Raw genomic sequence first — 115343 nt, 5'->3', positions numbered from 1 at the left:
CGCCGACCAGCCCGTAGTCCGCGAACTCGAAGATCGGCGCCTCGGGGTCCTTGTTGACGGCGACGATCGTCTTGGAGGTCTGCATGCCGGCCCGGTGCTGGATGGCGCCGGAGATGCCGACCGCGATGTAGAGCTGCGGTGACACGGTCTTGCCGGTCTGGCCCACCTGGTTCTGGTGCGGGTACCAGCCGGCGTCGGTGGCGGCACGTGAGGCGCCGACGGCCGCGCCGAGGGTGTCGGCGAGCTTCTCCACCAGCGCGAAGTGCTCGGCGGCACCGAGACCGCGGCCACCGGAGACGACGACCTGGGCCTCGGTGAGGTCCGGGCGGCCCGACTTGGCCTCGACGACCCGGTCGACGACCTTCGCGCCCTTGGCGGCGTCGGAGAGCGCGACCTCGACGGTCTGCTCGGCCGGCGTCGACGGGGCGGCCTCGGGGGCGGTGGAGTTCGGCCGCACGACGACGACCGGCACGCCCTTGGTGACCTTCGAGGTGACGATCGTCGAACCGCCGAAGATGCCCTGGGTGGCGACCAGGTCGGCGGACAGCGCCGTGGCGTCCCAGATGAGACCGGAGTCGGTCCGAGCGGCGACGCGGGCGGCGATTTCGCGGGAGTCCGCGGTGGCGGCGACGAGCACGGCCGCCGGCGAAGCCTCACCGACGAGCTTCGCGAGGATCTCGGCGGCCGGGCCGCCGATGTACCCCGCGATGTCGTCGGACTCCGCCACGTACACCTTGGCGGCGCCGTACTGGGCGAGGTACTCCTTCGCCTTGGCGTAGGTGCCCGGCGCACCGAGGAAGACCGCGGCCGGCTCGCCGAAGGTGCGGGCGAGGGTCAGCAGCTCGGCGGTGACCTTCTTCGGCTCACCGTCGGCGTGCTCGACGAGTACGAGAACTTCAGCCATCGAACAAAACCCCTCAGATGAGCTTCTGCGCGGCGAGGAACTCCGCGACCTTCGTTCCGCCGTCGCCCTCGTCCTTGACGATGGTGCCGCTGGAGCGGGGCGGGGCGGGCTCGGCCGTGACGACCGCCGACGCGGCGCCGGCGAGGCCGACCAAGGCGGCGTCAAGGCCGGCGTCGGCGGCGGTCAGGGTCGTGAGCGGCTTCTTCTTCGCCGCCATGATGCCCTTGAACGAGGGGTACCGCGGCTGGTTGATCTTCTCGACGACGCCGACCACCGCGGGCAGGCTCGCCTCGACGAGCGCGTAGCCGTTGTCGGCGAGGCGCTCGATCGTGACCTTGCCAGCGGCCGGGTCGACCGTGACCTTGCGGGCCTGGGTGAGCTGAGGCAGCGCGAGACGCTCCGCCAGCAGGGCACCGATGACACCGCCTCGGGCGTCGGACGCCTCGGACGAGGTGATGACGATGTCCGGGGACAGCGTCGAGATCACCTTGGCGAGCGCGGCGGAGGTCGCCAGCGCGTCCGACCCGTGCAGCGCGTCATCGCTGAGGTGGACCGCCTTGTCCGCGCCCATCGACAGGGCCTTGCGGATCGTCTCGACCGCCTTGGCGGGACCCATCGTGACGACGGTGACCTCGCCCCCGTGCGCTTCCTTGATCTTCAGGGCCTCTTCGACCCCGTACTCGTCCATCTCGTTCATGACGTTGTCGACGCTCTTGCGGTCGACCGTCCTGTCCGCAGCGTCGAGCTTCTTTTCCGCCCAGGTGTCGGGTACCTGCTTGACGGTAACGACGATGTTCACGCCTAGGGGCCTCCGTAGCCAACATCAGATGTCAGTGCTCTTGACATCGTCGCATCTGGGACGGTCACGCGCTCGATGATCGCCTGCGTGACGCGGACCGCACCGACGCCCTGACCTGGAACGCCTGGCCGAGCACGGGCAGCGGCTACACGCCGTCACCGAGATTAGTCCGTGCACCCCGCCGGAGCCATCCGCAGTGACGGGGCTATCACCACCGACCCGGCGTGCTCGACCTGCCCCGGCCCCCAGCCCCGACCGCCGTGCGGCGCGCGTGCGACCGGCGTGGCACGGCTGCCGCCATGCTCATCCCGCCCGCCTCATATGCACATGCATACGTCGATCGCAGATGCTCGATGGTCAACCATCACCCAGCGGATCGACAAGATCCACGGAACAGACTGCCGGGCGCCAAACGTTGACCAGAGTCCTCGGTCCCGGATCGCTGTGCATTCCGGCCACCTTCTGCACGCCCTCTTCCCCTATTCGTGATCGATCCACTACTTTCTGCCCCAAGCGCGGAGCACGCGCGAGCCGATCATGACTTAGGAATCCCTAACCAGCAAGCCGATCTTCGACGGGGGAAACATGTCGAACAGGATGCCGGGAGAGCCGCCGGAGGAACCGTCGGGCACCACGATGTTCGCGCGCCTACTGCGCGAGGCCGGAGTGTCCGACACGAGGTTCGCCTGCCAGGTCAACACGCGGGCCCGCCAGCAGCGCCAGATCGAGCTGGGCCTGGCCCGCACGACGGTCGGCCACTGGCGGCGCGGCATGCGCCCGCGGGACCCGATGGTCGCCGAGCTCGCGGCGGCCGAGATGTCGGCGGCCCTCGGCTACCCCGTCCTGCCCACCGACCTCGGCTGGCGCGGCGAGTCCTACCGGCATGACGACCTGGGCCTGACCGGGGCCAACGTCCCCGTCGAGACGCTGCGCACGCTGGCCGGCCTGTCCGGGCGCGACCTGCGCCGCCGCGACGTGCTGCAGGAGGGGACGGCGTTCATCGCGACCGCGTTCGCCGACCCGGTGCTGTCCAGCCTGACCGGCGTCATCGACCGGATCACCGGGAGTGAGCAGCCGGCGGCCGGCAGCGGCACACTGGTCCGGGACGTGACGGACACCTTCCGCAAGCTCGACGCCAAGTTCGGCAGCGCCGAGATCCGCCCGCAGGTGGTCACCTTCCTGCACGACCAGACCCGCGCGGCCCGCGAGCACCGGCCCAACCCGGACCTGTTCAGCGCGCTCGCCGAGCTCACCCAGTTCAGCGGGTGGCTCGCGCAGGACAGCCGCCGGCCCGCGCTCGCCCAGCGCTACTACATCCAGGCCCTGAGCCTCGCCGAGCACGCGGACGACGCGATGCTCGCCGGCCGGGTGCTGTCGGGGATGAGCGACCAGGCCGCCCAGCTCGACCATCCGCGCCAGTCCCTCGCGCTCGCCCGGGCCGCGCTCAACCGCTCGCTGAGCCACTCGACGTACACGGTGCGGGCGATGCTGTACGACAAGCACGCGTGGGCACTGGCCCGCAACCGCGACGAGGCCGGCTGCCGGCGGGCCCTGGACCGGATGGACGCGGCGATCTCCCGGGGCGGCGACGGCGACGAGTCCCCGCCGTGGGCCGGCCACTACAACGCCGGCGACGCCGCCGAGTGCCGCGGCCACTGCATGCTGCTGCTCGGCCGGGCCCGGGAGGCCCAGGAGAGGCTGCTCGAGGCGCGCGCCCTGCAGCGCGCCGCCCGCGCCCGCACCCGCAGCTACGCCGAGGCCGACCTGGCCCTGACCTACCTGCGCCGGGCCTCACCGGACCTGGAGGGCGCGCTGGAGGCCGGCTACCGCGCGGTGCGCACCGCCGGGCAGGTCTCGTCCCAGCGCATCGCCCGCAAACTGGCCGAGCTGGACACCGCCCTCGGTGAGCACCCCACCGTCGCTGTGCGGGAGTGGCGGGAGCAGGCCCGGCCGATGCTGGAACCGGCCCGCCGGGCGGCCGGGGGGCAGGGGGCCGCCTGACCCACGCGGCACGCCGGCCGGCGGGTGAGCCACGCGTCACCCGCCGGCCGCGCCGCGGCGCGGACCAGGCACCCTGGAAGGGTGACCTCCGCGAAGGAATCCGGTCGAAGCACGCCGGACGTCCCCTCCCCCGACCCGGCGGGCGACATCCCGGTCGCCGCCGCCGAGCCGCGCACCCCGGCACTCCCGCCGGTCTCCGCGGTGATCACCGTGCTCGCCTGGATCGTCGCGGCGGTCCTCGGGCTCGTCGCCCTCGGCCGGCTGGTCCACCTCGACGACGCGCTCGACTGGCCGTACACGGCGCTCAACGCGCTGACCCCGCTGCTGTACCTGCCGGCGTACGTCACCCTGGCGGTGGCCTTCGCGCTGCGGCGCAACCTCCTGCTGATCCTGTCGGTGCTGCTGGTCGCGATGCACCTGTTCTGGGTCGTGCCGGAGCTGCTGCCCGGCGACGGGCAGGACGCCGCGCCCGGCTCGGCCCGGCTGCGGGTGATGTCGGCGAACCTGCTGTACCGCAACGCGCACGCCGACCGGCTCGGCGCGCAGATCCGCGCGGCCAATCCGGACGTGCTGGTGCTCGTCGAGGTCTCGCCGCTGACGCTCGCCCGGGTCGGCTCCACCGGCGCGCTGGACGCCTTCCGCTACCGCGAGGTCCGCCCCGGCCAGGGGGCCTTCGGCGCCGCCATCTACTCGCGCTTCCCACTGCGCGACGCCGCCGCGCCGACCGTTGGCGGCTCGATGTCGCTGCGGGCGACCGTCGAGGTCGACGAGAACCGGCGCTTCGTCCTCTACGCCGTGCACACCATCTCGCCGACCTCGGGGCCGTACACCACCCGCTGGCGCCAGCAGCTGACGGCGCTGCGCCACGACGCCCGCGGCGCCACTCTGCCGGTGCTGATGGCGGGTGACTTCAACGCCACCCGCGACCACCGCCCGCTGCGCCAGCTCGTCGACGCCGGGATGCGGGACGCGCACGACGTCGTCGGCGGCGGGTGGGATCCGACGTGGAACGCCAGTGGCGTGATCGTGCCGCCGGTGCTGCGCATCGACCACGTGCTCGCCTCGCCGGCGTTCGCGGTCACCGGCTTCGAGGTCGGCCGGGAGTTCGGCAGCGACCACCTTCCGGTGATCGCCGACCTGGCCATGCGCTGAGGTGGGTCAGCGGCCGACGAACTGCGCCTTGCCGGGGCCCTGGCGGACGAAGGAGTCCATCCCGATCCGCTGGTCCTCGGTGCCGAACAGGCCGGTGAACAGCGCCGACTCCAGCCGCAGCGCCTCGGACAGGGCGAGTTCCGCGCCGTCGTCGATCGCCTGCTTGGCCGCCGCCAGCGCCATCGCCGGGCCGCCGGCGTAGCTCTCGGCGATCTGGCGGGCCCGCGCGTACACCTCGCCGGGGGCGACGACGGCGTCGGCGAGGCCGATCCGCTCGGCCTCGTCGGCCCGCACCTGGCGACCGCTGAAGACGAGGTCCTTCGCCCGCGAGAGCCCCACCAGCCGGGGCAGCCGCTGGGTGCCGCCGGCACCGGGGATGACCCCGAGCTGGATCTCGGGCACGCCGATCTTCGCGTTGTCCGCCAGGACCCGCACGTCCGCGCACAGCGCGAGCTCCAGCCCGCCGCCGAGCGCGTACCCGGTGACCGCCGCGACGACCGGCTTGGGCAGCCGCGCGATCGTCTCCAGGGTGGAGCTGAGGTCGCGGACCCAGGAGGAGATCTCGGCGATGCCCATCGGCGCCATCTCCTTGATGTCGGCGCCGGCGGCGAACACCTTCTCCCCGCCGTAGAGCACGACCGCCCGGATCCGCCCGTCGCCGGCGGCCTGCAGGGCGGCGGTCCGCAGCTCGGCGGTGAGCTGCGCGTTCAGCGCGTTCATCGGCGGCCGGTCCAGCCGGATGGTGCCGATGGAACCGTCGACCTCGAGCCGAACGACGCTCATGTGGGGAAGTCCTCTCGCCGATGGGTCCCGCGCCGCGCGCCGGGATTGTCGCTGGTCACGATAGGACGACCGGAGCTGATCTTCATCGCGCCGAGGCCGGCGGCCGGGCGGCCGGGCGGCGGGGACCCGGGCGGGGTGGTCCGAGTCGGTGACCGGACGGTGGAGGCGAGATGTCCGATCGGCCGCCGGTGGGCGCCCGCTCGGTTAGCGTCACCGGGGTGTCCGACGCCGGCGGCAGCATCCGCACCTCCGCAGTGCCCTCCAGCTCCACAGTGCCCTCCAGCTCCACAGTGCCCTCCAGCTCCACAGTGCCCGCCGCGGCGTCCGCCCGCGCCCGCGCCGGGGAGCCGGCCGCGATGGGTGCGGGGGTGTCCGCGCCGCTCGGGGTTCGCTTCGACGGCACCGGGGTGAACGTCGCCGTCGCCGCGCCCGGTGCGGACGCCGTCGAGTTCTGCCTGTTCGACGCCGCCGGGGCGGAGACCCGCCACCGCCTGCCGGAGCGCGACGGCGAGGTGTGGCACGGCCGCCTCGCCGGCGTGCGGCCCGGGCAGCGGTACGGCCTGCGCGCGCACGGACCGTACGATCCCGACCGCGGCCAGCGCTACAACCCGGCGAAGCTGCTGGTGGACCCGTACGCCCGGCTGCTGACCGGGGCGCTGCGGCCCGACCCGGCAATCTACGGGTACGTCGGCGGCGACCCGTACGGACACGAGCCGGACCCGCGTGACTCGGCGCCGTTCGTGCCGCGCTGCGTCGTCACGGCGCCGGACGGCTGGCCCGGCCCGGGGGGGCAGCGGCCGGGGCCGGCCGGCGGCGGGCACGGGCATCCCGCGGCGAACCGGCCCGGCACGCCGTGGTCGCGCACCGTCGTGTACGAGGCGCACGTGCGCGGCCTGACCCGGCTGCATCCGAGGCTGCCGCCGCGGCTGCGCGGCACCTACGCGGGGCTGGGACATCCGGTCGTCGTCGGGCATCTGCGCCGGCTGGGGATCACCGCCGTCGAGCTGCTGCCGGTGCACGCCTTCGTCTCCGAGCCGACGCTGCTGGAGCGCTCGGCGACGAACTACTGGGGATACAACAGCCTGGCCTTTCTCGCCCCGCACGCCGATTACGCGGCGAGCGACGACCCGATCGGCGAGTTCCAGGCGATGGTCGCCGCGCTGCACGCCGGTGGCATCGAGGTGCTGCTCGACGTCGTCTACAACCACAGTGCCGAGGGCAGTGAGCGGGGGCCGACCCTGTCGCTGCGCGGCCTCGACAACCCGGCCTACTACCGGGTGGAACCCACCGACCCACGCCGCTACCGCGACGTCACCGGCTGCGGCAACACCCTGAACATGACCAGTCCGCACGTGGTGAAGCTGATCTGCGACTCGCTGCGTTACTGGGTCACCGAGATGGGCGTCGACGGTTTCCGCTTCGACCTGGCCACCGCCCTCGCCCGCAACCCGGACGCCTTCGACCCGGCGGCCGGGCTGCTCACCGCGATCCACGCCGACCCGCTGCTGTCGTCGGTGAAGCTCATCGCCGAACCGTGGGATGTCGGCTGGGCCGGCTACCAGGTCGGTTCGTTCCCGCCGCCGTGGGCCGAGTGGAACGGCCGGTTCCGCGACACCGTGCGCGACGTCTGGAACGGCCGGACCAGCGGGGTCGCCGACCTTGGCTACCGGCTGACCGGGTCGTCGGACCTGTTCGAGCACTCCGGGCGCCGGCCGTGGGCGTCGGTGAACTTCGTCACCGCGCACGACGGGTTCCCGCTGGCCGACCTCGTCTCCTACGACCACAAGCACAACGAGGCGAACGGCGAGGGCAACCGGGACGGCGAGTCGGACAACCGCTCGGCGAACCACGGCGCCGAGGGGCCGACGGACGACCCGGCGATCCTCGCGACCCGCCGGCGGGTGCGCCGCGGGCTGATCGCCACCCTGCTGCTGTCCGCCGGGGTGCCGATGCTGGTCGCCGGGGACGAGTTCGGCCGCTCCCAGGGCGGCAACAACAACGCCTACTGCCAGGACAACCCGGTGTCCTGGCTCGCCTGGCCGGACGGCGCGACGTGCGGCGGCGCGGCCCGCGGGGCGGGCGATCCCGCGGGACCGGATCCGGCGGCGGGTGGCGCGGCGGGCGATCCGGCGGGACCGGATCCGGCGCTGCCGCGGCTGGTCGCCGGGCTGCTCGCGCTGCGCCGCGAGAACCCGGCGCTGCGCCGGGACCGCTTCTTCCACGGCGGTGACTCGGTGCCCGGCCGGCTCGCGGACATCACCTGGCTGCGCCCCGACGGCGCGGTGATGTCCCAGGCCGACTGGAACGCCCAACGGCTGGTCACCCTCGTCGCCCACGTCGCCGCGCATGACGACGCCCGCGACGGTCCCGCCGACACCGTCCCCGGATCCGGCCGCCGAGGCGGGCGCGAGCGAGGCGGGCGTGGTCGCGGGCGCGGGCGCGGCGGATCCGGGCAGCCGGGGCTGCTGATCGTCATCCATCCGGACGGGGCCGACACGACGGTGGCGCTGCCGGGCGCGCCGTGGGCGGACCGGCTGGAGCTGCTGCTCGACACCGCCGACGACGACCTCGCCGGTTTCCCGGCCACCGCCGCCGCACCCACGCGCGTCCTGCCCGGCGGCGCGCCGCTGGCGGTGGGCGCCCGCAGCGTCGTGCTGCTGCGGGCGCATCCACCGGCCTGAGCGGAACCTACGGGTTGGCGACCAGGCCCAGCTCAGCGACGCTCGCGGTCAGCGGGTGGTGCGGCAGCACCCGCACCGTGTAGCCGAACGGGCCGGTGCGCCCGAGCGGGATCGTGCCCTCATAGCGGTGCGCGCCCTGGGTCTCGCCGTCGCCGGCGGGCCGCAGAGACAGCGTCGCCGAGGCGAGGATCCGGTCGGACTGGTCGACCCGGCCGTAGCTGACGAGGACGTCGACGTCCGACGGGGCGAGCCCGCCGAGGTCGATGGTCGCCCGCACCACCAGCGACTGCCCCACCTGGGGGGTGTCGCCGAGGCCGGCGGAGTCGACGTTGAGCACCCGCACCCCGCCCCAGGCGGCGCGCACCCGTCCCTTCCAGGCCGCGAGGTCGCGGGCGCCGTGCAGGCCGTCGGCGGCCGCGGCCCGGGCGGACACCCCGGCGGGCACGTAGTACCGCTCGACGTACTCCTGCACCATCCGACTGGCGAGCACCTGCGGCCCGAGGGTCGACAGGGTGTGCTTGACCATCGCCGTCCAGCGCCGCGGCGCGCCGGCGGCACCCTCCGCGGCCCCGCCGCGGTCGTAGAACCGCGGCGCCACGGTGTTCTCCAGCAGGTCGTAGAGGGCGGTGGACTCGATGTCGTCGCGCCGGTCGGGGTCCTCGACGCCGTCGGCGGTCGGGATCGCCCAACCGTTCTGGCCGTCGAACATCTCGTCCCACCAGCCGTCCCGGATGGACAGGTTCAGGCAGCCGTTGAGCGCCGCCTTCATCCCGGACGTGCCGCAGGCCTCCAGCGGGCGCAGCGGGTTGTTCAGCCAGACGTCCGACCCCGAGTACAGGAAGCGGGCCATGCCGATGTCGTAGTCGGGCAGGAAGACGATCCGGGACCGCACCGCCGGGTCGTCGGCGAACTGGACGATCTGCTGGACGAGCTGCTTGCCGCCGTCGTCGGCGGGGTGGGCCTTGCCGGCGATGACCATCTGGATCGGGCGCTGCGGGTGCAGCAGCAGGCGGCGCAGTCGTTCGCGGTCCCGCAGCATCAGCGTGAGCCGCTTGTAGGACGGCACCCGGCGGGCGAAGCCGATGGTCAGCACGTCCGGGTCGAACACGGAGTCGATCCAGTCGAGCTCGCCGGGGGCGGCGCCGCGCTCCAGCCAGGAGGCGCGCACCCGGCGGCGGACCTCGGCAACGAGCCGCTCGCGCAGTACCCGCCGGGTGCTCCACACGACGTCGTCGGGCAGCGTGGCGATCTTCCCGAAGCCGGCGGCGTCGTCGGCGAGCAGGGCCGGCCCGGGCTCGCGGTCGGCGAGCTCCAGCACGGCGCGGGAGACCCAGGTCGGCGCGTGCACGCCGTTGGTGACCGAGCCGATCGGCACCTCGGCGGCGTCGAACCCGGGCCACAGGCCGGCGAACATCTCCCGGCTGACGATGCCGTGCAGCTTGCTCACGCCGTTGGAGCGCTGGGCCAGGCGCAGCCCCATATGGGCCATGTTGAACACGTTCGGGTCGGCCTCGACGCCGAGCTCCAGAATCCGCTCGACCGGGACGCCCGGCCACGAGTTGTCCCCGCCGAAGTGGCGGCCGACCAGGTCGCGCGGGAAGCGGTCGATGCCGGCGGGCACCGGGGTGTGCGTGGTGAACAGCGTGCCGGCGCGGGCGGCCTCGAGCGCCTCGTCGAAGCTCAGGCCGGTCTCGACGAGCTCGCGGATGCGCTCCAGGCCGAGGAAGCCCGCGTGGCCCTCGTTGGTGTGGTAGACCTCCGGCGTCGGCGCGCCGGTGACGGCGGAGTAGGCGCGCAGCGCCCGCACCCCGCCGATGCCGAGCAGCATCTCCTGCAGCAGCCGGTGGTCGGTGCCGCCGCCGTAGAGCCGGTCGGTCACGCCGCGCTCGGCCGGCTGGTTGTCCTCGACGTCCGAGTCGAGCAGCAGCAGCGGGACCCGCCCGACCTGCGCCTTCCAGATCTGCGCGTGCAGGGTGCGGCCCTCGGGCAGGCCGACGGCCACCTTCACCGGCCGGCCCTCCGCGTCGGTCAGCTGGGTCAACGGCAGGCCGTGCGGGTCGATGCCCGGGTAGCGCTCCTGCTGCCAGCCGTCCCGCGACAGCGACTGGACGAAGTAGCCCGCCCGGTACAGCAGGCCGACGCCGATGATCGGCACGCCGAGGTCGCTGGCGGTCTTCAGGTGGTCGCCGGCGAGGATGCCCAGGCCGCCCGAGTACTGCGGCAGCACCTCGGTGATGCCGAACTCCGGCGAGAAGTACGCGATCGCCGCGGGCGCGCCCGGGATGTCCTGCCGCTGATACCACAGGTCGGCGGACAGGTAGTCCTGAAGGTCGCCGGCGGCGAGGTTCAGGCGGCGGACGAAGCGGCCGTCGGCGGCGAGGGCGGCCAGCCGGTCATGGTCGACCTCACCGAGGAGGCGGACCGGATCTCCCTTCGTGGCCCGCCAGAGCTCGGGATCGACCGACTCGAACAGGTCGAGGGTCTCGGGATGCCAGGACCAGCGAAGATTCAGAACCAGTTCCCCGAGCGGAGCGAGCTGCTCCGGGAGCTGCGCACGGACGGTGAACCGTCGTAGGGCTCTCACGAAAAGGTGAGCCTAGACAGTGACGGTGACATGGGCGCACTCGGGTTCGACCAGCGGGTTACGTTCTCCGAACAACTCGCCCCGCACTCGGACGCACGGCCACGATCCTCCGCAGATGCCCGCTCCGGCAGGCGGAAAGTGAGCCGGGCGGCCGGCCCGCTCCCCGCGACCGGCCCACCGTCGGGCGTCCGGCGGCTACTCCTCGTCGGGCGTCGCGCGGACCCGCTCGGCGATGACCGCCATCACGGCCGGGTCGCGCAGCGTCGTGACGTCGCCGAGCTCGCGACCGGCCGCGACGTCGCGCAGCAGCCGGCGCATGATCTTGCCCGACCGGGTCTTCGGCAGGTCGTCGGCCCAGACGATCCGCTTCGGGCGGGCCAGCTTGCCGATCCGGTGGGCGACGTGCTCGCGCAGCTGGGCCTCGGTGGCGTCGTCGCCGGCCCGGTGGCCGGTCAGGGTCACGAACGCGACGATCGCCTGCCCGGTCTGCTCGTCGGGCTGGGCGACGACGGCGGCCTCGGCGACCGCCTCGTGGGCGACGATCGCCGACTCGACCTCGGCGGTGGACAGCCGGTGCCCGGAGACGTTGATGACGTCGTCGATCCGGCCGATGATCCAGAAGTAGCCGTCGGCGTCGAGCCGGGCCGCGTCACCGACGACGTAGGTGGACGGGCCGAACCGGGAGAAATACGTCTCGACGAACCGCTCGTCGTCCTTGTAGAGGGTGCGAAGCATCGACGGCCACGGCTTCGTGATCACCAGGATGCCGGTGCCCTCGGTGACCGGCTCGCCGTCCTCGGTGCGCAGTTCGGCGCTGATGGCGGGCAGCGGGCGGGTCGCCGAGCCCGGCTTGGTCGCCGTCGCGCCGGCCAGCGGCGAGATGAGCACCGAACCCGTCTCGGTCTGCCACCAGGTGTCCACGATGGGGCAGCGGCCGCCGCCGATGACCAGGTGGTACCAGAGCCAGGCCTTCGGATTGATGGGCTCGCCGACGGTGCCGAGCACCCGCAGCGACGACAGATCGTGCCGAGCCGGGTACTGAGGCCCCCACTTGATGCAGCTGCGGATCGCCGTGGGCGCCGTGTAGAACACGGTGACCCGGTACTCCTCGACGATCCGCCACCAGATGTCGTGGTCCGGGTAGTCCGGGGCGCCCTCGTACATGACGCTCGTCGCGCCGTTCGACAGCGGGCCGTAGACGATGTAGGAGTGCCCGGTGATCCAGCCGACGTCGGCGGAGCACCAGTACACGTCGGTGTCCGGGTCGAGGTCGAACACGGCGCCGTGGGTGTGGGTCGCGCCCAGCAGGTAGCCGGCGGTGGTGTGCAGGATGCCCTTCGGCTTCGCCGTCGAGCCCGAGCTGTACAGGATGAACAGGGGATGCTCCGCCGGCAGTGGGACCGGCGGGCAGTCCGGGTCCGCCGCGGCGAGCAGCTCGTCGAACCAGACGTCGCGCCCGGGCGTCATCGGCACCTCGGCGGCGTTCTGGCCCGGGCCGCGCACGACGATGATGCGCTCCAGCGCCGGCAGGTCGCCGAGCTCCGCGTCGACGGCGGCCTTGACCTCGGCGCGGCGGCCCTTGCGCCGCGCCCCGTCGACGGTGATGAGGACCCGGGCGTCGGAGACCTCCATCCGCTCCCGCACCGCGGACGGCGCGAACCCGCCGAACACCACGTTGTGCACGGCGCCGATGCGGGCGCAGGCCAGCATCGCCACGACCACCTCGGGGATCATCGGCAGGAAGATCCCGACGACGTCGCCGGCACGCACGCCGAGCGAGGTCAGGCCGTTCGCCAGGCGCTGCGTGTCGGCCAGCAGGTCGGCGTAGGTGACGTCGCGGCGTTCCCCCTCCTCGCCGCGCCAGTGGAACGCGACCCGGGCGCCGCGGCCGGCGGCGACGTGGCGGTCCAGGCAGTTCGCTGACAGGTTCAGCTCGCCGTCGGCGAACCAGGTGTAGAAAGGCGGGTTGCTGTCGTCGAGCACCTGGGTGAACGGCTTGTCCCAGGTCAGCAGCTCACGGGCCCTGTCCGCCCAGAACGCCACCGGATCGGCGTCGGCCGCGGCCCGGTCGGCCTCGACGTCGCGGCGACGGACGAAGCCGGCCGGCGGGTCGAAGCTCTCCACCCCGAGCAGGCCCTCCAGGGTCGCCTCCAGGCTGCCCGCGGCCTCGCCCGCCGCCGGCCCGTTCGGGCCGGGGATGGCTGCCGCTGCAGGGCTGGCGTCCATGTCGGTCACGGTTCCTCCCGCATCACTGCGCTGTCCGCGTCGTCCTTGGCTGTCCGCGTCGTCCTTGGCTGTCCGCGTCGTCCTTGGCTGTCCGCGTCGTCCTTGGCTGTCCGCGTCGTCCTGGCTGGTCCGCGTCCAGTGTCGCGTGCCCGCGTCGTCCGCGCTCGCTGCCGCGAACCCCGCCGGTCGCCTGCCATGGTCCTCGTCGCGGCGAGCGATCACTGGTCTACCACGAACCCGCGCGTGGAGGTAGCGCTCACCCGTCGATGACGCCCGTGGCCCGCGAGGCGTCCGCGCGCACCCGGCCGAGAAGGATCTCGACCAGCTCCTCCCCCGCGAGCCCGCCGATCGCCGTGGTGACGGTGACGTTCGGCGCCGTCCAGCCCAGTTCCTGCAGCTCCCCGTGGGCGGGCCGGACGGCGAGGTCGGCGGCGAGCAGCATCGGGATGTCCAGGACGGAGTCCCCGGCGGCCAGCAGCGTGCCCGCGCCGGCCCGGCGCGCCACCTCCTCGACGGCCCGCCGCTTCGTCAGCACCCACGGCACCAGGTACACCTTGCGGCCCTGCGCCGACACCGACCAGCCGCCCGCCGAGGCGTCCGCGGCGAAGGCGGTCAGGTCGGGGATCGCCGGCCGCTCGTGCGCCACCAGGTAGACGAACAGGTCGTCGGCGGCGCGCACGGTGCGGGCCCAACCGGGCGCGGCGAACCGTTCGGCGAGTGCGAGCATCTCGGCGAGTGGCGCGCAGGCCGCGGCGACCTCGGCCGCGACCGCCGCCGCCCAGCCAGGATCGGGCACGCCGTCGACGAGCAGGTGCCCGCCGTTCGCGGCGATCGCGTACCGGGGCGCGAGCCCCAGGTCGACCCGGCGGTACTGGGCCAGGGTCCGAGTGGTCACGGGGACGACGAGCGCCTCACGGTCCAGCTCGGCGAGCAGCGCGAGCTCGCGCGCGGTGGCGAACGACAGCGGCGCGCCGTCGAGGCGCTCCACCTCGACCAGCTCCGGCGGCTCGACCAGCTCCGGCGGCTCGACCAGCCCAGGCGGCTCGACGCCGGCGGGCAGCAGCAGCGAGTGGCGGGAGAAGATCAGCGTCTTGTCCAGGTCGAGCGCCACCAGGTGCCCGGGCCCGGCCGCGGGCATCGGGTCGGCGGGCATCAGGGGACGTCCGGGCGCCAGCGGGCGTTCGGGGTGTGGAAGGTCGGCGACGCGCCGACGGGACGGACCAGGCCGACGCAGGAGAACGGCAGGTCGCGCATCTGTTCGACCGGGACGTCGCGGTCCGCGGCGAGCGCCAGCACGTGCGCCAGCTCGTCGACGCGGTCCGGGTCGACGAGGATGCGCCACGGCACCCGGCGCAGCAGCACCCGGGTGGTCTCCCCGACCCCCGGCTTCACCATGATCACGTCCGGGATGTCGTAGGCGGCGGCGATGCGCTCCACCGCGGCCCAGCCGTCCCAGGTCGGACGGCGGTCCGACGCCCACAGCGCCGGCCAGGTCGCGTCCGCCTCGTCGGCGACCGCGTCGAACTGCGCCACCACCGCCTCGACGAAGTGGCGGGACAGGTCGTGCGCGGCCAGGTCGCCGTAGAACTTCGCCCCGTGGAAGTCGTCCGGGCCGATGTGCTCGGCGTTGAGGACCGTCCGGCTGACCAGCCCGCTGACGGTCGAGTTCAGGCAGGCGCTCGGGATCAGGAAGTCGTCGCGGGTGCCGTAGAGCGGCACGCACCGCGCGGGGTCCGCGAGCACGGCGAGGGTGTCGTCCAGGCCGAGGCCCGCGACCGCCTCGGCGAGCACCCGGGTCATCACCCCCTTGCCGGTCCAGCCGTCGACGAACTGCAGCGCCGCGGGATCGAAGCGGGCCGTCAGGTGGCGGACCGCGTTCATGTCCACCCCGCGGTCCTTGATCACGGAGATGGCGTGGTGCGGGGTGTCGAGGCCGTGCCGGAAGGCGTACCAGCGGCGCATGAGGATCCCGACCGGCGTGCCGGCCCGGGCGATCGAGACCAGCGAGGGACGCGGCTTGCGGACCCGGACCAGCTCGGCGACAAGTCCCGTGGCCAGAGCGACGCGCCGCGCCGAGCGCTCCAGCGCCTGGTGGTAGAGCCGCAGGTAGGCGGCATCGGGCTGGTACTCGACCGGCAGGTCCTCCGAGTAGTGCCGGCCCGCCTGCATCGCCTCCTCCCGGTCTTCGGTGGGCCGCTCCAGGTCGACCGCGCTCAGGTCGGTCAGCAGGAAGGTCACGTCCGCCGGGTCGTAGGAGCCCGAGCCGATCGTCGGCCGGCGGCCGACGTCCTCGGCGACGGTGCCAGTGGGGGCCGGTGGGGAGGTCTGGTCGCTCATCGGGACGGCTCCGGTCGGGTCGTCGCCGGCCGGGGCGCCGGGCGGTGGGCGGGCAGGGTGAGCACGGTCACCGGGGCGCAGGGGCGCAGCCGGGCGACGAGACCGCTCGGGTCCGCGACGGGCGCCGGCGCAGCGGCGTCCACCCCCTCGTCGACGACCACGACGATGTCGTCATAGGAGTCGGGACGCACGTTGTAGAGGTGACTGTCGCGGCCCGGGTCGTCCGGCGCCGGGAAGGTGAGCGCGGTGCGGATGGCGTAGCCGTCGACGTCGACGGGATGCACCGGCGAGCGGGTCGTCGACTGGTAGCGCACCTCCCCCGGGCCGCGGCGGGCCAGCGCGTCGGCGATCCGCATCGGCGTGTACATGAGCTCCTCGGTGCCCAGCACGAGCGTGCGGCCCCCCGGCACGGTGAGGGCCGCGCGCACCTGGGCGGCGACGGGTGCGACGGCGCTCGCGAGCCGGCGCCGGTGGGCGGGCGTCCAGCCGTGCCGGGCGCCGTCGGGCAGGTCCGCCGGCCAGTCGGCCGTCAGCCACCGCACGCCGTCGCCGTCCCCCGCCGCGGCGGGGGGGGCATCGGCGTCGGGGGCGGCGGGGGCGAGGCGGGCGCGGACGGCGGCGGCGCGCGCGGTGATGTCGGCGGGCACCGCGACGGTGGCCTCGATCAGGGCGACGACGTCGATCCGCACGCCGAGGTCGGCGGCGAGGTCGGCGAACGCGGCTCGGGCCGGCGCCGGTCGGGCGTCGACCAACGACGCGACGACGTAGTGGCCGCGCGGCGCGTGGTCGTGCAGGATCTGGATCGTGCCGAGCGCGGTGCGCCCGGTCGACAGCTCGTCGTCGACGAGCACGATCGGCCGCGGCGCGCGCAGGATCGCCGGGTCGGCCGGGACCAGCCAGTGGTGCGAGGCGTGGGAGTGCGACTCGGTGAACTCCAGCACCGGCGGTACCCCGGGCAGCTCGCGCCGGGTGGTGTGCAGGTAATGGCTGCCCGCCAGGCCGTCGGCGACCGTGTGCCCGAGCGCCGTCGCCGTCTCGCAGTAGCCGATGACCAGCGGGCCGTCCGCGGCCTGGCCGGCGTCCGCGTCGGCGCCCTGGTCGTCGTCGAGGCCCGGCAGCGCGCGGACGAGGCGGGCGAGCGCCGACCCGGCCGCGAGCGCCTCGGCGGGGGCGACCGGCAGGTGCTTGCCGAGCACCCGGCTGACCAGCAGGTGGGCGCGGCGCGGGTTGCGCCGCAGCGCGAGCCCGACCAGGGCGTCCAGGCCGCCGCCGACCGCGTCGGCCGTCACCTCGACGGTGAGCCCGAGCTCCGTCCACAACCAGCCCTGACGCGGCGGGGCCTGGACGCCGGGTGGGCCGTCCGGCCCGGTACGCGGCGTCACCCGGCCACCTGCGTTCCGTCGGCACGGGCGGCCTGGCTCGCGGCGAGCACCTCGACGAACGTGTCGCCCTCGCGCAGCACGCCGAACGCCCGGGCCCGGCGCAGCACCGCCTGCGCCCAGGCCCGGTGCGGGCCCAGCTCGTTCATCTTGTTCGCGTAGCTGCTCGGGCGGACCCCGCCGGCGTCCCCGTCGAGGATCGCCTCGGCGTCGGCGTACTCCTCCTGGCTGACGACGTGCAGGGCGTGCACGGCCGGGATGTGGCTGGGATGGATCACCGTCTTGCCGATCAGGCCGTTGGCCCGGTCCAGGACGACCTCGCGGATCAGCCGGTCGAGGTCGGAGGAGACGAGGGCGCTGCGCATCCGGATCGCCTCCTCCCGGCCGTCGACCCGCTCGGCCTGCGCGAACGGGGTCACCCGCAGCGAGGAGACGAACAGCCGCTCCGGCTGGGCGAAGTACTCCCACACGGGGCCGGTGACGATGTGCTCGCCGCCGCGGGCGCAGATGTTGACGATGTCCGCGATGCAGTCGCGCACCACGGCGATGTCGTAGATCGTCAGGTCCCGGTCGCGGCGAAGGCCGAACAGGCCGCACAGGTCGGTGGCACCCAGCCGGATCGCGAGCACCTGGTCGGCGTGCTTGTCGACCAGGCGGCGCACGGCGCACAGCGCGTCGACCCGGGTCTCCCGGTTGATCACCGGCGGGCTCTCCAGGACCGGCATCGCCCACAGTGGCCGGCCGATCATCTCCGACGCCCGCAGGACGGCCGACAGCCCCGCCTCGCCGCCCTCCTCCTCGAACTTCGGCAGCACGAACCCGGCCAGGCAGCCCGCCCCCGCCGGGCCCAGCCGGGCGACCAGGTCGGGGATCTGGGCGACGGCCCGCACCCGGACGAACAGCTGCGGCACCCCGGCGCCGGAGCGCGGCGGGTCGCCGGCGAGTTCCCGCAGCGCCGCGACGACGTTCGCCTCGGCGGCGGCGACCTCGGTGTCGGCGATCGAGTCCTCGAGGCACAGCACCATCGACGTCACCCCGGCGGCGGTCTGACGATGCACGTCGCGGGCCAGGTGCGGCCGGGTGCCGGGGGCGTAGAGCGTCGCGCCGAGGGCGGTCGCCAACAGCCGTCGGTCACCGTCGCCGGGGATCTCCTCCGGCGGGCGGTGGAACAGGGTGTCGATCGTCTCGGTGTCGAGGAAGGCGAAATGGCGCAAGCGACGGTCCCCTCGTCCAGACGCGGCGGCGCCGTCCGACCAGCGTCCCGGCTGGCCGCACGCCCGGCCTCCCGGTGGCCGGGTGGGTCGGACGAGATCGTGAAGATCGTGAAACGTCGCCTTTCGGGTGACGGTACCTGGCCGGGGGCGCCTGACGACAGACAATGACATGCGTCAGTTCGCCGACACCGAGTAGTCGCCATTCCGTCATCGGCAGTCCGCTCACCTGCGGGTTCGTTGTCGCGCGGCTCGCGACCACGGCACCGGTCCACGGCATGGCGAAGGGCCGGGACGCGCGTCCCGGCCCTTCGGGCATCGGCGGGGCTCAGGCGGCGCCGAACAGCTTCTTGTACTCGGCGGCCGACTTCGGGTTCTGGCCGCCGTTCGTGATCGTGGAGCAGACGTTGCCCGGCGTCGGGTCGGCGAAGTACGCGTCGTAGCCCATCACGTCACTGGCGGCCTTGAACGTCTCGAACATCTTCTGGATGTAGAACGGGTTGTCGCCACCGCCGTTGCCGGAGCAGGACGCCACCCCCCACTCGCCGACGCCGACCTTCTTGCCGTGCTCCCGGGCGAACCGGATCACGTAGCACAGGCCGTTGACGTCCTCGCACTGCTTGTTCCACGTCGCCTCGTCGCTCGACGGGGGGAAGTGGTCGTAGGAGTCGATGCCGACGTAGTCGACGTACTCGTCGCCGGGGTAGGCGCTCCACGGGCTGTTACCCGAGGGCACCGGCGAGTTGTGAGCGTTGAACGTCCAGTCGATCTTGACCTGCGGGTCGGTCGACCTGATCGCGGCCGAGATCTTCTGGAAGCAGGTGCGGAACGTCGTCGCGTCGGCGTCCGTGTGCCAGTACATGAACGTGCCGTTGAACTCCCAGCCGATGCGGACGATGGAGTCGGCCCGGCCGTGCTGCACCAGGAAGCTGCCGAACTTCGCCCACTGGGAGTCGTAGGCGCCCTTCGCGCACTCGCCGTTGCTGCCCTGGCCCTTCGGATAGGTCGGCTGGCTGATCACCAGCTTGCCCGCGAAGCCCTTGAAGACGTCGACCGGCCAGGTCGGCTCGACGAGCCCACCCCAGCCGGACGTGCGGTCCGTGTAGACGTGGACGAGGTCGTTGGCCCGGCCGCGCCAGTTGCCGAAGTCCTGCAGCGGCCCGAGCGTGTGCGCCTGGAAGCCGGACAGCCACGGCAGGCCGGACTGCGGCCCGGCACCGTCGATGTCGGCCGTGCCGCCGGCGGCCGGGCTGGCGCTGGGGGTGGCACCGGTGCCCGGGGTCTGGGTGACCGGCGGCAGCGAGGGCAGGGCGGTGCCCGACGGGGTCGGTGAGGTGACGTTCGGGGTGGCGGTCAGCGGCGTCGCCGTCGCGCGGATCGACGAGGGGCTCGGCGTCACCGACCCGGCGCCGTGGCGCGGCCACGGGGACCGGGCGGCGCTCGGGCTCGGCGAGACCGGGGTCGAGACCGGGGTCGGGGCCGGGGTCACCGCGGGCACGCCGCTGGCCGGCGAGGCGCTGGCCGTGGGACTCGGCGTCGCGCCGGTCGAGGCGGTGGAGCCGCTGCCGGTGCTGCCCACCGGCAGGTTCGGCAGCGGCGGCGACTGGAAGCCCTGCGCCGCGGCCTCCGGGCCGGTCACGTTGAGGGCGTCGGAGGCGCTGAGGCCGCCCTGGGTCGCCTTCACGTCGACCTTGCCGTTGAAGTCGGCGGGCACCCGGAAGCCGAGAATGAACCGACCGTCACCGTCGGCCTTGATCAACGCGCTGCCGCCGAGCTTCTCCGTCTGGGCGGCGACGGTGACATCCGTGGCGGGGGTGAAGTCGCGCCCGCCGACGAGGACGATGTCCTGGTCGAACAGCACGAGCGTCACGCGGCTGCGCGACTGCGGGGTCATCGTCGTCAGCGGGACGCCCGGCTGCGGCTGGGCGGAGGCGCCCGCCGAGCCCGGGCTCGCGCTCGGCGACGGCGTGCCCTGCGGGCTGGGCGACGGGCTCGGCGACTCGGTCGCGGCGTTGGCCAGTGGGGTCACCGCCTGCAGCAGCCCGGCGACGAAGACCGAGACCAGGCCGAGCCGAGCGCAGGTGCGGACCGGTCGGTGCGGGCGCCGGCAGGCGGCGGGTCGTGATCGGGACAGACGTGATCGGTACAGGAGTGTGCCCGGACGGCCGACCGGAGGGGTTGGTCGGCGACGAGTGGTCGAGGCCATGCTCGCGCGCTGCCTTTCGAAGAGGGCGTGACACAACACACCCGCCGCTCGCGCCGCCAGTCGACTACAGAGCCGCGCCGGATCACGACCGCCTGACGAAACGTCCCCTCCGAACAGGCCGCAGGACGCGACCGCTCAGCGCTCCATCAGGTCCGGCGGCACCTCACGGCGCCGCCACCCGGGCTGCCACCGCCGCCCGGACGTGAAGCCGACCGACCCAGGCCACGCGACCGGGACGGACCGACAGGTGCTCCGGCCCGACGTCGAACACCCATCAGGCCGGTACTGGAACTACGCGTGATGGAACCAATCGTAAGGGGAGTACCGCCGACGAGGAACAGCACCAGGATGAATACTTTCCGTGGTAGTGCCATCATTGAGGATCCGGTGCGACATCGCCGCCAATGAGCCACCTAAAGCCAACGGTTAATCAACCGGACACCAAAGTGGCCTTGGTGGAGGCAGCCCGGACGGGTGTCCCCACGGCCACCCGTTGCTGGCCAACGGCCCGCGGCGGCCCGGCCGCGCGCCCCTGCCAGGGCGGCCGGGCGGTCGCGCGGGTTCAGCGGACGACCAGGTCCTCGTCGGCCGGATGGGTGACGGACCAGCCGGTGGGATGCACCAGGGCGGGCAGCAGCCGCACGCCCCACGGCAACTGCGCGCCGTCGAGGGTGACATCGATGGTCCTGGTGACGGCCTGGTTGACGGAGGCGAGCCGAGACAGCTCGTGCGCCTCGGCGGCCGCCCGCGGCGGCGCGGTGCCCGGCCGCGCGAACAGGATCAGCTCACCTACCGGACCAGAGGCGTGCACCTGGACCCGCATGGTGCGCCGCCGCCAGCCGGACCGGCTGACGGTGTAGGTCACCGTGGGCTGGATCAGCGGGACCTCGCCCGCCTCGACGCTCCCACCGCCCAGCGGCAGGCCCGCCGGGACGGCCGGCGCGGCGCCGTTCGACAGGCTGGGGCTCAGCACGGCCGGGTTCCCCAACACGGCCGGATTCCCCTGGACCACGGGGCTCGCCAGGACAGCGGGGCTCCCCAGGACAGCGGGGTTCGGCAGGCCGGGGACGGCGGCCGCCGGCGCGCCGGCCCCGGCCGCGACCGGCCCGGTGGGACCGACCGGCATCCCGGTACCCGCGGGCAGCTGCGTCGCCCCGGTAGCCCCCGGCCCCACCGGCGCCCCCGGGCCTGCCGGCATTCCCGGGACCGCGGGTCCGCCGGGAACGACCAGAGCCCCGGTACTGCCGGGATGTGGGCCCGCGGAAGCGCCGGAGGCGGGACCGCCCGCGTTGAACGACGCCCGGCCGGGCTCGCCGGGCATCCCCACCACCAGCGGGTGGCTCGGAACGCCCGCCGGCCCGGCAGCGGCGGGCACGGTGCCGGCGTACCCGCTCGGACCATGCCCCGGCTGGCCCGCCGGGCCCGCGGGCGCGACCGGCCAGGGCTGGCCCGCGGGTCCGGTCTGGGCCGCCGCGGGCTGGCCGCCCGGCGTGAGCGGCGCGCCCTGCGGGCGGGCCAGCGGGCCGGACGCGGAATGGTCGATCAACGGGCTCGGGGCGGGATGGTCGCCGAGCGGCCGCGGGGTGGGATGGTCGAGGTGGCCCAGGTGCCAGGCCCCGGTGGCGGGCTCGCCCGGGCGGGCGCCGACCGGGACCGGCAGCGGCAGCGCCCCGGTGCGGGGCTGGGCGGGCCCGCCCAGCGGATGGGCGGCGGTGATCGGGTCGAGGCCGGCGGCCGCCGCGGCGCGGGGCGTTCTCGGCCCCATGGCGCCGCCCGCCGCGCCGATGGCGTACGCGCCTGTCCCGGCACCGGGCATCGGGTACGGCCCGGTGCCGTGCGGGCCCGTGCCGTACGAGCCGGCGGCGGGGGGCGGGCCGGCGGGCGCCTGCAAGCCGGCCCCGGGCTGCGCGCCGAAGGGCGCGGGTGGGCTTGGGGCGGTGTGCGGGCCGGGCGCGCCGAAGACGCCGCCGGGCGGGGCGGCGGGCACGACGGCCGGCGGTGGGTCGTCCCTGACGGCCGCGCGAGCGAGCACCGCGGTCCCCAGCGGGGCCACCCGGACGATCCCGCCGGCTCGGTACATCGGGTAGGCGGCCACGTGGTAGGCCCAACCGTCGGCGGGGGCGGCGAGATGCCAGCCGCCCTTGATCTCGAGGCTGGTGTTGGTCACCTTCGCACTGGCGGCGAGCGGGTCGTCGGGGCCGGTGGGGGACCGGTCCCGGCGCCACAGCACCCTGGCCTCGGTCACCCCGGGCGGCAGCTGGAACGACAGCACGATCGACTCGCCGCGGTCGTCGGCGCGCAGGTCCCGAACGGGCTCGATGACCACGTGGCGCACCGCGCGGCCGACGACGGCCGTGTCGCCGTGCACCGTCACCGGCGTGTAGATCACCTCGCCGACCGGGGCGGACTCGATCGCCTGCCCGGTCCGGCTGGTGGCCACCAGCCGGACGGGCCCGGTGATGGCACCGAGCGCCACGTCGTCGCCCTCCACCCCGAGGCCGCCGAGGGGCAGCGGTCCGCTGCCGGGCAGCACGGGTGGCGTGGTGGCGGTGGTACCGGGCAGCGGCAGCGGCCCAGAGGCGGGGCCCGCCACGGCCCCGGCGGGCGGGACGGAGGTGGCGTAGATCCGCACCTCCCAACCGGGTGGCGGCGTCCAGCGCAGGCTGGTGCGGCCACCGGCGGTGACGGCGGCGAGGTCGCGCACCGGGCGGGGGCGGGCGGTCACCTCGATCTCGGCCTCGGCGCCCGGCGTGCGTGCCGGCCGGCCGTCCGCGTCGTGGTACTCGACGAACACGCGGTAGCGATAGGTCTCCCCGACGACGACGTCGGGATCGTGGAAGACACCCCCGCTGACCCGGGCGCGGCGCGGCGCGTGCCGCCCGGGATGCGCCGGCACGGGCGGAGCCGACGGCGTGCCCGCCGGCGGCGAACCCGGCCCGGCCGCGACCGCCGCCGGGACCGCGGGAGCCCCGGACGCGGCGGTCCCGGCGCAGGCCTGCCCGGTGGGAACCGCCCCGGGCGCCGGTACCCCCGGCGAGGCAGGCCCGGGCACGGGCACCCCGGACGGGGAGGCGAGGGCGGGGGAGGCCGCGGACGGGGTGACCATCCCCGGGGTCCCCGCCGCCGGGGTCGAGGGGCCGCCGGCGGGCGAGGGGCCGCCGGCGGGCGAGAGCGAGGGCGGTGGCGGGGCGGCGAGCGACGGCACGATGAGGGTGCGCTCGACCGTCACCACCGACAGCGTGCCGTCGAGGCGCCAGTCCAGCCGCACCCCGGCGGCCGTGCGCTCCGCGCGCAGCTCGGCGAGATCGCGGATGCACACCACCGGCGCGGTCACCACCGGCTCGGAGCGGCGGTCCCCGCAGATGGCGGTGACCTCGTGCCGCACCGGCGTCCAGGCGGGCGCGCCGGCGTCGTACAGCTCGGTGGACCGGGTGGTGCCGAGGCTGCGCCGGCCGAGCGTCCCGCCGCCGTTCTCGACCAGGACGATGCGCTCCACCCGGTAGGACACCGGGCCGCAGACCGACGGCGAGGGCCGCCAGCGCAGCTGCACGGAGCCGTCGCTGCCGGCGGCGGCGGTCAGTTCGCTCGGCGGCGGCAGCGGCAGCGCGGCGAGCGCCGCCAGTGCCTCCCGGTTGTCGGCGGCGCTGGCGAGCACCGCGGCGAGCGCCGCCTCCTGGGCGTCCCCGGGCAGCGCCCGGGCGGCCTCCACCCGGCGGCGGATCAGCGCCTGGGCGGCGATGAGCTCGGCCAGCACCTCGGCGGGGCCGCGGCCGTCCGGACCGGGCACGTCGGCGGCCTGGGCGGCCAGCCAGCGGGCGTCGTCGAGCGCGGCGTCGGCGCGGTTGGCCGCGCGGGCCTCGCCCAGCGCCCGCCAGCCGGCGTCGGCCGCGCCGAGGGCCGCCGACACCCGGGCGCCGAGTTCCTCGGCGGTGCCGGCGACGGGGCCGCCGACCGCGGCCAGCACCGGACCGGCGGCGCCGAGCAGCTCCCCGGCCTGGCGGGGATGCCCGCCCTCCAGCGCGCGGCGCACCGCGATGAGCGCCTCGGCGGCCTCGCGTGCCTGGCGCAGGCTGTGCCCGCAGTGCCGGCAGACGACGGCGGCGGCCTCGGTCATCGAGCCGCAGGACGGGCAGGTGGTGTAGAGGTCGGTGTCGCAGTAGCGGCAGTGCCGGGCGGCGCCGGCGACCTCGGGCCGCCCGCAGCCCGGGCAGACGACGTAGTCGACGACCCCGCCGACGTTCACCGCGGCGCCGAGTTCCCGGGCCACCCCGAGGATCACCGACTTGGCCTGGGCCGCGGTCAGCCCGCGACCGGTGGCCAGCGCCGCGCGCACCAGCCCCTCGAAGGCGACGGCGGTGAGCTCCCCGTCGAGCACGACGTGCTCCTCGACGGCGGGGCGCAGCTCGTCGGCCGCGTCGGCCATCAGGCCGACGGTGTAGGCGGCGGGGTCGCTCTCGATGAGCCGGGCGGAAACCATGGCGAGCAGGTCCGCGGTGACCGTCTTCTCGCGGTCGTGGGGGCGGCGGTTGTTCGCCGCCGCCACGGCCGCGTAGGCGGCATGCAGCCGCTGCGGCGAGGCGTCCGGGGTGAGGCCGAGGAAGGCCCACAGCGAGGCGCAGGCGACGCGGTCCCCGCCGCGCAGCGCGGACAGCTCACCGAGGCGCTCGGCGATCTGGCGGCGGACCTCGGTGGGCAGCGGCTCGACCCCGCCGCCGACGCCGTCGACGATGATCTGCTCGCGGCTGAGCCGGGCGTCGAACTCCTCGACGGTGACGCCGGCGGCGACGGCGAGGCGGCGCAACCCCTCCACCCGGGAGGCGGGGATGCCGCCGAAGCGCTCGCGGACGGTGGCGAGGTAGCCGTCGACCTTGGCGAGGCGCTCGGCGTCCCCGCTGCGGCGGGCGGCGAGCACCTGAGCGCGGACCCGCTCGCGGGAGTCCTCCTCGCGCAGCGGCTCCTCCCACTCGGCGCGCCGGCGCACCAGCTCGGTGGCGAGCGTCGCGTACTTGGCCGAGTTGCGCTCCCGCTGCAGGAAGGCGAGGACCCGGACCAGGTGCGCGCCGACCTCGGAGTCGGTGTGGCCCACCGTCGGATCGAGCCCGGCGATCAGAAAAGGATCGGTGGTGTCCACCGAGGAGCTCGCGCGCAGCGGCGCCAGCACCCGCTGGCGGTACCCGCTGCCATCGAACGCCGCGCTCAACGCTCCACCTTCGTCCCACCTGCTAACCGGACCGGCCGGTCTGCCCGCCCGGTCCTTGGCTGCCGACGCGGGCGGCGGGACGGCAGGTCAACCGCCCCACACCCGCAGGCCCACACCTGAGAGTACGAAGCGACGTCCCGCCACGGGCGCGGACGCCGCGGTCGCCCGGTCCGGCCGTTGCGGGCGGCGGTACCGGCATCGCCGTTCCCGCCGTTCCCGGTCATGACCGAGCATCCGGGCTGAACCTTATCGACTTCGCACCCGGCGCCCGTAAGCGCCCGTGGCGGTGAATAATTGCCGACTGATAACTGTTAATACTGTGCGAATTCCGGAATCCGCAATAAAAGCGCAGGTCCCGGGGACGTCCAGGTCAGTCCCGCTGCTTCAGCAGGCTCACCTTGGCCGATTCGGCGGCCCGCATCTGTTCGGACCCGACCCCCGCATGCACCTGAAGGACCAGCGGAGTGGCGGCACCCTCGTGTGCGGCGGTTACCCGGATGGTCTGGTCCGCGGCCATCGAGAAGGTGACCTCGACGGGCGTGCCGCGCTGGTGGCCCGGCGGAATTCCGGTGATGGCGCCGGCGACGATGACCTTGTTGTCGTCGATGGCGGTGGATTCCGTCGTGGTGCCCTGCTCGAAGAGCCTGATGTCCACCTCGGCCTGGTCGTCGGTGACCGTGTAGAAGGTGCGGGTCACCGAGATCGGCAGGGCGTCGTTCTGGTGCGCGAGAAAGGCCGCGACCGGCACTCCACGGTCCTCGGCGAAGATGCCGAACCCTCGTGATGTGACGTTCGTCACCTTGGTGCGGACGAGATCGACGACGGACGCGGTCGCGAGCCCGGCCTCGCCGGCGCTGGCCGCCGCCGCCTTCTCCACGTCCGCGGCGTCCGCGGCCGCGAGCTCCTGGTCGGGCCGCAGCGCGCCACTGGCCACCAGGTCGGAGTGCACCGCCCGCTCGAGCGCCTTCTTCTGCCCGTAGACGGCCGCGCCCTTGGCCACCGCGAGGTCCGGGTCGACCAGGCGGGAGGTGAGCCCGAACGACTCCTCCAGCCGGCGGGCGACCACCGGCGTCTTGCTCATTCCGCCGACCAGCAGGCACAGGTCGATCTTCTCGACGCCCTTCTCCCGGGCCCGCTCCAGCACCGAGCCGGTGAGTTCCAGCGTGCGCCGCAGCAGCGGCCCGGTGATCTCCTCGAACGTCGCCCGGGTGACCGGCACGCTGACCCGGTGCCCCTTGTGCACGACCAGGACGTCGACGCTGTCGCGCCCCGACAGGGCGAGCTTGGCGTCCTCCGCCGCGGTGAGCAGCTCCTGCTCGTCGTAGACGTCGTCGAGCGGGTCGCCGGCGTCCGGCTCCGCCTCGGTGAACTTCTGCGCCAGGTAGCGGACCAGCTCGTTGTCCCAGTCCGCGCCGCCGAGCTCGTGGTCGCCGTCGGTGGCGACCACGGTGATCGCGCCCTCGCTGAGCTTGATGACCGTCGTGTCGAACGTGCCGCCGCCGAGGTCGTAGACCAGCACGGTCGACTCCTCGGCGCCGTCCTGGCCGAAGCCGTAGGCGAAAGCGGCGGCCGTCGGCTCGTTGATGATGTCGACGACCTCGAGGCCGGCGAGCTCCCCGGCGAGCTTGGTCGCCTTGCGCTCCTCGTCGCCGAAGTACGCCGGGACGGTGATGACCACGTCGGTCACCGGGATCCCGGTCGCCCGCTCCGCGTCGGCGGCCAGCGCCTTGAGCACGAGGCTCGACACCGCCGCGGCGCTGTACTCGACGTCGTGCGCGACGAAGCGCCAGTCGGAGGTGCCCATGTGCCGCTTGACGAGCCGGGCGACGTCGTCGGGGCGGATCCGCGCCTGCCGCTTGGCCTGGGTCCCCACCACGAACGACGTCGTGGCGCCCTCGGCACCCCCGTCGAACAGGACCACCGACGGCGTCGTCGGCTGGGACTCGATGTTGCGGATCACGTCCGGCCGGCCGTACTCGTCGACCTGGGCGATACAGGAGTAGGTCGTGCCCAGGTCTATCCCGAACACCTTGGTACCCGCCACCGTAAGAACTCTCCCCTTCGCAAAGTGTCGTAGCGTTCGCCGCCACCCACCCGCTCAGCGGGCGCGGTAGACCTCGGTCTCCGCGGGCCGCACGACGGTCGTCTCCCCACGGACGAAGCCGGGGCGCACGGTGCGGGCGATCGTCCCGTCGCGGCTCGGATCGTCGGTGGGCACGCGACGCACCCCCAGGTGCCGCGCCGGGTCGAAGGTCCCGCCCGGGACCGCTGTGTACGGCCGGACGTCGACGGCGAAGTCGAGGACCTGCAGCAGCTGTTTGCGCAGGATGCCGGCGACGCTCTGTGGATCGTCAGCCCCCAGGCTACCCATCTGGTCGTGCAGTCTGATCAGCCCCCGTAGCAGCGGGGCCATCGCCTCGGTCAGCTCACCGGCGCGCAATCGGCTGTTCTCGGCGTGCAACCGGTCGACCAGCTCGGCGTCGTGATGGCGCAGCCGGATGAGCTCGTCGAGCCGACCCGCCAGCCGCTCCAGCGCCACCGCCTGGACCGCGCCGAGCGGACCGGCGATCCCGTCCTCGGCCGCGGAGAGCCCGAGCACCTCGTCGCCGTCGCCCTCGGGCCCGGCCGCCTGGCCGGGCTGGGGCGCGGCGTCCGCGGCCGGATCGTCGACGGCCGCCACCGCGGCGGGCGCCGGCTCCTCGCCGGCCAGGTCGTCGGCCGTCACGGGCCCGAGCCCGCCCGGACCGCCGGCACGAGCGGCCGGGAACGCCCGGTCCTGCTCGGTCGCGTCCGCCGTGAGCTCGTCGCCCGCGGCGAATCCGTCCTCCGCCGGCGCATAACCGCTCTCCGGCGCGAACCCACCACCAGCGCCGAAACCACCATCAGCGCCGAAACCACCATCCGGGCCGTAGCCGCCCTCCGGCGCATAACCGCCGTCCGGCGGGTACGCGTCGTCCGGCGGATGCCCGCCGCCCGCGACGAACCGGTCGTCCGGTGCGCCGGGATAGCCGTCGCCGGCACGGGACGGCTCGCCGTAGGACCGGTCCGGCCGCGGCGGGCCTGGGTAGGCCGTGTCGGCGTAGGGCGCATCGGCGTACGGCGTATCGGCGTAGGCCTCCGGCGCGCGCCCGGCGTCCGGTTGCGCGCTCTCGGCATGCCCGGCCTCGGCGGGCTCGGGCTCGGCGTAGCCGGACCCGGCGTATCGGCCCTGGCCGTACTGGGCCTGCGGATAGGCCGGCTCGCCGTACGCCGGCTCCGCGTAACGTGGCTCGGCGTAGCCGGTGCCGTACGTACCGCCGCCATACCCCGCGCTCCCCCGCGCCGGGTCCGCCGCCGGCTGGCGCGTCTGGTCGTCGAGCTCCTCGGGATCGTCCCGCCGCCCGGCGCCCGGCAGTGCGAAGGGCCGCGACGGCCCGCCGCGGGCGAGCGGCCCGCTCTGGTCCGCGTCCGCCCGGTACCGGGGGTCGCCCTCCGCGTTCGCCGTCATGGTGCCGTCCACATCCTCGCGATACCCCGCCGGGACGGATCCATCGTCACGGCCGTAGGCCTCCTCTGTGTACCCGCCGTCCCCGTAGCCCGCGACGGCGGGTACGGCCGGCTGGTCCTGCGCGCCCCAGCCCGGCCGGGCCCCGCCCCCCGTCGAGCCCGCGGGTGTGGACCACGACGTCGCCGTCCAGCCGCCCTGCCCGGCGCCCGGACCGAGCGACGGCAGCCGGCGGGCGTCGACCGCCCGGTCCGCGGCGCGCTCGCGCGGCACCGGATCCTCGCCGTCGCCACGGTCCGCGCCCTCGTGCGGGGCGGCGCGCCGGGCGGGATCGACGTGGACGCCCCCGGACGGCGGGTAGCCGTCCGCGAGCCCGCCGTCCTCGGCCGCGCCGCGACCGTCGCCGACGGCGGGCTGGGCCTGCTCGGCCAGGCCGCCGGGCGGCACGCCGAAGCCGCGCACCCCCACCGGCACCGGGTCGTCCCAGTCCGGGTCGGCCGGCCGGCGCTCACCCGGGCGGCCGGTGGCGCCGGCGTGGCCGGGCGGATACGGATCCGCGGCGCGGGGGCGGGACGCGCCGTCGTATCCGGGCGCGGGGGCGTCATCGCCCGCCCGTGCGGGACCGCGCCAGGCGGGGAAGCCGCCGGTACTCGTGCCGTCGCGGCGGGCGGCGGCGCGCTCGGCGCCGCCGCGGCCCGGCGATGCCCGTTCCAGGGCGGCCCGTTCCAGGGCCGCGCGTTCGAGGGCTCCCCCGGCCCGCGGGTCGGGGTCCACCGGCCCCAGCGGGTCGGCGCCGGCGTCACCCGGCGGCCCCGACCGCGCCGGACCCGCGGGAAACCAGCTGGTCCGCTCGTTGCGAGGCGCGGGGTCGCGGCGTGGCTGGAACATCGGATATCGATCCTCCTCGCCGCCGGGCGGCGGGACCGGGGGGGTCATCGCGAGGTACCGGCGTGTCTCACTTACGGCCGGCGGTCCAGTCCAGCCCCCATCCGTATGCCTTGTCCAGGTCCCGGTGGCCGCCGACGTAGCGCACCTCCCGGCTCACCGTGAAGTCGTTGCCGGTGTTCGTCAGCAGCGCGATCGCGCACATCCGCGCGCCGCCGGCCCGCTCGTCGAGGCGCACCTCGATCGGCGCGCCGGCCGCCGGGGTGAGGGTGACGACCGCGTCGGCCTGGTCGAACGACGCGACGCCCTCGTAGATGAAGGCGAACACGAGCAGCCGGCGGATCTGACCGATCTGGGCGAGGTTGACGTAGAGGTTCTCGCCGCCGGTGCTCGCGCCGGTGCGGTCGTCCGCGTCGAGGACGGCGTAGGGCGGGTTGTCGAACGAGCCGAACGCGTTGCCCAGCGCCTGCACCACCCCGGAGCGCCCGTTGGACAGCTCGAACAGGGCGGCGAGGTCGAGGTCGATGCCGCCGGAGGCCGCTCCGAGCACCCGCTTGAGGAAGCCGCCCTTCTGCTGCTGCCCCCCGCCGCCCGGGTTCTGGTTCCAGTTCAGGTTGACGTGCAGCCGGCCGCCGCCGCCCTGCTTGCTCAGCGACACGCTGGGCGCGGACTTGGTCAGCGTCACCTTGCTCAGGGAAACCGGCCCGCCGGGGCCCGCGGGCGCGGGGCCCTGGCCTGCCGGCGGCGTCGCCGGACGCTTCGTGTAGTCGATGCCCATGGTCCGCTCCCTCGCGGTTGCCGGGCCGCTTCTGCGGTCGCCGGATGTCTGGTCTGCGCTCAAGTGGGTGGATCAGTGATGGATGCGACCGCGCGGCGGCGCACCCGGCCGATCGACGCCCCCGTCGGCTGTGTCCGGATCCTGGCCCCCCGACAATGTCACATCCGTACTGGATCACTCCACCGCGGATGGATCACTCCAGACCAGGGCACTGCGGCCGCCGGTGGGCGGCCGCCGCGTCGTCACAGCGGGGCGCCGACCGCCTCGCGGGGCTGGCCGCGGCCGTCCTCGTCGCCGTCCGCGTCCGGCCCGTCCGGCTCGTCCGCCTGCCGCCGGCGGTGCCGGATGGACGACAGCAGCGACAGCCCGATGAAGGCCACACCGACGAGGCCGGTGACGACCTCCGGTACCTCCGTCTCGATCGAGATGGCCAGGATGATGGCCAGGGCTCCGATCGCGTAGTGGGCGCCGTGCTCCAGGTAGATGTACTCGGACAGGGTGCCCCGCCGGACGAGGTAGACGGTCAGCGACCGGATGTACATCGCGCCGATGCCGAGTCCCGCGGCGATGACGAAGATGTTCTGGGAGATCGCGAACGCCCCGACGACGCCGTCGAACGAGAACGACGCGTCGATGACCTCCAGGTAGAGGAACAGGAACGCCGCCGCCTTCCCGGTGGCGAGCACCAGCTTCGGCGGGCCCGAGCGGCCGGCCGGGGCGGCGGCGGTGCCGGCGCGCTCCACGGCCTCGGAGCTCCCGCCGACCTCGTCCTCGTCGTCGTCCTCGGCGCCGACGCCGCGGGACTCGAAGAACTCCCCGAGGCCGCGCACCGCCAGATAGGTCGCCAGGCCCGCGACGCCAGCGGTGAGCACCTGCTGGGTGTGGTCGCCGGAGAACGCCTCGCCCACGACGAGCAGCGCGATCAGGGCGACCACGATCGGGATGACCTCGAGCTGGCCGGCACGGCGCAGCGGCTCCTCCAGCCTCCGGATCCACTGCACCTCCCGCTCGGTGTCGAACAGGAAGTCCAGGAACAGCATGAACAGGAAGATCCCGCCGAAGGCCGCGATCGCGGGATGCGCGTCGTGCAGCTTCTCCCCGTAGGTGGCGCTGTCGTTGAGCGCCAGGTCGAAGACCTCGATCGGGCCGAGGTGCGCGGTCAGCGCGACGATCACGATCGGGAAGACCAGCCGCATACCGAACACGGCGATGAGCACGCCGAGCGTCAGGAAGAGCTTCTGCCAGAACGCGCTCATCCGGCGCAGGATCGTCGCGTTGATGACCGCGTTGTCGAAGGAGAGGCTGATCTCAAGGACCGCCAGGATGGCCACCAGGGCCGCGTCCCGGGGACCGCCGAGCACTCCCGCCGCGGCCACCCCCAGCGCGGTGATCGCCAGCGACCACCCGAAGATCCGCAACGCGTGCACGCCCATCAACACCTTCCCGGACCGATCACGAGACCCCGACCGTGCCGCGAGGGCGGATCCGCGGTCCGTCGGACCCCGCCTCATCGCCTGTAGCAGCCGGAGACCGCGTCGGTCCCGGAGCCGAGTGGCCCCGGGCGGCGGTCGACGGCATCGTAGCTGCTCATCCGGTATGAGCGACCTGACAATTGGGTTACACCGGATGGGCCCGCGCCTGTCCGCGCACCGCGCCCCACACCCTGCGAACGGGCGCCGGGGGCGCTGGATCGCCGGCGGTCGTCCCTACCGCGGCGCGAGGGCGCACCCGGGATCGCCCTCGCGCTCCCGGGCCCGCCGCGGCGAGCGGCGCGGATCGACCCCGGTCACAGGACCGGGACCGATCCGGGCGGGGCCGGGCGTCCCAGCCCGGCTCTCCCCCATCGTCGCCCGCCCCGGCGTCAGACGTTGACGCCGAAGTCCCGCGCGATCCCGGCGAGGCCGGAGGCGTAGCCCTGGCCGACGGCGCGGAACTTCCAGTCCGCGCCGTGCCGGTACACCTCACCGAAGACCATCGCGGTCTCGGTGGAGGCATCCTCGGTGAGGTCGTAGCGGGCGATCTCGGTGCCGCCGGTGCCGTTGACGACGCGGATGAAGGCGTTGCGGACCTGGCCGAAGTTCTGCTGGCGCGAGTCCGCGTCGTAGATGGAGACCGGGAAGACGATCTTGTCGACGTCCGTCGGCAGCGACGTGAGGTTCACCGTGATGGCCTCGTCGTCGCCCTCGCCCTCACCGGTGAGGTTGTCGCCCTGGTGCTGGATGGCGCCGTCCGGGCTCTTCAGGTTGTTGAAGAAGACGAAGTGCCCGTCCGAGACGACCTTGCCGTCCCCCCGGCACGCGATGGCGCTGGCGTCGAGGTCGAAGTCGGCGCCGGTCGTGCTGCGCACGTCCCAGCCGAGGCCGACCAGGATGCTGGTCAGGCCGGGCGCCTCCTTGGACAGCGACACGTTGCCGCCCTTGCTGAGGCTTACTCCCACGATGTCCTCCTGCTGTGCGTTCCGCTGTGGTTTTGCTGTCCGGCCGGCGCCGGGCGGTGTAGCCCGGCGCAGCGCCCGATGATCGCCGGGCGCCGCCGGACAGTGTCACCGGGCGCTGCGGCCCGAGTGCTGTGCCCCGGGGCCGCGGCCCCGAGCGCTGTGACGCTGTGTGTTGTAGACGCTGTGTAGTAATGGTGGTGTGCGTGGCCGGACCTGCGGCGTGCCGGCGGCGGGACCGCCGTCCGACGCGCGGGGCGGCCACGCTCCGGGCACAGCGCCGGCCTCGGGTGGTCCCCGGCGGCCGGGCGCCGGCAGCCTGCTGCCGGACGCGATCGCCACGGTGAGTGTCCACCCGCGGGCCACGCAGCGGAGTACGTGTGCACTGCGGGACGAACGAGTCGCGCCCGAGGTTCCCGCCGCCTCGCTCTCCGCTCCGCTCGCGCGCGCCCGCCGACGGGACGGGTATACCGGTCCGGGCGGCCACCCCGCCGTCTCCAACCCGACAGATGTCGGCACGAGTCCGCCGAAGCCGCACGGCCCGACGCCGGCCGGCCCGCGCGCCGACCGCGCCGACCGCGCCGAGGCCTGTGTCACATGGCCGAAACGTGCCCGGTACACGCGCTCGGCGGACACAAGTGTGACACCCACCACGAACACAACGGCAGCCGTCCGCCGGATCGGCGGCGAAGCGCGCGATCTGTCACCGGCCTGTCAGCGAACGTGCACGCCGGAGCGCACAACGGACGAGGTTCGGACGTTCGTGGGCTCCGCAACTGGGGAACATCGGCTTCAGCGCGAACCATCCGGGCGGGGCAGACAGACCCACCCCAACACCAACAATCACCCACGTGATGGTCGCGGGCAGTTCACGCAGAGGTGTCGCTATTCGCCACGTGCAGGGCGGACCATTGAGGTGTGGTTCGTCTGGATAAGGTCGCCATGATGATCGGACGTTCAGTAGGCCGGGTTGTCATCTCCGACGTGACCCCGGTCGTGTCGTGTGGCCAGTGGCCCACGCGCGCGGTCGTGGGCGAAAACTTCACCGTGTCCGCGACCGTCTTCCGGGAGGGTCACGATCTCATCGGCGCGAACGCCGTGCTGTCCGGGCCGGACGGCCGGGGCACGCCGTTCGTCCGGATGAGGTCGGCGGGACCGGGCACCGACCGCTACGAGGCGGAGATCACTGCGGGCGACACCGGCCTGTGGGGGTTCCGCGTCGAGGCATGGGCGGATCCGGTCGCCACCTGGCAGCACGGCATCGAGCTGAAGGTCGGCGCGGGCCAGACCGTCGACGAGCTCGCGGTCGACTTCGAGGACGGCGCGCGGCTGCTGCTGCGGGCGCTGCCGGGCGTGCCCGAGGGCCGCCGTGCGGAGATCGCCCGGGCCGTCGCCACGCTGCGCGACGACGGTATCGAGGATCCCGCCGCCCGCATCGTCGCCGCGCTCGACCCGCGCCTGACCAGTCTGCTCGCCGCGTTCCCACTGCGCGACCTGATCACCCGCTCGCCGCTCTACCGGATGTGGGTCGACCGGCCGCGGGCGCTGTTCGGCAGCTGGTACGAGATGTTCCCCCGCTCGGAGGGGGCCACGCTCGACCCACCCCGCTCGGGCACGTTCCTGACCGCGGCCGAGCGACTGCCCGCCATCGCCGACATGGGCTTCGACGTGGTCTACCTGCCGCCGATCCACCCGGTCGGCGAGATCAACCGCAAGGGCCCGAACAACACCCTCACCCCCGGTCCCGACGACCCCGGATCGCCGTGGGCGATCGGCAGCGAGCACGGCGGCCACGACGCGGTGCATCCGGACCTCGGCACGATCGACGACTTCGACCTGTTCGTCGCCCGCGCCCGTTCCCTGGGCATGGAGGTCGCGCTCGACCTCGCCCTGCAGTGCGCGCCGGACCACCCGTGGGCAAAGCGCCACCCGGAGTGGTTCGTCGTGCGCAGCGACGGCTCGATCGCCTACGCCGAGAACCCGCCGAAGAAGTACCAGGACATCTACCCGCTGAACTTCGACGCCGACCCGACCGGGCTCTACCAGGAGATCCTGCGCGTCGTCCGGCACTGGACCGCGCACGGTGTGCGCATCTTCCGCGTCGACAATCCGCACACGAAGCCGGTGGAGTTCTGGGAGTGGCTCATCGGCCAGGTGAAGGCGACCGAGCCGGACGTGCTTTTCCTCGCCGAGGCATTCACCCGGCCGGCGATGATGCACACGCTGGCCAGGGTCGGCTTCACCCAGTCATACACCTACTTCACGTGGCGCAATACGAAGTGGGAACTGGAGGAGTACGCCGGTGAACTGGTGGCCGCCGGCCACTACATGCGGCCCAACTTCTTCGTGAACACCCCGGACATCCTGCCGGGCTACCTGGTGGACGGCGGTGAGCCCGCCTTCCGTATCCGCGCGTTGCTCGCGGCGACGCTCTCGCCGACCTGGGGCGTCTACGCCGGGTACGAGCTGTACGAGCGCACCCCGGTGCGCCCGGGCAGCGAGGAGTACCTCGACTCGGAGAAGTACCAGTACCGGCCGCGGGACTGGGCCGGCGCCGAGCGGGCGGGCCGTTCCCTCGCGCCCTACCTGACCCGGCTCAACCAGATCCGCCGGGCCCACCCGGCGCTGCAGTGGCTGCGCAACCTGCACCTGCACCACGCCGACAGCGATCAGATCATGGTCTACTCCAAGCGGCTGGCGCCGGCGGACGTCGCGGGTGCCGGGAAGGCCCCGGGCGGGGCGGCGACGGCGCCGGTGGCCACCGCCGGTGGCGCGCGGGTCGGCGACGCGGTGCTCGTCATCGTCAACCTCGACCCGCACCAGGCCCACGAGACCACCGTCCGCCTCGACCTGCCCGCGCTCGGCCTGGACTGGTCCGACGCGCTGGAGGTCACCGACGAGATCACCGGCGCCACCTATCGCTGGGGTCAGGACAACTACGTCCGGCTCGACCCGGCAGTGGAGCCCGCACATGTCTTCACCGTGCGGGCGGTCTCGTGATGGAAGAGCCGCAACCACTGAGCGAACCCATCGGCGCCGACACACCCCGCCCGGGCCCCGCGGGCCCGGTCGGCGAGTCGGCGCGAGACCCGCACTGGTACAAGCGGGCCGTCTTCTACGAGGTGCTGATCCGGGGCTTCGCCGACTCCAACGGCGACGGCACCGGCGACATCCGCGGCCTGATCTCCAAGCTCGACTACCTGGAATGGCTCGGTGTCGACTGCCTCTGGCTGCTGCCGATCTACGCCTCCCCGCTGCGTGACGGCGGCTACGACATCAGCGACTACTTCCAGATCCTGCCGGAGTTCGGTGATCTGGGCGATTTCGTCAGCCTGGTCGACGAGGCGCACCGGCGCGGCATCCGGATCATCGCCGACCTGGTGATGAACCACACCTCGGACGAGCATCCCTGGTTCCAGGCGTCCCGCTCGGACCCGGCCGGGCCGTTCGGCGACTTCTACGTCTGGTCGGACACGGACGAGCGCTATCCCGACGCCCGGATCATCTTCGTCGACACGGAGAAGTCGAACTGGTCCTGGGACCCGGTGCGCGGCCAGTACTACTGGCACCGGTTCTTCTCCCACCAGCCCGACCTCAACTATGACAATCCCGACGTCCAGGAGGCGATGCTCGAGGTCCTGCGCTTCTGGCTGGACCTCGGGATCGACGGATTCCGCCTCGACGCGGTGCCCTACCTCTACGTCCGCGACAACACCAACGGCGAGAACCTGCCGGAGACGCACGACTACCTCAGGCGGGTCCGCAAGGAGGTCGACGCCAAGTACGCCGACCGGGTGCTGCTCGCCGAGGCCAACCAGTGGCCGTCCGATGTCGTCGAGTACTTCGGCAACGACGACGAGTGCCACATGGCGTTCCATTTCCCGCTGATGCCGCGCATCTTCATGGCGGTGCGGCGGGAGTCGCGCTACCCCATCTCGGAGATCCTGTCCCAGACCCCGCAGATCCCGCCGAACTGCCAGTGGGGCATCTTCCTGCGCAACCACGACGAGCTCACCCTGGAGATGGTGACCGACGAGGAGCGCGACTACATGTGGGCGGAGTACGCCAAGGACCCCCGCATGAAGGCGAACATCGGCATCCGCCGCCGCCTCGCGCCGCTGCTGGACAACAGCCGCGACCAGATGGAGCTGTTCACCGCGCTGCTGCTGTCGCTGCCGGGCTCGCCGGTGCTGTACTACGGCGACGAGATCGGCATGGGCGACAACATCTACCTCGGCGACCGGGACGGCGTGCGCACGCCGATGCAGTGGTCGCCCGACCGCAACGCGGGTTTCTCCACCGCCGACCCGGCCCGGCTCTACCTGCCACTGATCATGGATCCGGTGTACGGCTACCAGGCACTGAACGTCGAGGCCGGGCAGCGGATGCAGACGTCGTTCCTGGCCTGGACGAAGCGGATGATCGAGGTCCGCAAGCGCCACCCCGTCTTCGGTCTGGGCAGCTATGAGGAGCTCGGCGCCTCCAATCCGTCGGTCTTCGCCTTCGTGCGGGAATTCGGCGACGACCGGGTGCTGTGCGTCGCGAACCTGTCCCGCTTCGCCCAGCCGGTGGAGCTTGATCTGCGGCGTTTCGAGGGAATGGTGCCGGTGGAGCTGCTCGGCCGGGTGCACTTCCCGCCGATCGGCGAGCTGCCCTACCTGCTGACGCTGCCCGGTCACGGACATTACTGGTTCGCGTTGACCAGACCGGGGGAATTCACCCCCTAGCCCCATCCGACAGACGGGGGGAGAGTAGAAGTGGCGCTCATGGGCCGTCCACGGCCGGCTGGCCGGGGCACGGAGCCACCAGGCCGGTGCGTCGCCGCCGGAGCGGGGGTCGCGGCACAGGCCTGCCGGCGGAATCTCCCAGGTCGCCGCGGTGTGTGCATGCAGTACGACCGATGAAAGGTAACTTTCGGGTTATTCGACGTTAGGTAGACCATGATGATCGTCGAGCGCTGGCCTCGGGAGGTCGAGGATGGGTGACCATCACGCCGAACTTGCCGACCTGCTGACCGACTGGCTGCCCCGCCAGCGCTGGTTCGCGGGCAAGGGTCGCAGCGGTGGCCGGGTACGCATCCGCCGCGACGTGAGCCTCGGCGATCCGCTGCGCCTGCTGCTCGTCGACGTCGACTACGACCAGGGCCCGCCGGACCACTACCAGGTCCCCGTGGTCCTTCGCGGCGACGCCCCGCACGGCCATGACGGCTTCCTCATCGGCGAGTGCGCCGGCGGACTGGTCTACGACGGGCTGCACGACCCCGACGGCGCCGCCGCCCTGCTGCGCTTCCTCGTCCGGGCGACGCGCCGCGACGACCTCGTGGCCGAGATCCGCGACACCGGCGGGGCCGGGGCCGACGGGGCACACGGCGCGCCCACCGAGAGCCGTACGCCGCTCACCGACGACCTGCCCGCGCATGCGGTCGGCGCCGAGCAGTCCAACACGTCGATCGTCTACGGCGACGCGTACATCCTCAAGGTCTTCCGCCGACTGTGGCCCGGGACCAACCCCGATCTCGAGGTCACCCGGACGCTCGCCGACGTCGGCAGCGTGCACGTGGCCACCCCGGTGGCCTGGCTGTCGGCGGATGTCGAGGGCCACCGGACCACCCTCGGCTTCCTGCAGGAGTACCTACGCTCCGGCACCGAGGGCTGGCGCCTCGCCCTGGCCAGCGTGCGCGACCTCTACGCCGAGGCCGACCTGCACGCCGACGAGGTCGGCGGGGACTTCTCCGCGGAGTCCGAGCGCCTCGGCGCCGCCACCGCCGAGGTCCACGCGGACCTCGCCCGGGCGCTGCCGACCCGGCCCCCCACCACCGATGACCTGCGCGCCCTGGTGGCCTACCTGCACGGGCGTCTCGACGCCGCCGTCGAGGCCGTCCCGGCGCTGCGCGGGTACGAGGCCGCCGCGCGCAAGACGTACGACGAGCTCACCGGCGCCGCGCCGGCGCTCGTCCACCCCCGCCCCTTCCAGCGGCTGCACGGCGACCTGCATCTCGGCCAGGTCCTGCGGGTCGATTCCGGCTGGGTGCTGTTCGACTTCGAGGGTGAACCGGCGCGGCCGGTCGCCGACCGGGTGGGGCTGGAGTCCCCGCTGCGCGACGTCGCCGGCATGCTGCGCTCGTTCGACTACGCGGCCCGCGCGATGCTGCTCGACCGGGCGGACGAGCCGGCCCTCGTCTACCGGGCGCAGGAGTGGGCGCAGCGCAACCGAGACGCCTTCTGCCGTGGCTACGGCGCCGCCGCCGGCCGGGACCCCTATGCCGACGAGGCGATCCTGCGTGCCTTCGAACTCGACAAGGCGGTCTACGAGGTGCTTTACGAGACGCGGCACCGGCCGGGCTGGACCGTGATCCCCCTCGCCTCGGTGGAACGGCTCACCCAGGGCACGCCCCCCGCCGCGTAGGCGACCACCCGGACCCGGCGGCCGCCCGGCAAGGCCCACGACCACGACCATCCATACGCGCGTGAGCACTCCGGCGCGCACAGCGACCATCCGACGCGCAGCGAGAGGCAGGGGTGTCCCCGTGAACAACGGCGACGTCGACAACGACACGATGCGAACGGGACGCCGCGGCGGGCCCGCCGCGGGCCGGCCGGATCGCGCCCCCGCCGCCGCGGGGCGCGTGAGCGGCGCCGCGGTCCGCGACCGGGAGGGACGGGTCGCCCTGGCCGACCGCACCCCCGGCCATGGCGCGGACCACGCTCCGGACCACACCGCCGCTCACGCCCCCGAACGCACCGGCGGCACCGCGGCCGAGACCACCACCGCCACGCCTGCGGACACCACCGGCACGGCCACCGGCGCCGCGGCCGAGCGGGCCCCCGAGCGCCCGTCCGCCCGCGCCTGCCCACCGCCGGCGACCGATCTGCCCTCCGCCGACCTGGAGCGGCTCGTCGCCGGGACCCACCACGACCCGCACGCGCTGCTCGGCGCGCACCCGAGCGGCGACTGGACGATCGTGCGGGTGCTGCACCCGGACGCACGCGCGGTGACGGTGCTCGTCGGCGACGAGCGTTATCCCGCCGCCCGGCTGCACTCCGGCGGGGTGTTCGCCGCGGCGCTGCCCGGCCACCTGCCCGACTACCGCGTCGAGGTGACCTACCCGCACACCACGGCCGTCGTCGACGACCCGTACCGGCACCTGCCGACCGTCGGCGAGATCGACCGTCATCTGATCAGCGAGGGCCGCCACGAGGACCTGTGGAAGGTGCTCGGCGCGCACGTGCGGGACCTCGCCACGCCCGGCGGCGCCGTCATCACCGGGGTGAGCTTCGCCGTGTGGGCACCGTCCGCGCGGGGGGTGCGCCTGGTCGGCGACTTCGACTTCTGGGACGGCCGGGCGTTCCCGATGCGTTCGCTGGGCGGCTGCGGCGTGTGGGAGCTGTTCGTCCCGGGCGCCGGGGTCGGCCTGCGCTACAAGTACGAGATCCTCGGCTTCGACGGGGTCTGGCGGCAGAAGGCCGACCCGATGGCGTTTCGCACCGAGGTCCCGCCGGCCACCGCGAGCGTCGTGACCCGTTCGGACCACACCTGGGCGGACGGCGACTGGCTGGAGCGGCGCCGGCGGACCGCCTGGCACGCCGAGCCGGTGAGCGTCTACGAGGTCCACCTGGGCTCCTGGCGGCGCGGCCTGTCCTACCTCGAGCTCGCCACCCAGCTGACCGAGTACGTGCTGGACAACGGCTTCACCCACGTGGAGATGCTGCCCGTCGCCGAGCACCCGTTCGGCGGCTCCTGGGGCTACCAGGTGTCGGCCTACTACGCGCCGACTGCCCGCTTCGGCAGCCCGGACGAGTTCCGCCACCTCGTCGACACGCTGCACGGCGCCGGTATCGGCGTGATCGTCGACTGGGTGCCGGCGCACTTCCCCCGGGACTCCTGGGCGCTGGGCCGCTTCGACGGCACGCCGCTCTACGAGCACCCCGACCCGCGCCGCGGCGAGCAGCCCGACTGGGGGACGTACGTCTTCGACGTCGGCCGTCCCGAGGTGCGCAACTTCCTGGTCGCCAACGCGCTGTACTGGTTCGAGGAGTTCCACGTCGACGGGCTGCGGGTCGACGCCGTCGCGTCGATGCTCTACCTGGACTACTCCCGCCCGGACGGCGCCTGGCTGCCGAACGAGCACGGCGGCCGGGAGAACCTGGAGGCGGTGGCGTTCCTGCAGGAGACCAACGCGACCGTCTACCGCCGTTTCCCCGGCGCGATGATGATCGCGGAGGAGTCGACGGCCTGGCCCGGCGTCACCCGCCCGACCCATCTCGGCGGCCTCGGCTTCGGCTTCAAGTGGAACATGGGCTGGATGCACGACACGCTGGACTACACCTCCCACCAGCCGGTGCACCGCAGCTTCCATCACCACCAGATGACGTTCTCGATGGTCTACGCCTACTCGGAGAACTTCGTCCTGCCGTTCAGCCACGACGAGGTCGTCCACGGCAAGGGCTCGATGCTGCGCCGGATGCCCGGCGACCGCTGGGAGCAGCTGGCGGGCCTGCGGGCGCTCTACGCCTACATGTGGTCCCATCCGGGCAAGAAGCTGCTGTTCATGGGTAGCGAGTTCGCCCAGGACAACGAGTGGAACGAGGCCGCGTCGCTGGACTGGCCGCTGCTCGGCGAGCCGGGCCACCACGGGATCGCGCTGCTGGTGCGTGACCTCAACGAGCTGTACCGCTCGTCGCCGGCGCTGTACCGGCGCGACGTCGAACCGACCGGCTTCTCCTGGATCGACGCCAACGACACCGGCAACAACGTCTTCTCGTTCCTGCGCTGGTCCGGGGACGACGCCGCGGCGGACCACGGGGTTCTTGCCTGTGTCACGAACTTCGCCGGCGTCACCCACCACGACTACCGCGTCGGCCTGCCCTTCCCCGGCCGTTGGACCGAGGTGCTCAACACCGACGGCAGCCGGTATGGCGGCGGGAACGTCGGCAACTTCGGCGCGGTGCACGCCACCGACCAGCCACACCACGGGCTGCCCGCATCGGCCAGTGTGACACTGCCCACACTCGGCGCGATCTGGTTCCGCTACGAACCCGAGCCCGAGGCCGGGGCCTCCTGACGGGCCGCGCCGACCCCGGGGCCTGCTCGTCGCGACCGCCCCGCACTCGGGGTGCCGAGGGTCGGTGACGGTCCCGTCACGCGGTACCGTCGCTGGCCCTCGGCACCCCGCGCGGTCGGCCCCCGCGGCCGTCACGGGCGCGGGAACTCGGCGTGGGCGCGCGGCCGGCTCAGAACAGGGCGGCGGCCAGCGAGCGGCGGGCGGGCGGGACGGCCGGATCGGCGTCGCCCAGCGCCTGGAACAGGTCCACCAGGTGGGCGCGGGCCTTCTCCCGCTCCTCGCCGGACGTGCGGCGCACGACCGCGACGAGACCGGCCAGCGCCCCGGCCGTGTCCCCCTGCGCGATGCCGAGGTCGGCCGCGGCGATGGCGGCGTCGACGTCGGCCGGATCGGCCTCGAGCCGAGCCCGGATCTCCGCCGGGTCGTGGTCGCGCACCCGGCGCAGCAGCTCGGCGCGGGCGAGGCCGGTGACGGCCTCCGGATCCCCCGGCGCCTCGGCGAGGAGGACCCGATAGGACTCGATCGCCGTGTCGATGTCACCGCGGGCCAGCGCCGACTCGGCGGTCGCCAGGTGCGGGTCCCGCGCCTCGCCGCCCGCCGCGGCCGCGCCCGGCATCCCGCCGGTGGCCTCGTCGACGAGGGCGAGCAGCTGGTCGAGCCAGGACCGCACCTCCCGCTCGGGCACCGCACCGGTGAACTCGCCGATGATGCGCCCGCCCACGACGGCCTTGACCGCCGGGATGCCCTGCACGCCGGCGGCCTGCGCCAGCCCCGGGTTCGCGTCGACGTCGACCTTGGCGAGGATCCACCGGCCGCCGTCCGCCGCGGCCAGCTTCTCCAGCACCGGGCTGAGCTGCTTGCACGGGCCGCACCAGGACGCCCAGAAGTCGAGCACGACCGGCACCTGCATCGAGCGGCTGACCACGTCGGTCGCGAAGCTCGCCTCGGTGACGTCGATGACCACCGGGCCGCCGGGCGCGGCCCCGCCGGCGGCGGGCGCCTGGCCGGCGGGGGCGCCGGCGGCGGGCGGCGGGGACGGCGGGGCTGCGGGCTTGGGATCCAGCGGGACGGCGCCCGCCAGGCGCAGGCCGCTGAGACTGTCGGGCATGCGCGCGGAACGGCGCGGACCTCCGCCGCCGCGCGGCGGACCGGGTGGGACTGGTGGCCTTCGTTGCATGCCTCCATCGTGACATCCGCGCGCGGCGGCGGACGCCGGGGAGCACGACTTTTCCGGGCCCCGCAGTCGGCTCCGCGCGCCGCGAGCGGTCAGCCGGCGTCGAGCAGGCGGTCGATGCTCGCCACCTTGGCGTGCAGGGCGTCGGTGACGCCCGCGCGCAGATCGGCCTTGAGCACGAGGCTGACCCGGCCGGCGTGGGCGGCCACCGCCTCGGTCGCCCGGCGCACGACGTCCATCACCTCGTCCCACTCGCCCTCGACGGTGGTGAACATCGACGTCGTCTCGTGCGGCAGGCCGCTCGCCCGCACGACGCGGACGGCCTCGGCCACGAGTTCGGCGACACCCTCGCCGGCACCGATGGGCGTAACACTGAAGGCAACCAGCATGCCCTCAGACCTACCACGCCCGACCGCCCGCCACCAGGTGGTCAGACGGTGCGCCACGCGCCCGCTACCGGAACGAATCCGGTGGGTCGGTAAGCTGTCGACATGTCACCAGAAGTCGTGGGGCACACGCCGGCCGGGCGGTTGCGCAAACCCGGGACAACGGGCTCTGACGGCACGCCCTACCATTGCCCGCCGTGGGGTGGAAGAAAACGGATGACGAGGCGTAGGTGGGGCCACGCACGTTGCTGGACACGCTGACGGACCTGGCCGTGGTCGTCGGCGCGGACGGCCATGTCACCGACATGGGGGCTGCCGCGCGGGCGTTCCTGGGCGAGCGTGCCCCCGGCGTCGCGCGCCTGCGCGACCTTCTCGAGGTCGTCGACCCGACGCTGCGCGTCGCGCTCGGCGAGGCGGTCACGGCGGCGCTCGGCCAGGCCGACCAGTGGCGCGGCTCGGTGGGGCTGGTCAACGCCGCCGGGGTCACCGAGCCGCATCACGTCACGATCCGCCAGGACCCGGACGGCGGTCTGGTCGTCCTCGCCCGGGACACCACCGACCAGCGCGCCCGCGAGATCGCCGAGAGCGAATCCCGAGCCAAGGACGAGCTGATCGCCCGCCTCGGCCACGAGCTGCGCACGCCCCTCAACGCGATGCTCGGCTTCGCCCAGCTGCTCGAGCTCGAGCCGCTCACCCCCGACCTGCACGACGACGTCGAACGGATCATCACGGGCGGCCGGCACATGCAGGCGCTCATCGACGACGTGCTCGACCTCGCCCGGCTGCGCGCCGGCCGCGGTGACATCAACAAGGGCCCGGTCAACGTCCTGGACATCGTCAAGGGCGTGGTGGAGCTGGTGGAACCGCTGGCGGCGCAGCGCAGCATCCGCCGGGTGATCCATCCCGCGGAGCCGCTCGTCGCCGACGCCGACCGCCGCCGGCTCTGGCAGGTCCTGCTCAACCTGGTCGGCAACGCGCTGAAGTACGGCCGCGAGGGTGGGTCTGTGCGGGTCGGCATCGTGCCGATCACCGGTTCCCGCATCCGGATCGAGGTCGAGGATGACGGTGTGGGCCTGTCGCCGCGGGCGATCGACCGGCTGTTCCGGCCGTTCGAGCGCCTCGGTGCGGAACGCACCGGCATCGAGGGCAGCGGTCTGGGGCTCGCGCTGTCCCACGCCCTGGTGACCGCGATGGGCGGCGTGCTGACCGTCGCCAGCCGGCACGGCGTCGGCAGCGTGTTCGCGGTCGTGCTCGACGCCGTCGACATGCGCTTCGAGGACCCCGACGACGACGGTTTCGGCGACGACGGTTTCGGCGACAGCGGCTACAACGGCGGCTACGGCGGCGGCGACTACGGCTACAACGGCGGCTACGGGGCCGGCGGCTACGGCGGTCCGTCCTCCGGCTACGGCTCGGCGGCGGGCTACGACCTGGGCGGCATGGGCAGGTCCGCGGCGCCCGGCTCCGGCACGTCGAGCTACGGCGCCGCCCCGGCGCGCCGCGCCGAGGCGGTGGGCCTGCGGGTGGTGCACGTCAGCGGCGATCCCGCCGTGCGCTCGGCGGTGACGGACGCGCTCGCGCGGACCCTCGGCGCCGACACCGTCACCGTGCCGCGGGCCGCCCTCGCGCTGGACGCGGTGCGCCGCGCCCGCCCGACGTTCGTCCTGCTCGACCGGGATCTGCCCGACGCCACCGCCACCGAGCTGCTCGCCCAGCTCGCCGCCGATCCGACCGCCGGCGTCATCCCGGCACTGGTGCTCGCCGAGGATGCCGACCCGGGCGAGCGCGCCCGGCTGCGCCGCGCCGGCGCCGTCGACGTCCTCGACCTCCCGCTCGTCCCGGCGAGCCTGTCCGCCGCCGCGACCGCCCTCACCGCCGCCGTCACCGTTCCCCGCTGACCACCCGGTCCCCGCTGACCACCCGGTCCCTGCCGGCCACCCGGTCCCTGCCGGCCACCCGGCCCCCGCCGACCACCCGGTCAGATCCCGGCCGGCGCCGCGCGGTCAGACCGGGCCGGGCGCCTCGTCCAGCAGCTCGAAGTCGGCGAAGTCGAAGCCCGGCGCGACGACGCAGCCGACGAGGACATGTCGCTCGCCGTGCGGCGCGGCGGTCTGCCACTCGCCCGCCGGCACGACGAGCTGGGGCGTCTCGCCGGCGCCCACGTCCGGGCCGAGCGACCGCCTGGCGCCGGGCGCTGGCCGCTCCCCCCGCCCGCCGAGAGTCAGTTCCAGGGCGCCACCGCCCTGCCAGAGCCAGATCTCGGCCGAGGCCACCCGATGCCACCGGGAGACCTCTCCCGGACGCAGCAGGAAGAGAATGGATGTCGCCACGGGCCGCTGCCCGCCATGCGCCGCGACAAGGTCGGGGCTCGCCCACGTCCGCCGGTACCAGCCGCCCTCGGGATGGGGCTCGAGCCCGAGCCGGGCGATCAGCTCGTCCGGCGCGGCGGTCGGGTCGTCGAGGCGGCTCACGAGTGGTGGCGTGCCCGCATCCATCGGCGACAATCCGACGCACCACCCAACAGGGCCGAATCAGATGCCGACGGCAAACCCGACGGATGACCACGACCGGACCCGGCGAGTATCCGATCACGACGACCCATCCGGTACCCATGATCGCCGTAGCCGCGAAAAACCCCGGTCCCGCGGGACCGGGCTGACCAACCCACGCCGATCCGGCGGGACCGGACCCACTCACCCGCGGACCGCGGCTGCGCGGGTCGACGGGCAGCTCGGGCGGGGCCTACGGCGACACACACGAAGATCGCAACTCCGAGACGCGACCTAGCGCCCCGGAGACGCGGGCAGGATCGCCGCCAGCAGGTCGCGGGCGGCCGTCCAGGGATCGAGGGTGCCGGCCGCGCTGGCGGCGGCGAGAGCGGCCAGCACGGGGCCGTGCTCGGGGGCGTCGAGGCGCTCCCGGACGGACGCCAGGGCCAGGCCGCGGATCTCGTCCGCCGCCCGGGTGAGGCGGCGGCGCTCCAGCTCACCGCTCGCGGCCCGCGCGTCGTGATGCTCGGCGATCCGCTCGACGAGGGTCTCGATCCCCTCGCCGTGGGCGGCGGCGATCCGGACCACCGGGGTCCGGGGGACGCCGTCACGCATCCGCGTCATGGCCGCCAGGCTCGCGACGACGCCCTCGGCGCCCGGCCGGTCGGCCTTGTTGACCACGAACAGGTCGGCGACCTCCAGCAGACCCGCCTTGACGGCCTGCACGTCGTCGCCGGCGCCCGGCGCGAGCAGCACGCACGTGGTGTCGGCGAGGGCCGCGATGTCGACCTCCGCCTGGCCGACACCGACCGTCTCCACGATGATCACCTCGAAGCCGGCGGCGTCGAGGACGCGCAGCGCCTGGGTGGTGGCGGCGGCGAGGCCGCCGAGGGCGCCGCGGCTGGCCAGCGAGCGGACGAACACCCCCGGGTCGCCGGCGTGCTCGACCATCCGCACCCGGTCGCCGAGCAGCGCGCCGCCGGTCAGCGGCGACGACGGGTCGACCGCGAGTACCCCCACCCGCCGCCCGGCCGCCCGGTAGGCGCGCACAAGCGCCGAGGTGGTCGTCGACTTGCCCACGCCTGGCGCGCCGGTCAGCCCGACGATCCGGGCCCGGCCCGGATCGGCGCCGAGCGCCGCGCGGATCGCCGGCCAGCGGTCGGGGGCGTTCTCGACCAGCGACAGCAGCCGGGCGAGCGCCCTGCGTTCCCCTCGCACCGTGCCGTCGGCCAGCCGTTGCACCTCGACGTCCGCCCCGGCGGTGTCCGGCACGTCAGGGCCCACGCCGGCGGTGTCCGGGATCAGGCCGGGACGCGCAGCACCAGGGCGTCGCCCTGGCCGCCGCCGCCACACAGGCCCGCGGCGCCGATCCCGCCGCCGCGGCGGGAGAGCTCCTTGGCCAGGGTGAGCGCGATGCGGGCGCCGGACGCGCCGAGCGGGTGGCCGATGGCGATCGCCCCGCCGTTGACGTTCACGATGTCCTGGCTGATGCCCAGGTCACGCATCGACTGGATCGCCACCGCCGCGAACGCCTCGTTGATCTCGACGAGGTCGAGGTCGGCGGGGGTGAGGCCCTCCTTGGCGAGCGCGGCGAGGATCGCGTTCGACGGCTGGGAGTGCAGGGAGGTGTCGGGGCCCGCGACGAAGCCGTGATGGCCGACCTCGGCGAGGATCGGCAGGCCGAGCTCCTCCGCCTTCGCCCGGCTCGCCACCACGACCGCGGCCGCGCCGTCGGAGATCTGCGACGCGGAGCCTGCGGTGATCGTGCCGTCCGCGCCGAAGGCGGGGCGAAGCCGGGCGAGACCCTCGGCGGTCGTGTCGGCGCGCACGCCCTCGTCCTGGCTCACGACGAGCGGCTCGCCGCGCCGCTGCGGGATCGTCACCGGCACGATCTCGTCGTCGAACAGGCCGTTCTTGGCGGCCGCGGCGGCCCGCTGGTGCGAGCGGGCGGCGACCTCGTCCTGTTCGGCGCGGGTGATGTCCAGCGAGCTGACGTACCGCTCGGTGCTCGCCCCCATGGAGATCTGGTCGAACGCGCAGTGCAGGGCGTCCTGATCGATGGAGTCGACCGCCTCGCTGTTGCCGTACTTGACCCCGGCGCGCATCGCGCGCAGCAGGTGCGGCGCCCCGGTCATCGACTCCATTCCGCCGGCGACCACGAGGTCGAACTCACCGCTGGCGATGTAGGTGTCGGCCAGCGCGATCGCGTCGAGCCCGGACAGGCAGACCTTGTTGACCGTGATGGCGGGGACGTTCATCGGGATGCCCGCGGCGACCGCGGCCTGGCGGGCGGTGATCGGACCGGTCCCGGCCTGGATCACATGCCCCATGATCACATACTGGATCTGGTCACCGGTCAGGCCCGAACGCTCGAGGGCACCCTTGATCGCGATACCACCGAGATCGGTCGCGCTGAAGCTCCGCAGCGCGCCGGACAGCTTCCCGATGGGCGTCCGCGCACCGGCCACGATCACGGAACCCGGCATGACTGCCTCCTCTTTCTGACCCCACGCGCTTCTGACCCACACCCGCGGCCCGCCTGGCGCGGGAACACCACGATAACGTGATCTTGTCGCTGGCGCCTCGGGATGAATCCCGAGGACGACTCCTCAGGACAGGGTGCCGCAGGCGACCGTGAAGGGCGACGAGTCGGAGGGGATCCGCGCCGTGCTGGACGCCGTGCCCTGGGCGGTCAGGCCGTCCGGGGTGAACGCGAGCGTGGTGGTCGCGACGCTGAACTGGCTGCCGTCGGTGGAGGTCCCGACGTTGATCTGCAGGGTGTGGTCGGGCCCGCAGCGGAAGCCGTAGGCCGTGTCGTTGCGCACGCCCGCCGTCAGGGTGAGCCCGGAGGGCAGGGCGGGCGCGGTGAGGGTGTCCAGGCTGGTGTAGCGCAGCAGGGCGTAGCTCTTCAGGCCGTTCGCCACCCCGGTCTGGACCAGCAGCTCACCGAAGCCGTCGGCGTCGATGTCGACGACCGCGCTGTTGAGCGGTGTGGTGAGGCCGCTGAGCGGGACGCGGGCGACCTGGCTGTCCCGGGAGAACTGAACCTGCAGGGTGGTGCCGTCCGCCGCGACGGTGTCGGGGCGCCCGTCACCGTCGATGTCGTTGACGCCCGCGGGCTTCGCCACCGGGGTGGGCAGCTGCGGGCTGCCGACGCCGGTGGACGCCGACGCGGGCGACGACGGGGTCGCCGTGCTCGCCGGTGGCGTGACCGGCGGGGTCGTCGTCCGGGTCCGCGGCGGGGTGGGCGTCGCCGCCGTGCCGCCGCCCTGGCCCGTGCCGTGCCCGCCGCCGGTGCCGGGGCGGCCCGACCCGCCGCTCGACGGGACGGTGCCCGCCTGGGTCGGCGCGGTGTAGTTCGTCGGCATCACCGGCGGCGCGGCGGGCTCGACGGTCTGGTTGTTCGGGCTCGGCCGGATCGCGACCACGGCCAGCGCGATGAGCGCGGCCATCACCATCCCGCCGAGGGTGAACACGGGCAGCCGCAGCCGCCGGCGGCGCTCGATGCCCGCCCGGATCTGCCGGTAGGCGTCCGGGGAGGGCCGGACGGGCTCGACCGCCTCCGTCAGCAGGCGAGTGAGCTCGTCCGGTTCCAGCGCGCTCACCGCAGGCCCTCCAGCTTGCCGCTCAAGGCGGACAGGCCCCGTGAGGTGTAGGCCTTCACCGAGCCGACGCTGCAGCCCATCACCGCCGCCGCGTCCGCCTCGGACATGTCGGCGTAGTAGCGCAGGACGACCGCCTCCCGCTGGCGCCGCGGCAACTCGCGCAGTGCCTGGATGACGGCGGCCCGTTCGACCAGAGAGTAGGCCCCCTCCTCCGCGCTCGCGGCATCGGGCATCGGCTTGGGGGCGTGCTTGAGAGCGACGAGTCGACGACGCAGCGTGGAACGTGCGAGATTGACGACGGTCTGCCGAAGGTAGGCCAGGGCCTTGTCCCGGTCCTGCAGGCGCCCCCAGGCGCCGTGAACCCGGATGTAGGCGTCCTGGACGACCTCCTCACACAGCCCGATGTCATCCAGCAGCAGCGCGGCCAGACGCACCAGTGACCGGTAGTGCTCGGAGTACAACGCGGTCAGGGCGGCGTCCGCGTCCCGCGCGACGTCGCTACGGGCGGCGTCGCTCCGCGCAGGCACGGGCCGCCACCCCTCCACGACTGTCATGGGCGCGGTCACACGACGTTAGACGCGGACCTGCCCCTCGAAGTTGTCCCGAACGTTCTATCGCGTCACGCACGAAACAGACAGCCCCCACATCCCGCGACCCCATTGCCCTACCCATCAGTAACATCCGCCGCCCGCCCACCGTCCTCGACCACCCACCGCCGGAGGCCGATCGTGAAGGACATCCTCACTGCGATCCTCGCCCAGCACCCGCCCTCGGACGCCCGGCGGGCACTGTTCGCCGGGCTGCCGGTCCCGGCCTCCTACCGCGGCGTGGTGGTGCGCCACGACGAGGTCGGGATGTTCGACGGGCTGCCCACACGGGAGAAGGACCCGCGCCGGTCGCTGCACGTCGACGAGGTGCCCACGCCCGAACTCGGCCCCGGGGAGGCCCTCGTGGCGGTCATGGCCTCCTCCGTGAACTACAACACGGTGTGGACGTCGATCTTCGAGCCGGTGCCGACCTTCACGTTCCTGTCCCGCTACGGCCGGACGTCCCCGCTTGCCGCCCGCCATGACCAGCATTACCACGTGGTGGGGTCCGATCTGGCCGGAGTCGTGCTGCGGACAGGGCCGGGCGTGCATGTCTGGTCTCCCGGGGACGAGGTGGTGGCGCACTGCCTGTCGGTCGAGCTCGAGCGCGCCGAAGGTCACAACGACACGATGCTCGATCCGGAGCAACGGATCTGGGGTTTCGAGACGAACTTCGGTGGCCTGGCCGAACTCGCCCTGGTCAAGGCCAACCAGCTCATGCCGAAACCCGCGCACCTGAGCTGGGAGGAGGCCGCCGCCCCGGGCCTGGTCAACTCGACCGCCTACCGCCAGCTGGTGTCCACCAACGGCGCGGCGATGAAGCAGGGCGACGTCGTGCTCGTCTGGGGCGCCTCCGGCGGGCTCGGTTCCTACGCGACCCAGCTCGCGCTGCGCGGCGGGGCGATCCCGGTCTGTGTGGTGTCCTCGGCGCGCAAGGCGGACGTCTGCCGCTCGCTCGGCGCCGAGCTGATCATCGACCGGACGGCCGAGGACTATCGCTTCTGGCAGGACGAGCGCACCCAGGATCCCAAGGAATGGCAGCGATTCGGCCGACGTATCCGCGAACTCACCGGCGGGGACGATCCGGACATCGTCTTCGAGCACCCCGGCCGGGAGACCTTCGGCGCCTCGATCTACGTCGCCCGCCGCGGCGGAACGATCGTCACCTGCGCGTCAACGAGCGGATTCCAGCACGAGTACGACAATCGTTACCTCTGGATGAACCTCAAGCGGATCGTCGGGTCCCACTTCGCGAACTACCGGGAAGCCTGGGAGGCCAATCGGCTCATCGCCCGCGGGATGATCCATCCCACCCTGTCCCGGGTGTACCCCCTCGCCGAGACGGGCCAGGCAGCGTTCGATGTGCACCGCAACACACACCAGGGGAAGGTCGGCGTGCTCTGCCTCGCCCCGACCGAGGGACTGGGTATCCGCGACGAGGAGCTGCGCTCTCGCCACCTGAGGGCAATCAACCGGTTCCGTGGCGTGTAGTCTCGGAAATCGGGACGGGCCCAATCACCGGCTGGCGGCACGTTCCCATTGACGGTCTGAGATGCTCAGGCCCTATGACCGAACACACGGATCTCATCCCGATGGCCGGCGAGTCGGACGGGCCCCCCGCCTTTGATCTGGTGCGCCGTGGCTACGACCCCAATCAGGTCACCCATCATGTGAACTGGCTCGTCGAGCAGCTCCGCGAGGCCGAGGCCCACCGCGCGGCGGCGGAGGCCGCGGCGTCGGAGGCGGCGAGCGAAGCGGCCCGCGTCCGCGACGACCTGGCCGCCAACCGCCCCGCCTGGGAGGAGTTCGGCGGCCGGGTCACCCAGATCCTCCAGCTCGCCGAGGAGGAGGCCGCGACCGTCCGCGCCGAGCGGACCCGCGAGGCCGAGGCGCAGCTCGAGGAGGCCCGTCGGATCGTCACCGAGGCCGAGGCGGCCCGGGAGAAGACCCTGCGGGACGCCGACGAGCAGGCCGCCTCGATCGTCTCCACGGCACGCGGCGAGGCCGAGCGGATCGTCGAGCTCGCCCGCTCCACCGCGCAGACGACCGAGGACGAGTCCAAGCGTCGCCTCGCCGACCTGGAACGCCAGCGCGAGCAGGTCACTACCCAGCTCGCCGCGCTGCGCGACCAGGTGACGACCCAGCTCGGCGCCCTGCGCGACAAGCTCACCGCGGCGAGCGCCTCCATCGCGTCGATCGAGGCGGCGCCGATCGAGGAGCGCAAGGCGATCGGTGGGGAGACGGCCGCGCTGCCGGCGCCCGCCAGCGCCAGCGTACGAGGGGCCTGACGGCGGCCGCGGGCGCGCGCTCGCGGTGCGACCGCCCAGTCCGCGTCAGCCTGCTCAGTCCGCGTCAGCCTGCTCAGTCCGTTCAGACAGCTCAGTCCGCGTACGGAGGGAGACGGGCCGCCCGGCATCGCCGTTCCCAGCACGGCCGGTGCCAGTGCCGGCGGTCCGCGACCTCGTCCGGCGGCCACACGACCAGATGGGGGGTGCCCGGGTTGATCTCGTGGTCACACCCGGGACACCGGTAGACCTTCACCGCCGCCGCCCCGCTGAGCGGGCGGACGGTCCACTCGCCGTCCCGCAGCCGCACCACCGCGTCGGGCAGTAACCAGCCCGCCAGCCCCCCGCCCCGCTCGCCGTCGGGGCCGCGCCCGCCGCCTGCCTGGCGCCCGCGGCCACCCCGCCCGCCTCGCTGGCCATGACCGCCCCGCTGGCCATGACCGCCCTGGTGCCGGTCGGATCGCCGCCGCGCCCGGCGTGTCACCTGCCGCGCGCGGATCTGCCACCGGACTCGCCGGCGCGCCCGCGGCGCCCCGTCCGGCGGCCCTCGTCCTGCCCGCCGGGATCGTCCGGCACGGCCACCCACTCGGCCCGCCCGACCACCTCGCCGTCGACCACCCGACGCGGGTCGCCGGCCGCGGCCGACCCCGCCCGGGGCCCGCGCCGCCCACCGGCGCCGCCCGTGCCCCCCGTGGCGCCGCGCACCCGGTCGATGCCGGCGGCGACCAGCGACCGGGCGAGCTTCGCCCGCCGGACCGCGCCGGCCGGGCTGGCCAGCGCGGACGACGCGCCGATGAGCACCTGGAAACCGCGCTCGCTGCCACGCCAGTGCTCGCGCAGGATCGGCTCGCCGGCGCCGACGACCAGCCGGCGGAAGGCGAACGCGACGATGGCGACGTCGTCGAGCTGGCCGATGACGGGGATCACGTTGGTGATCCGGTTCCTGGGCGACACCAGGTAGGCCAAGGCCGCGGCGGCCTCCATCTTCGCCGACTGCGGCACCCGCGGGTCGGCGATCACCCGGCGCAGCATCAGCACCAGGTCCGGGAGGAACATCGTGACCTCACGACCGAAGGAGCGCAGCGCCTCCCTGTCCAGCGTGACCACCGTCGTCGTACCTCCTCATGCGCGAGTCGCGCGAGCCAGGAGGAAGATCCCCGCGCGGACGCGGACGACCCAGGACTTCCCGCCGATCACCGTCATCCTAGTGCCGCCCGGGACGGACGGCGCCGCGCCACCCCTGGCCGCGGTGCCGCCCGGCGGGGCCCGGATGCTCAGCGCCCGGCGTGCTCGCGGAAGCCGCGGCCGGTCTTGCGGCCGAGGAACCCGGCCCGGACCAGCTGTTCCAGCAGGCCGGCGGGGGCATAGCCGGGCTCGTGGAACTGCCGGTGCAGCGAGCGGGTGATCGCCAGCGTGACGTCGAGGCCGACCACGTCGGCGAGCGCGAACGGGCCCATCGGGTGGCCGCAGCCGACCGTCATCGCGGTGTCGATGTCGTCGATCGTCGCGTAGTTCGACTCGAGCATCCGCACCGCGTCGTTCAGGTAGGGGAACAGCAGCGCGTTGACGATGAACCCGGCCCGGTCGGCGCAGCGCACCGGCTGGCGCCCGGCGGCACGGGCGAGCGCCTCCACCGTCGCCGTCACGTCCTCGCCGGTGAGCACGGTCGGCACCACCTCGACGAGGCGCATCACCGGTGCCGGGTTGAACCAGTGCATGCCGATGACGTCGCTCGGGCGGCTGGTCGCCGTCGCGCACTCGATGACCGGCAGGGACGACGTCGTGGTCGCGAGGACCGCGCCGGGCCGGGCCACCTTGTCGAGGTCGGTGAACAGCTCCCGTTTGACCGCCAGATCCTCGACGACGGCCTCCAGCACGAGGTCGCAGCCACCGAGCTCACCCAGGTCCGTGGTGGCGCGCAGCCGGCCCATCGCGGCCTCACGGTCGGACTGTGACAGCCGCCCCTTGTCCACCGCCGCGGCCAGGGCGGCGTCGACCCGGCCGCGCACGGCGTCGGCGGCCTGCGGGCGGCGGGCCCGCACGATCACCTCCAGGCCGGCGCGAGCCAGCACCTGCGCGATCCCGAGGGCCATCGTCCCACTGCCCACCACCCCCACCGTGCGCACCGGCCGCGCCGTCCGCGAGTCCAGGCCACTGTGAGGGACGTCGCCGGTCGCCGCCTGGGACTGCCCGTCGAGCGGGCGCAGCACCTCGCCGGAGTCGGCGCCCGCGTAGGTGTAGAAGCCGCGGCCGGTCTTGCGGCCCAGCAGGCCCGCGGCGACCAGATGGCCGAGCAGCGGCGCGGGCGCGTGCAGGTGATCGCCGGTCTGCTCGTGCATCGACGCGAGGACGGCGTACGCGGCATCGAGCCCGATGAGGTCGAGCAGGGCGAGCGGCCCCATCGGATGCCCACAGCCCAGCCGCATCGCGGCGTCGACGTCGTCGCGGGTGGCGAAGTGGGACTCGACCATCCGCACCGCGTTGTTGAGGTAGCCGAACAGCAGCGCGTTGACGATGAACCCGGCCCGGTCGGCCGCGATCACCGGAGTCTTGCCCGCCGCGAGCGCCAGCGCCTCGACCGCCGCCACCGCGTCGTCGTCCGACACGACGGTCCGCACGATCTCGACCAGCCGCATCCTCGGCGCCGGGTTGAACCAGTGCATGCCGAGCACCCGCGCCGAGCGGCCGGTGCCCGCGGCGAGCTCGGTGACCGACAGCGAGCTGGTGTTCGTCGCGAACACGGTGCTCGGCGGACAGATGGCGTCAAGTCGCGCCAGCAGCGCGGCCTTGGCCTCCCGGTCCTCGTCGATCGCCTCGATCACCACGCCGCAGCCGGCGACGGCGGCGGGATCGGCGCCGAGCTCCAGGCGCGCCAGCAGGTCCCGCGGGCCGGACGGGTCGAGGTGACCCCGCCGCACCGCCCGCTCCAGCGAGCGCCCGATCCGCGCGCGAGCCCGGCCGACGGCGTCGGCGTCGCGTTCGACACCAGCCACCGCAAGCCCGCTGCGCAGCAGCGCCTCGGCGATGCCGGTGCCCATCGTGCCCAGGCCCACGACGCCGACCGGCCCACCCGCCGAGCCGGACGCCGGCGACGGCGACGTGCTCGCCGACGTGCTCGGGGACCGCCCGTTCGGGGACCGCCCGTTCGGGGCGTGCGCGTTCGGGGGCTGTGGAGTCGGGGACAGCTGTGCCATGCCGGGCTCCTGACATCGATGCCGCCCGCCGCCGGCCCGCCCACGCAATGCCCGGGAATATCAACCCCGGGAATGCGGACCGCCCGCGGGCGAACCGCGGTCCGCCGATTCTCCCAGCCTTTCCGCAGGTCGGCCCAACATCACCCCGGCGGGTGCGAGGGCCCATCGCGCGGTTCCGGCCGCGCCGCCAGTTCGCCAAAGAGTCACACCGGCTATCCGGAAAAACGGGCCGCATACAGAGGGAAACGCCCGCCGAACAGCGGCGTGCGGCACTCGGCGGCGTGCGGCGCTCGGAGAAGGGGCCTCAGAAGAGGGTCGGGATGGACGGCTCCAGCCCACGCAGCTCGTCGTAGTCGACGACGGCGCAGCCCAGCCCGCGGTCGGCGGCCAGCAGCCGCGCCTGCGGGGTGATGGACTGCGCGGCGAGGATCCCCCGCACCGGGTGGGGCAGCGCCGGGTCCGCGTCGAGCCGGACGAGGTAGCGGGTGAGCTGCTCGACGCCGTCGATCTCGCCCTTACGCTTGATCTCGACGGCGACCGTCGAGCCGTCGCTGTCCCGGCAGAGCAGGTCGACGGGGCCGATCCCGGTCTCGTACTCGCGGCGGACGAGGGTGAGCCCCGGCGCGATCGCGTCCGGCCGGTCGGCGAGCAGGACCTGCAGGTGCGCCTCGACGCCGTCCTTGCGCAGCCCCGGGTCGACGCCCAGCTCGTGCGTCGAGTCGTGCAGCACCTCTTCGAGGGTGATGACGAGCTGCTCGGCGGCCTTGTTGGTGACCCGCCAGACGCCCGGCTCCTCGGCGATGGCGCACGGCGGGCTCATCCAGTTCAGCGGCTTGTACGCCCGGCCATCGGCGTGGATCGACACCGATCCGTCTGCCTTGACGAGCACCAGCCGGACCGCGCTCGGCAGATGGGCGGTCAGCCGCCCGACATAGTCGACGCTGCACCGAGCGATCACGAGCCGCATGCGGTCACGGTATCGCGGCCGACTCGCCCCGTTCCGCGCGGGCATCGCCCCCCTGGACGCGACACACCGCCCGGTGGATCGTCATCGGCCCGCGGTGCTGTCCCGGTCCGCGGGGTGGCCGCCCTCGCGCGGCCCCGAGCGGCGCAGGGCCAGACCGGGCAGCACCCCCCAGACGACGACGAACGTCGCCGCCGTCCCACTCGCGATCAGGACGGTCGTCAGCACCCCCGTCAGCACGCTGACCACGAGCAGGACGACACCGATGATCGCGAGCCCGAGCACCGCGAGGCCGCCCAGGGCCAGCGCGTTCGCCGTGCGCACCAGTTCCGCCCGGGCGTGATGGCGAAAGACGATCCGGTGGAAGGCCACCGGGCCGATCAGCAGCGCCGACGCGAGCGCCGTCAGCAGCAGCACACCGATGAAGATCGCCCGCTGGTACGGCTCCACCACCCCGAACCGCGCCGAGAACGGCAGCGTCAGCAGGAAACCGAACAGGATCTGCACACCGGTCTGCGCGACCCGGATCTCCTGGAGCAGCTCCGCCCAGTTGCGGGTCAGCCGCTGGTAGGGCGTCTCCGCCTCCCGACCGTCAGGACCGTCGGCATCGTCGGTATCGTCGCGCGTCAACCCTGGGCCCCGCCCCGCAACGGCCCGCGCGTGGACAGGACGAGGTCGTCGAGCAGCGCGCGTCGCCCCGCGTACCGGACGGCCAGCCGCTGCGCCTGGTCGGCCGGCAGCCGGGCGAGCCGTCCGGGATCGGAGTTGTCCTGGATGTCCGCCCGCTTGACGACCACGGCCAGCGGGTCGGCGGCGACCCGGGCCAGGTAGTCGCGGGTCGACTCGCCCGGACGGTGGGACAGCGCGTCGACCGCGGTCACGACGTCCGGGGGATAGCCGGCGGCGGCCAGGTCCGCGAGCGTGGTCTCGCTGTCCTCGACCACGTCGTGCAGGATGGCCGCGGCCTGGGCGGCGTACGCGTCGACGCCGGCGGGACCGGCGGTGTGCGCGACCGCCGCCATCACGCGGAGCGGATGCCCGATGTACTCCTCGCCGACCTTGTCCATCTGGCCGGCGTGGATCCTCGTGGCGAGGGCGATCGTGTCGTCCAGGGACGGCACGGGGTCGCGCCGCGCGGCGGCGTCGGCGTCAGCGGGGATCGAGGCCATACGTCGACCGTACGACCCCCAGGATGTCCAGGATGATCGCGTCCAGCTCGTAGTCCCGCGGGGTGTAGACGCCGGCGACGCCCAGCTCGGTCAACCGCCGCGCGTCGGCCGGCGGGATGATGCCGCCGACGACCACCGGCACATCGCCCGCCCCGGCGGCCCGCAGGCCGTCGAGCACCTGCGGCACCAGGTCGAGATGCGCGCCGGAGAGCACCGACAGGCCCACGACGTGCGCGTCCTCCTCCACCGCGGCGGCCACGATCTGCGCCGGGGTCAGCCGGATGCCCTGGTAGACGACCTCGAAGCCGGCGTCGCGGGCCCGCACGGCGATCTGCTCCGCGCCGTTGGAATGCCCGTCGAGGCCGGGCTTGCCGACGAGCAGCTTCACCGGCCGGCCCAGCTCTGCCCGCGTGCGGACGACCAGCGCCCGCAGCCGCGCCGCCCGGCCACCGGCGCTGCCGGCGTCGCTCCCGGATCCCGCGCCGTCGCCGGAGACGACCGCGCCGGCCACGCCGGTGGGGGCGCGATACTCGCCGAAGACCTCGCGCAACGTGTCCGACCACTCGCCGGTCGTCACCCCGACCCGGGCGCAGGCCAGCGTCGCCGGGACCAGGTTCGCCGCCGTGCCGGCGGCCGTGCGCAGCCCGAGCAGCGCCTCGCGGACGGCGACCGGGTCCCGCCCGGCCCGCCAGGCGGCCAGCGCCTCACGGGCCGCCCCCTCGGCCGCGGGGTCCACCGCCTGGATCGCCGCGCCCGGCTCGGCGAGCAGCGGGTTCGGTTCGGTCTCGGTGTAGCGGTTCACGCCGACGACCACGTCCTCGCCGGTCTCGATCCGCGACCGCCGCCGGGCCTGGGACGACACCAACGCCGACTTGAGGTAGCCGGTCTCGACCGCGGCCACCGCCCCGCCCATCGCCTGCACCCGGTCGATCTCCTCGCGGGCCTCGGCCACCAGCTCGTCCACCCGCCGCTCGACGACCCGCGACCCGGCGAACAGGTCGTCGTACTCCAGCAGGTCCGTCTCGTCGGCAAGGATCTGCTGGACGCGCAGCGACCACTGCTGGTCCCAGGGGCGCGGCAGGCCCAGCGCCTCGTTCCAGGCCGGCAGCTGCAACGCCCGGCAGCGCGCGTCCTTCGACAGGGTGACGCCGAGGGACTCCAGCACGATCCGGATGATGTTGTTCTCCGGCTGGGCCTCGGTCAGGCCGAGCGAGTTGACCTGCACGCCGTAGCGGAAGCGGCGGGCGGCGGGATCCGTCACCCCGTACCGGGTGCGCAGCAGGTCGTCCCACAGCCGGCCGAACGCCCGCATCTTGCACATCTCCTCGACGAACCGCGTCCCCGCGTTCACGAAGAACGAGATGCGGGCACACACCTCGGTCATCCGTCCGGGCGTCATCGCGTCGGTGGACGCCGCGTCGACGGACGCCGGATCGGCGGACGCCGGATCGGCGGACGCCGGATCGGCGGCGGCGACGGCGTCCAGCACGGCGATCGCCGAGCAGATCGAGAAGGCGAGCTCCTGCACCGGGGTCGCGCCGGCCTCCTGCAGGTGGTAGCTGCAGATGTTGATCGGGTTCCACCGCGGCATCTCGGCCACCGTGTAGGCGATCAGATCGGTGACCAGCCGCAGCGACGGGCCGGGCGGGAAGACATACGTCCCGCGCGACAGGTACTCCTTGATGATGTCGTTCTGGGTGGTGCCGGCGAGCTGCGCCGGATCGGCGCCCTGCTCCTGCGCGACGACCTGGTAGAGCGCGAGCAGCCACATCGCCGTCGCGTTGATCGTCATCGACGTGTTCATCCGGGCCAGCGGGATCTGGTCGAACAGCGCCCGCATGTCGCCGAGGTGCGAGACCGGGACGCCGACCCGGCCGACCTCGCCGCGGGCGAGCGGGTGGTCCGGGTCGTAGCCGGTCTGGGTCGGCAGGTCGAACGCCACGGACAGGCCCGTCTGCCCCTTGGCGAGATTGCGCCGGTACAGCGCGTTGCTCTCCGCCGCGCTCGAATGCCCGGCGTACGTCCGGATGATCCACGGCCGGTCGCGCCGCTCGCCCTCGGCGGCGTGCCTCGCGGACGGATCACCATGGCCCGGCCGCGCGTCGTCCCGGACCGGCCCGGTGTGGCCTGTCGATCGAGTGGACACGTCCGTCATGGCCGCCGCCTCCCCCAGCGCCCACCGGCCGGGCGCGGCCAGCGAGCGGCTGAAGCCGTCGCGCCGCCCGGGCCGCGGGCCCGGACGACGTCAGGAGAGTAGTACGGACAGGGCGCCCCGCGCCCGCCCCGCCGACCGAACGAGCTCAGGGCGCAACGGTGTCAGGCCGTGCAGGGCGGCGGCTGGCCCTTCCACACCGTGAGCAGCGGCTGCGGGATCTGGCCGCACGCGGTCGCTCCACTCGCGAGGATCGCCCACGGGCCGGACCCGATCCGACGCCACACGTACGGACCGGATGTCACGGTGGGAAGGCTCGGCACCTCGATGCGGCCGATCGCCCAGTACTCGTCCTGCGCCGCGTCCGCCCCCTCGACGGCGCCGAAGTACATGCCCTCCACCACCTTGACCTGCTGGGCGGTGACGGTGCCGGTGCCGTCGGCCTTGAGCCGGTCGGCGACCGTCCACTGCAGCGCGAACCGCAGCGCGGTCGGGTCGGGCTCGGCGGTGAGCACCATCTGGTGCCCCGCGCCGGGATGGCGACTGGTCGCCCAGAACGGGACCCGCTGGGCCGGCGTCAGAGCCGCCGCCGGCGCAGTCGGCGCCGCGGTGACGGCGTCCGAGCCGCGGTCCGCGGTGGCGTAGCCGATCCCGACGCCGAGCAGGATGGCAACGAGGAACGCCGCGACCACGACGATCGGTCTGAGTTCACGCGTCCCGAGCAGTCCCGCGGATCGCGTGCCGCGTTCGCCGGCCATGTCCACCCGCGCGGGCACCTCCACGTCCTGCACGCCTCCGTCCGGCAACCACCGTGCCATGAGCCGGGTCCGTCACCCGAAAGCAGTACCCGATCAGCACGTACCCGGCAAGCATGCCGCATCGGCTCCCCCGTTGACACGAGGGCGCTCCCGAGATCACCGTACGCGTCCGCCCCGGTTCGGTGCGCTCCCCCACCGGAACCGGCGGGGCGGGGCGGCCCGACGAGCCCGCGCCACACCGCCCATCCGCCGGCCCGCCCGGGCTCACGCGTGCCCGACGTGCACCAGGTCGGCGGTCTCCTCGAAACGCAGCAGCCGGCCAAGCCGGTCCGCGACGAACATCCGGCCGAGCGCCGTCGGCACGTCGACCAGCACCATCGAGCGGCCGGCGGCCCGGGCGCGGCGCGCGCCACCGAGCAGGACGCCCAGCCCCGCGTGGTCGCCGAGCTCCAGCCCGGCGACGTCGACCCGCAGCGGGCCGCTGCCGTTGTCGATGGCCGCGTGCAGCAGGCACCGCAGGGTGCCCACCGTCCGTACGTCCACCCGGCCGACGAGGCGGACCGCCTGTCCGGGGCCCGCGCCCGCGACCGGCAGGCCGTGCACGTCCACCATGCTGACACCGTTGTCATTCATCTGGTCTCCCGTCCCCGGCCGCCCCGCCTGGGCGCCCGGTGCTTCCGGCTGGCCCGCGCCGGTCGCGCCATGAGGGCACGCCGGACGCGGGTGGCACTGGCACTGCGGTGCGGGTCCGCGCGGGCGGACCATGAGGCGCCTTCACCCGCCTCAGCCGAACCGTCGTCGATCGGCCACGCGGGGTCGGGGCCGGGTGTCTCGATGATCCCAGCCGTCGCGGTGGGATGTTTCTCCGGACGGATTCCGTGCCGGAACCGTGGCGGAATCCCGGGGGAATCGCGGCAGAATCGTGGCCGGAACCCCTGCCCCATCCGCGGACGTCTGGGACGATGGAATCCGGATGGCCGTCGGTCGGCGCGCCCCACGTCGGCCCTGCACGAGGCGCCCACGGTCGGGCCCGGCCGCGGCGCGGCGAGCGGGAGGTGTCAGCTACCCGTGGGCATGGCGCGTTATCTCATCGAACCGGCGGTCGCGCTGCTGACCGTCGTCCTGCTGCTCGTCATCGCCCGGTGGGCCAGCCTGCCGCAGCGGGCGCTGCCGAGCGGGGTGGTGCTCGGCGGTGACTTCGGGCTGCTGGTCGCGGTCGCCGTCGTCGACACGCCCGCCGAGGTCGGCCGGCTGCGCGGCGCCCTGCGCGCCCAGGGGATCCGCTCCACCTGGGGGGCGGCGGTGACGCCGCTGCACATCGACGCCGCCGGCAACATCCTCTCCCGGCCGCGCGTGCGCCGGCACGTGCTCGTCTTCGGCTCGGACGCGGACCGGGCCGCCCGCGCGCTGTCGGCCCCGCCCGGCTCGGCACCGCCCGGTTCCGCCCCACCCGGCGGTCCCCGCTCCCATTCCTGACCCGGCGCCGGCCGGGAGCGGGCGTCGCTCAGGCGACGGCCCGGTCGGGGACCCGGCGGATGTCGGCGCCGAGCGCCGTCATGCTCTCGACGAACCGGGCGTACCCGCGGTCGATGTGGTGGACGTCCGTCACCTCGGTGACGCCGTCGGCGACCAGGCCGGCGAGCACGAGCCCCGCCCCGGCCCGCACGTCGGAGGCCATCACCCGCGCGCCGGTGAGCCGCTGGGCCGGGCGGACGATGACGTGGTGGCCGTCGGTGCGCAGGTCGGCGCCGAGCTTGTGCAGCTCCCGGCAGAACACGAACCGGCTGTCGAAGACGTTCTCGGTGATCAGTGAAGTCCCGGAACTGATCGACTCCAGCGCGATCACCTGCGGCAGCAGGTCCGTCGGAAATCCCGGATAGGGCAGGGTCACGACGTCGATCGAGCGCGGCCGGTCGCGGCCCACCACCCGGAAGCCGTCCGCGCGGACGTCGACCTCGGCGCCGGCCTGGACCAGCTTCTCCAGCACGATCCCGAGGTGCCCGGCCCGCCCGCCCCGGATCATCACGTCGCCGCCGGTCATCAGCGCGCCCACCGCGTAGGTACCGGCGACGATGCGATCCGGCACCGTCTCGTGCGCGACCGGGGTCAGCGACTCCACCCCCTCGATCACCAGGGTGGACGATCCCGCGCCCTCGACGCGGGCGCCCATCGCGGTCAGCATCGCGCACAGGTCGGCGATCTCCGGCTCCTGCGCGGCGTTGTCGATCACCGTCGTGCCCTTGGCGAGCACGCCGGCCATCAGGAGGTTCTCGGTCGCGCCGACGCTCGGGAAGTCCAGCCAGATCGACGCGCCCTGCAGCCGCCCGCCGCTGCGCGCGACCAGGGCGCCGGCCTCGACGTCGACCACAGCGCCGAGCTTCGTCAGTCCGTTGACGTGGATGTCCAGGGCCCGCGAGCCGATCGCGTCACCGCCCGGCAGCGCGACCCGGGCCTCCCCGCAGCGGGCGACCAGCGGGCCGAGCACCGCCACCGACGCCCGGATCCGCCGCACGAGATCACCGTCGGCCGCGACCCCGGGTTCGTCGGGGACGTCGATGCCGATCCAGCCGCCCTCGACGTCGCGCTCGACGCTCGCGCCGAGGCCGGTGAGCACGTCACCCATCACCGTCACGTCGAGGATGTCGGGAACCGCGGTCAGGGTCGTGCGACCGGCGGCCAGCAGGCTCGCGGCCATCAGCTTGAGAACGGAGTTCTTGGCACCGGGCACGGCGACCTCGCCGACCAGTCGGGTGCCGCCTGTCACGACGAAGCGCTCCACGGGCCTCGATGCTAGGTCCTGCCGCCAGGATCTTCACCGGCACCCACCGGAATACCCCCCACCACGCCCCGCGTCCCCCTCACCCCCGTCCGTCCCCACCAGCACCGACATCCCGTCATGCGTCCGTACGAACGTCTCCCCGTCTCCGCTCACCGCGTCCGTCACCCGCACCGCGAACGCGGGCACGAACCTGGCCCGCACCTCGTCCAAGGACAGCCACCGGACTTCGGCCGACTCCTCGGTGCTGGTCATGGTCGTGTCCTCGACGAGCTCGCAGAGGAACACCATCGCCACGACTCCGAGCGGGAGGTTGAGGTACACCCCTGTCAACCGGGCCGGCCGCACCAAGGCGCCGGTCTCCTCGAAGACCTCCCGGCACAGCCCGTCTTGTCGTCTCGCCGCGTTCGAGAACGCCGCCAGGAATCTGCCAGTCTCCCGAGTCCCGACGACGGATACAGAGGATCGCATCGTTTCGGAGGGTTACGGCGGCTACGCTCACGGAATGCACGTGGTGAACGTACCGTTTTCTCCACGGCACCTCGGGTGATCGGGGCGCTGGCGGAGCGTCTGGGCGGGCTGCCGGCCGCGACCGATCCAGGGTTCGGGGCGGCCGCCCGCGAGCTGCTCGCCGCGCCGGATGCCACGGACGAGGCGCTCGGCGCGGCCATCGAGGACGGCGACCTGCCCGAGCAGACCCGGTTCAACGCGTTCTACTGCCTGCAGGCCCGCGCCTGGCGGCGCAAGGACCACCGGCTCCACCGCGCGAACACCGATCGCTATCAGGCCCGCTTCGGCGAGCACCCGATGTTCTTCTTCCTCCAGGCGGAGTACTACGCGACGCTCGACGGCGATCCCGCGAACCTGGACGCCGCGCTGACCTACGCGCTCGAGGCGGCGCGGCGGCTGCGTGGCGTGCCGGGCGTGCTCCACCTCGCCGCCGAGATCATCGTCGACCGGCACGAGCGGGAACCCGAACCAGACCAGCCGATGCTGCTCGAGGCGGAGCGGTACGTCCGGCAGGCGATCGCGCTCAGCGACGGCAGGTACGCCCGCTATCACGCCACCCACGCGCGCATCGCGACGTCCCGCGGCGCGTTCGCCACCGCTCGGGCGAGCATCGCCCGGGCGATCGAGGACGAGGACAGCGCCGGCGCGGAGTATCCCCTGCGCATCGGTGACTACCAGCTCATCCGGGCCCGGATCCAGTACGCCCAGGAGGCCGAGCGGCTCGCCGCCCGGCAGGCGGAGGCCACCCGCGAGCTGCGCCAGGTCCGCGGCCAGGTCCTGGAGATCATGGGTCTGCTCGCGGCGGTCATCGCGTTCATCACCACGTCGGCGAACATCGCCGCCGGCCAGCCCGCCCGGCCCGCCGCGGGGCTGCTGACCCTGGCAGGGGGTGTGACGCTGCTGGTGTTCTGGGGCTTCCACGTCCTGCTCGTCCCGGCGGCCGGCGACGGGTCCGCCCGCCGGCGGCTGGTGCCCGCGGTGGTGGGGGCGATACTCGTGGCGGCGGGATGTCTGTGGACGGGGTGGGGGCCGACGGGTGCGGGTGTTGCGGTCCATCAGTCGCTCGGACAAGCCGCGTTCTGAGGACGCGGCCGGAGCCCGCCCCGACGGGCTCTGGGTGATCGACGGCGCGACCCCGCTCGGTGGCGAGGCACTGGTCGGCGACCAGTCCCCCGCCGCCTGGCTCGCGGCCACCGCCAGCGCCCATCTGAGCCGGGCCGCCTGGGCCGGACGGCCGATCCGCGCGGTGCTGCGCGAGCTCGTCGAGCACGTCCGCGACGAGGGACGGCGCCTCGGCCTCGGTTCGGAGGGCGGCGCTGGGGACGGGGACGACGGCTGCGTCGGAAGTCGGGACGGCACCGATGGGGCAGGTGCGGCGGCCGGAGCCGAGGGGAGGCGAAGCGAGTTCCCCACGGCGACGCTGAGCCTGGTCCGGCAGGTCGGTGACAGACTCGAGCTCTGTCTGCTCGGCGACAGTCCCGTCGTGCTGCGCGCCCCCGGCGCCGCAGCGCGGACCTTCACCGACCCACAGTTCGATGGGGTCGAGGAGGCGCTGCTCGCCCGGATCCACGCCGAGCTCGACCGGGGCGTGGACGCCGCCGAGGCCTATGCCCGCGAGCGCGCCGCCAGCCGCGAACGACGGGCGCGGCGCAACACCCCGGCCGGCCTGTGGGTGCTCGCCGACGAGCCGGCCGCCGCCGGGCACGCGTTCGTGATCAGCATCGCGGCGCCGCCGGGCACCGAGATCGCTGTCATGTCGGACGGTTACGCCCGCTGCGTCCATCCCTTCGGGCTTGTCGCAGACGAGGACGCGCTGCTCGACGAGCTCGCCGCCGGCCGCGGCGACGACCTGCTCGACCGCCTCCGCGCCGCCGAGAACGCCGACCCCACCCGCACCCGCGTCCCCCGCTTCAGCCGTAGCGACGACGCCACCCTCCTCTACGCCCGCCTCTGACGGACACATCGGGCCGACGGACGTGAGTCTCGCAGTCCCACCGGACGGCCGAGGAGTAGGCGGGCGCGCCAGGGCCGCCGGTGGACAAAGCTGTCGGTAGGCAGGGACTCCGGGGGCTGTGGACCACGGTCGCGACCTAGAGTGGTGGCATGGCGGTGCATCTGACCCGGATCTACACGCGGACCGGCGACGACGGGACGACGGCGCTCGGCGACATGTCGCGGGTGGCGAAGACGGATCCGCGCCTGGCCGCCTACGCCGACGTCGACGAGGCGAACGCCGCCATCGGTGTCGCGCTCGCCCTCGGCGACCTGGCCGACGAGGTGCGGGAGGTGCTCGGGCAGGTGCAGAACGACCTGTTCGACGTCGGCGCCGACCTGTGCACCCCGGTGGTGGCCGAGCCCGCCTACCCGCCGCTGCGGATCACCGAGGCGTACGTGCAGCGGCTGGAGGAGGCGTGCGACCGGTTCAACGCCGACCTGCCGAAGCTCGCCTCGTTCATCCTGCCCGGCGGCACGCCCGGGGCCGCGTTGCTCCATACGGCGCGCACCGTCGCCCGCCGGGCCGAGCGAGCCACCTGGGCGCTGCTCGACGCCGAGCCCGAGCGGACCGGGCCACTGCCGGCCCAGTACCTCAACCGGCTCTCCGACCTGCTGTTCATCCTCGCCCGGGTGGCCAATCCCGACGGCGACGTCCTGTGGCGCCCGGGCGCACACGCCTGAGGCCGTCCCCGGGCGCTGACAGCGCGAGGCGAGAAACGCGGCAAGGCGAGAACGCCCGGGACGAGCCGCGCGCGGCGCGGATCGAGGGATGGCCGCGTTACGCCCACTACCCGAGGGTCGACAGCACAGTCAACCCAATTGTAGACTGGCGATCATGAGTACCACGGTGCGCGTGAGCGACAGGACGCGGCAGCGGGTCGCGGCCATGGCCGCGACCACCGGCCAGCAGATGCAGACCATCATCGACGAGGCCGTCGAGGCGTACGAGCGCGAGCTGTTCTGGCGCGGCTTCGAGGCCGGCTATGAACGCCTCGCCGACGACGAGGGCGCTTGGGACGAGGTCGAGGCCGAGCGATCGGCGCAGGCACCGGCCCTGAGAGACGGCCTGCTACCCGACGGGATGCCACGGGACGGCCTGCTGCCCGACGGCTCGTCGCGGGGTGGCGTGGAGTGATCTCCCCTCGCCGCGGCGAGGTGTGGATGGTCGACTTCGGCGAACCGGTGGGTCACGAACAGGGGCTGCGTCGGCCGGCGGTGGTCGTGTCCGCGGATCGGCTCAACCGGAGCCGCGCGGGCCTGTCCATCGTCGTACCGGTCACCCGGACCAACCGCGGGCTACCCTCCCACGTCGAGCTCGCTCCCGGCGGCAGCGGGCTGCGCGAGACGAGCTACGCCAAGGTCGAGGACGTCAAGTCGGTGTCCCAGCGGCGCTTCACCCGCCGGCTCGGCGTCGTGGGCCCGGACCATCTGCTGCGGATGACCGAGGCCCTGAAGTTCCTGCTGGAGCTGTAGACCACCGGCGGCACGACCCGCGACACAGAACGACCGGAGATACAGAACGGCCGCGCCCCCGGATGCTCGGGGAACGCGGCCGTCGTCGTTCTCGGCTCGGGGAGCCGGCGCGCCGGGCGTCAGCCCAGGGTCGCCGTCTCCGCGAGGATGCTCACGCCCTGCTTGGTGACGGAGATGAAGCCGCCGTCGACCTCGGCCGTGACCTCGCGGCCGCCGGTCTTGACCCGCACGGTGCCGCCAGGGGCGAGCACCCCGAGCAGCGAGACGTGGCCGGGCAGCACACCGAGATCACCATCGGTGGTCCGGGCGACGACCATGTCGGCCTCGCCGGACCACACCTCCTGCTCGGGCGAGACGATCGCCACGCGCATCGGCATCAGAGGTTCTCCGCGTTCTTCTCCGCGTCCTCGATGCCACCGCACATGAAGAACGCCTGCTCGGGCAGGTGGTCGAAGTCGCCCTGGGTGAGCCGTTTGAACGAGTCGATCGTCTCGTCCAGGGGCACGAACTTGCCGGGGATGTTGGTGAACTGCTCCGCGACGAAGAACGGCTGCGACAGGAACCGCTGGATCCGCCGGGCCCGGTTGACGAGGATCTTGTCCTCTTCGGAGAGCTCGTCGATGCCGAGGATGGCGATGATGTCCTGCAGGTCCTTGTATCGCTGCAGGATCCGCTGCACCTCGCGGGCGGTGTCGTAGTGCTCCTGCCCGATGTGGCGCGGGTCGAGGATCCGGGAGTTCGAGTCGAGCGGGCTGACCGCGGGGTAGATGCCGAGGTCGGAGATCGCCCGGTCGAGCACCGTCTGGGCGTCGAGGTGGGTGAACGTCGTCGCCGGCGCCGGGTCGGTCAGGTCGTCCGCGGGGACGTAGATCGCCTGCAGCGAGGTGATCGAACGACCGCGGGTCGAGGTGATCCGCTCCTGCAGCACGCCCATCTCGTCGGCCAGCGTGGGCTGGTAACCCACGGCGGAGGGCATCCGGCCGAGCAGCGTCGACACCTCGGAACCGGCCTGGGTGAACCGGAAGATGTTGTCGATGAACAGCAGCACGTCCTGCTTCTGGACGTCCCGGAAGTACTCGGCCATGGTCAGCGCGCCCAGCGCCACCCGCAGCCGGGTGCCCGGCGGCTCGTCCATCTGGCCGAAGACGAGCGCCGTGTCCTCGATGACGCCGGCCTCGGTCATCTCCAGGAACAGGTCGTTGCCCTCACGGGTGCGCTCGCCGACGCCGGCGAACACCGACACGCCACCGAACTCCTTGGCGACCCGGCGGATCATCTCCTGGATGATGACGGTCTTGCCGACGCCGGCACCGCCGAACAGGCCGATCTTCCCACCGCGCACGTACGGCGCGAGCAGGTCGATGACCTTGATGCCGGTGGTGAACATCTCGGTCTTGGACTCGAGCTCGGCGAACGGCGGGGCCGTCCGGTGGATCGGCCAGTAGGTCTCGGCATCGATCTTGTCGACGTCCAGGGGTGTGCCGAGCACGTTGAACACGTGCCCCTTGGTGGCGTCGCCGACCGGTACGGAGATCGGCGCGCCGGTGTCGCGCACCGCCGCGCCGCGGACCAGGCCGTCGGTCTGCTGCATCGAGATGGCCCGCACGGTGTTGTCACCGATGTGCTGGGCGACCTCGAGGGTCAGCGTGGCGGTCTGGTCGCCGATCGTACGGTCGACCTGCAGCGCGTGATAGATCTCGGGGAGTTCGTCGGGAGCGAACTCCACGTCGACGACCGGTCCGATGACTCGGGCGACCCGGCCGACTCCCGGGGCCCGGCCCTCCGCCGTGGCCGGCGAGCTGGTGGTGACGGTCATGGCGTCCTCAGTTTCCCATCGTTGCCCGTCGCCGCAGCCTCGGGCTAGCCGTTCTCTGGCACCTCCGGCGCCACCGGTGCGGTGGGGCTCGTCCCCGCCCGCCGTCACCGCCGGCGCCACACTTCTACGTTCTGATCGACGTCGTTCTGGTCGACGTCCGCGGGGTGGTCGGTCGCCGCGCGTCCCCCCGCGCGAGGACGCCTGTACCCCGGCGGGGCCCGTCGGTCCGACGGGCCCCCACCCTCAGTGTCACCTAATGTGTCCGAAAAGGCGACGGCATGGCGGGCGGCCTCGCCGCCCGACCACGCGTCGCCGTCTCGTCACCGCGTGCTCCCGCTGACCTCAGGATGCCGAGGCCAGGGCGTTCGCACCACCGACGATCTCGGAGATCTCCTGGGTGATGGCGTCCTGGCGGGCCCGGTTCGCCTGACGGGTGTAGGTGCGGACGAGTTCCTCGGCGTTGTCCGTCGCCGACTTCATCGCCCGCTGCCTCGCCGCCGACTCCGACGCCGCCGACTCCAGCATCGCCGCGTACAGACGGCTCTCGACATACCGGGGCAGGAGCGCGTCGAGCACCGCCTCCGCGGACGGTTCGAACTCGTACTGGGGCAGCGGGCCGTGCACCGGGGGCTCGTCGGTCTCGGTGAGCACCATCGGCAGCAGCCGCCGGGCGACCGGCGACTGGGTGAGCGCCGAGAGGTACTCGGTGTGCACGACGTGGATCTCGTCCACCCCGCCGTCCGCGGCGTCCGCGACGAACGACGCGATCAGCGCGTCCGCCACCGACTTCGCGTCGGCGTAGGTCGGCTGCTCGGAGAAGCCGGTGTACTCGCCGTCGATCGCCCGGCCGCGGAAGCGGAAGTAGCCCACTCCCTTGCGCCCGACGACGTGCAGCGTGATCTCCTTGCCCTCCGAGCGCAGCAGCTCGACCAGCTCGTTGGTGCGCTTGAGCGCGTTCGAGCTGTAGCCGCCGGCCAGGCCGCGGTCGCTGGTGATCACCACGACCGCCGCCCGAACCGCCTGCGGGTGCTCGGTGGTGAGCGGATGGCTGACCGTGGTCTGCGACGCCACCGCCTCGATGACCCGGGTGATCTCCTCGGCGTAGGGCCGCGACGCGGCGACGCGGGCCCGTGCCTTGGCGATGCGCGAAGCCGCGATCAGCTCCATCGCCTTGGTGATCTTCTTCGTCGACTGTACCGACTTGATCCGCCGCCGGTACTCACGAAGCTGCCCCGCCATGGATCAGCCCTCGTCGCTGGAGCGCGCGGGCCGGTGCACCGGGATGGACTCCTGCCGCACCGCTCCGGCCGCGAGCGGGCTGACGGCCGGCTCGTTGACCAGCGGCTGACCGTCGGAGAGGGTGAACTGCTTCTTGTACTCCCCGATGGCCCGCGTGAGCTCCGCGATCGTGTCGTCGCTGAGCTTGCCGGACGTGACGATCGCGTCGTAGACCGCCGCGAACGACCGGCCGACGTAGTCCAGGAACTCCGCCTCGAAGCGCCGGATGTCGGCGACCGGCACGTCGTCGAGCTTGCCGGTGGTGCCGGCCCAGATCGACACGACCTGCCGCTCGGTGGCGTACGGCTGGTTCTGCGGCTGCTTGAGCAGCTCGACCAGCCGCGCACCGCGGGCCAGCTGGTCGCGCGAGGCCTTGTCCAGGTCGGAGCCGAACGCGGAGAACGCCTCCAGCTCGCGGTACTGGGCCAGGTCCAGACGCAGACGGCCGGCGACCGACTTCATCGCCTTGGTCTGGGCGCTGCCGCCGACGCGCGACACCGAGGTGCCGACGTTGATGGCGGGCCGCACACCCTGGTTGAACAGGTCCGCCTCGAGGAAGATCTGCCCGTCGGTGATCGAGATGACGTTCGTCGGGATGTAGGCCGAGATGTCGCTGGCCTTCGTCTCGATGATCGGCAGTCCGGTCAGCGACCCGCCGCCGAGCTCGTCGGACAGCTTCGCGCAGCGCTCCAGCAGGCGGGAGTGCAGGTAGAACACGTCGCCGGGGTACGCCTCGCGGCCCGGCGGACGGCGCAGCAGCAGCGAGATCGCCCGGTACGCCTCGGCCTGCTTGGACAGGTCGTCGAAGACGATCAGCGAGTGCTGGCCGTTGTACATCCAGTGCTGGGCGATCGCGGAACCGGAGTACGGCGCGATGTACTTGAAGCCGGCCGGCTCGTCCGCGGGGGCGGCGACGATCGTGGTGTAGGCCAGCGCGCCGGCCTCCTCGAGGGTGTTCACCACCTCGCGGATGGTCGTCTTCTTCTGGCCGACGGCCACGTAGACGCACTTGACCTGACGCTTGGGATCACCGGAAGCCCAGTTGTCCCGCTGGTTGATGATCGCGTCGATGGCCACCGTGGTCTTGCCGGTCTGCCGGTCGCCGATGATCAGCTGGCGCTGGCCGCGGCCGATGGCGGTCATGGCGTCGATCGCCTTGATGCCCGTCTGCAGCGGCTCCTTGACCGGCTGGCGCTGGACGACGGTCGGCGCCTGAAGTTCCAGGGCCCGCGTCCCGGCGGCCTGGATCTCGCCGAGGCCGTCGATCGGGCGGCCCAGCGGGTCGACGACCCGGCCGAGGAAGCCGTCACCGACCGGGACCGAGAGGATCTCGCCGGTGCGGCGGACCTCCTGGCCCTCCTCGATGTGTTCGGACTCGCCGAGGATGACGGTGCCGATCTCGCCGACCTCGAGGTTGAGCGCGAGGCCGAGCACGCCGCCGTGGAACTCCAGCAGCTCGTTGGTCATCGTGTGCGGGAGACCCTCGACGCGGGCGATGCCGTCACCGGTGACGACGACCCGGCCGACCTCCTCCCGGCCGGCGGAGGTGGCCTGGAACGAGTCGACGTACTCCCGTAGGGCGTCGCGGATCTCCTCCGGCCGGATGGAGAGTTCAGTCATCGCTTACGTCCTTCGTCGTTCATCGCTGGGCGGGCAGGTCGCCTGGGTGCCGCCGACGCCGCGGCGGTGGTCGGGGGAACTGTCACGATCACGACCGCACCCGACTACCGGAGCATCGTCCGGCGCGCGGCGTTCAGACGGCGCAGCACGCTGCCGTCGACCACCTCGTCGCCGACCTGTACCACGACGCCGCCCAGCAGGGCGGGATCGAGGTCGACCTGGATCTGGATCTGGCGGCCGAAGTACCGGCTGACTGCGGCACCGAGACGGGCGACGACCTCGTCGCCCAACGGCACCGCCGTGCGTACGATCGCCACGACCCGACCCCGTCGGGCGGCGGCGATCCGACTGAAGTCGGCCAGGCGACGCTCGACGTCACCGTGGATCCGGTCGGCGGCGGCCTGCTGGGACAGCCGCAGGGTGACCGGGTGGGCCTTCCCCGACAGCAGCCGGGTCAGCAGCCCGTCCTTCACCGACGCCGGCGCCGCCGGGTCGGTGAGGGCCAGGGCGAGCTCGGGGAACTGGGCGAGGATCCGGCCGAACCGGAACAGCTCGTCCTCGACCTCCTCCAGCGCCCCGTCCCGCTCGGCCGCGACCAGCAGCGCCTCGACGCCCAGTTCGACCAGCGCGAACCGCAGGTCGGACGGCCGCGACCAGCGGGCGCCGACCGCGGTCTGGGTGATCGCCAGGCTCGCCGGATCGATCTGCGTGCCCAGCAGCCGGGCGACCAGCTCGGTGCGTGCCGCGACCGGCGCACCCGGGTCGGTCAGTGCCCGCCGGATGGTCGGCTCGCCGGCGAGCAGCTCGGCGACGGCCCGCAGGTCGTCGGCCACCCGTCCGGCGTCCGCAGCGGCCGTCCCGCCGGGTGCGGTCGCCAGGACCTGGTCGAGGGTCGCCCGCGCGGCGGCGAGCCCATGCCTTGAGGCTCCCTCCACCGTCAGCCTCCCGGACCCACCGGCGCGGGAGCGCTGCCCGCGCCCTCGGCCGAGTTGTCCAGCGCGGCGATGAAGTCCTCGACGAGCCTGGACTGGGTGGCGCTGCTCTCCACCTGGTATCCGACGATCTTCGAGGCCAGGTCGATCGCGAGATCGCCGACCTCACGGCGGATCTGCGCCACGATCTGGGCGCGGTCGGCCGCGAGCTGCGCGTCGGCGCGGTCCTTCAGCTCGGCGACCTCGCGGGCCGCGGTCGCCCGCAGCTCCTCGACGATCTGCCGGCCCTCGGAGTGCGCCTCCTCGCGGATGCGCCCCGCCTCGGCCCGGGCGTCGGCCAGCTGCGCGCGGTACTGCTCGAGCAGGGCCTGGGCCTCGTTCTGTGCCGCCTCGGCGCGGGCGAGCCCGCCCTCGATGCGGTCGGTGCGCTCGGCGTAGACCCGGCTGATCTGCGGCCGGACCTTCCAGAAGAAGAAGGCCACGAGCAGACCGAACGCCACGGTGCCAATGATCAGTTCGCTCAGCGGCGGGATCAGGACGTTCTCGTCGTGTCCGCCGCTCTCGCTCGCGGCGAGAAGAATGCTGGCTGTCGCGCTCATGGTCCCCTCCGCGGTTTACGGGAAGACGAAGGGAACGACGAAGCCGATGAGCGCGAGGGCCTCGGCGAGCGCGAACCCGATCAGCATGTACCGGAAGGCGACCTGCTCCGCCTCGGGCTGACGGGCGATCGCCTGCACGCCGAGACCGAAGATGAGGCCGATACCGATGCCGGGGCCGATGGCCGCGAGGCCGTAGGCCACGGCCCCGAGGCTCCCGGAGACGGAGTCCTTGGCGGCGAGGATGAGGGTGGGGTCGGGCACGGTGCTTTCCTCTTCAGTCGGGCACCGGGCTCGCCGGTGCTCTTGGGGAGTGGCGGGAAACTAGGCGTGGGCCGCGACCGGCACGCCTGTCGGGGCGTGCTCGGCGAGATCCTCGGACGGAGCTACCTCGTGCTCTCCTCCGTGCGCCATCGCTCCGCCGATGTAGGCGGCGGTCAGGATGGTAATGATGTACGCCTGGAGAACATCGATGACGAGCTCGAACGCCGTGAGGATGATCGCCACGAGCAGCGACGCGACACCGAAGACAAACGGCGGCTTGGGCAGCAGGTAGTCCGCGCCCAGCGAGAAGACCAGCAGCAGGAGGTGACCGGCGAACATGTTCGCGAACAACCGGATCGCCAGCGTGAAGGGCCGCACGATCAGCGTCGACAGGATCTCGATCGGGGCCAGCAGCAGCCGGATGGCGAACGGCGCCGTCGGTGCCGGGTCGATCAGCTCCTTGAAGTACGCGCCGGCGCCGTTGGCCCTGATGCCGGCGTAGTTGAACATCACCCAGGTGATCACCGCGAGGACCATCGGCACCGCGATGCGCGAGGTCGCCGGGAACTGGGCCGCCGGGATCACCGCGAGGACGTTGCAGACCAGCACGAAGCTGAAAAGGATCAGCAGGTACGGCGTGTACCGCGCGCCCTTCTCCCCGATGACGCCGCGGGCGATCTGCAGATCCACGAAGTCGTACACCGACTCGCACAGGTTCTGGAGACCGCGGGGTATGATTCTAGCTTGACGGAAGCCCAGCCAGAAGATCACACCGACGAACAGGGCGGCGAAGAGCGTGAGACCAGTGGCCTTGTTGAGGTAGAAGTGGGCCGAGCCGACCTCGACGTCAAACCAGTGCGGGGTCTGGAAGACCTCCTTCGTGGGGCCCTGGAAGCCCTCATCAGCGAGGACTGGCACGACCAACACCTCCATGATCACATAGGTTAGGCACCCACGGCTGAGCGAGCTTGCCGTGCTGGCGGCAGATTGCCCCCACCCTACCGGGTTCGCACGACACGCCCACACCGAAGAACGACCTGTCGCCAACCGGTGGCAGCGCTACGAAGGACGGCCCGACAAGCCCAACCCCTGATGGGTGTCGGCAGGCCGACGTCCTGTTGCCCGCGATACTATCCACACCGGCGCGCCACAGGCACCAACTCGCTTCGAGGTTCATCGTGGTTCATGCGCGCGTTGTCCGCGGGTTTCGCTCCGTTGATGGTGTTTCCACACTGCGTGACCACCTTATGACGTCAAGTTCAGGTCGGCGGCTGCCTTCCCGACCCCGGTCGACCCGGTGCCCGGATGCGCACGGGGTGCGGCCGTCGCGCCGCTCCCCGCCCGCCGCCGCCGCTGTTGCCTGTGCCCACTCTCGCCGATGCCGTCCGCGCCGTCGATGACCTGGGAGGTCATGACGAATCCGAACGACAGGGCGAGGCGGGCGTCATCGCGATTGCCCCGGTGACCGGGACAATCGGGATGAATCGGACCGGCCGCAACCCATCGAACAGCCGGAAGGGCGCGCGAGCCAGGTCCAGCGGGTGGGAACAACCCAGTCCATTCGGAACATCTCCGCCGGGACCATCGGCGCAACCCGCCGGGAACGACCGCGGCGAACACAACCGCCCGCGCCGACGGGCGGGACGAACGACCCTGAATCGACCGGGCTATCGCCGGGTCAGCCGGTAGATCACCAGATACATCGACAGGGCGATGCCGAGCCCCAGACCAATGGGCAGGAACAGCGCCCGAAAGCCGCACAACCGATCCAGGCCGAAACCCACCAACCCCCAGAACGCCATCCCGGCGATGAGGGTTCCGAAGATGTTCCACGCCTCGCCCGGGTGCTGCTCCCCCTGCCGGGTACCGGGCTGGCGCACCGCCGGGCGTCCGCCCTCCCGGCCGACACCTTTGCGCCTGGCCAGCCGCGGCGCGGGCCGGTCGTCCTTCGCCGGGGGCCGGTCGCCGCCGGGGCTCATCGGGCCGGGGGCCGGCGGGCCGGATCCCACGCCCCTGGGCGTTCGGGGTCGTAGAACGGCACCCTGGTGTGGGTCGCGACCCACAGCTCCGCGCCCATCCAGACGAAGACGCCGCCGAAGATCGACCAGGCGAAGGCCGGCAGGTCGAGGGCCGAGCTGTCCTGGATCGCCACCAGCAGCGCGCCCAGCAGCACGATCTTCACCGCGTAGGTGCCGAGCGCCGCCGCCAGCAGGTGGTGCGGCGCCCGCCGGGCGACCGCGCCGACGGCCAGCTTGCTGATGGTGAAGAACGCCACCACGATCACGATCCCCAGCCCGGCGCTGAGCACGCCCTTCCCGCCGCGCAGCCCGACGGCGACCGCCAGCGCGGGAACCGCGAGCGCGACGGTGAGCAGCAGCCCGAGCCGGATCACCCGGGCCGCGGGCACGATCATGCCCGCACCGACTTCTGCGTGCGGACCAGCAGCGCCAGCAGGGCCGCGAGACCCACCCCGACGGTGGCGACGAGAATCGGCAGCGGGGACGCGGAGAATGACGCCGCGACCCCGCCGAAACCGACGAGAGCCGCCCAGAAGTACATGAACAGAACCGCCCTCACGTGCGAGTTGCCGATCTCCAGCATGCGGTGGTGGAGATGCATCTTGTCGGCCGCGAACGGCGACCGTCCCGCCCGCGTCCGCCGCACGACCGCGAGCCCGAGATCCAGGAAGGGAACCGCGAGGACGGCCAGCGGGATCGCCAGCGGGATCAGCGACGGATACGACCGCGAGGGTCCAGCGTAACCTCCGTAGGCCACCTGGCCGGTGACGGAGATCATCGAGGCGGCGGACAGCAGCCCGATGAGCATCGAGCCCGAGTCCCCCATGAACAGGCGCGCCGGATTGAAGTTGTGCGGCAGGAAGCCGATGCACACCCCCGCGGTGACCGCGGCGAGCAGCGCCGCCGGCGACGCCCGGTAGAACCCGTCGATCACCGCGATCTCATAGGCGAAGTAGAACGTCGCGAGCGACGCGATCGCCGCGACCCCGGCCGCGAGCCCGTCCAGGCCGTCGATGAAGTTCATCGCGTTGATCATCACGACCGTGGCGAGAATCGACAGCGGGACGGCTGTCTCCGGCCCGAGGCTCAGCGTGGTCTCGCTGTCCCGGTTGATGGCGAACGACCACTGGACGCCGAGCAACACCATGATCCCGGAAGCGGTGAACTGGCCGGCGAGCTTCGTCAGCGAGTCCAGCTCCCACCGGTCGTCGGCGATACCGAGCAGGCAGATCAGCGTGCCGGCGATGAGCACCGCCCGGGTCTCCGACCAGTCCTGGGAGACGACCGACAGGAACGGCAGCCGGTCCGCCACCTCGAGCCCCGCGTAGAGGCCGGCGAGCATCGCCAGGCCCCCGAGCCGTGGGGTCGGGGTGGCGTGCACGTCCCGGGCGCGCACGCCCGCGACCGCGCCGATGCGCAGCGCGAACGTTCGTGCCAGCGGCGTCGCGAGGAACGTCACCGCCGCCGAGACCACGAAGACGAGCAGGTACTCGCGCACCGTCCGTTATCTCCCACCGCCGAGGAGGATGTGCTGGGACCGAGGATGTGCTGGGACCGAGGACGTACAGGGACCGAGGACGTACAGGGACCGCCGACGCCGCCGAGGCCCGCGGGACCTGGCGGTCCCGCCGGCCGTGGGCGGATGCCTACCGGGGGTAGGCGGGGTGCCGGGCGACGAGCGACGAGACCGCCGTGGCGATCTCCGGCCCGGCGGCGGGATCACGCACCGCCCGGCCGATCAGGGTGGCGATCTCCTTCATCTCGCCCTCGCCCATGCCCTGGGTGGTCACGGCCGGGGTGCCGACCCGGATCCCGGAGGAGATCGCGGGGGGCTGCGGGTCGAAGGGGATCGCGTTCTTGTTCAGGGTGATGCCGGCCGCGTCGCAGCGGGCCTCCGCGTCCCGCCCGCTCACGCCGAGCTCGCGCAGGTCGAGCAGGGCGAGGTGGGTGTCGGTGCCACCGCCGACCGGGCGGATGCCCTCGGCGGCGAGCCCCTCGGCCAGCACCTGCGCGTTGGCGACTACCTGCCGAGCGTACCGGGCGTAGGCCGGGGTGGCGGCTTCGCGCAGCGCGACGGCCTTCGCCGCCACCGCGTGCATGAGCGGGCCGCCCTGGCTGAACGGGAACACCGCCTTGTCGATGCGGGCGGCCAGCTCCTCGCGGCACAGGATCATCCCGCCGCGCGGACCGCGCAGGACCTTGTGGGTGGTGAAGCTGACGACGTCGGCGTAGGGCACCGGGCTCGGGATCGCCCCGCCGGCGACCAGGCCGATGAAGTGCGCGGCGTCCACCACCAGCCAGGAGCCGACCTCGTCGGCGATCGACCGGAAGGCGGCGAAGTCGATCAGCCGCGGGTAGGCCGTCGCCCCACAGATGATCATCTTGGGCCGGTGCTGGCGGGCCAGCTCGCGGACCTGGTCATAGTCGATGAGCTCGGTGTCCTCGCGCACGCCGTAGGCGACGACGTTGAACCACTTCCCGGAGAAGCTCACCCTGCTGCCGTGGGTGAGGTGGCCGCCGTGCGGCAGCGACATCGCGAGGACGGTGTCACCCGGCGTCAGCAGCGCGGCGTAGACGGCGAAGTTCGCCGACGCGCCGGAGTGCGGCTGCAGGTTCGCGTGCTCGGCGCCGAACAGCTCCTTCGCCCGGGCGATGCCGAGCTCCTCGGCCCGGTCCACCACCTGGCAGCCGCCGTAGTACCGCCGGCCGGGATAGCCCTCGGCGTACTTGTTCGACAGTGTGGAGCCGAGTGCGGCGAGCACCGCGGGCGAGGTGAGGTTCTCGCTCGCGATGAGCTGCAGACCGCCCCGCAGCCGGGCGAGCTCGTCGAGCACCACGCCGGCGATCTCCGGGTCGGTGTCGGCCAGCTCGTCGAAGTCGGGGCCCCAGAACGGGGTGCTCATGGCGTTGGTACCTCCTGCGCTCGTGCCACCCGATCCGGACCAATGCTCCTCTCCCGCTCGCCGCCACTCCACTCGACCCCGGGCGTCCGCTCCTACCTCGAAGCGTGATCTCTCGTTGGAAGTGGTGCAGGGGAAAAATACTCTGCGCACCTCCGGACGGGACGAATCGGGCGCGGAACCCTGCCGTCGGCACACGGACGGTTCCTCCCGCGCGTCCCGGCCCGACCGACGGCTTCCGTCCTCATGGCGGCGACCGCGCGCGAGCCGCCGCCGCGGGTCGGCTAGCGACAGCCCCCGTTGCCGCGGAGGGTTACGCAGGTTTCCTCGTCGTGCAGGGGACACGAGCCTTCCAGCCCCTTCCGGTGCGACAAATCGGACGCCGCACTCTCATGGGGACACAGGTGGCCTCTCCGCCCGGCGTCCAACGGCCCGCGGCCTCACCCACCGCGACCCGACGCCCCGAACCCATGATCGTCGCTGGGGTGGGTACCGACCAGAACGCCGAGGACGGGGTCGACTTCCCATAGAGGGGAAGAGTCCGCGAGCGAAGGCGGCACTGTGCCAGAAACCCATGGCGTCGCGTCCGGTTTGTCCACTTGTTTTTGGCGCGGCCGCGGTGAAGGTGACAGAACGCTGCCACAAACTGCCGCGACAGAGGCGGCGACGGCGACAAGAAGCTCTCGACTCGAGACGCGGCCTAACGGCCGGCTGGCTCCTGGACGAGCGGGAGGACCTCGCGCAGCGCCTCCAGGCCGACGGCGCCCGCGCGGACCACGACGGGGACGTCACCGGTGCAGTCGACGATGGTCGAGGGCACCGCGTCGGCGCAGGCCCCGCCGTCGAGGTAGACCTCGGCCGCGCCGCCGAGCTGGGCGATCGCCTCGTCGGCCGTGGTCGCCGGCGGCTGGCCGCTGATGTTCGCGCTGGACACGGCCATCGGCCCGGTGCGCCCGAGCAGCTCGATCGCCACCGGGTGCAGCGGCATCCGCACGGCGACCGTGCCCCGGCCCTCACCCAGATCCCAGCGCAGCGACGGGACGTGCCGGACCACCAGGGTCAGCCCACCTGGCCAGAACGCCTGGATCAGGTCACGGACCTGGGGGGTCGTCCGTTCGATGAGGCCCTCGAGGGTGCGCCAGGAGCCGATCAGCACCGGCACCGGCATGGAGCGGCCCCGGCCCTTGGCGGCCAGCAGCGAGGACACCGCCTCCCGGCCGAAGGCGTCGGCGCCGAGGCCGTAGACGGTGTCGGTGGGCAGCACGACCAGGCCGCCGCGGCTGACCGCGGCGGCCGCCGCGTCCAGCCCGGCGGCCCGCTCGGCCTCGTCGACGCAGTCGAATCGGAGCATCACCCGTCCTTCCTGTCGAGCGGCCCGGCCAGCCGGCCGGTGACGAAACGGTCCCGGCCGGCCAGGTCGGTGTGGTCGGCCACGTCCACCCATCGTCCGTCGGCGCGCAGCAGCGCCGGCGCGGTGCCGCCGTGCCCGTCCGCATGCTCGACGACGAGCAGGCCACCGGGCCGCAGCAGCCGTGCGGCGAGGGCGACGACGGCCCGCACGACGTCGAGGCCGTCCGCACCGCCCCACAGCGCCCGGGCGGGATCGTGCTCGCCGACCTCGGGCTCCACCGCGTTTCGGTCCGCATCCGGAAGATACGGCGGGTTGCTGACCACCAGGTCGACCACCCCGGCGAGTCGGGCCAGCGACGGCGGCGGCTGCCCGGTCACATCCGCCTCGTGCACCTCGACGGATCCCCCGGCATACCCGGCACACGCCTCGCCGGCGCTCCCGCCGGGCGGCCCTGCCGCACTCCCGCCGTGCCGCCCGAGAGCGCTCCCGACGGGCGGCCCGTCGAGGGTCGCCGCCACGTTGCGGCGCAGCCAGCGCAGCGCCGCCGGGTCGACCTCGACGGCGTGTACTCGGGCGCCGGGCACCTCGGTCGCCAGCGCCAGCGCGATCGCCCCGGAGCCGGAGCACAGATCGACACAGGTCGGGCCGTCGGCGCGGGCCGCGGCGCGGCCGCCGGGCCCGGCCGGCGCCCGGCGCAGGGCGTCGATGGCCCAGCCGACGACCGACTCCGTCTCGGGCCGGGGTACGAACACGCCGGGGCCGACCGCCAGATCCAGGTAGCGGAAACCGACGACGCCGGTGAGGTGCTGCAGCGGCTCGCGGGCCGCCCGGCGGCGCACCAGGGCGGCGAAGCGCTCCGCGGCGGGCGCGGGCATCGCGTCGACGAGAAGCAGCCGGGCCCGCCCGACCCCCAGGACGAACGCGGCGAGCTGCTCGGCATCCGCCCGCGGGCTCGCCACGCCGGCGGCCTCCAGCCGGCGCGTCGCGTCGGCCAGCAGCCCGGACAGGCCAGATGGGCCTGGGCCTGGGCCCGTCGGGATGGTCCCCGAACCAGCCGCGGCCGCCGGGGCGGGGCCTGGCGGGGGCCCGGCCGCGGGGCGCGCCGGGTTCGCGCTCGCGGGTCCGGTCACGAGGACTGGTCGTTGAGGCGGGCTTCCAGGTCGGCGGCGGCGAGGGCGTCGAGGACCTCGTCGAGCTCGCCGTCGAGGACCTGGTCGAGGTTGTGCGCCTTGTAGCCGACCCGGTGGTCGGCGATCCGGTTCTCGGCGAAGTTGTAGGTGCGGACGCGCTCGGAGCGGTCGACTGTGCGCACCTGGCTGGCCCTGGCCTGCGACGCCTCGGACTCGGCCCGCTCCCGCGCGGCGCTGAGCAGCCGGGCCCGCAGGATCCGCAGCGCCGACTCCTTGTTCTGCAGCTGGCTCTTCTCGTTCTGGCAGGACACGACGACGCCGGTCGGCAGGTGCGTGATGCGCACGGCGGAGTCGGTGGTGTTGACGCTCTGCCCGCCCGGGCCCGACGAGCGGAACACGTCGACGCGCAGGTCGTTCGGGTCGATCTCGACGTCGACGTCCTCGGCCTCGGGCAGCACCAGCACGCCGGCGGCCGAGGTGTGGATGCGCCCGGCCGACTCGGTGACCGGCACCCGCTGGACCCGGTGCACACCGCCCTCGAAGCGCAGCCGGCCGTAGACGCCGTCGCCGGACGCGGCACCGCGCGACTTCACCGCCACGCTGACATCGCGGTATCCGCCCAGGTCGGACGGGTTCGCGTCGAGGATCTCGGTCTTCCAGCCGCGCCGCTCCGCGTAGCGCAGGTACATCCGCAGCAGGTCGCCGGCGAACAGGGCCGACTCCTCGCCGCCCGCGCCGGCCTTGACCTCGAGGATCGCGTCGCGGGCGTCGTCCGGGTCGACCGGGACGAGATAGGCGCGCACCCGGTCGTTGAGGCGGGCGAGCTCGGCGTCGAGCTCCGCGGCCTCGTCGCGGAACGACGCGTCCTGCGCCGCGAGCTCGCGGGCGGCGTCGAGGTCGCCGGCCACGCGGTCGAGCTCGTGGGCCAGGTCGACGACCGGGGCGAGCTGCGCGTAGCGGCGGCTGAGGGTGCGGGCCCGGGCCGGATCGTTGTGCACCGCCGGGTCGGCGAGCTGCCCCTCGATCTCGGCGTGCTCCGCGACAAGGCCGGCGAGCGGGGACGTCATGGTGGTTCCTCTTCGCACGTCACGGTCCCGGGACACGGCGGCGGCTCCCGGGAGCCAGGGGAGGCGGGACGGCCGTCGCCGCCTCGGGACGCAAACGGCGCCCGCCCGGAGTCCGGACGGGCGCCGTGGCCGCGTTACTTCGCGCCGCCGACCTTCTCGCCGGGGCGCCGCCGGCCGAACCGGCGCTCGAACTTCTCGACCCGTCCGCCGACGTCGAGGATCTTCTGCTTGCCCGTGTAGAACGGGTGGCACTGCGAGCAGACCTCGGCGTTGATGACCGCGTTGTCCTTGGTGCTGCGGGTGGTGAACGTGCTCCCGCAGGTACAGTTCACGGTCGTCTCGTGGTACGTCGGGTGGATGTCAGCCTTCATGGTCCCTCTTCCGATGTGGCCGCCGGGTCGCCGTCCAGGGGTGGAGGGCGTGAACCGGAGCCGTCCTGTGCTCTCAGTCTGCCAGAACCAGATCCGGGGCCAACCTAATCCTGCGGCGGGGCGGTCTTGGCGATCTGCATGAGGAACTCGTAGTTCGTCCGGGTCGACTTGAGCCGGTCGAGCAGGAGCTCCAGTGCCTGCTGGTTCTCGCGGGTGTGCAGCACCCGGCGCAGCTTGTGCATGATCGCGAGCTCGTCGGGCGCGAGGAGGATCTCCTCCTTGCGGGTGCTCGAGGCGTCCACGTCGACCGCGGGGAAGATGCGCTTGTCGGCGATCTTGCGGTCGAGCTTGAGCTCGGCGTTTCCCGTGCCCTTGAACTCCTCGAAGATGACCGTGTCCATCGTCGACCCGGTCTCGACGAGCGCGGTCGCGATGATGGTCAGCGACCCGCCGTTCTCGATGTTGCGCGCGGCGCCGAGGAACCGCTTCGGCGGGTACAGCGCGGTCGAGTCGACACCACCGGACAGGATGCGCCCGGACGCCGGGGCGGCCAGGTTGTAGGCGCGGCCCAGCCGGGTGATCGAGTCGAGCAGGACGACGACGTCGTGGCCCAGCTCGACCAGGCGCTTGGCCCGCTCGATGGACAGCTCGGCGACGTTGGTGTGGTCGGCCGGCGGGCGGTCGAAGGTCGAGGCGATGACCTCGCCCTTCACCGACCGCTGCATGTCGGTGACCTCCTCGGGCCGCTCGTCGACGAGGACGACCATGAGGTGGACTTCCGGGTTGTTCGTCGTGATCGCGTTGGCGATCGCCTGGAGCACCATCGTCTTGCCAGCCTTCGGCGGGCTGACGATGAGGGCGCGCTGGCCCTTGCCGACCGGCATGACCAGGTCGATGACCCGGGTGGTCAGCAGGTGCGGCTCGGTCTCCAGGCGCAGCCGGTCCTGCGGGTAGAGCGGGGTCAGCTTGGTGAACTCGGGCCGCCCGCGCGCCTCGTCGGGCTCCATCCCGTTGATGGTGTCCAGGCGGACCAGCGCGTTGTACTTGTCCCGGCGCTGCTCGCCCTCCTGCGGGGCGCGCACGACACCGGTGATGGCGTCGCCGCGGCGCAGGCCGTTGCGGCGGACCTGAGCGAGGCTGACGTAGACGTCTGTCGGGCCGGTCAGGTACCCGCTGGTCCGGACGAAGGCGTAGTTGTCGAGGACGTCGAGGATGCCGGCGACGGGCACCAGGACGTCGTCCTCGCGCAGCACCGGCTCGTTCTCCGCCGGCCCGGCCTGGCCACTGCGGCCGCGGCTGCGCCCACGCTCGCGGAACCTGCCCCGGCGGCTGCGCCCGCCGAAATCGTCGTCGCCGCCCTGGTCGGAACGGCCGCCCTGGTCGGAACGGCCGCCCTGGTCGGAACGGCCGCCCTGGTTGGAACGGTCGTTCTGCGAACGGTCGGAGCGGTCGGAGCGGTCCGGCCTGTCGGAGCGGTCTGAACGGTCCGGCCTGTCTGAACGGTCCGGCCTGTCGGAGCGGTCCGACCGCCCTGAGCGATCGCCGGACTGCCGGTCGGAACGGTCCCCACCGGAGCGGCGGTCTCCGTTCTGCCGGTCGTTGCCCTGCCGGTCGTTGCCGGCGCGCTCCCCGCCGTCGCCGCTCGAGCGGCCGCCGTCACCGGAACGGTTCTCGGCGGCGCGGCCGTTCTCCGCGGACCGGTCACGACGGTCCTCGCGGCCGCGCGGGGCGGTCTCGCCCTGCCGACCAGCGGCGGGCGCGGACTGCGCGGGGGCGGCGGTGGCCTGGGCGGAGGCGGCCGCCTGCTGGGTCGTGGCGGCGGTCGCCTGCGCCGGCGGCGTCACCGCGGCGGGCTCCGGGCGGGTCTCGACGATCGTGTCGCCGCCGCCGTCGGGCAGGGTCTGCTGCTCGGCGGCCGGGCTCGCCACCCCGCGGGAGGCGCCGCGACGGGTCCGCGTGCGCGGGGTCCCGCCCGCGGACGCGCCGGACGCCGGCGAGGTGCCGGCGGGGGCCGCCTCGTCGCCGCCCGGGCGGGCGTGCGCGGCGGCGGATACCTCGACGGGCGCGGGAATCGCCCCGGACGCCCCATCGCCGGCCGGCGCCACCGCGCCGCCGGTGGCCTCGTTCTGGAGGTTCTGGATGGCGGCGATGAGCTGTCCCTTGCGCAGTCGCCCCACCCCCTGGATGCCCATGGACTGGGCCATCGCCTGCAGCTCGGGCAGCAGCATCGCGGACAGGCCGGTGCCCTGCCGGCGCCGCCGGGTCGCGGTCGCGGCGGCCGCGTCAGCGGCTGCGCGGGATCCGCGGGTGCTCCGCGCGGAGCCGTTGTCGACCGCGGGCGCGGAGGTGATCGTGTCTGCGGACGAGGTGGCGGCCGCCGGCCCGCTCTCGTGGGGCGATGCAGGCGTCGCAGGCGCCGCAGACTCACGTGCGCTCTGGGGCAGCACGTTGGTGGTGTCGCTCAAGGTTTTCCTTCCCTGAAGGAACTGGCTCGACAGACGAGCCGGGCGTAGCGTGTGGACCTTCTTCGCCTGCACAGATGCCGGGTGAAGGGATGTACAGCACCGGATGGGCGAAAGTCGCGCCCGTCTACGGCGCCAGCGGCCGACTGCCGCGAGCGAACTCGCCGATCCCGCTCAGGTGTGCCGGTGTGGAGCCGAGGCGACGACGACGACGCCGAAACACCGGAGTCCCGAACCACGGCCCATCTGGCGAGGCCAGAGCGGCACTGCGGGAGCGAGCACGCGCCGCGGTGGCAGCGGGTGCAGTCACCAGACTATCCAGCTGGGGACACCTCGGCAACAACCTTGCGACGCCAGGACTTCCCGAAGTGACACGCACGGGCGAACGGCGGCCCCGCCGAGCGCCGCCAGACCCGGATGGTCACCCTTTCGAGTCACCCCATTACATAACGGCGGCAAACCGGGTGATCCGCGCGCCGACGCGGTCGACCGTCAACGGCGCGACCGAGAAGTCGGCCCCGGCCGCCCCCACCGCCGTCGCCGCCTGCTGCCCGCTCACCGCGAGGGCGAGCACCGACGGTCCGGAGCCCGACAGTGTCGCCGGGATCCCCAGCGCCCGCAGGCCGGCGACCAGTTCGGCCGTGCCGGGCACGGCGGGCAGCCGGTAGGGCTGGTGCAGCCTGTCCTCGGTGGCGCGCAGCAGGAGCTCCGCCCGCCGCGAGGCCCCGGCGGGCTCGGCGGCGGACAGCGCGAGCGCCAGCAGCGCCGCCCGGCCGAGGGTGTGGGCGGCGTCGGGCAGGCCGATCCGCTCCGGCAGCGCGCCGCGCGACTCCCGCGTCGACTGTCGCACGGTCGGCACGAACACCACCGGCCGCAGCCCGTCGAAAGGCTCCACCCGCAGGCAGCGTGCCCCGTCCGGGTCCTGCCAGGCGACGGTGAATCCGCCCTCGAGTGCGGCCGCGACGTTGTCCGGATGCCCTTCGATCTCGCCCGCCAGGCGCAGCATCCAGTCGCTCTCGCCCCGGGAACCGACCGCGGCCTCCACGGCCTCGCCGGCCGCGTCGCCGTCGCGACCGCCGGCGCCGGTGCCCGCGTCGCCGGTGCCCGGCGCGGCACGGGACGCGGACTCGAATCCGGGCCCGAGATCGTCGTGGGTCAGGGCGGCACCGGCGACGACGCCGGCCACGATCGCCGCGGCGGAGGAGCCGAGGCCCCGCCCGTGCGGGATCCGGTTGGCGCAACGCAGGGCGAGGCCCGGCTGCGGGCGCCCAAGCAGGTCGAACGTCGCCCGAATCGCCCGGACGACCAGATGCGTCTCGTCCTGGGCGACCTCGTCGGCGCCGGTCGCGTCCACGCTCAGGCCGGAGGCGGTGACGGTCACCTCGACCTCGTCGTGCAGGGCGAGGGCCAGGCCGAAGGAGTCGAAACCGGGGCCCAGGTTCGCGCTGGTCGCCGGCACCCGTACCCGCACCCGCCGCCCCATCTCGACGGCCGGTCCCATCTCGACGGCCGGCCCCATCTCGACGGCCGGCCCCATCTCGACGGCCGGCCCCGCCTCGACGGCTCGGGTCACGAGGTGGTCAGGCCGAGCGCCTCGGCGGCGCCCGCCACGGTGGGACGGATCGTCTCCGGCTTCGCCGCGCCGCTGATCGCCCAGTCGGGGTCCTTCAGGCCGTTGCCGGTGACCGTGCAGACCACCCGAGAACCGGCCTCGATGCGCCCGTCGGCCCGAGCCATCAGCAGGCCGGCGATGCTGGCCGCGCTCGACGGCTCGACGAAGACGCCCTCGCGGTGGGCCAGCAGGCGGTAGGCGGCGAGGATCTGCCGGTCGTTGACGGCGTCGATGAGGCCGCCGGAGGAGTCGCGCGCGTCGACGGCGAGGTCCCAGGAGGCCGGGTTGCCGATCCGGATGGCGGTGGCGATCGTCTGTGGGGCGGTGACCACCTCGCCGCGCACGATCGGCGCGGCGCCGGCGGCCTGGAACCCGCACATCCGCGGCCGGCCGGAGCCGAGGCGGTCGTGCTCCTCGGTGTAGCCGCGCCAGTAGGCGGTGATGTTGCCGGCGTTGCCGACGGGCAGGCAGTGCACGTCGGGTGCCTGCCCGAGTGCCTCGACGATCTCGAAGGACGCCGTCTTCTGGCCCTCCAGGCGGAACGGGTTCACCGAGTTCACCAGGGTGACCGGCGAGGTGTCGGCGAGCTCGCGGGCGACCCGCAGGCAGTCGTCGAACGAGCCGTCGAGCTGCAGCAGCCGCGCGCCGTGCACGAGCGCCTGGGCCAGCTTGCCGAGCGCGATCTTGCCGCTGGGGACGAGCACGGCGCAGGTGATGCCGGCGCGGGCCGCGTAGGCGGCGGCGGAGGCCGACGTGTTGCCGGTGGACGCGCAGATCACCGCCTGCGAGCCGGCGCCGACGGCTCGGCTGATCGCCACCGTCATCCCGCGGTCCTTGAACGACCCGGTCGGGTTGGCGCCCTCGACCTTGAGATGAACCTCACACCCGGTCAGCTCGGAGAGGTGTGCCGCCGGCAGCAGCGGCGTGCCGCCCTCACGAAGCGTGATGACGGGGGTGCTGTCGTCGACCGGAAGCCGGTCGCGGTACTCCTCGATGATGCCCCGCCACGGCCGGTGCGACCGCTGTGCGGACCCGGCCGCCGACCCAGCCGGCGTGGATCCCGTGACCGGTGTGGATCCGGTGACCGACGTGGACTCCGCGATCGACGTGGATGTCGACATCACGGCTCACCTCCCTCGACCCGCAGCACTCCGGACACCGCCCGTACCCCGTCGAGGCCGCGTAGCTCCTCGACCGTGGCGGACAGTGCCGCGTCCCGCGCGGCATGCGTGACCAGAACGAGGCTCGCGTCGTCGCCGCGGCCGTCCTGGCGGACGCTCCTGATGGACACATCGTGACGCGCGAACGCCCCGGCGACCGCCGCGAGCACGCCGGTCTTGTCCGTGACGTCGAGATTCACGTGATACTTCGTCACGGTACGGCCCATCGGGAGCACGGGCAGGGCCGCGTAGGACGACTCACCCGGGCCGCGCCGCCCGGCGATGCGGTTGCGGGCCACGGCGACCACGTCGCCGAGCACCGCGGAGGCGGTCGGCGCGCCGCCGGCCCCCTGGCCGTAGAACATCAGCTGGCCGGCGGCCTCCGCCTCGACGAACACCGCGTTGAACGCCTCGCGCACCCCGGCCAGCGGATGCGTGCGCGGGATCATCGCCGGGTAGACCCGGACGCTGATCCCCTCGGTCTCGTCGGAACGCTCGGCGACGGCCAGCGCCTTCACGACGCAGCCGAGCTCGCGGGCGCTGGCGATGTCGGCGGCGGTGACGTCGCCGATGCCGACCCGGTAGACGTCGTCGATCGTGACCCGGGAGTGGAAGGCCAGCTGGGCCATGATCGCGGCCTTCGCGGCGGCGTCGTAGCCGTCGATGTCGGCGGACGGGTCGGCCTCGGCGTAGCCGAGCACGCCGGCCTCGGCGAGCGCCTCCCCGAACGACGCGCCGGTCTCGTCCATGCGGGTCAGCACGAAGTTGGTGGTGCCGTTGACGATGCCGAGCACCCGGCGGACCCGATCGCCGGCGAGGCTCTCCCGCAGCGGGCGGACCAGCGGGATCGCCCCGGCGACGGCGGCCTCGTAGTACAGGTCGGTGCCGGCCTCGGCGGCGGCGTCGTGCAGGGTGGCGCCGTCCGAGGCGAGCAGCGCCTTGTTCGCGGTGACCACCGGTTTACCGGCCCGCAGCGCGGACAGCAGCCAGTCGCGCGCCGGCTCGATCCCGCCGACGACCTCGATGACGAGGTCGACGTCGTCGCGGGCGACGAGGGCGGCGGCGTCGGTGGTGAACAGGGCCGGGTCGACGTCGAGGTCGCGGACCCGCTCGGGGCGGCGCACCGCGATCCCGACCAGGCGCAGCGGCTCACCGACCCGCGCCGCGTAGTCCTCGGCGTGTGCCCGCAGCAGCCGCACGATCTCGCTGCCGACGACGCCGCAGCCGAGCAGGGCGATGTTCATCGGGTCACCGCCGCCGCGCTCGTCCCGGCCGCCGGGCCAGCCGGATCGGTCGGGTCGGTCGGGTCCGCGTCGAGGCGCAGCAGGTCGTCCTCGGTCTCCCGGCGGACGATCACCCGGGCGGCGCCGTCGCGCACGGCGATCACCGGCGGCCGGGTGACGTGGTTGTAGTTGCTGGCCATCGACCGGTGGTAGGCGCCGCTGGCGGGCACCGCGACGAGGTCCCCGGGGCGGACGTCGTCCGGCAGGGGCACGTCGTGCGCGACGACGTCGCCGGACTCGCAGTGCCGGCCGACGAGCGTGACCACGTGCGCGGTGGGCGAGCCAGGCCGGGAGGCGAGGCGCGCGGTGTACCGGGCGTCGTACAGCGAGGTGCGGATGTTGTCGCTCATCCCGCCGTCGACGCTGACGAAGGTGCGCAGGCCGGGCAGCTCCTTGACGGTGCCGACCTCGTAGAGCGTCACCGTCGTCGAGCCGACGATCGCCCGGCCCGGCTCGACGGCCAGGCGTGGCACGGTGAGCCCCGCCACGGCGCACTCCTTGCCGACGATCGCGGTCAGCCGCTCGGCGACGTCAGCGACGTCGAGCGGGGCGTCCTCGCTGGTGTAGGCGATGCCGAGGCCGCCGCCGAGGTCGAGCTCGGGCAGTTCGAGGCCGTGCTCGTCACGCAGGCGGGCGAGCAGCCCGACCATGCGATGCGCGGCGAGACCGAACCCGGCGGTGTCGAAGATCTGCGAGCCGATGTGCGCGTGCAGGCCGACGAGGTGCAGCGACGGCGCCGCGAGCACCTGGGCCACCGCCTCGGCCGCCGCGCCGCCGGCCAGCGAGAAGCCGAACTTCTGGTCCTCCTGGCCGGTGGAGACGTAGTGGTGGGTGTGCGCCTCCACCCCCGGGGTGACCCGCACCAGCACCCGCTGGCGCACGCCCGCCTCGGCGGCGAGGGCGGCCAGGCGCTCGATCTCGGCGAACGAGTCGACGACGATCCGCCCGACGCCGTAGTCGAGCGCGGCGCGCAGCTCCGCGACGGACTTGTTGTTGCCGTGGAACAGCAGCCGCTCGGCCGGGAAGCCCACCGATCGGGCCACCGCGAGCTCGCCGCCGGTGCAGACGTCGAGGTTCAGGCCCTCCTCGTCGACCCAGCGGGCGACCGTGCGGCACAGGAAGGCCTTGCCGGCGTAGTAGACGTCACAGTCGGCGAAGGCGGCGCGCCAGGCGGCGCAGCGGGCCCGGAAGTCGGCCTCGTCCAGGACGAACGCCGGCGTGCCGAACTCCGCGGCGAGCTCGTCGGCGCGCAACCCGCCGATCCGCAGCACGCCGTCGTCGTCGAGTCGGGCCGTCGCCGGCCACAGGTCGTCCTCCAGCGCCGCCGGCACGGCCCGCGTCACCACGTTCTCGGTCTCGCTCATCTCGCCACTACCTGTCCGCCTGACCCTGCCTGTCCGATCGCCATCGTCTGTCCGAAGGCCGCTGTCTGTCCGAAAACCGCTGTCTGTCCGAAGGCCACCGTCCGCCCCTGGACCGCCGTCCGCCTGGCGACCCGTGGGTCCGCCGACGGGTACGCGCGCGGCTGCCGGCGCATCGTCGTCACATCCGTTCCGGCGCGCTGACGCCGAGCAGGCCGAGCCCGTTCGCGAGCACCACCCGGGTGGCCGCGACGAGCAGCAGCCGGGCGTCGGTGAGCGGCCCCGCCTGCTCGTCCCCCTGCGGGAGTACCCGGCAGGCGTCGTAGAACCGGTGGTAGACGCCCGCCAGTTCCTCCAGGTAGCGGGCGACCCGGTGCGGACCGCGCAGGGTGGCCGCCGTCTCGACCACGCGCGGGAACTCGCCGAGGGCGCGCAGCAGGTCGACCTCGCGCGGATGGGTGAGCAACGCCACATCCGCCGCCTGCGGCTCCGCGACGGCGAGGCCGAGCGACTCGGCGTTGCGTAGCAGCGAGCTGATCCGCGCGTGCGCGTACTGGACGTAGAACACCGGGTTGTCGCTGGTCTGCCGGGTGACGAGGTCGAGGTCGAGGTCGAGGGGCGAGTCGAGCGACGACCGGACCAGCGAGTAGCGCGCCGCGTCCACGCCGACCGCGTCGACGAGGTCGAGCAGCGTCAGGAACGTGCCAGCCCGCTTCGACATCTTCACCGCCTCGCCACCGCGGGTCAGCGTGACGAGCTGACCGATGATGACGTCCAGGTGCGTCGCCGGATCGTCGCCGAAGCAGGCGGCGATCGCCTTCAGCCGGGCGACGTAGCCGTGGTGGTCCGCGCCGAGCAGGTAGATGAGCTGGTCGAACCCGCGGCCCCGCTTGTCGCGGTAGTAGGCGGCGTCGGCACAGAAGTAGGTCGGCGCGCCGTCGCTCTTCACCAGCGCGCGGTCCTTGTCGTCACCGAAGTCGGTGGTGCGCAGCCACACGGCGCCGTCCGCGTCGAAGACGTGCCCCTGGGCGCGCAGATCGTCGACGGCCGCCGCCAGCGCACCGGCGTCATGCAGCGCCTTCTCGGAAGCCCACGTGTCGAAGTGGACGCCGAATCCCTCCAGGGTCGAGCGGATCTCGGTGAGCATCAGCGACAGCCCCTCGGAGCTGGCGATCGCCAACGCCTCGTTCTCGGGCAGGTCGAGCAGGTCCGGCCGGGCCGCCTGCACGGCGGCGGCGATCTCGGCGACGTACGCGCCGTGGTAGCCCTCCGCCGGGATCTCCCGGCCCGCGGCCGCCGCCAGCACCGACGCGCCGAACCGCGCGACCTGCACACCGGCGTCGTTCACGTAGTACTCGCCGCCCACCGCGAAACCGGCCGCGGTCAGGATCCGGGCCAGCGCGTCCCCGACCGCCGCCCAGCGGGCCGACGCGAGCGTCACCGGCCCGGTCGGGTTCGCGCTGACGAACTCCAGGTTGATCCGCGTGTCCCGCGGCTTGGCGGCGTGGCCGTAGGTCGCCCCCGCGGCCAGCACCCGGCGGGCGATCTCCCCCAGCGCCGAGCCGGCCAGCGTGATGTTCAGGAACCCCGGGCCCGCGATGTCGACCCGCGCGATCTCCGCATGCGCCGCCAGCCGGGCGGCCAGCAGCTCGGCGACGGCCCGCGGCGGTCGGCGGGCGGCCTTGGCGAGCTGCAGCGCGACGGGCGACGCGTAGTCCCCGTGCTCCGGGTTCTTCGGACGCTCGACCGTGACGGTGGTCGGCACAGTCACGTCCAGGTCGCCGTCGGCGACCGCGCGGCCCACGGCCGCCACGATGGCATCGGCGAGATCGGCGGGGGTCATGTCGTGATGCTATCGGCGCGATGGCGTACCCAGTCCGGGCGCCGAGGCGCCACCCTGTGGCCGCGTCGGTGCCGTCCCACCCGACGACCGGGGTGCGGACGGCTTACCTGCGGTTTCGGGCCGGTGAGGCGAGCGAGATCAGGCCGGCTGGCCGGCCGCCAGCTTGTGGACAACGGTGATGAGCTCGTCCGGGTCGAACGGCTTCGTCAGGTAGTAGTCCACACCGATGCGCGAACCACGCTTGACGTCCGCCTCCTGCGCGCGGGCCGTCAGCATGATCAGCCTGATGTCGACGGTCGACGGGTCCTCTCGCAGGGCGGTGGCCACGTCCCAGCCGTCCATCCTCGGCATCATGATGTCGAGGGTGATCACCTGCGGACGCACCTCCCGCACCATCTCGAGCGCGTCGACGCCGTCGACCGCGGTATGGACCTCGAAGCCTTCCAGCTCCAGGTTGACGACCACGAGCTGACGGATCACCGCGTCGTCGTCGACGACGAGGACCCGGGGGGCGGCGGGGTACACATCCGGAAGCTTACGGCGCACCCGGGCGCGCGATCCGCCGTTCCCGCCTGGTAACGTAAGCCGCGTTGCCCCAGAGCCCCCGTAGCTCAGGGGATAGAGCACCGCCCTCCGGAGGCGGGTGCGCAGGTTCGAATCCTGCCGGGGGCACGTACAGCATCCACGCACCTTGCGGGGGCTGCCACCCTGACTCGCCTTGACGTCCAGCAACAGACCCTCGACGATCAGGTCGGCGTCGGCGTGGAGATCCTCGCTGCCAGCGAACGTTTGGGCCGGACTCGGCGGGCTTGCCCGCCAGCGCGGGAAGCAGAGTCTCGCTGGCCAGGTCTCGCATGGCGATCAGGTCGGCGACCTCGTCCGCGGTGGCCAGCGCCGCCAGCTCCCGCGGGCCCGCATCCTCGTCGAGCTGCATCAGCCGTGAGCCGAGCAGCGCGGCCGGATTGCGCAGTGGTTCGACGAGCAGGGCGAGCGCGTAGCAGAGCCGCGCCATCCACCGGTCGGGACGGTCCCGCCACACCTCCGGGTCGACCGCGTGCAGCGTGAGGCTGTCGTCGACCCCGCCCAACGCGTACAGCATCTGCATCCCGGCCCGCGCCCACCCAGCCGGCCCGGCCCTCAGACAGCTCCACACCGCCAGGTCCAGCGACGGCTCCGGGTCGACCAGGAACCGCAGCCACCAGTCAATGGCCGCGCCCTGCGTTCCGCCCGCCACCCCGGCAGGCGGAACCAGCCGGACCGTCCCAGCTCGCGCCCGATACGCGGCCTGGATCGGCTTGTGATGAGGGAACGCCTCCCGCAAGTACCGCGTGACTGGGCTATTCGTATCGCGGAGCTCTCCTACCAACGACGACATCCGCTACCACCTCCACGCCACAGAATGAACGCAGGGTGTGACAGAAACCGTCCAGTCATCACAAGTTGACTTCATCCAGGCACCATCGAGCTACAGGACGACGCCCGACCGCGTCATCTCGCTTCCGCGGGCGGCGGGAGCAGGTCAGGTCGCCATCGCCGAGCACAGCGAAGTCTGGCCTTGCCAACGCGTCAGTGCCACCCCCCGCGAGGTGACACGGCGATCCCCATCTCCGGCCTACTCGCGGGTCACCGGTCTTGATCGCGGACCGCTTCACCTAGCTAGTGTCCTGAGTCGTTAATTTGTTCGCAGTAGGTGGCGAGGATGCCCAGTATACGATCTACATAGGAACTAAAGACTCAGGACACTAGGCCGGATCGCTCGTGCGGCGCCCCGCCCGCATCGCCGATCAGCTCGGGGATTCCCGCGCCTCCGCCGAGCGACGTGCGACCGCGGCCCACTGCTGCAGCCAGCCCTGGAGTCGGGCGCCTTCGGCGTAGTCGCTGTCGAGGAGGTAGAGCCCCGCTGTCGGGCACGTCGCTCCGAGCTCGACAAGTACCGGCTTGAGCAGCAGGTCTGGCGCCAGGGCATGCGCCTCGCCGGCGCCGAGCATCAGCGGTATGACCGTGAGACCGGCCATGCCGGACTGCCCCTCGAACTGGTCGAGGAAGAGTTTGAGCAGCCCGCTGTAGGTTGCCTTGAACGTTGGTGAGGCGATGACGGCCAGGTCGGCGTCCCTGACCTTCTGCCTGGCCTCGGCGACGGCGGGGTCGCCCCAGCCGAGCAGGCCTGCTCCGAGCTCGGCGAGCTCGATGAGCTCGACCGACTCCGAGCCCAGCGCGCGGGCGAGGATCTGGGCGGCGTCGGCGGTCCGCGACGCCGGTCTGGGGTTGCCGACGACGGCAACGGCCTTCATGGGAGTTCCCCTCGGTCGGGCGCGGCGGGGCTCAGTGCTGGAGCTTGTGGTAGGCACCTCGGAAGAACAGCAGTGGGTCCCCCTTGTGCCAGTCCGGATTGCTCATCTCGGTGACCTGCCCGACGACGATCAGGTGGTCGCCGACGTCGTGCTCGGCCCAGGCAACGCAGTCCAGCCACATGACGGTGCCGGTGATCACGGGGTTGCCGAGCTGGCTGGGATGCCATCGGACGCCGGCCCACTTGTCGGAGCCGCTGCGGGCGAACTGGTTGGAGAGGGCCTGCTGGCTGTGGGTGAGGACGTTGACGCAGAAACGTCCGCTGGGCCTGATACGGGGGTAGCTGCTCGACGTCTTCATGACGGAGAAGGAGACCAGCGGGGGATCCACCGAGACGCTGTAGAACGACTGGCAGGTGAAGCCGACCGGTTCGTCGCCCTCGATCCCGGAGATGATCGTGATGCCGGAGGGGAAGTGGCTGAGCGCGTCGCGGAACTCGCGGGGGTCGATCGTCATGGTGGTCATGCCCGCACTCCTTCGAAGGGCTCGCGCAGGCCGCGCTTCTCCAGCTCGGTCAGCACACTGCCGGGTGCGACCAGACGCCTGACACCGTCGGTGAAGTCGGGCCAGGTCAGCAGGATGCCGTCGATGCCGATCTCGCTCATCTCCGCCATCTGGTCGGCGATGTCGGCGGCGGTGCCGATGAGGATGGGGCCGCCGGATCCGGCGGCGAAGCGCTGCCGCATGGCGAGGATTGCCTCCCTCGGGACGTGGCGCCTGTCGGTGGATGCCAGGGACGCCGCCTGCCATGCGTCGAGTAGTTCGTTCTCGGCCATCGGCCCGGTGAAGTACTCGAGGTATTCTTCAGCCTCCTCCCGCGAGTCGCGCTGAACGACGGCGCAGTAGGTCCAGATCTGGACCTCGCGACCCTTGGCGCGGGCGGCGTCCTTGTATTCGGCGACCTTGGCCCTGGCGTCCATGCCGATGACGTTGGGTACGGTGAAGCAGATGTCGGCATAGGTCGTGGAGAAGTCGAGGCCTCGGGGGGACGCGCCGGCGTTGATGATCGGCGGGTGGGGCTTCTGCGCCGGCTGCGGCCGGGAAAGGCCGCCCTTGACGTCGTAGTACTCACCCTTGAAGTCGAACTCGGTGCTCTCGGTCCACAGTTTTGTGAGGATCTGCACCCATTCCTCGAGCTCGCTGTACCGGGCCTCGTGTTCGCGCAGGCCGACGCCGAACATGTCCAGCTCGATGGCGTTCCAACCGCCGACGAGGTTGAGGGCGAAGCGGCCGCCGGAGATCAGGTCGATGGTGGTGCACTGCTTGGCGGCGAGCACCGGGTGCATCACGCAGCCGTGCACGGTGGCGATGTGCGTGGTGTAGGAGGTGACCTGGCTGAGTCCGGCGGCCCAGGTGAAGGGGTCGACGACGTAGCCGACGCCGGCTTCGGGCATGCCGGGGATGTATCCCTTCCAGCGGGCGTAGCCGAGCGATCCTTCCAGGCCAGCCTGGTCGGCGATCTTCGCGACCTCGACGATCCGGTCCCAGTGGGGTCGCCAGACTTCGGGGACGCGGGTAAGGGTTGCTCCGCCGTTGGTACCGAACAGGCCCAGCTTGAGCCGGTTGGGGCTGTCGACGAGGGCGTTCATGTCTGCTTCCTTCTCATTGTCCGGCCGTCCTGAGTTGTCCGGCTGTCACGGTGCGGTGAGGCGTGGGCCGGGTGATGGCGGCAGGGCGACACGCAGCCGGCGTCTGGGCAGCCGGATGTTGGGGTAGGCGACGGTGCCGAGGAGCACGAGGCCCTGAATGAGGCCCTGGACAGCCGCGGAGGCGCCCAGCGCGAGGATGAACTGCGACAGCATGGTCATGAACAGGGCCCCGACGACCGCGGCGACGAGGCTGATCCGGGTGCCGCTGACGGCGGCGCCGGCAACCAGGAGCGCCGAGATCGAGGACATCAGGTAGGTGCCGCCGGCGGCGGAACTGCCCGCGCCGATGTTGCCTGCGATGAGGACACCGGTGATGCCGAACAGGAGACCGGCGAGGCTGTAGGCGCTGACCAGCGCCCGGGTGACCGGCAGCCCGGCGGCGCGGGCGGCATCGGGGTTGGAGCCGGTGGCGACGAACCGGCGCCCGAAGGCCGTCAGCCGGATCAGCACCAGCAGTACCAGGACCACACCGAGGGCGATCCAGAAACTGGTCGCGATTCCCCCGACCCGGCTGGTGGCGAAGGTCTGCAAACTGCCCGGGATCATGATTTGCTGCCCGTCGGAGACCAGGTAGGCAAACCCCAGGAACAGTCCGTTCGATGCCAGGGTGGCCACCAGCGGAGTGAGCGCCAGCCAGGAGACCAGCAGGCCGTTGACGACCCCGGCCAGGACACCGGCGGCAAGCGCGACCACGACGGCCGGGACCGGAGCTGCACCAGAGTCGGTGAGTTTGGCGACGACAAGGCCGCAGAGCACGATGATCCCGGCGAGGGAGAAGTCGAAGCCGCGCTGCATGACAACAATGGCCTGGCCCAGTGTCGCCACGGCGAGCATGCCGAAGTAGGGCATCATGTTCGCCAGCGAGCGTGCCGTCGCGGCGTTCGGTGTGGCGATCAGCATGACCACGTACATCACGGCGGCCGCGACCCAGACCCACTTGTAGGGTGACGCGATCACCCAGCGTGCGATGCCGCGGGGGGTGGGCTTGCTGCTCATGGTCCTTCGCATCCCTTCTCGGCCTGGTCAGCGGGCCGGCCGGCGGCGAGCGAGCGAATAGGCGCAGACCGCGATGATGGTCACGAGGGCGACGAGGATCTGCTGCCAGCCCGGACTCAGCCCCAGATAGGGGGTGGCTGTCTGGACCTGGACGAGCAGGACGGCGGCGCACAGCACGCCGACGAAGCTTCCCCGCCCGCCGGTGAGCGCGATGCCCCCGACCACGGCGGCGGCGATGCTGGTGAGCACATAGCTCTCGCCCGCCGTCGGGTCGCCGGTGCCGATCTGGCCGATCAGCATCACCCCGGCGAGCCCGGCGAGCAGCGCGGAGCCGATGTAGGCGATCAGCGATGCCCGGCGCGCGCTGATGCCGAGGGTGTGGGCGGCCGCGCGGTCGCTGCCGACGGCCTGGAGTGCCTTGCCGCGGAGCGTGCGGGTTCGCCACAGTTCCAGGCCCGCGGCCACCACGGCGGCGGCGATGAGGGTGGCGGGGATCGGTCCGACGGACCAGGAGATCTTGTCGATGACCGAGTTCGAGATCAGCCCTCCGGCCTGTGGCCGAAGGATCAGTGCGATCGCGTCGAGCAGGGTCCACGTCCCGAAACTGGCCAGCATCGGGTTGAGCCTGAGCACCGCGCCCAGCAGCCAGTTGCCCAGTCCCACGACCAGGGTGGCGAGGACGATGAACGCCCAGCCCGCGAGGTCGTAGCCGTAGCCTGCCCCGATCAGGTAGAAGGAGGCGATCACCGGAGCCAGCGACATGAGCGGGCCGATACTCAGATCGAATCCGCCCTGCATCAGCACCAGGCCCTGACCGGTCGCGGCCACCGCGAGGATGGCCCCGAGGCCCAGCACGAGGCTGATGTTGCGGGTGTGCAGATAGGTGTGGTCGCACAGCTGTGCGACCACTGCCAAGATGATGATCAGGGCGAGCAGGACCGGCACCGACGCGCCGTCATGGTCAAGGATCCTTCTGAATCGCCGCGCCGTGGCCGCGCCGTGGTCACGCGTCGAGGATGCGCGTAGCACGGCGTTGGTGATGGTCTCCTCGGAGAGCTCCTCGCCGGCGATCTCGGCGACGATCTGGCCACGGGACATCACCGCCACCCGGTCGCAGACGCCGGCGAGCTCGCCGTTGTCCGACGAGAGCATGAGCACGCCGGCCCCGGCCGCCGCGACGGTGCGCAGCTGCCGGTAGATCTCGGCCTTGGCGCCGACGTCGACACCCTGCGCCGGCTGATCGGCGATCAGCAGCCGGGGCGCGCCGGCCAGTGCGCCGCCCATCACGACCTTCTGCTGGTTGCCACCGGAAAGCGAGGTGATCGGGCTGTCGGGCGAGGCGGCCTTGACGGCATAGCGTCTGAGGATCTCGTTGCTCTTCTGCCTTTCCAGCCGCGGGGAGACGAAGCCGAGGCGGGCAGCGCCCCGGACACCGCGGATCATCACGTTCTCCCGGACCGACAGGTCGGGGAAGATGCCCTCGCGATGGCGGTCCGCGGGGACGTAGGCGATACCCGCCTTCACGGCGGCGACCGGGTTCGAGACCCGCGCGTCGTACCCGCCGAGCTTCACCTGGCCGGTGCATTTCTGCAGGCCGGCGAGGGCTCGGGCGAACTTCGCCTGCCCGTTGCCGTCGATACCGGCCAGGCCGACGACCTCGCCTGGCTCGACGATGAGCGAGGCACCCGAGAACCCCTCGCCGCTCAGGTCGTACGCCTCGAGCACCGCCGGACGGCCCACCAGGGCGCGGTCCCGTGGCTGCTTCGCCGGGTACTGGGCGTCCAGAGACCGTCCGATGATGAGCTCGATGATCTGGGCCTCGTCGAGGTCCGCTGTCTCGCGGGTGCCGCGGTTGACACCGTTGCGCAGGACCGTGACCCGGTCGGAGATCTGCCGGACCTCCCTGACCCGGTGGGAGATGTAGACGACCGCGGTGCCGCGCGCGGCCAGTTCACGGACGACCCGGAACAGCCGGTCGACGTCCTCGGCCCTCAGGTGCTCCGAGGGCTCGTCGAGGAGCAGCACCGCCGGAGCCTGGCAGAGAGCGCGCGCCAGCTCGACGATGAACTGCTGCTCGGCGTTGAGCGCGTCAGCACGCATCCGCGGGTCGATGTCGGGCCGGTCGTCCCACGCGCCGAGGCATGTGCGCGCCCAGGCGGCAGAATCCCTGACTCGCGGCCTCATGCTGGCCGGCACGCCGAGCAGCAGGTTGTCGGCGACCGTCAGATCGGGCAGAAGGGCCGGATGCTGGCGCACGATGGCCAGGCCGGCTGCCCGAGCGGCCACCGCGTCGCCTCGTATCTCATGGCCGTCCACGACGGCCTGGCCCGCGTCGGGCACCAAGGCGCCCGACGCGACGGCCATCAGGGTGGACTTGCCCGCCCCGTTCTCACCGACGAGGCCGTGGATCTGGCCGGCCGGCACTTCGAGCGTGACGTCCGAGAGTGCGTGCACCGCACCAAAGGACTTGCTGACACCGGTGAGCTGGAGGCGATAGCCCCTCGGAGGGGCCTGGGTGGACGAGTCCGAGGTGGCTGGCTCAGCCACGGCACCCTTCGCTGCTTCTAGCATGATCCACGACCTCCAGCGTCACTTCAGAGCAGCAGTGAGCTGGCTGGCGGTCAGTCCGCTGGTCAGGTCGGCGTCAGCCGGCAGACCGGGGTCACAGGTCAGCGCCGCCTTGCCCCCGGCCGTGTCGACGGCCTGCTGCGGCACGATCGCGGTCGGCTCGTCCCAGGCGATGCTGTTGTAGGAGGCCAGACCGTGGCGCAGCGCGGCCGCGATGACCTGGGTGGTGGACTCCCACGTCGCGAATGGGTACTTCGCGGTTCCGGACAGCTTGCTGTAGTCACAGTAAGTGATGTTCGCGCCTGCCGAGCAGCCGACAGCGGGCGGTCTGACCCCGGCGGCGGTGAACGGCGCGACGTACATCGAGCCGCAGCCAGCCGTCGCGATGGCGGTGATGTTGCCGTACTTCTGGATCGCGCCGGTCGTGACCTTCTGAATCGTCTGCGGGTCGTAGTTTCCGACCAGGAACGAGTCGCCGACCAGTTTCAGGCTCGGATAGGCGGCCAGACCGGCCTTGACGCCGTCGTAGAGGTCCTTGGCGGACGTCGAGGTGGCGACGTCACCGATGACTGCGACATTGCCGCTGGGGACGTTCTTACCGAACCAACTCGCGATCCGCTGACCGATGCCGTAGGTGTCGAGGTGGACGCTGAGGGTGTAGTCGGTGCCTGCCTTGCCCCCGATCGAGCCGTAGTAGGGGACCACGGTGACGCCGGCCTTGGTGGCCGCCCGCAGGGCGGGCAGCTCGGAGTCACCGAAGTCCGGCAGGACGATCAGGAGGTTGACGCCCTTCGACACCATCGAGTTGATGTCGGTCGAGACCTGCTGCGGATTGCCGTTGGCCGACGCGTACTCGATGTGCGGGTCGATGTTGGGACACTTGGCGATCTGGACCCTGAGCACCTCCAGCGCGGTCTTGCGCCACGTGTTGTTGAGGCCGTCCTCGACACCGATTTTGATCCGCTTGGTACCGCACACCTTCGAGGTGTCCCAGTCGGCCGGATTCCAGGTCGGTCCACTCGTCGTGCCCGGGTGCGCCGACGCCGAGGCGGACGCCTGCGACGTGCTCGACGGCGGTGCCGACGGGGCACCGCAGGCGGCAACCATGCCGGCGGCCGCGGCCACCACCGCGACCTTGAGGAGAATACGCATCTGACGCTGTTCCTTTGAGGGGCGAAGAAATGATGTGATCACCCACGAACGACGCTGTGCGCAGGCACTTCAGGGAATGCTGTTCTCGGGTCTGCCTTCAGACCAGCGCCGGCGTCCGCCGGAACGACGCGGCGTGATGGTTCTCGGATATGCGCCTGTGTCCCTTCCCGAAGATGTTCTCGCGCAGCGTAGAACCGTCGTACTGTGTGCGGTAGATTCCGCGCCGCTGCAACTCCGGGACGATGTAGTCGCGGAAGTCACGGACGCTGTGGGGGTACATGAGGGACCGCAGCAGGAACCCGTCCAGGTCAAACCTCTGCATGTAGGCCTCGAGCTCGTCGGCGACCTTCGCGGGGCCACCGACGAAGGTGCCCGGGCCGTGCCGCAACACCTTGAACATGTCCATGTAGCCGCCGACGGTGATGTCCGGGTGCGGGATGTAGGCCGTGAAGTCGTCGCGCCGGAAGCCGTCCGACCTCAACGCGTCGAGCAGGTTCTCTCCGCGATCGTGAACCAGCGGGTTGAAGCCGTTGAGGGCATTGATGTGCGCGAGGTATCCCTCCGGCCGCGTCCACCGCTCGTAGACGGTCATCTTCGCCTCGGCCGCGGCATCATCCTCGCCGGTCACGATGGCCGCGATGCCGAGCAGCTTCATGTCCTCCCGGCCGCGGCCGAAAGCGGCCGCCTTCGCCCGCAGATCCGCGGTCAGGGTCCGGTAGATCTTCGGGTCGGCGCCGCTGGCCGCGAAGACGACCTCGGCATGCTTGGCGGCGAAGAGCCGGCCGCGCTCGGACATGCCGGCCTGGAAGATCAGTGGTGTGCGCTGCACGCTGGGGTGCCACAGCGCAGGTCCAGAGCACGCATAGTGCTCACCGATATGGTTGATCTTGTGGACCTTGGTGGGGTCGATGTAGACACCGGTCTCCCGGTCGCCGACCACCGCGTCGTCCTCCCACGAACCCTCCCAGAGCTTGTAGCAGACATCCATGAACTCCTCGGTGGTGTCGTAACGCTGCGCGCTCGAGGACGCCGCCGGGACCCCGTAGTTGTCCTCACCGTTCCTGATGAACCCGGTCACGACGTTCCAGCCGACGCGGCCCTTGGTGAGGTGGTCGAGGGTCGCCATCCGGCGTGCGTGGGAGAAGGGCGGGTCGAAGGTGCTCGCCGCGGTGATGGCCAGCCCCAGCCGGGTGGTGACGGTCGCGACCGAGGCCGCGACCAGGCCGGGGTCGATCACCGGAACGTGCATTCCCTCGCGTAGCGACACGTCGAAGGAGCCGCCGAAGGAGTCGGTGATGCCGAGGCCGTCCGCCATGAACAGCGCGTCCATCCTCGCCTCCTCACAGATTCTGGCGATCTCCGCCCAGAAGGAGGGGTCGTCGAACTGCGCCTTCTTGTTCTCCGGATGCCTCCAGATGCCGTAGTCGTTGTGTGCCAACGTTGGCATGGTCAGCAGAGAGAAATGCATCTGGCGCTTCTCGGAGTTCTCGGTCATTCGGCTTCTCTTTCGATTTCGGTTCGGGGTGGACGAGCTTCCGGACCTGTCCTGAGAGTCCTTCCGCTGCCCGGCCTGATGGGCTTTCCGGCGGCGCGATCCGCCTGACCGAGGCGCTCTTTGACCGTGAATCCGCTCGCGCCGGCGGCGACCAGGTCTGCCATCAGGGAGGTGATCCGCTCGACGGCGGCCCGCACGCTGACCCCGTGGGGCGAGATGTTGCACACCAGGTTGCGCTCGGCGTCGGTGTCTCCTGCCCTCGGACGGAAGGCCAGGTAGGCCGACAGGCTGCGACGGGTTCGCAGCCCTGGCCGCTCCCCGATCAGGAGGATCGCGACCCGGCAGGCGGTGTGGACGCCGATGTCGTTCAGGACGCCGACCCGCGCTCGGCGGACGAAGACAGGTGTGGCGAACGACCAGCCCATCCCGACGGCACCGGCTCGCAGGCCCGCCACCACCGCCGGCCCACTCACGGCCAGCGCTTCGGGCGACAGCCCATCTCCCAGCACCACCTGCAGGTCTGCTCCGCGCGTGGCCGTTCGCCGGATCCTGGTGACCCCGTCCGCGTCGAGTCGGCGGCCGAGGTCGGGTCGCAGCAGGTACTCGCGGTGCGATCGGGCCTGGGTGGCGACGTCGATCAGTCCCCAACGGCCGGCGACCTCGCGCAGCGCGGGGTGGTCGACGTCGACCACGGCGGCGAGGGCGTCCTTCGCCAGGGCGTGATCGACACGCAGGCGGAGGAGGTCCGCGGTCCGGTACGACGTGCCCGCACTGCCGAGGAAGAGCCGGGCGGGAGTGGCCAGCGCGGCGCTCACCCGCGGATCGGACAACGGGTCGCAGGCGTGCTCCGACCGGGAGATCGCGGCGTCGGTCATCGCCCGGCCACCAGATCACCGATGCGGCGGCCGATCGCGGCGGGGACCGCCGCCTCCTGGGCCGAACGCGTGCCGAACGTGCGCCGGTGCCATGCGTCGAACTCGGGGGCCGGCCTGCGGCCGAGGACCTCGCGCGTGGTCGCGACGTCGTGGTAGCTGGTCGACTGGTAGCCGAGCATGACGTCGTCGCCCGCCGGAACACCCATCACGAAGGTGCACCCGGCCAGAGCGAGCAGCAGGAGGGCGCTGTCGTTGCTGTTGTGGTCGGCCGCGACGTGGTTGGTGAAACAGACGTCGGCGCCCATCGGTAGTCCCATCACCTTGCCGACGAAATGGTCCTCCAGCCCCGCGCGAGTGATCTGCTCGGCGTCGGCGAGGTATTCCGGTCCGATGAAACCGACCACGGAGTTGATGAGAAACGGGTCGAAGAGCCGGGCGAACCCCTGGGCGCGGGCCTCGCAGGTGAGCTGGTCGATCCCGTGATGAGCGTCCGAGGACAGCGCCGAGCCCTGCCCGGTCTCGAAGTACATCGCGTGGCGGCCGGCGTACCGGCCCGGGTCGGCTTCATGCTGCGCCCGGACCGCGTCCGCCGCCTCCATCAGCAGCGCCAGGTCCACGCCGAAGGCTCGGTTCGCCGCCGCCGTGCCGGCCACTGACTGGAAGAGCAGGTCGGCCCGCGCACCTCGCTCGATAGCAGCCAACTGGGTCGTGACATGAGCAAGGACGCAGCCCTGGGTCGGTATCGCGAGTTCGTCGATGAAGGCGTCCAGCATCCGCAGGATCGCGACGACCGACTCGACCGACTCGACCGCGGGATTGACGCCGAGAAGGGCATCACCGCAGGCGTGGGAGAGGCCGTCGAAGATCGAGTAGGCGATGCCCGCGGGATCGTCGGTCGGATGGTTGGGCTGCAGCCGCGCGGCCAGCACGCCCGGCTGACCGACGGTGGTGCGGCACGTCGTCTCGACCTGCAGCGCAACCGTGGCGCGCACCAGGTCCAGGTTGCTCATCAGCTTCGCCGTCGCCGCGGCGATCTCCGGCGTGACCAGGCCGCGCAGGCCAGGCCACTCCGAGGCGAAGCCTGGTGACAGCACGCGTTCACGGAACTCGCCCACCGTCAGACCGCCCAGGGTGGTGTCGAACCGCTCGCGGTCCAGCCGGGAGAGGATCGCGGTCGTGACCTCGTCGTCGACCAGTGGCTCGTCGACGATCTCGGAGAGCCGGACGTCGGCGAGCACGAGCTTCGCGGCCATGCGCTCCGCCCCGCTCGCGGCGGCGATCCCGGCCAGCACGTCGCCCGACTTGGGCTCGTTCGCCTTGGCGAGGATCTCGGCCAGCGCGCCAAACGTGAAGTGCTCGCCGCCCACCCGGGCGGAACCCTTCATGGCCGTCCCCGGAAGGGCGCGGCCAGAGAGGTCTTCGGCATCGTGAGTCCTTCGTCGATCGGCTAAATTTTCCGTCAGTGACTGTCCCCTAGGCAGGTGATGTCTTTCTAGCGGTTACTGACTACTTGCCGCAAGCCGTCCCGGGTAAACTCTGGGTAACTGAAATGTCTCCCTCGCTACTCTGCGTGCAGTGCCCGAACATGCGTGAGGGGCGCCCCATCCGGGGCGCCCCTCACGGGTAGGAAGAAGTTCGGCGGTCAGGTCCCCGTCGGCGGCTTGAGCAGCTCGGCCAGCGCATCCCACGCCTCGGCCGGCGAGACCCCGAGGGAGCCGTCGATCGCCGCATGGCGTTCGGCATTCGCCATCCCGACAATGATCGCAACCGCGCCCCACACACGCGGCCGGGGATCCTGATCGATGTCGACGCCGAGCCGGCGCGCGACGATCCGGGCGATGTCGTCCTGCCAGGTCCTCGCGCGGGCGTCGATGCCTGCCCGAAGCCGGGTCGAACCCTGCGCGAGCTTCAGCACCTGGGCTGTCGAACGCCTGAGCTCCTCGCTTCGCTCACCCGCCATGGTGACCTCGACGTCGTAGGCACCTGTGTAGGTGTTGCGAAGCACGTCGAACCACGGGCGGTCCAGGGGCTGGCTCTCCAGCCGACTGATGATGTCGAGGCCATAGCCCTCCATGAGGGTCAGCACGACATCCTCCTTCGTCGGGAAGTGCCGGAAGAAGGTCCGCTCCGAGATACCCGCCTCGGCCGCGATCTCCGCCACCGAGACCTCGTCGAACCCCCGCTCGCCGAAGAGCTTGAGCGCTGCCGCACGCAGCTCTGCCTCGATCGCCCGCCGCTGCCGCTCCCGCAAGCCGAACGGCTTCGGCGCCTCTGTCACCGTTGACCTCCCTGTCGCCACAGCCGCTCTGCCGATCACGGCGGAAATCGTCAGCCGGTGCCATGTTGGCAGTCGAGGTGCATGTCCGTCCAGGCGTGCGGCCGATCCGGGCAAGGGCGCCGGCCTCCACGTGTAACCTCCTCCCGCCACTTGTAACTCCGTCGTGGATACATTTGGGTGCGCCGCGTGATGTGAGCCAGCTGATCGCCTTCCTCCGCGCTGCCGGAGGCGACACCACCGAGGTGGAGGTCAAGTCTGCCGCCGGCGGGTTGCCTGCCTGGTTGACCTCGACGTTGAGCGCGCTGGCGAACCAGCCCGGAACACCTCCGGGTCGCCCAGCGGGGCGGCGGCGATGCCCAGCCGTTGTCCCATGCCGAGGGAGAAGGCGCCCACGCGGCGGTGCGCGGCCTCGGTCAGGCCGACGGCTCCGAGGACCTCGTCCACGCGGCGCCGCGGGATCGCGTTGGCGTCGGCGAGCCAGCACAGGCGGTTACAGCGACCCGACCACCGGGTCCTCGTCGGCCGAGCGGCTCGCGGGCAGCGACTCTCCGGTCAGGGCGGACAGGTCGAGCAGCACCGTCCCGTCGGTGATCCGCGTGTCTGCGCAGACCCGCTCTCCTTCGGCGACGATCAGGACGTCACCGGGCACTAGGTCGCGGGCGGCGATCTCGGCGGAGGCTCCGTCGCGGACCACCCGGGCGGTCGCGGGCAGGAAGCTGGCCAGTGCGTCGACCGCGCGTTCGGCCTGCATCTCCTGCACGAACGCGAAACCGGCGTTCAGCAGGATCACGGGACGGGGCCGCCGCCGCCCGGACCACTACGAACCGCGCCGCCCCTCGGCGAGGCAAGGAAGGCAGCGGATCAAGATCCCGAACATTGACTTCCGAATAAATACTGCCGCAGGATCCTGTCGGGTTTTCACGCCAGTCGACAGTCAGGTGCTCTCGGGGCTATGCTGAGCTGGCTAGGACAAAGCCGGCTCGGGATCGGAAACGCCGCGTAACTGCCGCGAGACCGCGAGTGTGTGACTCCCGCTCGAGCGCCGCCAGTGATCGTCCACAGGACGTCGCCTGTGACATCGTCCGAAACATCTTCCCGCCATTGCGCGGCTGATCCTGTTCAAACCTGGATCGACACGGCACGAGCCACCAAAGAATCGCAACCCGCCTGACACCCGCGGTCCACCCCGGCCACTCGCCGCAGACGCCTGATACCAGCACGTTCCGCCGCGCCGCTCCACACCCCTCCGGGGAGGACGCGACGAATGCCCGCCGGCGCGCTGGAAACAGCCGGCAATCCACGGACAGCAGGGAAAAGTATGAGCATCCTCGCCTGGATTCTGCTCGGCCTCATCGCTGGCCTGATCGGGGCCGTCGCCGTCATGCTGGCCGTGCGTCTGGTCACCGACGCGTCGGGCCGGCTGGTTCCGGGACGCCGGCACCTGACCTCGCGCCACTGACGTGACGAAAATCCGCTCCCCCAGGTCCGAGGTGTCGGGACAACGGTCGGTCAGGTTCGCCTCCCGTTTTCATGCCGGACCCTGACACCCGCCCCGACCGACGCCCCCACCAGCGCACTCCCCAGCTGAGTCCCTGGACGGGAGTCGTCCTGACCAGAACCACGGGCGCTTCGCCGGACCACCGGCCGCCCGAACCAGACACCACCCGGCCCGCGTTTCACCGCGACCCACCGGCTGCCACCGGCTGCCACCGGCGCCGCCACGGGGGGTCGGCGCCGGCATCCGCATGGAGGCACCTCATGAGCCCCAACTTCCTCGTGGTCGCCCTGTTCGCCGCGTTCCTCGTCGGCGGCGTCCTCAACGCGATCGCACCGCTGTGGGCAGTCGTCCTCATCGGCGTGGCCCTCGCCGTCGCCGCGTTCGTCGTGATGGACCGCTACCCGGGCGTGCGCAGGAGCCGACGACGCCCAGCGACCGCGACCACACCGCCGGCCAGCGGCCAGCACGACTAACTGTGCCTCCCACGCCCTCGCAGACGGTGCGCGGGGCGGCTGGGTTCATCAACAAGGTATTTGCGACTGGAGCGGCATGAAGGCACTCGTCTTTCACGGACCGAACGCCATGGCATGGGAAGACATTGTCCGTCCCACGCTGGGCGCCGACACCGACGCCATCGTGCGGGTCGATGCGACCACGATCTGCGGCACGGACCTGCACATCCTGCGCGGCGACCTGCCGGCCATGGTCGACGGTCGGATCCTCGGCCACGAAGCGGTCGGCACCGTCGTCGAGACCGGCGCCGCGGTCACGAACGTACGGCCAGGCGATCGGGTCCTGGTCTCGTGCGTCAGCGCCTGCGGCGCGTGCCGCTACTGCCGGGACGGCCGGTACGGGCAGTGCACCGGCGGCGGCGGGTGGATCCTCGGGAACACGATCGACGGCACGCAGGCCGAATACGTCCGGGTCCCGTTCGCCGACAACTCCACCTACCCGATACCAGGCGGCGTCAGCGACGAAGAGATGCTGATGCTCGCCGACATCCTTCCCACCGCCTACGAGGTTGGCGTCCTGAACGGACGGGTCCAGCCGGGCGAGGTCGTCGCGGTCGTCGGTGCCGGACCGATCGGCCTGTCAGCGATCAGCGGCGCGCGACTGTTCAGCCCAAGCCTCGTCATCGCCATCGACAGGACACCCGCCCGGCTCGACGCGGCCAAGCAGTTCGGCGCGGAAATCGTCATCAACAACGCCGAACAGGACCCGATCGCGGCCGTCCGGGAACTGACCGGAGGACTCGGCGCGGACCTCGCCATCGAGGCCGTCGGCGTGCCGGCGACATTCGAGCTCGCGGTCGACCTCGTTCGACCGGGCGGCCGGGTCGCGAACATCGGCGTCCACGGCAAGCCGGCCACGCTGCACCTGGAACGGGTCTGGGACCGGGACCTCACGATCACCACCGGGCTGGTCGACGCTTACTCGACGCCAACCCTGATCCGTCTGCTCGCGAGCCGCCACCTCGACGCCCACCGGTTCGTCACCCACCACTTCGGGTTCGACGAGTTCCTCACGGCCTACGACGTGTTCTCCCGCGCGGGCGAGACCGGCGCGCTCAAGGTCATCCTCACTCACGACGGCTAACGGCTCCTGGCCGCGGCCCGCTGTCCGCGCCGCAACCGTCCGCGGGCACTCGCCCCGCGGACCCGAACCATGAGAAACGAAGGAACGTGAGCGCGATGGTCGACATCGCCCACAACCGCAACGCCCCCGTCGAGACCACCCGTCAACCCGTCGACACCCTGACACGTCCGACCGTCAAGGACACCGACGTTCCCTCAGCCAGCGCGGTACCCCAGGTCCCCGCGAACCGGTCACCGGCACCCGAGCAGCCACCAATCTCCTCGGCCACCCGCGATCGACGCCCGGCCCCCGGCGTCCGCTACCTGCTGGCAGCCATCAGGCTCGCGTTGGGCTGGGTCTTCCTGTGGGCGTTCCTCGACAAGGCGTTCGGCCTCGGCCACGACACGACCTCAGCGAAGGCCTGGAGCCACGGCGGCAGCCCCACCAAGGGATTCCTCGGCTCCGCCACCAAAGGCCCCTTCACCGGCTTCTACCACTCACTGGCCGGCACCACCTTCGCCGACGTGGCGTTCATGATCGCCCTCGCCGCGATCGGCACAGCACTGATCCTCGGCATCGGCATGTGGCTCGCCGCGGCCAGCGGCGCAGTCCTGACCGTCATGATGTGGAGCGCCGTCCTCCCACCGGCCAGCAACCCCTTCCTCGACGAACACCTCATCTACGCCGCCGTCCTGGTCCTCCTCGCCTGCCTCGGCGCCGGCCGAACCCTCGGACTCGGACGCCTCTGGGCGACCACCCCCCTGGTCCGACGCCTGCCCTGGCTCGCATAGAACCCGTCAGCGACGGTCGGGTCCGCCGGCCTCAAGCCGCTCTGCTCGACGACAGCGCCGTCGTCGAGCAGAGCGTCGACGGGCGCTGGGCCGCGTTGCCGACGGACGATCCCGGGTGGCAGCCGGCATTCGCCGGCCGGGCGGGCTTGATCCCGGATGCGGTGGCGGTAGCCGCTGTGGCGGCACCTTTCGACAGCGCAGCGGACCGCAGAGCACATGAAGACCGCGATGTGCCATTGACATTGTGGTCAAGTCAAAAATGCACGGCGCTGGCCACTATTCCGGCGACTGGTTACTCCGTCCGTCGCCGGACAGTCGAACGGGGGCGGCGTACGATAGCGCCGCTGGGAAACAGCTAGCCCGGGTGGGGGCTGCCGCGCGTCAGCGTCGCGGTCTCACGAGCTTCATGCTCAGCGCCGGGCACACCGGTGATCTCTCCTCGAGAGGCACCACATGTCCGCTCATGACGATTCCGCCCCGGCGCCGTCCACGTCCATAGCTGTGCTTGGCAGCCAGTACGGCACGTGCGACGGCCATTCCGCGTTCGCCAGGGAGACCAGCCCTGGTAGCTGGCAGGTCAAGGTGCACCATCCCAGCAACCCGGCCGCGGGCCACGACGGCTGGGTGCTGCTCGGCTCCGGCTGGCCGACCCTGGCCGCCGCGACCGCCGCGACCGGCCTGATCTGAGCCCACGGCCCCGATGTCCCACCATCGCGACGACACGGCAATGACACGCAGGGCGGGCAACCGGGTCGGATCGCGCGCGGCACCGGGGAGTGGCGGCTCATGCGAGCGCGACCCCGCGTAGATGCCGACACCGACGAGCAGCTCGCACACCGGTTGCTGACCGTACCGACGCAACTGCCCGGGGAGCCGACAGCGGTTACCCCCGACGGGGATCGCCCGTTGGGCGGTCTACTGCCCGCGCGGATGTCCGACGTTCCGGGGATGCAGGTCGCCGCGCGCAGCCTCCCCGCGGCCGACGGTCGGGGGGCTCTCGGCGACTTCTACGACATGTTCCCGGTGCGGTTATCCGCCGACACGGACGCCAGACCGCACGCGGACCGAGTCCAGGCGCGGTGTGCACCCACGGGGGAAGGGGAACGCTGGGATGCCGTGATCGGGGACGTCAGCGGCCACGGCTCACAGGCCGCGATGGTCGCGGCACTGGCACGCCACACGATCCGCGCCGTCGCGACGGCCGAGAAGACCCCGTCGCAGATACTCGACCGGCTCAACACCGCGCTGCTGACCCAGGACCCTCGGAACGAGCGCTTCCTCACCGCCACCTATCTCATGCTGTTCCCCCGCCCGGGCGCAGTCCGCGTCCTCCTCACGTCGGCGGGACACATGCCCGCGCTGCTGCGCAGCCCTGCCAGCTCGGTACGTGCCGTCGGACACCACGGCCTGCCCCTGGGCCTGTTCGCCAACGCCGGTCTGAGGAACGTACGGGTGACCCTGCGGCCGGGAGACACGATGCTGCTTTACACCGACGGCGTCACCGAAGCCCGACAAGGCCGCGAACAGTACGGCGAACAACGCCTCCGCGCCCTCCTCACAGCGGCCGGGCAGCTCAGCGCGCCTGACCTCGTCGACGCCGTCGAAGAAGACGTACTCACCTTCACCGGCGGATCCCACACCGACGACATCGCCATCCTCGCCCTCCACGCCCTCCACGCCCTCCACGCCCTCCACGCCACCGGCCTAGCCGGTCAGATCCCATAGGAATGTCCCGCACCGCCGTCGACACGGGCCTCCGTCTCAGCGTGTCCGCGTCTCGCGGTCCGCCTTACGGAACACCCGATGATGACCCGTGGTTGCCGGCCCGGTGTGACCGTGGTCGTCCGGGCCGCCGCCCATCATGGCGAGCATCGCCCGCCCGCCGGTGCTCAGAAAACGGACGACGAGAGCCGCCGCGAGCAGCAGGAAGAGGATGTTGAGGACGGTCGTGTAGTTCCAGCGAATGCCGTCGGCGCCGACCTTGGCGTGCCGGGGCCGGTCGGGACCAGGCCGAGGGGGGTGAAGACCAGCTCGACGACGTAGCCGGCCGCGATCATGGTCAGGTAGAAGGTGACGGCGATGATCGAGCACCGCCGCCAGCGGCACGTTCCCGATCGAGCAGACGAACGTGATGACGGCGACCAGGGGACCGGTGATCAGCCCCCAGATCTTCGCGGCCAGCAGGCGACCGGTCAGGAACCGATGCTGCCAGAAGCGGTCGGGGATCCACGCCCCGGCACGGCGTCCCTCGGTGTCGCCCTACCAATGGGTCAGGTCCGAAACCTGGCTGGGAGCGGGGGTGTCCCCGTGCAGCACGAGCACGGGGCAGGTTGCGTGTTCGGTGCACGCGGCGCTGACCGAGCCGAGGAGCAGACCGGCGAAGCCTCCGTGCCCGCGTCGTCCAGTGGTGGTGGGCGCCAGGTTGATCACGAACCGGTGGTCGCGGCGCGCGGAGGTGGCCGGTCGGGGACGTCAGATCGAGGCCTTGCGCGGCGTGGCCGCGAGGAGTTCATGCGCGCGAGCGGCGTGTGCGCGCTCCACGAGGACTTCGTACTTGGTGGCCACGATCTGGTTGACCGAGGCGAAGTCGCGGCTGCCGTGCCGGGTCGCCGTGCTGTAGCCGATCTGACTCCAGGCCAGCCCGAACACGGCCCCGAGCAGCGGCGTGGTGAAGAGAAAGCCGAGTTGGTTCCGATCGCCGAACAGGCTGAACGCGATTCCGACGAACAGTCCGATCCAGAGCCCGGACAGCGCGCCGGCAGCCGCGATCTTTCCGCGGGTCAGGCGTCCGGTGACGCGTTCGATCGACCGCAGCTCGGTGCCGACGATCTCCACGTTCTGTACGGGGAAGTCCTGGTCAGCGAGATAGTCGACCACTTCCTGGGCGCCGGCGTACTGGTCGTACACACCCAGGGACATGGGGTATTCCAAGTCCAGCCGGGCGGCGGTGAACATCTCGCTTCTCGTCATACAGGAGTCCTATTCGGTGGTGGCGCGCGGTGCGAAGGCGATCAGGAGGCGGGTGAGCTGACGGTCATCCACGCACTCCACGCTGGCTCGTCGGGGCCACGGACGACGTGGGCATGACGGGCTCGGTCGGCTCGAGGGGCTTGGCCACGTCGCCGCAGCCTTCCCGCCAGGCCTTGAGGTCGACGATCAGCAGCGAGGGTTGCCGGTCGAGGCCGGTCGTCAGCGCCGCACGGAACGCGGTCCGGGTGGCGCGGTCGATCTCACCGTGCGCACGCACGATTGTCCGGTCGGCCGGGGCGTAGATGTCGGTATGGAAGCGGGAAGCGAACCTGCGCGGGCGCCGCGCCTTCGGTGTGTAGGCCGGGAGGAGAGTCTTCGTCATGGTCACTGGCGCGACGTGGTGCGTCGACGTCCCCGTGGCGCATGTCCGGTCGTCCCGGTGATACCCGCGACGACCCAGCCGGTCCGTTCCCGGTCAGCTTTTCGGCGATCAGGCCAGCGACGAGTCCCAGCACGATCCAGGCGATGATGCTCATGGTGTTCCCTGCTGTCTGATACTCGCCGGCTTGTGGTATACGGGGTGGACGTCGAGGGTTACGACCAGGCCGGCGTCGAGGAACTCGGTGAAGACCGCCGGCTGGGCGCCACGGACAGTGATCCGGCGTCCGTGCCGAGCCGCCCGGGAAGCGACATCCACCAGCACTGCGAGCGCCGCCGCGCCGAGGGAGGACACGTCGCCGAGCTCGACGACCAGCAGCGGTTGCCCCGCGTGCATCCCGTGGTCGAGAGCGGCCTGGAACGTCGCGGCGACCACGCCGGCCGCGGACAGGAGGTGGACGGTCGTGACCCGGTCACGATGCGAGGTGAAGATCCCCACCGCGGCCCCGGACGGACCGGACCCCCGGCGCTGGACCGTGAGGCCTTGGCTGGCGTTTTCGGCGCCGAGCTGGGCCAGCACGCGAGGCCGTTCGGTGCTGTCCAGGGGTCCCAGGAGAACGTCGAGAAAATCGCGCCGGTATTCCATTAGGTTCGCCCGGTCCCAGCCGGCGACCGATGATCAAAGCGTACCTGGCCGCGCGGCGGCGACCCACCCAAAGGCTCCGTTGGGGGTGACGAGGAAACGCAGGCGGAAACAGCAGTGCAAAGGTGACCGGAGGACTTGGACACTGTCACAGACGACGCCCTGAGGACGATCACTGGCGGTGCTCGAGCGTGAGTCGCACACTCGCGGTCCCGCGGCAGCTACGCGGCGTTCCCGATCCCGAGCCGGCTATGTCCTAGCACGCCGAAGCATAGCCCGACGAACACCCGAATGTCGACAAGGCGACAACAGGCGACCATGTCGCCGCGCGCAGGAGCGCACCGCGGTGTCCGCGCGGGCGCGTGCGATGCGCTTCGTGTCCGAACATTCCCATGCTCGGCCCCACCACGGACGGGCCTTCACGATCGAACGCGTGTAAGGGCGCTGTGGTAGCTTGGGAATCGGCCGGATCTCTACGAATATCGACGTCGTGTCGGTGTCGCCTCCCGGCTGCGGCCATCTGGCGGCTCTTATCGCCGGGGTTAGGCGGCCGTCATGATGACGGGCCGAACGTTCACACTTCGCGACCAGGTCGACGCCGCCCACGTCAGCGACGCGATCGCGCACCCACCCATCACCCAACCTGCGGGCTATCGTCCCGATCCGGCCGCTGGCACGGGCGTGGGAGCAGGCATGCGGGTGACGCGGGCATGACGGAGTTCGACGATGAGATCACCGTTCTGGCGCCGGCACTGAGTTTCGAGCAGGCACGGGCCGATGACCTCGACCTGCGGGCGGGCCTGGCCGGTCTCGCTGGTCTTGTCTCCGGTTCCCTCGACCTTCAGGAACTGCTGACTCGGGTGGCGAGCTTCGCCACCCGCGCCATCCCCGGCGCCGACGGCGCCGGGGTGACGTTGCTGCGCGCCGACCGGGATGGCACCCGGATCGAGGCGCTGGCCGCGAGCGCGCCATTCGTCCGGGACATCGACGAGATCCAGTATGTCGTCCTCAACGAGGGCCCCTGCATCACCGCCACCCTCGACCGGCGCACGGTCCGCTCGGGATCCCTGGGCGGCGACCGGCAGTGGCCGCGCTTCGGCCCCCGGGTCAGCCGCCTCGGGGTGCACAGCGCCCTGTCGCTGCCGTTGCTGCTACCGGACCAGGTGGTAGGGGCGATCAACGTCTACGCCCACGGCAAGGACGTCTTCGACGAGCACGCCGCCGAACTCGGCGAGCTGTTCGCCGCCCCGGCGGCGGTCGCGGTCCACAACGCCCAAGTGCTGGCCCAGGCGCTGAACCTCACGATCCAGCTTCAGACGGCGCTGTCGAGCAGGCCGGTCATCGACCAGGCCATCGGGTTGCTGCGTGGGCGTACCGGCGCGACCGCGGAGGAGGCGTTCGCGCGGCTGCGCGTGATCAGCCAGCGCGAGAACGTCAAAC

95 protein-coding genes, 1 tRNA gene and 1 pseudogene (1 of these 97 running past the window's edge) are annotated in these 115343 nt (G+C 72.7%); 24 read left to right on the top strand and 73 right to left on the bottom strand.

Going from position 1 to position 115343, the window contains the following annotated elements; translation table 11 throughout:
- Positions 1-904: the 5' portion of an electron transfer flavoprotein subunit alpha/FixB family protein gene (locus AC6EXY_RS13160; protein WP_101830228.1), read on the bottom strand. 59 nt of this gene lie to the left of the window's left edge; 904 of the gene's 963 nt are visible here — the first part of the coding sequence; its start codon is at positions 902-904; its stop codon lies beyond the left edge, outside the window.
- Positions 905-917: 13 nt separating this feature from the next.
- Positions 918-1703, bottom strand: coding sequence for an electron transfer flavoprotein subunit beta/FixA family protein (locus AC6EXY_RS13155; protein WP_499818662.1), 786 nt, complete (start codon positions 1701-1703; stop codon positions 918-920).
- 585 nt (positions 1704-2288) lie between these two features.
- On the opposite strand from AC6EXY_RS13155, the gene AC6EXY_RS13150 reads away from it, so the two are divergent.
- Positions 2289-3704, top strand: coding sequence for an NsdA family TPR-like regulatory protein (locus tag AC6EXY_RS13150; RefSeq protein WP_499818663.1), 1416 nt, complete (start codon positions 2289-2291; stop codon positions 3702-3704).
- An 81-nt stretch (positions 3705-3785) separates the two neighbouring features.
- Positions 3786-4856 (top strand): endonuclease/exonuclease/phosphatase family protein, encoded by a 1071-nt coding sequence (locus tag AC6EXY_RS13145; protein ID WP_101830225.1) that lies wholly within the window; start codon positions 3786-3788, stop codon positions 4854-4856.
- Positions 4857-4862: 6 nt separating this feature from the next.
- On the opposite strand, the gene AC6EXY_RS13140 is transcribed toward AC6EXY_RS13145, so the two are convergent.
- Positions 4863-5639: an enoyl-CoA hydratase/isomerase family protein gene (locus AC6EXY_RS13140; RefSeq protein ID WP_101830224.1), complete on the bottom strand. Its 777-nt coding sequence runs from the start codon at positions 5637-5639 to the stop codon at positions 4863-4865.
- Positions 5640-5995: 356 nt separating this feature from the next.
- Between AC6EXY_RS13140 and glgX the strand changes: the two genes are divergently transcribed.
- Positions 5996-8320 carry a glycogen debranching protein GlgX gene (glgX, locus tag AC6EXY_RS13135; RefSeq protein ID WP_499818668.1) on the top strand — a complete coding sequence of 775 codons (2325 nt, stop codon included), beginning with the start codon at positions 5996-5998 and terminating at the stop codon, positions 8318-8320.
- A 7-nt stretch (positions 8321-8327) separates the two neighbouring features.
- Here glgX and glgP read toward each other — a convergent pair whose 3' ends face one another.
- From glgP to AC6EXY_RS13070, 13 genes are all read right to left on the bottom strand, one after another.
- On the bottom strand, positions 8328-10904 hold the full coding sequence (gene glgP, locus AC6EXY_RS13130) for an alpha-glucan family phosphorylase (RefSeq protein ID WP_101830223.1): 2577 nt from the start codon (positions 10902-10904) through the stop codon (positions 8328-8330).
- Positions 10905-11099: 195 nt separating this feature from the next.
- The gene (gene acs / locus AC6EXY_RS13125) at positions 11100-13130 is read right to left on the bottom strand and encodes an acetate--CoA ligase (protein ID WP_499818669.1); all 2031 of its coding nucleotides are present in this window, start codon (positions 13128-13130) and stop codon (positions 11100-11102) included.
- A gap of 256 nt (positions 13131-13386) precedes the next feature.
- A complete protein-coding gene (locus AC6EXY_RS13120; RefSeq protein ID WP_499818664.1) occupies positions 13387-14283 on the bottom strand; it encodes a sucrose-6-phosphate hydrolase in 897 nt (298 codons plus the stop codon).
- On the bottom strand, positions 14283-15467 hold the full coding sequence (locus tag AC6EXY_RS13115; protein ID WP_499818665.1) for a cysteine protease StiP family protein: 1185 nt from the start codon (positions 15465-15467) through the stop codon (positions 14283-14285). Before AC6EXY_RS13115 ends, AC6EXY_RS13120 begins: the two co-directional genes overlap by 1 nt.
- Positions 15464-16849 (bottom strand): phosphoribosyltransferase family protein, encoded by a 1386-nt coding sequence (locus AC6EXY_RS13110; protein ID WP_499818666.1) that lies wholly within the window; start codon positions 16847-16849, stop codon positions 15464-15466. Before AC6EXY_RS13110 ends, AC6EXY_RS13115 begins: the two co-directional genes overlap by 4 nt.
- Positions 16846-18060, bottom strand: coding sequence for an HpcH/HpaI aldolase/citrate lyase family protein (locus AC6EXY_RS13105; protein WP_101832725.1), 1215 nt, complete (start codon positions 18058-18060; stop codon positions 16846-16848). Before AC6EXY_RS13105 ends, AC6EXY_RS13110 begins: the two co-directional genes overlap by 4 nt.
- Positions 18061-18385: 325 nt before the next feature.
- Positions 18386-20086, bottom strand: a complete 1701-nt coding sequence (locus tag AC6EXY_RS13100; protein ID WP_499842344.1) for a glycoside hydrolase family 26 protein — start codon at positions 20084-20086, stop codon at positions 18386-18388.
- Positions 20087-20825: 739 nt separating this feature from the next.
- Positions 20826-25463: a zinc ribbon domain-containing protein gene (locus AC6EXY_RS13095; protein ID WP_499842343.1), complete on the bottom strand. Its 4638-nt coding sequence runs from the start codon at positions 25461-25463 to the stop codon at positions 20826-20828.
- A gap of 370 nt (positions 25464-25833) precedes the next feature.
- Positions 25834-27507, bottom strand: a complete 1674-nt coding sequence (locus AC6EXY_RS13090; protein WP_101830099.1) for an Hsp70 family protein — start codon at positions 27505-27507, stop codon at positions 25834-25836.
- Between the two features lie 54 nt (positions 27508-27561).
- Entirely contained in the window at positions 27562-29835 is a 2274-nt protein-coding gene (locus AC6EXY_RS13085; protein ID WP_499842342.1) for a hypothetical protein, read from the bottom strand.
- 67 nt (positions 29836-29902) lie between these two features.
- The gene (locus AC6EXY_RS13080; protein WP_101830100.1) at positions 29903-30610 is read right to left on the bottom strand and encodes a TerD family protein; all 708 of its coding nucleotides are present in this window, start codon (positions 30608-30610) and stop codon (positions 29903-29905) included.
- A 242-nt stretch (positions 30611-30852) separates the two neighbouring features.
- Positions 30853-32037, bottom strand: coding sequence for a DUF475 domain-containing protein (locus AC6EXY_RS13075; RefSeq protein WP_243407141.1), 1185 nt, complete (start codon positions 32035-32037; stop codon positions 30853-30855).
- A 434-nt stretch (positions 32038-32471) separates the two neighbouring features.
- Positions 32472-33047 (bottom strand): TerD family protein, encoded by a 576-nt coding sequence (locus AC6EXY_RS13070; RefSeq protein WP_101830102.1) that lies wholly within the window; start codon positions 33045-33047, stop codon positions 32472-32474.
- Positions 33048-33986: 939 nt separating this feature from the next.
- Between AC6EXY_RS13070 and AC6EXY_RS13065 the strand changes: the two genes are divergently transcribed.
- From AC6EXY_RS13065 to glgB, 4 genes are all read left to right on the top strand, one after another.
- Complete coding sequence (locus AC6EXY_RS13065) at positions 33987-36044, top strand: alpha-1,4-glucan--maltose-1-phosphate maltosyltransferase (protein WP_101830103.1); 2058 nt, start codon at positions 33987-33989, stop codon at positions 36042-36044.
- Positions 36044-37771 (top strand): maltose alpha-D-glucosyltransferase, encoded by a 1728-nt coding sequence (gene treS, locus AC6EXY_RS13060; protein ID WP_101830106.1) that lies wholly within the window; start codon positions 36044-36046, stop codon positions 37769-37771. Before AC6EXY_RS13065 ends, treS begins: the two co-directional genes overlap by 1 nt.
- A 250-nt stretch (positions 37772-38021) precedes the next feature.
- A complete protein-coding gene (locus AC6EXY_RS13055; protein ID WP_101830104.1) occupies positions 38022-39449 on the top strand; it encodes a maltokinase N-terminal cap-like domain-containing protein in 1428 nt (475 codons plus the stop codon).
- A gap of 121 nt (positions 39450-39570) precedes the next feature.
- A complete protein-coding gene (glgB, locus tag AC6EXY_RS13050; protein ID WP_101830105.1) occupies positions 39571-42105 on the top strand; it encodes a 1,4-alpha-glucan branching protein GlgB in 2535 nt (844 codons plus the stop codon).
- A 169-nt stretch (positions 42106-42274) separates the two neighbouring features.
- On the opposite strand, the gene AC6EXY_RS13045 is transcribed toward glgB, so the two are convergent.
- Both AC6EXY_RS13045 and AC6EXY_RS13040 read right to left on the bottom strand, forming a co-directional pair.
- Positions 42275-43213: a tetratricopeptide repeat protein gene (locus tag AC6EXY_RS13045; RefSeq protein WP_499818712.1), complete on the bottom strand. Its 939-nt coding sequence runs from the start codon at positions 43211-43213 to the stop codon at positions 42275-42277.
- Positions 43214-43371: 158 nt separating this feature from the next.
- Positions 43372-43668: an MTH1187 family thiamine-binding protein gene (locus AC6EXY_RS13040; protein WP_101830121.1), complete on the bottom strand. Its 297-nt coding sequence runs from the start codon at positions 43666-43668 to the stop codon at positions 43372-43374.
- Between the two features lie 227 nt (positions 43669-43895).
- On the opposite strand from AC6EXY_RS13040, the gene AC6EXY_RS13035 reads away from it, so the two are divergent.
- On the top strand, positions 43896-45563 hold the full coding sequence (locus tag AC6EXY_RS13035; RefSeq protein ID WP_101830120.1) for a hybrid sensor histidine kinase/response regulator: 1668 nt from the start codon (positions 43896-43898) through the stop codon (positions 45561-45563).
- Between the two features lie 105 nt (positions 45564-45668).
- Here the strand turns inward: AC6EXY_RS13035 and AC6EXY_RS13030 are convergent, their stop codons facing one another.
- From AC6EXY_RS13030 to AC6EXY_RS13010, 5 genes are all read right to left on the bottom strand, one after another.
- On the bottom strand, positions 45669-46160 hold the full coding sequence (locus AC6EXY_RS13030) for a cupin domain-containing protein (protein ID WP_101830119.1): 492 nt from the start codon (positions 46158-46160) through the stop codon (positions 45669-45671).
- 288 nt (positions 46161-46448) lie between these two features.
- Positions 46449-47438 carry a methylmalonyl Co-A mutase-associated GTPase MeaB gene (gene meaB, locus AC6EXY_RS13025; RefSeq protein ID WP_423748032.1) on the bottom strand — a complete coding sequence of 330 codons (990 nt, stop codon included), beginning with the start codon at positions 47436-47438 and terminating at the stop codon, positions 46449-46451.
- Positions 47439-47455: 17 nt separating this feature from the next.
- Positions 47456-48640 carry an acetyl-CoA C-acetyltransferase gene (locus AC6EXY_RS13020; RefSeq protein WP_101830118.1) on the bottom strand — a complete coding sequence of 395 codons (1185 nt, stop codon included), beginning with the start codon at positions 48638-48640 and terminating at the stop codon, positions 47456-47458.
- A 123-nt stretch (positions 48641-48763) separates the two neighbouring features.
- The gene (locus AC6EXY_RS13015) at positions 48764-49759 is read right to left on the bottom strand and encodes an FG-GAP repeat domain-containing protein (protein WP_101830117.1); all 996 of its coding nucleotides are present in this window, start codon (positions 49757-49759) and stop codon (positions 48764-48766) included.
- Positions 49756-50313: a SigE family RNA polymerase sigma factor gene (locus AC6EXY_RS13010; RefSeq protein WP_101830116.1), complete on the bottom strand. Its 558-nt coding sequence runs from the start codon at positions 50311-50313 to the stop codon at positions 49756-49758. The genes AC6EXY_RS13015 and AC6EXY_RS13010 overlap by 4 nt, the downstream gene beginning before the upstream one ends.
- A gap of 174 nt (positions 50314-50487) precedes the next feature.
- On the opposite strand from AC6EXY_RS13010, the gene ccrA reads away from it, so the two are divergent.
- Positions 50488-51837, top strand: coding sequence for a crotonyl-CoA carboxylase/reductase (gene ccrA, locus AC6EXY_RS13005; protein ID WP_101830115.1), 1350 nt, complete (start codon positions 50488-50490; stop codon positions 51835-51837).
- A gap of 74 nt (positions 51838-51911) precedes the next feature.
- Positions 51912-52634 (top strand): ATP synthase subunit B family protein, encoded by a 723-nt coding sequence (locus tag AC6EXY_RS13000; RefSeq protein WP_101830114.1) that lies wholly within the window; start codon positions 51912-51914, stop codon positions 52632-52634.
- Positions 52635-52725: 91 nt separating this feature from the next.
- On the opposite strand, the gene AC6EXY_RS12995 is transcribed toward AC6EXY_RS13000, so the two are convergent.
- The 9 genes from AC6EXY_RS12995 to AC6EXY_RS12955 all read right to left on the bottom strand — a co-directional run bounded on the left by AC6EXY_RS12995 (position 52726) and on the right by AC6EXY_RS12955 (position 61501).
- Positions 52726-53115 (bottom strand): Rv1322 family protein, encoded by a 390-nt coding sequence (locus tag AC6EXY_RS12995; protein WP_499818713.1) that lies wholly within the window; start codon positions 53113-53115, stop codon positions 52726-52728.
- Positions 53112-53738 (bottom strand): YkvA family protein, encoded by a 627-nt coding sequence (locus AC6EXY_RS12990; RefSeq protein WP_101830112.1) that lies wholly within the window; start codon positions 53736-53738, stop codon positions 53112-53114. Before AC6EXY_RS12990 ends, AC6EXY_RS12995 begins: the two co-directional genes overlap by 4 nt.
- 167 nt (positions 53739-53905) lie before the next feature.
- A complete protein-coding gene (locus AC6EXY_RS12985; protein WP_499818069.1) occupies positions 53906-55825 on the bottom strand; it encodes a 3-hydroxyacyl-CoA dehydrogenase family protein in 1920 nt (639 codons plus the stop codon).
- A gap of 304 nt (positions 55826-56129) precedes the next feature.
- Complete coding sequence (nucS, locus tag AC6EXY_RS12980) at positions 56130-56792, bottom strand: endonuclease NucS (RefSeq protein WP_101830125.1); 663 nt, start codon at positions 56790-56792, stop codon at positions 56130-56132.
- Between the two features lie 81 nt (positions 56793-56873).
- A complete protein-coding gene (locus AC6EXY_RS12975) occupies positions 56874-57419 on the bottom strand; it encodes a DUF6328 family protein (RefSeq protein ID WP_101830110.1) in 546 nt (181 codons plus the stop codon).
- On the bottom strand, positions 57416-57958 hold the full coding sequence (locus tag AC6EXY_RS12970) for an HD domain-containing protein (RefSeq protein WP_499818070.1): 543 nt from the start codon (positions 57956-57958) through the stop codon (positions 57416-57418). The genes AC6EXY_RS12975 and AC6EXY_RS12970 overlap by 4 nt, the downstream gene beginning before the upstream one ends.
- On the bottom strand, positions 57939-60113 hold the full coding sequence (locus AC6EXY_RS12965; protein ID WP_499818071.1) for a protein meaA: 2175 nt from the start codon (positions 60111-60113) through the stop codon (positions 57939-57941). Before AC6EXY_RS12965 ends, AC6EXY_RS12970 begins: the two co-directional genes overlap by 20 nt.
- 161 nt (positions 60114-60274) lie before the next feature.
- Positions 60275-60901: a hypothetical protein gene (locus AC6EXY_RS12960; RefSeq protein WP_499842341.1), complete on the bottom strand. Its 627-nt coding sequence runs from the start codon at positions 60899-60901 to the stop codon at positions 60275-60277.
- A gap of 231 nt (positions 60902-61132) precedes the next feature.
- Positions 61133-61501 carry an STAS domain-containing protein gene (locus AC6EXY_RS12955; RefSeq protein WP_101830108.1) on the bottom strand — a complete coding sequence of 123 codons (369 nt, stop codon included), beginning with the start codon at positions 61499-61501 and terminating at the stop codon, positions 61133-61135.
- Between the two features lie 441 nt (positions 61502-61942).
- Here AC6EXY_RS12955 and AC6EXY_RS12950 point away from each other — a divergent pair, with 441 nt between their 5' ends.
- Positions 61943-62344, top strand: coding sequence for a hypothetical protein (locus tag AC6EXY_RS12950; RefSeq protein WP_101830107.1), 402 nt, complete (start codon positions 61943-61945; stop codon positions 62342-62344).
- A gap of 28 nt (positions 62345-62372) precedes the next feature.
- Here AC6EXY_RS12950 and murA read toward each other — a convergent pair whose 3' ends face one another.
- On the bottom strand, positions 62373-63647 hold the full coding sequence (gene murA, locus AC6EXY_RS12945; protein WP_243407142.1) for a UDP-N-acetylglucosamine 1-carboxyvinyltransferase: 1275 nt from the start codon (positions 63645-63647) through the stop codon (positions 62373-62375).
- 33 nt (positions 63648-63680) lie between these two features.
- Positions 63681-63992, bottom strand: a complete 312-nt coding sequence (locus tag AC6EXY_RS12940; RefSeq protein ID WP_499818082.1) for an NUDIX hydrolase — start codon at positions 63990-63992, stop codon at positions 63681-63683.
- Positions 63993-64190: 198 nt separating this feature from the next.
- Here AC6EXY_RS12940 and AC6EXY_RS12935 point away from each other — a divergent pair, with 198 nt between their 5' ends.
- The 5 genes from AC6EXY_RS12935 to AC6EXY_RS12915 all read left to right on the top strand — a co-directional run bounded on the left by AC6EXY_RS12935 (position 64191) and on the right by AC6EXY_RS12915 (position 67622).
- Positions 64191-65237, top strand: coding sequence for a hypothetical protein (locus AC6EXY_RS12935; RefSeq protein ID WP_243407594.1), 1047 nt, complete (start codon positions 64191-64193; stop codon positions 65235-65237).
- Positions 65197-66108, top strand: a complete 912-nt coding sequence (locus tag AC6EXY_RS12930; protein WP_499818072.1) for a protein phosphatase 2C domain-containing protein — start codon at positions 65197-65199, stop codon at positions 66106-66108. Before AC6EXY_RS12935 ends, AC6EXY_RS12930 begins: the two co-directional genes overlap by 41 nt.
- Positions 66109-66257: 149 nt before the next feature.
- Positions 66258-66830 (top strand): cob(I)yrinic acid a,c-diamide adenosyltransferase, encoded by a 573-nt coding sequence (locus AC6EXY_RS12925; protein ID WP_101832249.1) that lies wholly within the window; start codon positions 66258-66260, stop codon positions 66828-66830.
- 172 nt (positions 66831-67002) lie between these two features.
- A complete protein-coding gene (locus AC6EXY_RS12920; protein WP_499818073.1) occupies positions 67003-67284 on the top strand; it encodes a hypothetical protein in 282 nt (93 codons plus the stop codon).
- Positions 67281-67622 (top strand): type II toxin-antitoxin system PemK/MazF family toxin, encoded by a 342-nt coding sequence (locus AC6EXY_RS12915; protein ID WP_101832248.1) that lies wholly within the window; start codon positions 67281-67283, stop codon positions 67620-67622. Before AC6EXY_RS12920 ends, AC6EXY_RS12915 begins: the two co-directional genes overlap by 4 nt.
- Before the next feature lie 119 nt (positions 67623-67741).
- On the opposite strand, the gene AC6EXY_RS12910 is transcribed toward AC6EXY_RS12915, so the two are convergent.
- From AC6EXY_RS12910 to AC6EXY_RS12800, 23 genes are all read right to left on the bottom strand, one after another.
- The gene (locus tag AC6EXY_RS12910) at positions 67742-67999 is read right to left on the bottom strand and encodes a F0F1 ATP synthase subunit epsilon (RefSeq protein WP_101832247.1); all 258 of its coding nucleotides are present in this window, start codon (positions 67997-67999) and stop codon (positions 67742-67744) included.
- On the bottom strand, positions 67999-69438 hold the full coding sequence (gene atpD, locus AC6EXY_RS12905; protein WP_101832246.1) for a F0F1 ATP synthase subunit beta: 1440 nt from the start codon (positions 69436-69438) through the stop codon (positions 67999-68001). The genes AC6EXY_RS12910 and atpD overlap by 1 nt, the downstream gene beginning before the upstream one ends.
- A 342-nt stretch (positions 69439-69780) precedes the next feature.
- Positions 69781-70677, bottom strand: coding sequence for a F0F1 ATP synthase subunit gamma (locus tag AC6EXY_RS12900; protein ID WP_101832245.1), 897 nt, complete (start codon positions 70675-70677; stop codon positions 69781-69783).
- A 3-nt stretch (positions 70678-70680) separates the two neighbouring features.
- Positions 70681-72336 carry a F0F1 ATP synthase subunit alpha gene (gene atpA, locus AC6EXY_RS12895; RefSeq protein ID WP_101832244.1) on the bottom strand — a complete coding sequence of 552 codons (1656 nt, stop codon included), beginning with the start codon at positions 72334-72336 and terminating at the stop codon, positions 70681-70683.
- A 104-nt stretch (positions 72337-72440) separates the two neighbouring features.
- The gene (locus AC6EXY_RS12890) at positions 72441-73271 is read right to left on the bottom strand and encodes a F0F1 ATP synthase subunit delta (RefSeq protein ID WP_101832243.1); all 831 of its coding nucleotides are present in this window, start codon (positions 73269-73271) and stop codon (positions 72441-72443) included.
- 2 nt (positions 73272-73273) lie between these two features.
- A complete protein-coding gene (locus tag AC6EXY_RS12885) occupies positions 73274-73867 on the bottom strand; it encodes a F0F1 ATP synthase subunit B (RefSeq protein ID WP_101832242.1) in 594 nt (197 codons plus the stop codon).
- Between the two features lie 15 nt (positions 73868-73882).
- Positions 73883-74128 carry an ATP synthase subunit C-like protein gene (locus AC6EXY_RS12880; RefSeq protein ID WP_101832241.1) on the bottom strand — a complete coding sequence of 82 codons (246 nt, stop codon included), beginning with the start codon at positions 74126-74128 and terminating at the stop codon, positions 73883-73885.
- 60 nt (positions 74129-74188) lie between these two features.
- Entirely contained in the window at positions 74189-75061 is an 873-nt protein-coding gene (atpB, locus tag AC6EXY_RS12875) for a F0F1 ATP synthase subunit A (protein ID WP_101832255.1), read from the bottom strand.
- Between the two features lie 734 nt (positions 75062-75795).
- Positions 75796-76107 carry an AtpZ/AtpI family protein gene (locus tag AC6EXY_RS12870; RefSeq protein ID WP_243407591.1) on the bottom strand — a complete coding sequence of 104 codons (312 nt, stop codon included), beginning with the start codon at positions 76105-76107 and terminating at the stop codon, positions 75796-75798.
- Positions 76104-76541 (bottom strand): Cg1360 family ATP-synthase-associated protein, encoded by a 438-nt coding sequence (locus tag AC6EXY_RS12865; protein WP_101832240.1) that lies wholly within the window; start codon positions 76539-76541, stop codon positions 76104-76106. The genes AC6EXY_RS12870 and AC6EXY_RS12865 overlap by 4 nt, the downstream gene beginning before the upstream one ends.
- Positions 76538-77644, bottom strand: coding sequence for an MraY family glycosyltransferase (locus tag AC6EXY_RS12860; RefSeq protein ID WP_101832239.1), 1107 nt, complete (start codon positions 77642-77644; stop codon positions 76538-76540). Before AC6EXY_RS12860 ends, AC6EXY_RS12865 begins: the two co-directional genes overlap by 4 nt.
- A gap of 148 nt (positions 77645-77792) precedes the next feature.
- The gene (glyA, locus tag AC6EXY_RS12855; RefSeq protein ID WP_101832238.1) at positions 77793-79049 is read right to left on the bottom strand and encodes a serine hydroxymethyltransferase; all 1257 of its coding nucleotides are present in this window, start codon (positions 79047-79049) and stop codon (positions 77793-77795) included.
- Between the two features lie 697 nt (positions 79050-79746).
- Positions 79747-80397, bottom strand: a complete 651-nt coding sequence (locus AC6EXY_RS12850; RefSeq protein ID WP_101832237.1) for an L-threonylcarbamoyladenylate synthase — start codon at positions 80395-80397, stop codon at positions 79747-79749.
- Positions 80397-81527 (bottom strand): N5-glutamine methyltransferase family protein, encoded by a 1131-nt coding sequence (locus tag AC6EXY_RS12845; RefSeq protein WP_499818074.1) that lies wholly within the window; start codon positions 81525-81527, stop codon positions 80397-80399. The genes AC6EXY_RS12850 and AC6EXY_RS12845 overlap by 1 nt, the downstream gene beginning before the upstream one ends.
- Complete coding sequence (gene prfA, locus AC6EXY_RS12840; protein WP_101832235.1) at positions 81524-82594, bottom strand: peptide chain release factor 1; 1071 nt, start codon at positions 82592-82594, stop codon at positions 81524-81526. Before prfA ends, AC6EXY_RS12845 begins: the two co-directional genes overlap by 4 nt.
- A 134-nt stretch (positions 82595-82728) precedes the next feature.
- Positions 82729-82965 (bottom strand): 50S ribosomal protein L31, encoded by a 237-nt coding sequence (gene rpmE / locus AC6EXY_RS12835; protein ID WP_101832234.1) that lies wholly within the window; start codon positions 82963-82965, stop codon positions 82729-82731.
- Positions 82966-83069: 104 nt separating this feature from the next.
- A complete protein-coding gene (gene rho / locus AC6EXY_RS12830; protein ID WP_499818075.1) occupies positions 83070-85430 on the bottom strand; it encodes a transcription termination factor Rho in 2361 nt (786 codons plus the stop codon).
- Positions 85431-85869: 439 nt separating this feature from the next.
- On the bottom strand, positions 85870-86946 hold the full coding sequence (locus AC6EXY_RS12825; RefSeq protein WP_499818083.1) for a homoserine kinase: 1077 nt from the start codon (positions 86944-86946) through the stop codon (positions 85870-85872).
- A gap of 50 nt (positions 86947-86996) precedes the next feature.
- Entirely contained in the window at positions 86997-88160 is a 1164-nt protein-coding gene (gene thrC, locus AC6EXY_RS12820) for a threonine synthase (protein ID WP_101832232.1), read from the bottom strand.
- Positions 88160-89443, bottom strand: a complete 1284-nt coding sequence (locus AC6EXY_RS12815; RefSeq protein WP_101832231.1) for a homoserine dehydrogenase — start codon at positions 89441-89443, stop codon at positions 88160-88162. The genes thrC and AC6EXY_RS12815 overlap by 1 nt, the downstream gene beginning before the upstream one ends.
- Complete coding sequence (gene lysA / locus AC6EXY_RS12810; protein WP_101832230.1) at positions 89440-90846, bottom strand: diaminopimelate decarboxylase; 1407 nt, start codon at positions 90844-90846, stop codon at positions 89440-89442. The genes AC6EXY_RS12815 and lysA overlap by 4 nt, the downstream gene beginning before the upstream one ends.
- 178 nt (positions 90847-91024) lie before the next feature.
- Positions 91025-92686, bottom strand: a complete 1662-nt coding sequence (gene argS / locus AC6EXY_RS12805) for an arginine--tRNA ligase (protein WP_101832229.1) — start codon at positions 92684-92686, stop codon at positions 91025-91027.
- Between the two features lie 138 nt (positions 92687-92824).
- On the bottom strand, positions 92825-93211 hold the full coding sequence (locus AC6EXY_RS12800) for a response regulator (RefSeq protein ID WP_101832228.1): 387 nt from the start codon (positions 93209-93211) through the stop codon (positions 92825-92827).
- A gap of 75 nt (positions 93212-93286) precedes the next feature.
- Between AC6EXY_RS12800 and AC6EXY_RS12795 the strand changes: the two genes are divergently transcribed.
- Positions 93287-93358, top strand: a tRNA-Arg gene (locus tag AC6EXY_RS12795).
- Between the two features lie 1112 nt (positions 93359-94470).
- Here AC6EXY_RS12795 and AC6EXY_RS12790 read toward each other — a convergent pair.
- The 11 genes from AC6EXY_RS12790 to AC6EXY_RS12740 form a co-directional block, all read right to left on the bottom strand.
- Complete coding sequence (locus tag AC6EXY_RS12790; protein WP_101832227.1) at positions 94471-94977, bottom strand: NADPH-dependent FMN reductase; 507 nt, start codon at positions 94975-94977, stop codon at positions 94471-94473.
- A gap of 31 nt (positions 94978-95008) precedes the next feature.
- On the bottom strand, positions 95009-95500 hold the full coding sequence (locus tag AC6EXY_RS12785; RefSeq protein WP_101832226.1) for a flavin reductase family protein: 492 nt from the start codon (positions 95498-95500) through the stop codon (positions 95009-95011).
- On the bottom strand, positions 95497-96624 hold the full coding sequence (locus AC6EXY_RS12780) for an LLM class flavin-dependent oxidoreductase (protein ID WP_101832225.1): 1128 nt from the start codon (positions 96622-96624) through the stop codon (positions 95497-95499). Before AC6EXY_RS12780 ends, AC6EXY_RS12785 begins: the two co-directional genes overlap by 4 nt.
- Positions 96625-96669: 45 nt before the next feature.
- Entirely contained in the window at positions 96670-97680 is a 1011-nt protein-coding gene (locus AC6EXY_RS12775) for an ABC transporter permease (protein WP_165818413.1), read from the bottom strand.
- 27 nt (positions 97681-97707) lie between these two features.
- Positions 97708-100227: an ATP-binding cassette domain-containing protein gene (locus AC6EXY_RS12770; protein WP_165818412.1), complete on the bottom strand. Its 2520-nt coding sequence runs from the start codon at positions 100225-100227 to the stop codon at positions 97708-97710.
- 42 nt (positions 100228-100269) lie between these two features.
- The gene (locus tag AC6EXY_RS12765) at positions 100270-101400 is read right to left on the bottom strand and encodes a substrate-binding domain-containing protein (RefSeq protein WP_101832222.1); all 1131 of its coding nucleotides are present in this window, start codon (positions 101398-101400) and stop codon (positions 100270-100272) included.
- Positions 101401-101497: 97 nt separating this feature from the next.
- Positions 101498-102895 (bottom strand): NtaA/DmoA family FMN-dependent monooxygenase, encoded by a 1398-nt coding sequence (locus AC6EXY_RS12760; protein ID WP_101832221.1) that lies wholly within the window; start codon positions 102893-102895, stop codon positions 101498-101500.
- On the bottom strand, positions 102892-103770 hold the full coding sequence (locus AC6EXY_RS12755; RefSeq protein ID WP_101832220.1) for an ethanolamine ammonia-lyase subunit EutC: 879 nt from the start codon (positions 103768-103770) through the stop codon (positions 102892-102894). The genes AC6EXY_RS12760 and AC6EXY_RS12755 overlap by 4 nt, the downstream gene beginning before the upstream one ends.
- Positions 103767-105155 (bottom strand): ethanolamine ammonia-lyase subunit EutB, encoded by a 1389-nt coding sequence (eutB, locus tag AC6EXY_RS12750; RefSeq protein ID WP_101832219.1) that lies wholly within the window; start codon positions 105153-105155, stop codon positions 103767-103769. The genes AC6EXY_RS12755 and eutB overlap by 4 nt, the downstream gene beginning before the upstream one ends.
- A 257-nt stretch (positions 105156-105412) precedes the next feature.
- Positions 105413-106048, bottom strand: coding sequence for a TetR family transcriptional regulator (locus AC6EXY_RS12745; RefSeq protein WP_165818411.1), 636 nt, complete (start codon positions 106046-106048; stop codon positions 105413-105415).
- A 490-nt stretch (positions 106049-106538) separates the two neighbouring features.
- The gene (locus tag AC6EXY_RS12740; protein ID WP_207770326.1) at positions 106539-106838 is read right to left on the bottom strand and encodes a P-type ATPase actuator domain-containing protein; all 300 of its coding nucleotides are present in this window, start codon (positions 106836-106838) and stop codon (positions 106539-106541) included.
- Between the two features lie 528 nt (positions 106839-107366).
- Between AC6EXY_RS12740 and AC6EXY_RS12735 the strand changes: the two genes are divergently transcribed.
- From AC6EXY_RS12735 to AC6EXY_RS12710, 6 genes are all read left to right on the top strand, one after another.
- Positions 107367-107507, top strand: coding sequence for a hypothetical protein (locus tag AC6EXY_RS12735; RefSeq protein ID WP_499818077.1), 141 nt, complete (start codon positions 107367-107369; stop codon positions 107505-107507).
- Between the two features lie 299 nt (positions 107508-107806).
- Complete coding sequence (locus tag AC6EXY_RS12730) at positions 107807-108019, top strand: hypothetical protein (protein WP_101832217.1); 213 nt, start codon at positions 107807-107809, stop codon at positions 108017-108019.
- A 109-nt stretch (positions 108020-108128) separates the two neighbouring features.
- A complete protein-coding gene (locus AC6EXY_RS12725) occupies positions 108129-109142 on the top strand; it encodes a zinc-binding dehydrogenase (RefSeq protein ID WP_243407589.1) in 1014 nt (337 codons plus the stop codon).
- A 95-nt stretch (positions 109143-109237) separates the two neighbouring features.
- Complete coding sequence (locus AC6EXY_RS12720) at positions 109238-109912, top strand: DoxX family protein (protein ID WP_207770328.1); 675 nt, start codon at positions 109238-109240, stop codon at positions 109910-109912.
- Between the two features lie 453 nt (positions 109913-110365).
- Complete coding sequence (locus AC6EXY_RS12715) at positions 110366-110599, top strand: hypothetical protein (protein ID WP_101832215.1); 234 nt, start codon at positions 110366-110368, stop codon at positions 110597-110599.
- A 219-nt stretch (positions 110600-110818) separates the two neighbouring features.
- Positions 110819-111637, top strand: coding sequence for a PP2C family protein-serine/threonine phosphatase (locus AC6EXY_RS12710; protein ID WP_499818078.1), 819 nt, complete (start codon positions 110819-110821; stop codon positions 111635-111637).
- A 36-nt stretch (positions 111638-111673) separates the two neighbouring features.
- Here AC6EXY_RS12710 and AC6EXY_RS12705 read toward each other — a convergent pair whose 3' ends face one another.
- The 5 genes and pseudogenes from AC6EXY_RS12705 to AC6EXY_RS12685 all read right to left on the bottom strand — a co-directional run bounded on the left by AC6EXY_RS12705 (position 111674) and on the right by AC6EXY_RS12685 (position 113906).
- Positions 111674-112018, bottom strand: a complete 345-nt coding sequence (locus AC6EXY_RS12705) for a hypothetical protein (protein ID WP_101832213.1) — start codon at positions 112016-112018, stop codon at positions 111674-111676.
- A gap of 153 nt (positions 112019-112171) precedes the next feature.
- Positions 112172-112315, bottom strand: a pseudogene (locus AC6EXY_RS12700) (universal stress protein); the annotation flags it as partial.
- 69 nt (positions 112316-112384) lie between these two features.
- Entirely contained in the window at positions 112385-112867 is a 483-nt protein-coding gene (locus AC6EXY_RS12695; protein WP_499818079.1) for a YflT domain-containing protein, read from the bottom strand.
- 79 nt (positions 112868-112946) lie between these two features.
- On the bottom strand, positions 112947-113264 hold the full coding sequence (locus tag AC6EXY_RS12690) for an STAS domain-containing protein (RefSeq protein ID WP_133150685.1): 318 nt from the start codon (positions 113262-113264) through the stop codon (positions 112947-112949).
- 150 nt (positions 113265-113414) lie between these two features.
- Entirely contained in the window at positions 113415-113906 is a 492-nt protein-coding gene (locus AC6EXY_RS12685; protein ID WP_499818080.1) for an STAS domain-containing protein, read from the bottom strand.
- A 707-nt stretch (positions 113907-114613) separates the two neighbouring features.
- Between AC6EXY_RS12685 and AC6EXY_RS12680 the strand changes: the two genes are divergently transcribed.
- On the top strand, positions 114614-115343 hold a 730-nt coding region (locus tag AC6EXY_RS12680), incomplete at its 3' end, for a GAF and ANTAR domain-containing protein (RefSeq protein ID WP_499818081.1).

It is taken from the genome of Frankia sp. RB5, from assembly GCF_059816245.1.
The sequence above is the reverse complement of the archived record's forward strand: the minus strand, read 5'-3'. Positions and strand labels throughout refer to the sequence as shown.

What these genes read in the sequence shown, in the direction of transcription:
- AC6EXY_RS13150 (WP_499818663.1), top strand. Translation starts at nt 2,289, where the DNA reads ATGTCGAACAGGATGCCGGGAGAGCCGCCGGAGGAACCGTCGGGCACC.
- AC6EXY_RS13140 (WP_101830224.1), bottom strand. Translation starts at nt 5,639, where the DNA reads ATGAGCGTCGTTCGGCTCGAGGTCGACGGTTCCATCGGCACCATCCGG.
- glgX (WP_499818668.1), top strand. Translation starts at nt 5,996, where the DNA reads ATGGGTGCGGGGGTGTCCGCGCCGCTCGGGGTTCGCTTCGACGGCACC.
- acs (WP_499818669.1), bottom strand. Translation starts at nt 13,130, where the DNA reads ATGGACGCCAGCCCTGCAGCGGCAGCCATCCCCGGCCCGAACGGGCCG.
- AC6EXY_RS13120 (WP_499818664.1), bottom strand. Translation starts at nt 14,283, where the DNA reads ATGCCCGCCGACCCGATGCCCGCGGCCGGGCCCGGGCACCTGGTGGCG.
- AC6EXY_RS13115 (WP_499818665.1), bottom strand. Translation starts at nt 15,467, where the DNA reads ATGAGCGACCAGACCTCCCCACCGGCCCCCACTGGCACCGTCGCCGAG.
- AC6EXY_RS13085 (WP_499842342.1), bottom strand. Translation starts at nt 29,835, where the DNA reads ATGTTCCAGCCACGCCGCGACCCCGCGCCTCGCAACGAGCGGACCAGC.
- AC6EXY_RS13080 (WP_101830100.1), bottom strand. Translation starts at nt 30,610, where the DNA reads ATGGGCATCGACTACACGAAGCGTCCGGCGACGCCGCCGGCAGGCCAG.
- AC6EXY_RS13065 (WP_101830103.1), top strand. Translation starts at nt 33,987, where the DNA reads ATGATGATCGGACGTTCAGTAGGCCGGGTTGTCATCTCCGACGTGACC.
- treS (WP_101830106.1), top strand. Translation starts at nt 36,044, where the DNA reads ATGGAAGAGCCGCAACCACTGAGCGAACCCATCGGCGCCGACACACCC.
- AC6EXY_RS13055 (WP_101830104.1), top strand. Translation starts at nt 38,022, where the DNA reads ATGGGTGACCATCACGCCGAACTTGCCGACCTGCTGACCGACTGGCTG.
- AC6EXY_RS13045 (WP_499818712.1), bottom strand. Translation starts at nt 43,213, where the DNA reads ATGCCCGACAGTCTCAGCGGCCTGCGCCTGGCGGGCGCCGTCCCGCTG.
- AC6EXY_RS13040 (WP_101830121.1), bottom strand. Translation starts at nt 43,668, where the DNA reads ATGCTGGTTGCCTTCAGTGTTACGCCCATCGGTGCCGGCGAGGGTGTC.
- AC6EXY_RS13030 (WP_101830119.1), bottom strand. Translation starts at nt 46,160, where the DNA reads ATGGATGCGGGCACGCCACCACTCGTGAGCCGCCTCGACGACCCGACC.
- AC6EXY_RS13020 (WP_101830118.1), bottom strand. Translation starts at nt 48,640, where the DNA reads ATGCCGGGTTCCGTGATCGTGGCCGGTGCGCGGACGCCCATCGGGAAG.
- AC6EXY_RS13010 (WP_101830116.1), bottom strand. Translation starts at nt 50,313, where the DNA reads ATGACAGTCGTGGAGGGGTGGCGGCCCGTGCCTGCGCGGAGCGACGCC.
- AC6EXY_RS13000 (WP_101830114.1), top strand. Translation starts at nt 51,912, where the DNA reads ATGACCGAACACACGGATCTCATCCCGATGGCCGGCGAGTCGGACGGG.
- AC6EXY_RS12985 (WP_499818069.1), bottom strand. Translation starts at nt 55,825, where the DNA reads ATGGCACAGCTGTCCCCGACTCCACAGCCCCCGAACGCGCACGCCCCG.
- nucS (WP_101830125.1), bottom strand. Translation starts at nt 56,792, where the DNA reads ATGCGGCTCGTGATCGCTCGGTGCAGCGTCGACTATGTCGGGCGGCTG.
- AC6EXY_RS12970 (WP_499818070.1), bottom strand. Translation starts at nt 57,958, where the DNA reads ATGGCCTCGATCCCCGCTGACGCCGACGCCGCCGCGCGGCGCGACCCC.
- AC6EXY_RS12965 (WP_499818071.1), bottom strand. Translation starts at nt 60,113, where the DNA reads ATGACGGACGTGTCCACTCGATCGACAGGCCACACCGGGCCGGTCCGG.
- AC6EXY_RS12955 (WP_101830108.1), bottom strand. Translation starts at nt 61,501, where the DNA reads ATGAATGACAACGGTGTCAGCATGGTGGACGTGCACGGCCTGCCGGTC.
- AC6EXY_RS12950 (WP_101830107.1), top strand. Translation starts at nt 61,943, where the DNA reads ATGGCGCGTTATCTCATCGAACCGGCGGTCGCGCTGCTGACCGTCGTC.
- AC6EXY_RS12925 (WP_101832249.1), top strand. Translation starts at nt 66,258, where the DNA reads ATGGCGGTGCATCTGACCCGGATCTACACGCGGACCGGCGACGACGGG.
- AC6EXY_RS12910 (WP_101832247.1), bottom strand. Translation starts at nt 67,999, where the DNA reads ATGCCGATGCGCGTGGCGATCGTCTCGCCCGAGCAGGAGGTGTGGTCC.
- atpD (WP_101832246.1), bottom strand. Translation starts at nt 69,438, where the DNA reads ATGACCGTCACCACCAGCTCGCCGGCCACGGCGGAGGGCCGGGCCCCG.
- AC6EXY_RS12900 (WP_101832245.1), bottom strand. Translation starts at nt 70,677, where the DNA reads ATGGCGGGGCAGCTTCGTGAGTACCGGCGGCGGATCAAGTCGGTACAG.
- atpA (WP_101832244.1), bottom strand. Translation starts at nt 72,336, where the DNA reads ATGACTGAACTCTCCATCCGGCCGGAGGAGATCCGCGACGCCCTACGG.
- AC6EXY_RS12885 (WP_101832242.1), bottom strand. Translation starts at nt 73,867, where the DNA reads ATGAGCGCGACAGCCAGCATTCTTCTCGCCGCGAGCGAGAGCGGCGGA.
- atpB (WP_101832255.1), bottom strand. Translation starts at nt 75,061, where the DNA reads ATGGAGGTGTTGGTCGTGCCAGTCCTCGCTGATGAGGGCTTCCAGGGC.
- AC6EXY_RS12870 (WP_243407591.1), bottom strand. Translation starts at nt 76,107, where the DNA reads ATGAGCCCCGGCGGCGACCGGCCCCCGGCGAAGGACGACCGGCCCGCG.
- AC6EXY_RS12865 (WP_101832240.1), bottom strand. Translation starts at nt 76,541, where the DNA reads ATGATCGTGCCCGCGGCCCGGGTGATCCGGCTCGGGCTGCTGCTCACC.
- glyA (WP_101832238.1), bottom strand. Translation starts at nt 79,049, where the DNA reads ATGAGCACCCCGTTCTGGGGCCCCGACTTCGACGAGCTGGCCGACACC.
- AC6EXY_RS12850 (WP_101832237.1), bottom strand. Translation starts at nt 80,397, where the DNA reads ATGCTCCGATTCGACTGCGTCGACGAGGCCGAGCGGGCCGCCGGGCTG.
- prfA (WP_101832235.1), bottom strand. Translation starts at nt 82,594, where the DNA reads ATGACGTCCCCGCTCGCCGGCCTTGTCGCGGAGCACGCCGAGATCGAG.
- rpmE (WP_101832234.1), bottom strand. Translation starts at nt 82,965, where the DNA reads ATGAAGGCTGACATCCACCCGACGTACCACGAGACGACCGTGAACTGT.
- AC6EXY_RS12825 (WP_499818083.1), bottom strand. Translation starts at nt 86,946, where the DNA reads ATGGGGCCGGCCGTCGAGATGGGACCGGCCGTCGAGATGGGGCGGCGG.
- thrC (WP_101832232.1), bottom strand. Translation starts at nt 88,160, where the DNA reads ATGTCGACATCCACGTCGATCGCGGAGTCCACGTCGGTCACCGGATCC.
- AC6EXY_RS12815 (WP_101832231.1), bottom strand. Translation starts at nt 89,443, where the DNA reads ATGAACATCGCCCTGCTCGGCTGCGGCGTCGTCGGCAGCGAGATCGTG.
- lysA (WP_101832230.1), bottom strand. Translation starts at nt 90,846, where the DNA reads ATGAGCGAGACCGAGAACGTGGTGACGCGGGCCGTGCCGGCGGCGCTG.
- argS (WP_101832229.1), bottom strand. Translation starts at nt 92,686, where the DNA reads ATGACCCCCGCCGATCTCGCCGATGCCATCGTGGCGGCCGTGGGCCGC.
- AC6EXY_RS12790 (WP_101832227.1), bottom strand. Translation starts at nt 94,977, where the DNA reads ATGAAGGCCGTTGCCGTCGTCGGCAACCCCAGACCGGCGTCGCGGACC.
- AC6EXY_RS12785 (WP_101832226.1), bottom strand. Translation starts at nt 95,500, where the DNA reads ATGACCACCATGACGATCGACCCCCGCGAGTTCCGCGACGCGCTCAGC.
- AC6EXY_RS12780 (WP_101832225.1), bottom strand. Translation starts at nt 96,624, where the DNA reads ATGAACGCCCTCGTCGACAGCCCCAACCGGCTCAAGCTGGGCCTGTTC.
- AC6EXY_RS12775 (WP_165818413.1), bottom strand. Translation starts at nt 97,680, where the DNA reads ATGAGCAGCAAGCCCACCCCCCGCGGCATCGCACGCTGGGTGATCGCG.
- AC6EXY_RS12765 (WP_101832222.1), bottom strand. Translation starts at nt 101,400, where the DNA reads ATGCGTATTCTCCTCAAGGTCGCGGTGGTGGCCGCGGCCGCCGGCATG.
- AC6EXY_RS12760 (WP_101832221.1), bottom strand. Translation starts at nt 102,895, where the DNA reads ATGACCGAGAACTCCGAGAAGCGCCAGATGCATTTCTCTCTGCTGACC.
- AC6EXY_RS12755 (WP_101832220.1), bottom strand. Translation starts at nt 103,770, where the DNA reads ATGACCGACGCCGCGATCTCCCGGTCGGAGCACGCCTGCGACCCGTTG.
- eutB (WP_101832219.1), bottom strand. Translation starts at nt 105,155, where the DNA reads ATGAAGGGTTCCGCCCGGGTGGGCGGCGAGCACTTCACGTTTGGCGCG.
- AC6EXY_RS12735 (WP_499818077.1), top strand. Translation starts at nt 107,367, where the DNA reads ATGAGCATCCTCGCCTGGATTCTGCTCGGCCTCATCGCTGGCCTGATC.
- AC6EXY_RS12730 (WP_101832217.1), top strand. Translation starts at nt 107,807, where the DNA reads ATGAGCCCCAACTTCCTCGTGGTCGCCCTGTTCGCCGCGTTCCTCGTC.
- AC6EXY_RS12725 (WP_243407589.1), top strand. Translation starts at nt 108,129, where the DNA reads ATGGCATGGGAAGACATTGTCCGTCCCACGCTGGGCGCCGACACCGAC.
- AC6EXY_RS12720 (WP_207770328.1), top strand. Translation starts at nt 109,238, where the DNA reads ATGGTCGACATCGCCCACAACCGCAACGCCCCCGTCGAGACCACCCGT.
- AC6EXY_RS12715 (WP_101832215.1), top strand. Translation starts at nt 110,366, where the DNA reads ATGTCCGCTCATGACGATTCCGCCCCGGCGCCGTCCACGTCCATAGCT.
- AC6EXY_RS12695 (WP_499818079.1), bottom strand. Translation starts at nt 112,867, where the DNA reads ATGTTCACCGCCGCCCGGCTGGACTTGGAATACCCCATGTCCCTGGGT.
- AC6EXY_RS12690 (WP_133150685.1), bottom strand. Translation starts at nt 113,264, where the DNA reads ATGACGAAGACTCTCCTCCCGGCCTACACACCGAAGGCGCGGCGCCCG.
- AC6EXY_RS12685 (WP_499818080.1), bottom strand. Translation starts at nt 113,906, where the DNA reads ATGGAATACCGGCGCGATTTTCTCGACGTTCTCCTGGGACCCCTGGAC.